This is a genomic window from Clostridium sp. CM036 (genome assembly GCF_055081135.1).
Genome location: NZ_CM143652.1, coordinates 3,576,713 through 3,692,055, shown reverse-complemented (window position 1 = coordinate 3,692,055; position 115,343 = coordinate 3,576,713). Strand labels below are relative to the sequence as shown.

At 31.2% G+C, this 115,343-nt stretch carries 109 protein-coding genes, 1 pseudogene and 2 riboswitches (2 of these 112 running past the window's edge); of the genes and pseudogenes, 24 read left to right on the top strand and 86 right to left on the bottom strand.

The genetic code is table 11. From position 1 onward, the window contains the following. Window positions 1-679: the 5' portion of a M16 family metallopeptidase gene (locus ACWJKE_RS17525; RefSeq protein WP_216302012.1), read on the bottom strand. 572 nt of this gene lie to the left of the window's left edge; 679 of the gene's 1,251 nt are visible here — the first part of the coding sequence; its start codon is at window positions 677-679; its stop codon lies off the left edge, out of view. A 287-nt stretch (window positions 680-966) separates the two neighbouring features. Here ACWJKE_RS17525 and ACWJKE_RS17520 point away from each other — a divergent pair, with 287 nt between their 5' ends. Next, a complete protein-coding gene (locus ACWJKE_RS17520) occupies window positions 967-1,491 on the top strand; it encodes a QueT transporter family protein (RefSeq protein WP_187351392.1) in 525 nt (174 codons plus the stop codon). A gap of 121 nt (window positions 1,492-1,612) precedes the next feature. Further along, a complete protein-coding gene (locus ACWJKE_RS17515) occupies window positions 1,613-3,184 on the top strand; it encodes a DEAD/DEAH box helicase (RefSeq protein ID WP_216302048.1) in 1,572 nt (523 codons plus the stop codon). A 310-nt stretch (window positions 3,185-3,494) separates the two neighbouring features. On the opposite strand, the gene ACWJKE_RS17510 is transcribed toward ACWJKE_RS17515, so the two are convergent. The 16 genes from ACWJKE_RS17510 to hcp form a co-directional block, all read right to left on the bottom strand. Beyond that, window positions 3,495-4,196 (bottom strand): MgtC/SapB family protein, encoded by a 702-nt coding sequence (locus ACWJKE_RS17510; protein ID WP_165411724.1) that lies wholly within the window; start codon window positions 4,194-4,196, stop codon window positions 3,495-3,497. Window positions 4,197-4,223: 27 nt separating this feature from the next. After that, window positions 4,224-4,715 carry a UPF0158 family protein gene (locus ACWJKE_RS17505; RefSeq protein WP_220286034.1) on the bottom strand — a complete coding sequence of 164 codons (492 nt, stop codon included), beginning with the start codon at window positions 4,713-4,715 and terminating at the stop codon, window positions 4,224-4,226. Between the two features lie 110 nt (window positions 4,716-4,825). Continuing rightward, window positions 4,826-5,068 carry a DUF1292 domain-containing protein gene (locus tag ACWJKE_RS17500; RefSeq protein ID WP_216302010.1) on the bottom strand — a complete coding sequence of 81 codons (243 nt, stop codon included), beginning with the start codon at window positions 5,066-5,068 and terminating at the stop codon, window positions 4,826-4,828. Window positions 5,069-5,203: 135 nt separating this feature from the next. Beyond that, window positions 5,204-6,193 (bottom strand): biotin--[acetyl-CoA-carboxylase] ligase, encoded by a 990-nt coding sequence (locus tag ACWJKE_RS17495; RefSeq protein ID WP_216302009.1) that lies wholly within the window; start codon window positions 6,191-6,193, stop codon window positions 5,204-5,206. 47 nt (window positions 6,194-6,240) lie between these two features. Further along, entirely contained in the window at window positions 6,241-7,110 is an 870-nt protein-coding gene (locus ACWJKE_RS17490; protein WP_220286035.1) for a radical SAM protein, read from the bottom strand. Window positions 7,111-7,257: 147 nt separating this feature from the next. Continuing rightward, window positions 7,258-7,887 (bottom strand): HD domain-containing protein, encoded by a 630-nt coding sequence (locus ACWJKE_RS17485; RefSeq protein ID WP_216302007.1) that lies wholly within the window; start codon window positions 7,885-7,887, stop codon window positions 7,258-7,260. Between the two features lie 173 nt (window positions 7,888-8,060). After that, complete coding sequence (locus tag ACWJKE_RS17480; protein WP_165411718.1) at window positions 8,061-8,219, bottom strand: hypothetical protein; 159 nt, start codon at window positions 8,217-8,219, stop codon at window positions 8,061-8,063. A 67-nt stretch (window positions 8,220-8,286) separates the two neighbouring features. Further along, entirely contained in the window at window positions 8,287-8,517 is a 231-nt protein-coding gene (locus ACWJKE_RS17475) for a DUF1292 domain-containing protein (protein ID WP_165411717.1), read from the bottom strand. A gap of 369 nt (window positions 8,518-8,886) precedes the next feature. Beyond that, entirely contained in the window at window positions 8,887-10,254 is a 1,368-nt protein-coding gene (locus ACWJKE_RS17470; protein WP_462959053.1) for a CCA tRNA nucleotidyltransferase, read from the bottom strand. 35 nt (window positions 10,255-10,289) lie between these two features. Then, on the bottom strand, window positions 10,290-11,153 hold the full coding sequence (locus tag ACWJKE_RS17465) for a DUF6414 family protein (protein ID WP_165411716.1): 864 nt from the start codon (window positions 11,151-11,153) through the stop codon (window positions 10,290-10,292). 120 nt (window positions 11,154-11,273) lie between these two features. Next, complete coding sequence (locus ACWJKE_RS17460; protein ID WP_216302006.1) at window positions 11,274-12,479, bottom strand: DNA polymerase Y family protein; 1,206 nt, start codon at window positions 12,477-12,479, stop codon at window positions 11,274-11,276. Between the two features lie 186 nt (window positions 12,480-12,665). Further along, on the bottom strand, window positions 12,666-14,375 hold the full coding sequence (ptsP, locus tag ACWJKE_RS17455) for a phosphoenolpyruvate--protein phosphotransferase (RefSeq protein ID WP_216302005.1): 1,710 nt from the start codon (window positions 14,373-14,375) through the stop codon (window positions 12,666-12,668). A 12-nt stretch (window positions 14,376-14,387) separates the two neighbouring features. Continuing rightward, entirely contained in the window at window positions 14,388-14,651 is a 264-nt protein-coding gene (locus tag ACWJKE_RS17450) for an HPr family phosphocarrier protein (RefSeq protein ID WP_216302004.1), read from the bottom strand. A gap of 12 nt (window positions 14,652-14,663) precedes the next feature. Continuing rightward, the gene (locus tag ACWJKE_RS17445; protein WP_165411712.1) at window positions 14,664-15,155 is read right to left on the bottom strand and encodes a PTS sugar transporter subunit IIA; all 492 of its coding nucleotides are present in this window, start codon (window positions 15,153-15,155) and stop codon (window positions 14,664-14,666) included. Between the two features lie 304 nt (window positions 15,156-15,459). Further along, entirely contained in the window at window positions 15,460-16,296 is an 837-nt protein-coding gene (locus tag ACWJKE_RS17440) for a PRD domain-containing protein (RefSeq protein ID WP_216302003.1), read from the bottom strand. Between the two features lie 299 nt (window positions 16,297-16,595). After that, window positions 16,596-18,239, bottom strand: coding sequence for a hydroxylamine reductase (gene hcp / locus ACWJKE_RS17435; RefSeq protein WP_216302002.1), 1,644 nt, complete (start codon window positions 18,237-18,239; stop codon window positions 16,596-16,598). A 382-nt stretch (window positions 18,240-18,621) separates the two neighbouring features. Here hcp and ACWJKE_RS17430 point away from each other — a divergent pair, with 382 nt between their 5' ends. The 4 genes from ACWJKE_RS17430 to ACWJKE_RS17415 all read left to right on the top strand — a co-directional run bounded on the left by ACWJKE_RS17430 (window position 18,622) and on the right by ACWJKE_RS17415 (window position 21,934). Beyond that, window positions 18,622-19,155 carry an ECF transporter S component gene (locus ACWJKE_RS17430; protein ID WP_216302001.1) on the top strand — a complete coding sequence of 178 codons (534 nt, stop codon included), beginning with the start codon at window positions 18,622-18,624 and terminating at the stop codon, window positions 19,153-19,155. 148 nt (window positions 19,156-19,303) lie between these two features. Then, a complete protein-coding gene (locus tag ACWJKE_RS17425) occupies window positions 19,304-20,911 on the top strand; it encodes a Na/Pi cotransporter family protein (protein WP_216302000.1) in 1,608 nt (535 codons plus the stop codon). 174 nt (window positions 20,912-21,085) lie between these two features. Next, window positions 21,086-21,562, top strand: coding sequence for a YtxH domain-containing protein (locus tag ACWJKE_RS17420; protein WP_462959052.1), 477 nt, complete (start codon window positions 21,086-21,088; stop codon window positions 21,560-21,562). 30 nt (window positions 21,563-21,592) lie between these two features. Beyond that, window positions 21,593-21,934, top strand: a complete 342-nt coding sequence (locus ACWJKE_RS17415) for a hypothetical protein (protein ID WP_216301998.1) — start codon at window positions 21,593-21,595, stop codon at window positions 21,932-21,934. A gap of 244 nt (window positions 21,935-22,178) precedes the next feature. Here ACWJKE_RS17415 and ACWJKE_RS17410 read toward each other — a convergent pair whose 3' ends face one another. The 3 genes from ACWJKE_RS17410 to ACWJKE_RS17400 all read right to left on the bottom strand — a co-directional run bounded on the left by ACWJKE_RS17410 (window position 22,179) and on the right by ACWJKE_RS17400 (window position 26,388). Continuing rightward, window positions 22,179-23,498, bottom strand: coding sequence for a replication-associated recombination protein A (locus tag ACWJKE_RS17410; RefSeq protein ID WP_216301997.1), 1,320 nt, complete (start codon window positions 23,496-23,498; stop codon window positions 22,179-22,181). 51 nt (window positions 23,499-23,549) lie between these two features. After that, entirely contained in the window at window positions 23,550-24,650 is a 1,101-nt protein-coding gene (locus ACWJKE_RS17405; RefSeq protein ID WP_220319640.1) for a toxic anion resistance protein, read from the bottom strand. 106 nt (window positions 24,651-24,756) lie between these two features. Further along, window positions 24,757-26,388, bottom strand: a complete 1,632-nt coding sequence (locus ACWJKE_RS17400; RefSeq protein WP_462959051.1) for a YceG family protein — start codon at window positions 26,386-26,388, stop codon at window positions 24,757-24,759. A gap of 401 nt (window positions 26,389-26,789) precedes the next feature. Between ACWJKE_RS17400 and rsxC the strand changes: the two genes are divergently transcribed. From rsxC to ACWJKE_RS17370, 6 genes are read left to right on the top strand one after another with little or no spacing between them, the layout of a single operon-like run. Next, window positions 26,790-28,112, top strand: coding sequence for an electron transport complex subunit RsxC (gene rsxC / locus ACWJKE_RS17395; RefSeq protein ID WP_462959050.1), 1,323 nt, complete (start codon window positions 26,790-26,792; stop codon window positions 28,110-28,112). A gap of 15 nt (window positions 28,113-28,127) precedes the next feature. Next, complete coding sequence (locus ACWJKE_RS17390; protein WP_216301993.1) at window positions 28,128-29,048, top strand: RnfABCDGE type electron transport complex subunit D; 921 nt, start codon at window positions 28,128-28,130, stop codon at window positions 29,046-29,048. Beyond that, complete coding sequence (locus ACWJKE_RS17385) at window positions 29,049-29,615, top strand: RnfABCDGE type electron transport complex subunit G (protein WP_165411699.1); 567 nt, start codon at window positions 29,049-29,051, stop codon at window positions 29,613-29,615. It abuts the gene before it with no gap. Further along, a complete protein-coding gene (locus ACWJKE_RS17380; protein WP_216301992.1) occupies window positions 29,615-30,307 on the top strand; it encodes an RnfABCDGE type electron transport complex subunit E in 693 nt (230 codons plus the stop codon). The genes ACWJKE_RS17385 and ACWJKE_RS17380 overlap by 1 nt, the downstream gene beginning before the upstream one ends. Window positions 30,308-30,332: 25 nt before the next feature. Beyond that, window positions 30,333-30,920 (top strand): electron transport complex subunit RsxA, encoded by a 588-nt coding sequence (gene rsxA, locus ACWJKE_RS17375; protein ID WP_216301991.1) that lies wholly within the window; start codon window positions 30,333-30,335, stop codon window positions 30,918-30,920. Window positions 30,921-30,926: 6 nt separating this feature from the next. Continuing rightward, window positions 30,927-31,778 carry an RnfABCDGE type electron transport complex subunit B gene (locus tag ACWJKE_RS17370; RefSeq protein ID WP_216302046.1) on the top strand — a complete coding sequence of 284 codons (852 nt, stop codon included), beginning with the start codon at window positions 30,927-30,929 and terminating at the stop codon, window positions 31,776-31,778. Between the two features lie 69 nt (window positions 31,779-31,847). On the opposite strand, the gene ACWJKE_RS17365 is transcribed toward ACWJKE_RS17370, so the two are convergent. The 6 genes from ACWJKE_RS17365 to ACWJKE_RS17340 form a co-directional block, all read right to left on the bottom strand. Further along, window positions 31,848-32,051, bottom strand: a complete 204-nt coding sequence (locus ACWJKE_RS17365; RefSeq protein WP_216277559.1) for a helix-turn-helix transcriptional regulator — start codon at window positions 32,049-32,051, stop codon at window positions 31,848-31,850. Next, on the bottom strand, window positions 32,052-32,483 hold the full coding sequence (locus ACWJKE_RS17360; RefSeq protein WP_216301990.1) for a hypothetical protein: 432 nt from the start codon (window positions 32,481-32,483) through the stop codon (window positions 32,052-32,054). A 475-nt stretch (window positions 32,484-32,958) separates the two neighbouring features. Beyond that, window positions 32,959-33,462 (bottom strand): Gx transporter family protein, encoded by a 504-nt coding sequence (locus ACWJKE_RS17355; RefSeq protein WP_216302045.1) that lies wholly within the window; start codon window positions 33,460-33,462, stop codon window positions 32,959-32,961. Between the two features lie 22 nt (window positions 33,463-33,484). Further along, complete coding sequence (locus ACWJKE_RS17350) at window positions 33,485-33,871, bottom strand: NusG domain II-containing protein (protein WP_165411695.1); 387 nt, start codon at window positions 33,869-33,871, stop codon at window positions 33,485-33,487. After that, entirely contained in the window at window positions 33,855-34,853 is a 999-nt protein-coding gene (locus ACWJKE_RS17345) for an FAD:protein FMN transferase (RefSeq protein WP_309137233.1), read from the bottom strand. The genes ACWJKE_RS17350 and ACWJKE_RS17345 overlap by 17 nt, the downstream gene beginning before the upstream one ends. Window positions 34,854-35,175: 322 nt before the next feature. After that, the gene (locus tag ACWJKE_RS17340) at window positions 35,176-35,391 is read right to left on the bottom strand and encodes a hypothetical protein (protein ID WP_462959049.1); all 216 of its coding nucleotides are present in this window, start codon (window positions 35,389-35,391) and stop codon (window positions 35,176-35,178) included. 269 nt (window positions 35,392-35,660) lie between these two features. Between ACWJKE_RS17340 and ACWJKE_RS17335 the strand changes: the two genes are divergently transcribed. After that, entirely contained in the window at window positions 35,661-36,242 is a 582-nt protein-coding gene (locus ACWJKE_RS17335) for a 5-formyltetrahydrofolate cyclo-ligase (protein ID WP_220286042.1), read from the top strand. A 55-nt stretch (window positions 36,243-36,297) separates the two neighbouring features. Then, window positions 36,298-37,044, top strand: coding sequence for an HAD-IB family hydrolase (locus tag ACWJKE_RS17330; protein WP_216301987.1), 747 nt, complete (start codon window positions 36,298-36,300; stop codon window positions 37,042-37,044). Between the two features lie 58 nt (window positions 37,045-37,102). On the opposite strand, the gene ACWJKE_RS17325 is transcribed toward ACWJKE_RS17330, so the two are convergent. The 6 genes from ACWJKE_RS17325 to ACWJKE_RS17300 all read right to left on the bottom strand — a co-directional run bounded on the left by ACWJKE_RS17325 (window position 37,103) and on the right by ACWJKE_RS17300 (window position 41,868). Beyond that, on the bottom strand, window positions 37,103-37,408 hold the full coding sequence (locus ACWJKE_RS17325) for a hypothetical protein (protein WP_216301986.1): 306 nt from the start codon (window positions 37,406-37,408) through the stop codon (window positions 37,103-37,105). A 285-nt stretch (window positions 37,409-37,693) separates the two neighbouring features. Further along, a complete protein-coding gene (gene ribH / locus ACWJKE_RS17320; RefSeq protein ID WP_216301985.1) occupies window positions 37,694-38,155 on the bottom strand; it encodes a 6,7-dimethyl-8-ribityllumazine synthase in 462 nt (153 codons plus the stop codon). Window positions 38,156-38,210: 55 nt separating this feature from the next. Then, a complete protein-coding gene (locus tag ACWJKE_RS17315; protein WP_216301984.1) occupies window positions 38,211-39,419 on the bottom strand; it encodes a bifunctional 3,4-dihydroxy-2-butanone-4-phosphate synthase/GTP cyclohydrolase II in 1,209 nt (402 codons plus the stop codon). An 84-nt stretch (window positions 39,420-39,503) separates the two neighbouring features. Beyond that, on the bottom strand, window positions 39,504-40,154 hold the full coding sequence (locus ACWJKE_RS17310) for a riboflavin synthase (protein ID WP_216301983.1): 651 nt from the start codon (window positions 40,152-40,154) through the stop codon (window positions 39,504-39,506). Next, a complete protein-coding gene (ribD, locus tag ACWJKE_RS17305; protein WP_216301982.1) occupies window positions 40,139-41,245 on the bottom strand; it encodes a bifunctional diaminohydroxyphosphoribosylaminopyrimidine deaminase/5-amino-6-(5-phosphoribosylamino)uracil reductase RibD in 1,107 nt (368 codons plus the stop codon). Before ribD ends, ACWJKE_RS17310 begins: the two co-directional genes overlap by 16 nt. Before the next feature lie 269 nt (window positions 41,246-41,514). Continuing rightward, window positions 41,515-41,628, bottom strand: a riboswitch (FMN riboswitch). A 105-nt stretch (window positions 41,629-41,733) separates the two neighbouring features. After that, complete coding sequence (locus ACWJKE_RS17300; RefSeq protein ID WP_258280636.1) at window positions 41,734-41,868, bottom strand: hypothetical protein; 135 nt, start codon at window positions 41,866-41,868, stop codon at window positions 41,734-41,736. A gap of 213 nt (window positions 41,869-42,081) precedes the next feature. Between ACWJKE_RS17300 and ACWJKE_RS17295 the strand changes: the two genes are divergently transcribed. Genes ACWJKE_RS17295 through ACWJKE_RS17285 form a run of 3 tightly spaced genes read left to right on the top strand, consistent with a single transcriptional unit; the run spans window position 42,082 to window position 44,328 of the window. Beyond that, window positions 42,082-42,879, top strand: a complete 798-nt coding sequence (locus ACWJKE_RS17295) for an amino acid ABC transporter substrate-binding protein (RefSeq protein WP_216301981.1) — start codon at window positions 42,082-42,084, stop codon at window positions 42,877-42,879. A 33-nt stretch (window positions 42,880-42,912) separates the two neighbouring features. Next, complete coding sequence (locus ACWJKE_RS17290) at window positions 42,913-43,554, top strand: amino acid ABC transporter permease (protein ID WP_220286045.1); 642 nt, start codon at window positions 42,913-42,915, stop codon at window positions 43,552-43,554. Window positions 43,555-43,587: 33 nt separating this feature from the next. Further along, a complete protein-coding gene (locus tag ACWJKE_RS17285; protein WP_220286046.1) occupies window positions 43,588-44,328 on the top strand; it encodes an amino acid ABC transporter ATP-binding protein in 741 nt (246 codons plus the stop codon). Window positions 44,329-44,816: 488 nt separating this feature from the next. On the opposite strand, the gene megL is transcribed toward ACWJKE_RS17285, so the two are convergent. The 3 genes from megL to ACWJKE_RS17270 form a co-directional block, all read right to left on the bottom strand. Next, complete coding sequence (gene megL, locus ACWJKE_RS17280; protein WP_216301978.1) at window positions 44,817-46,019, bottom strand: methionine gamma-lyase; 1,203 nt, start codon at window positions 46,017-46,019, stop codon at window positions 44,817-44,819. An 88-nt stretch (window positions 46,020-46,107) separates the two neighbouring features. Then, window positions 46,108-46,518, bottom strand: a complete 411-nt coding sequence (locus ACWJKE_RS17275) for a hypothetical protein (protein ID WP_462959048.1) — start codon at window positions 46,516-46,518, stop codon at window positions 46,108-46,110. A gap of 16 nt (window positions 46,519-46,534) precedes the next feature. After that, window positions 46,535-48,508, bottom strand: a complete 1,974-nt coding sequence (locus tag ACWJKE_RS17270) for a DUF4153 domain-containing protein (protein WP_462959047.1) — start codon at window positions 48,506-48,508, stop codon at window positions 46,535-46,537. 356 nt (window positions 48,509-48,864) lie between these two features. Here ACWJKE_RS17270 and ACWJKE_RS17265 point away from each other — a divergent pair, with 356 nt between their 5' ends. Then, entirely contained in the window at window positions 48,865-49,449 is a 585-nt protein-coding gene (locus ACWJKE_RS17265; RefSeq protein WP_216301974.1) for a phosphatase PAP2 family protein, read from the top strand. Between the two features lie 383 nt (window positions 49,450-49,832). On the opposite strand, the gene ptsG is transcribed toward ACWJKE_RS17265, so the two are convergent. The 3 genes from ptsG to ACWJKE_RS17250 form a co-directional block, all read right to left on the bottom strand. Then, entirely contained in the window at window positions 49,833-51,368 is a 1,536-nt protein-coding gene (gene ptsG / locus ACWJKE_RS17260) for a glucose-specific PTS transporter subunit IIBC (protein ID WP_462959046.1), read from the bottom strand. Window positions 51,369-51,946: 578 nt separating this feature from the next. Beyond that, window positions 51,947-53,089 carry a tRNA uracil 4-sulfurtransferase ThiI gene (gene thiI / locus ACWJKE_RS17255; RefSeq protein WP_462959045.1) on the bottom strand — a complete coding sequence of 381 codons (1,143 nt, stop codon included), beginning with the start codon at window positions 53,087-53,089 and terminating at the stop codon, window positions 51,947-51,949. A 25-nt stretch (window positions 53,090-53,114) separates the two neighbouring features. Next, complete coding sequence (locus tag ACWJKE_RS17250) at window positions 53,115-54,257, bottom strand: cysteine desulfurase family protein (protein ID WP_462959044.1); 1,143 nt, start codon at window positions 54,255-54,257, stop codon at window positions 53,115-53,117. A 349-nt stretch (window positions 54,258-54,606) separates the two neighbouring features. Between ACWJKE_RS17250 and ACWJKE_RS17245 the strand changes: the two genes are divergently transcribed. Continuing rightward, window positions 54,607-55,506, top strand: a complete 900-nt coding sequence (locus ACWJKE_RS17245) for a DMT family transporter (RefSeq protein WP_216301970.1) — start codon at window positions 54,607-54,609, stop codon at window positions 55,504-55,506. A 44-nt stretch (window positions 55,507-55,550) separates the two neighbouring features. On the opposite strand, the gene ACWJKE_RS17240 is transcribed toward ACWJKE_RS17245, so the two are convergent. Next, a complete protein-coding gene (locus tag ACWJKE_RS17240; RefSeq protein ID WP_462959043.1) occupies window positions 55,551-56,147 on the bottom strand; it encodes a metallophosphoesterase family protein in 597 nt (198 codons plus the stop codon). A gap of 20 nt (window positions 56,148-56,167) precedes the next feature. Next, window positions 56,168-58,081: a BMP family ABC transporter substrate-binding protein gene (locus ACWJKE_RS17235; protein ID WP_462959042.1), complete on the bottom strand. Its 1,914-nt coding sequence runs from the start codon at window positions 58,079-58,081 to the stop codon at window positions 56,168-56,170. 225 nt (window positions 58,082-58,306) lie between these two features. Here ACWJKE_RS17235 and ACWJKE_RS17230 point away from each other — a divergent pair, with 225 nt between their 5' ends. After that, on the top strand, window positions 58,307-58,735 hold the full coding sequence (locus ACWJKE_RS17230; RefSeq protein WP_165411673.1) for a CBS domain-containing protein: 429 nt from the start codon (window positions 58,307-58,309) through the stop codon (window positions 58,733-58,735). 84 nt (window positions 58,736-58,819) lie between these two features. On the opposite strand, the gene nagB is transcribed toward ACWJKE_RS17230, so the two are convergent. From nagB to ACWJKE_RS17210, 4 genes are read right to left on the bottom strand one after another with little or no spacing between them, the layout of a single operon-like run. Then, window positions 58,820-59,545 (bottom strand): glucosamine-6-phosphate deaminase, encoded by a 726-nt coding sequence (gene nagB / locus ACWJKE_RS17225; RefSeq protein ID WP_220286052.1) that lies wholly within the window; start codon window positions 59,543-59,545, stop codon window positions 58,820-58,822. A 32-nt stretch (window positions 59,546-59,577) separates the two neighbouring features. Then, complete coding sequence (gene nagA / locus ACWJKE_RS17220; protein WP_462959366.1) at window positions 59,578-60,741, bottom strand: N-acetylglucosamine-6-phosphate deacetylase; 1,164 nt, start codon at window positions 60,739-60,741, stop codon at window positions 59,578-59,580. A gap of 34 nt (window positions 60,742-60,775) precedes the next feature. Then, window positions 60,776-61,651: an N-acetylmuramic acid 6-phosphate etherase gene (gene murQ, locus ACWJKE_RS17215; RefSeq protein WP_216301967.1), complete on the bottom strand. Its 876-nt coding sequence runs from the start codon at window positions 61,649-61,651 to the stop codon at window positions 60,776-60,778. Window positions 61,652-61,706: 55 nt separating this feature from the next. Continuing rightward, window positions 61,707-62,486, bottom strand: coding sequence for a GntR family transcriptional regulator (locus ACWJKE_RS17210; RefSeq protein WP_220286053.1), 780 nt, complete (start codon window positions 62,484-62,486; stop codon window positions 61,707-61,709). 369 nt (window positions 62,487-62,855) lie between these two features. Between ACWJKE_RS17210 and ACWJKE_RS17205 the strand changes: the two are divergent. Then, window positions 62,856-64,115: pseudogene (locus ACWJKE_RS17205) on the top strand (PTS transporter subunit EIIC); the annotation flags it as partial. A 61-nt stretch (window positions 64,116-64,176) separates the two neighbouring features. On the opposite strand, the gene ACWJKE_RS17200 reads toward ACWJKE_RS17205, so the two are convergent. The 9 genes from ACWJKE_RS17200 to gcvT form a co-directional block, all read right to left on the bottom strand. Next, a complete protein-coding gene (locus ACWJKE_RS17200; protein WP_462959041.1) occupies window positions 64,177-66,333 on the bottom strand; it encodes a heavy metal translocating P-type ATPase in 2,157 nt (718 codons plus the stop codon). 67 nt (window positions 66,334-66,400) lie between these two features. Next, entirely contained in the window at window positions 66,401-66,763 is a 363-nt protein-coding gene (locus ACWJKE_RS17195) for an ArsR/SmtB family transcription factor (RefSeq protein WP_165411667.1), read from the bottom strand. Between the two features lie 175 nt (window positions 66,764-66,938). Continuing rightward, window positions 66,939-68,699 carry a bifunctional homocysteine S-methyltransferase/methylenetetrahydrofolate reductase gene (locus ACWJKE_RS17190; protein WP_216301964.1) on the bottom strand — a complete coding sequence of 587 codons (1,761 nt, stop codon included), beginning with the start codon at window positions 68,697-68,699 and terminating at the stop codon, window positions 66,939-66,941. 83 nt (window positions 68,700-68,782) lie between these two features. After that, entirely contained in the window at window positions 68,783-69,547 is a 765-nt protein-coding gene (gene surE, locus ACWJKE_RS17185; RefSeq protein ID WP_216301963.1) for a 5'/3'-nucleotidase SurE, read from the bottom strand. A 209-nt stretch (window positions 69,548-69,756) separates the two neighbouring features. After that, window positions 69,757-71,157, bottom strand: a complete 1,401-nt coding sequence (gene lpdA, locus ACWJKE_RS17180; protein ID WP_216301962.1) for a dihydrolipoyl dehydrogenase — start codon at window positions 71,155-71,157, stop codon at window positions 69,757-69,759. A gap of 210 nt (window positions 71,158-71,367) precedes the next feature. Further along, on the bottom strand, window positions 71,368-72,822 hold the full coding sequence (gene gcvPB / locus ACWJKE_RS17175) for an aminomethyl-transferring glycine dehydrogenase subunit GcvPB (RefSeq protein ID WP_216301961.1): 1,455 nt from the start codon (window positions 72,820-72,822) through the stop codon (window positions 71,368-71,370). After that, window positions 72,819-74,162, bottom strand: coding sequence for an aminomethyl-transferring glycine dehydrogenase subunit GcvPA (gene gcvPA, locus ACWJKE_RS17170; RefSeq protein ID WP_216301960.1), 1,344 nt, complete (start codon window positions 74,160-74,162; stop codon window positions 72,819-72,821). Before gcvPA ends, gcvPB begins: the two co-directional genes overlap by 4 nt. Window position 74,163: 1 nt before the next feature. Further along, the gene (gene gcvH / locus ACWJKE_RS17165) at window positions 74,164-74,547 is read right to left on the bottom strand and encodes a glycine cleavage system protein GcvH (protein ID WP_216301959.1); all 384 of its coding nucleotides are present in this window, start codon (window positions 74,545-74,547) and stop codon (window positions 74,164-74,166) included. 18 nt (window positions 74,548-74,565) lie between these two features. Then, a complete protein-coding gene (gene gcvT / locus ACWJKE_RS17160) occupies window positions 74,566-75,672 on the bottom strand; it encodes a glycine cleavage system aminomethyltransferase GcvT (protein ID WP_216301958.1) in 1,107 nt (368 codons plus the stop codon). A 169-nt stretch (window positions 75,673-75,841) separates the two neighbouring features. Here gcvT and ACWJKE_RS17155 point away from each other — a divergent pair, with 169 nt between their 5' ends. Both ACWJKE_RS17155 and ACWJKE_RS17150 read left to right on the top strand, forming a co-directional pair. Next, window positions 75,842-76,822, top strand: a complete 981-nt coding sequence (locus ACWJKE_RS17155) for a lipoate--protein ligase (RefSeq protein WP_220286055.1) — start codon at window positions 75,842-75,844, stop codon at window positions 76,820-76,822. Between the two features lie 384 nt (window positions 76,823-77,206). Then, on the top strand, window positions 77,207-78,454 hold the full coding sequence (locus tag ACWJKE_RS17150; RefSeq protein WP_253198080.1) for an APC family permease: 1,248 nt from the start codon (window positions 77,207-77,209) through the stop codon (window positions 78,452-78,454). 365 nt (window positions 78,455-78,819) lie between these two features. Here the strand turns inward: ACWJKE_RS17150 and ACWJKE_RS17145 are convergent, their stop codons facing one another. The 18 genes from ACWJKE_RS17145 to speD form a co-directional block, all read right to left on the bottom strand. Next, window positions 78,820-79,056 carry a hypothetical protein gene (locus ACWJKE_RS17145; protein ID WP_216301956.1) on the bottom strand — a complete coding sequence of 79 codons (237 nt, stop codon included), beginning with the start codon at window positions 79,054-79,056 and terminating at the stop codon, window positions 78,820-78,822. 325 nt (window positions 79,057-79,381) lie between these two features. Next, the gene (locus ACWJKE_RS17140) at window positions 79,382-79,435 is read right to left on the bottom strand and encodes a hypothetical protein (RefSeq protein WP_220286199.1); all 54 of its coding nucleotides are present in this window, start codon (window positions 79,433-79,435) and stop codon (window positions 79,382-79,384) included. A 52-nt stretch (window positions 79,436-79,487) separates the two neighbouring features. Continuing rightward, window positions 79,488-79,943, bottom strand: coding sequence for a DUF2975 domain-containing protein (locus tag ACWJKE_RS17135; RefSeq protein WP_220286057.1), 456 nt, complete (start codon window positions 79,941-79,943; stop codon window positions 79,488-79,490). A gap of 122 nt (window positions 79,944-80,065) precedes the next feature. Further along, on the bottom strand, window positions 80,066-80,239 hold the full coding sequence (locus ACWJKE_RS17130; RefSeq protein ID WP_165411659.1) for a DUF1737 domain-containing protein: 174 nt from the start codon (window positions 80,237-80,239) through the stop codon (window positions 80,066-80,068). 207 nt (window positions 80,240-80,446) lie between these two features. Further along, window positions 80,447-81,772, bottom strand: a complete 1,326-nt coding sequence (locus ACWJKE_RS17125) for an IS3 family transposase (RefSeq protein ID WP_462959040.1) — start codon at window positions 81,770-81,772, stop codon at window positions 80,447-80,449. A gap of 327 nt (window positions 81,773-82,099) precedes the next feature. Next, complete coding sequence (gene pepF, locus ACWJKE_RS17120; RefSeq protein ID WP_220286059.1) at window positions 82,100-83,899, bottom strand: oligoendopeptidase F; 1,800 nt, start codon at window positions 83,897-83,899, stop codon at window positions 82,100-82,102. 236 nt (window positions 83,900-84,135) lie between these two features. After that, a complete protein-coding gene (gene rpsA / locus ACWJKE_RS17115; RefSeq protein WP_220286060.1) occupies window positions 84,136-85,179 on the bottom strand; it encodes a 30S ribosomal protein S1 in 1,044 nt (347 codons plus the stop codon). Between the two features lie 55 nt (window positions 85,180-85,234). After that, window positions 85,235-86,266 (bottom strand): cobalt-precorrin 5A hydrolase, encoded by a 1,032-nt coding sequence (gene cbiG, locus ACWJKE_RS17110; protein ID WP_309550651.1) that lies wholly within the window; start codon window positions 86,264-86,266, stop codon window positions 85,235-85,237. Between the two features lie 99 nt (window positions 86,267-86,365). Beyond that, a complete protein-coding gene (locus ACWJKE_RS17105; protein ID WP_220286061.1) occupies window positions 86,366-87,304 on the bottom strand; it encodes an ABC transporter permease in 939 nt (312 codons plus the stop codon). Beyond that, a complete protein-coding gene (locus ACWJKE_RS17100) occupies window positions 87,297-88,376 on the bottom strand; it encodes an ABC transporter permease (protein ID WP_220286062.1) in 1,080 nt (359 codons plus the stop codon). Before ACWJKE_RS17100 ends, ACWJKE_RS17105 begins: the two co-directional genes overlap by 8 nt. Next, the gene (locus ACWJKE_RS17095) at window positions 88,377-89,897 is read right to left on the bottom strand and encodes an ABC transporter ATP-binding protein (protein WP_220286063.1); all 1,521 of its coding nucleotides are present in this window, start codon (window positions 89,895-89,897) and stop codon (window positions 88,377-88,379) included. A 35-nt stretch (window positions 89,898-89,932) separates the two neighbouring features. Next, on the bottom strand, window positions 89,933-91,039 hold the full coding sequence (locus tag ACWJKE_RS17090) for a BMP family ABC transporter substrate-binding protein (RefSeq protein ID WP_462952807.1): 1,107 nt from the start codon (window positions 91,037-91,039) through the stop codon (window positions 89,933-89,935). A 33-nt stretch (window positions 91,040-91,072) separates the two neighbouring features. Next, window positions 91,073-91,645 carry a xanthine phosphoribosyltransferase gene (locus tag ACWJKE_RS17085; protein ID WP_165411646.1) on the bottom strand — a complete coding sequence of 191 codons (573 nt, stop codon included), beginning with the start codon at window positions 91,643-91,645 and terminating at the stop codon, window positions 91,073-91,075. A gap of 128 nt (window positions 91,646-91,773) precedes the next feature. Continuing rightward, window positions 91,774-91,875, bottom strand: a riboswitch (purine riboswitch). Between the two features lie 124 nt (window positions 91,876-91,999). Then, window positions 92,000-94,432, bottom strand: a complete 2,433-nt coding sequence (locus tag ACWJKE_RS17080; protein ID WP_216302037.1) for a glycogen/starch/alpha-glucan phosphorylase — start codon at window positions 94,430-94,432, stop codon at window positions 92,000-92,002. Window positions 94,433-94,453: 21 nt separating this feature from the next. Next, window positions 94,454-95,893 (bottom strand): glycogen synthase GlgA, encoded by a 1,440-nt coding sequence (gene glgA / locus ACWJKE_RS17075; protein WP_220286065.1) that lies wholly within the window; start codon window positions 95,891-95,893, stop codon window positions 94,454-94,456. Window positions 95,894-96,016: 123 nt separating this feature from the next. Continuing rightward, entirely contained in the window at window positions 96,017-97,126 is a 1,110-nt protein-coding gene (glgD, locus tag ACWJKE_RS17070) for a glucose-1-phosphate adenylyltransferase subunit GlgD (RefSeq protein WP_216301948.1), read from the bottom strand. Window positions 97,127-97,144: 18 nt separating this feature from the next. Then, window positions 97,145-98,299: a glucose-1-phosphate adenylyltransferase gene (locus ACWJKE_RS17065; protein WP_216301947.1), complete on the bottom strand. Its 1,155-nt coding sequence runs from the start codon at window positions 98,297-98,299 to the stop codon at window positions 97,145-97,147. Window positions 98,300-99,154: 855 nt separating this feature from the next. Continuing rightward, on the bottom strand, window positions 99,155-99,973 hold the full coding sequence (gene speD, locus ACWJKE_RS17060; protein ID WP_216301946.1) for an adenosylmethionine decarboxylase: 819 nt from the start codon (window positions 99,971-99,973) through the stop codon (window positions 99,155-99,157). A 287-nt stretch (window positions 99,974-100,260) separates the two neighbouring features. Here speD and asd point away from each other — a divergent pair, with 287 nt between their 5' ends. Beyond that, window positions 100,261-101,346: an aspartate-semialdehyde dehydrogenase gene (asd, locus tag ACWJKE_RS17055; protein ID WP_216301945.1), complete on the top strand. Its 1,086-nt coding sequence runs from the start codon at window positions 100,261-100,263 to the stop codon at window positions 101,344-101,346. A 467-nt stretch (window positions 101,347-101,813) separates the two neighbouring features. Here the strand turns inward: asd and ACWJKE_RS17050 are convergent, their stop codons facing one another. The 15 genes from ACWJKE_RS17050 to hemB all read right to left on the bottom strand — a co-directional run. After that, a complete protein-coding gene (locus tag ACWJKE_RS17050) occupies window positions 101,814-102,284 on the bottom strand; it encodes a hypothetical protein (protein ID WP_220286066.1) in 471 nt (156 codons plus the stop codon). A 252-nt stretch (window positions 102,285-102,536) separates the two neighbouring features. Then, the gene (locus ACWJKE_RS17045) at window positions 102,537-103,280 is read right to left on the bottom strand and encodes a permease prefix domain 1-containing protein (RefSeq protein WP_462952806.1); all 744 of its coding nucleotides are present in this window, start codon (window positions 103,278-103,280) and stop codon (window positions 102,537-102,539) included. A gap of 4 nt (window positions 103,281-103,284) precedes the next feature. Next, window positions 103,285-103,617, bottom strand: coding sequence for a PadR family transcriptional regulator (locus tag ACWJKE_RS17040; protein WP_216301942.1), 333 nt, complete (start codon window positions 103,615-103,617; stop codon window positions 103,285-103,287). 565 nt (window positions 103,618-104,182) lie between these two features. Beyond that, window positions 104,183-104,806 carry an HAD family hydrolase gene (locus tag ACWJKE_RS17035; protein WP_220286068.1) on the bottom strand — a complete coding sequence of 208 codons (624 nt, stop codon included), beginning with the start codon at window positions 104,804-104,806 and terminating at the stop codon, window positions 104,183-104,185. 233 nt (window positions 104,807-105,039) lie between these two features. Next, window positions 105,040-105,774: an alpha/beta hydrolase gene (locus ACWJKE_RS17030; RefSeq protein ID WP_220286069.1), complete on the bottom strand. Its 735-nt coding sequence runs from the start codon at window positions 105,772-105,774 to the stop codon at window positions 105,040-105,042. Between the two features lie 277 nt (window positions 105,775-106,051). Continuing rightward, window positions 106,052-106,633, bottom strand: a complete 582-nt coding sequence (locus ACWJKE_RS17025; RefSeq protein ID WP_216301940.1) for a DJ-1/PfpI family protein — start codon at window positions 106,631-106,633, stop codon at window positions 106,052-106,054. 209 nt (window positions 106,634-106,842) lie between these two features. Then, window positions 106,843-107,550 (bottom strand): ABC-2 transporter permease, encoded by a 708-nt coding sequence (locus tag ACWJKE_RS17020; RefSeq protein WP_220286070.1) that lies wholly within the window; start codon window positions 107,548-107,550, stop codon window positions 106,843-106,845. 189 nt (window positions 107,551-107,739) lie between these two features. Further along, the gene (locus ACWJKE_RS17015; RefSeq protein WP_220286071.1) at window positions 107,740-108,414 is read right to left on the bottom strand and encodes an ABC-2 transporter permease; all 675 of its coding nucleotides are present in this window, start codon (window positions 108,412-108,414) and stop codon (window positions 107,740-107,742) included. Next, window positions 108,407-109,285, bottom strand: a complete 879-nt coding sequence (locus ACWJKE_RS17010) for an ABC transporter ATP-binding protein (RefSeq protein WP_258280632.1) — start codon at window positions 109,283-109,285, stop codon at window positions 108,407-108,409. Before ACWJKE_RS17010 ends, ACWJKE_RS17015 begins: the two co-directional genes overlap by 8 nt. Window positions 109,286-109,287: 2 nt before the next feature. Next, window positions 109,288-109,665 carry a GntR family transcriptional regulator gene (locus tag ACWJKE_RS17005; protein WP_220286072.1) on the bottom strand — a complete coding sequence of 126 codons (378 nt, stop codon included), beginning with the start codon at window positions 109,663-109,665 and terminating at the stop codon, window positions 109,288-109,290. Between the two features lie 490 nt (window positions 109,666-110,155). Continuing rightward, window positions 110,156-110,584, bottom strand: a complete 429-nt coding sequence (locus ACWJKE_RS17000) for an HTH domain-containing protein (RefSeq protein WP_220286073.1) — start codon at window positions 110,582-110,584, stop codon at window positions 110,156-110,158. A 1,026-nt stretch (window positions 110,585-111,610) separates the two neighbouring features. Next, window positions 111,611-111,847 (bottom strand): hypothetical protein, encoded by a 237-nt coding sequence (locus tag ACWJKE_RS16995; RefSeq protein ID WP_258280631.1) that lies wholly within the window; start codon window positions 111,845-111,847, stop codon window positions 111,611-111,613. Window positions 111,848-112,260: 413 nt separating this feature from the next. After that, on the bottom strand, window positions 112,261-112,824 hold the full coding sequence (gene cbiT, locus ACWJKE_RS16990; RefSeq protein ID WP_220286074.1) for a precorrin-6Y C5,15-methyltransferase (decarboxylating) subunit CbiT: 564 nt from the start codon (window positions 112,822-112,824) through the stop codon (window positions 112,261-112,263). Between the two features lie 306 nt (window positions 112,825-113,130). Further along, window positions 113,131-114,405, bottom strand: coding sequence for a glutamate-1-semialdehyde 2,1-aminomutase (gene hemL, locus ACWJKE_RS16985; RefSeq protein ID WP_220286075.1), 1,275 nt, complete (start codon window positions 114,403-114,405; stop codon window positions 113,131-113,133). A 35-nt stretch (window positions 114,406-114,440) separates the two neighbouring features. Further along, window positions 114,441-115,343, bottom strand: the 3' portion of a protein-coding gene (gene hemB / locus ACWJKE_RS16980) for a porphobilinogen synthase (protein WP_216301932.1). Its footprint extends 63 nt past the window's final position; 903 of the gene's 966 nt are visible here — the last part of the coding sequence; the start codon falls outside the window, past its right edge — the gene reads right to left on this strand; the stop codon is at window positions 114,441-114,443.

The following is a 115,343-nucleotide window of genomic DNA, read 5'->3' as shown; positions in this document are numbered from 1 at the left end:
GTTCAAAAGTTATTTTTTTCTTTTCAAATTTCCTCTTTGTCCAATCACCAAAATATTTGTTAACCATGTTTATTATATCCTCATGTTCAAACGACGATACAATAGATATGAATGAATTATTAGGCAAGTAATATTTGTTATAAAAATCAACAAGTTGCTTTCTTGTAACTTTTTTTATAATATTTTCGCTACCAATAGTATCTTCTCTAAGTGGACTATATTTAAAAGCAATTTCATTAATTCTCTTAAAGCTTAAATCTTCAATGTCATCATTAATCGTTCTAATTTCAGCGAGTATTACACCCCTTTCCTTTTCAATTTCATCAATTGGAAAGGTTGAATTTAATAGCATATCTCCGAGAAGTGTTAACGAGTTCTCTAATTCTTCATTTAAAATTGTAGCAGTATATACTGTACAATTAAAATCCGTGTATGCATTATATTCCCCACCTAAATTTTCTAGATTGCTGTTTAGTTCTTCGTTAGTTCTACCCTCAGTTCCTTTAAAAAGCATGTGTTCTATAAAATGTGCTATTCCCTTTTCATTTTTTTCTTCAAAAAGAGAACCTATGTTTACTCCAACATGAACTGCTGAAATTTGACTATCCTTTTTAATAGTAATAAGTTTAATACCATTACTTAATTGTGTTTGTTTTGTATTAAAAATTTCTTTACTCATCATATTCTCCTTTAACCAAAAACTATGTTATTAAATCATCACCTGCGAAGCTGTAATACTAACTTCAAAAAACAAATTCATATATATTTTAACTATATCATACTTTTAACTATTTTAGACCATAATTTCAACGTATTTAAAACTAGAATTAATCCCCTACAACCTCAGAAAATCTGAAAGCCCTATTGACTAATTGCGAAATATGGAGTAAAATAAAGATTCGAGTCAAATACTCATAGACAGTTCGTAACCATCCTGTCTTAAAATAAAACTACGGAGGCACAAAAATGAATATTAAATTAAATGAAGGAACTATGTCTGTAAAAATAAGAAAGATCGTTTTTGCAGCAATGGTGGCTGCTATTTATGTAGCCTTAACTCTAAGCTTATCGTTTTTCAGCTTTGGAGTTATTCAATATCGTATCGCTGAAGGACTTACTATTTTACCTTATTTTGCATCCTTTTCTATTCCTGGGCTGCTAATTGGTTGTATAGTTTCTAATATTATAAGTCCACTAGGTATTATGGATATGGTTTTCGGTTCCCTTGCAACGCTTATAGCTGCGATTTCAACTTACTATATTGGTAAAAGCAAACTTAAATTCAAAAGAATACTTGCTCCATTACCGGCTGTAGTAGTTAATGCCATTATTATAGGCATACTGTTAAAGCTTTTATATGTTAATGACATGCCCCTTATAGTTTGTATGCTGCAAGTTGCATGGGGAGAATTAGTCTGCTGTTATGGAATTGGATTGCCTCTTATTTATGTTATTGAGAAGAACTCAATTTTGAGGAATTTTTTTAAATAATTATAAAAAAGCAATTTGAATTTGCTTTTTTGATTTAATATTTATTATTTTGTATATATTTTTGTAATAATAAGATGTATTTGATACTTTATGAGAAGAAAGAGGAATTTTAATGAACAAAATTGACAAACTTAAATTTGATGAACTAGGACTAAGCGAATCCGTACTCCACGCTATACAAGATCTAAAATTTGAATATCCATCTGATATTCAAGCAAAAGCTATTCCAGTTGTACTAGATGGCTTTGATATTATAGGTCAAGCTCAAACAGGAACTGGTAAAACATTAGCCTTTGGTGCACCTATTTTAAGCCTAATGGAAAGACCAAATGGAAAAGTTCAAGCAATAATAATGTCTCCAACAAGAGAACTTGCTGTCCAAGTTGCTGAAGAACTTTCACGTATTGCAAGACATGAAAGAATTAAAATATTACCAATCTATGGTGGCCAATCTATTGATAGACAAATATCCGCTTTAAAAAGAGGAGTAGATATTGTAGTTGGAACTCCAGGAAGATTATTAGATCATATTAGAAAAGGCACTTTAAAACTCGCTAATGCTAAGTTTCTTGTTTTAGATGAAGCTGACGAAATGTTAAACATGGGCTTTATTGAAGATATTGAAAGCATTATAAGTAATTTAAGTGAAGATAGACAGACTTTACTTTTCTCAGCTACTATGCCAAGAGCTATTAAAATATTGTCAAAAAAATATATGCATCCTGAAACAAAGCTTATTGCAATAGAAAAGAAATCTTTGACTGTTTCTAAGATTGAACAATATTATTATGAAGTAAACCCAAAAAATAAATTTGAATCATTATGTAGAATTCTTGACGTTGATGCTCCTAAGACTTGTATACTATTCTGTAAAACTAAGAAGGGTGTAGATGAATTAGTTGATGCATTACAACCTAGAGGTTATACAGTAGAAGGTATGCACGGAGACATGAAACAAAGTCAAAGAATGAATACTCTTAAAAAATTCAAAGATGGTAATCTGAATTTCTTAATTGCAACAGATGTAGCTGCAAGAGGAATCGACGTTGAAAATGTTACTCATGTAATAAACTATGATTTACCACAAGATAGCGAATCATATATACATAGAATTGGTAGAACAGGTAGAGCTGGTAAAGAAGGCACAGCTTATAGTCTTATTACAAGACGAGAAGCATCTGCTATAAGACAAATTGAACGTGATACTAAAAGTATCATCGCTAAAAAAACTGTACCTACTATAACAGATATATTCGCTGCAAAATCAGAAACTATTTTAGATTCTATAAAATTAGTTCTAAAAGAAAATTTATATGAAAACTTTCTTCCACTAGGACAAAATCTTATAAAAGAATTTGGTGATGAAGATGTAGCTGCTTCCCTAATCAAAATTATTTTTGATAAAGAAGTTAACTATAACTATGCAGATGATGCTACAACTACAACTACAGATAATGTTAGACTATTCTTATCTATAGGAAGAATGGATGAAGTTATGACTAAAGATATTATATCTTTCCTATGCGAGACTGCTAACATTAATAAAAATGAACTTGGCCGCATTGATATTTTAGATAAATTTTCTTTCTTAGATGTTCCTGCGAACTTAGTAGATTCTATTCTAAACAATAGTTCAGGTAAGAAATTAAATAGTAGAAAAGTAAATATTGAAGTAGCTAAATCTAGAAGATAGATTTGTTAAATCAAAAGAGCACTTATTAATAAGTGCTCTTTTTTCGCGTATATTTACTTTTAACGGCATTTCAGAAGGAAAGTCTCCCACTTCTATAAATTGGAGTATAAATCACCTTCTGAAGTCATTAATATTCCAGCTCCGCAGGCGATGATTTGATTATTTTATCGTCTCTTTTAACATACAATATAAATGGGGTGATAATAATGAATAAATTTAAAAAACTTATTTACACATTGATTTTTATCTTGTTAATTGAGATTTCGCTAATATATGTAATTTATAAATAAGTACACTTATTATTTTTCTCTTATAATATAGTTGCTTTGTATATTTCTTCAAAAGCACATAGTTTTTGCACAATCCCACTGCTCTTTATATGTCTGGGTGCTAAAATTGTATACATTGTTGTGCTGTAATCTGGATTTTCATCTTCCTCATCAATTGAAAAATCTATATTTTTAACTTTTATGCCCATACCATCAAAGTACTGTTCTAATTTTTCCACCATGTTTTTCTTGTTAACGTATTGAATTTCTATTTTAAGAATATTAATGTTTTTAAATAACTTAGCTTCAAAAGTCTTAAGAAATACTAATACTATAAAAACAAATATAGTTGATAATATACTTAAAGTATAATAACCTTGACCAACTGCAAGTCCAATACATGCCACAGTCCATAAACTTGCTGCAGTAGTAAGTCCTTTTACTGATCCCTTCTCATGTATAATAGTCCCTGCCCCTAAGAATCCTACTCCCGATATAACTTGCGCCCCAAGTCTTCCAATATCTGCTTTCATGACATTTTGGAGTTCTGGGTGCCGCAGTATCATATTAGTTGTTTCTTGAATTGAATATAATTGTATCATTGAGGTAACTGCCGCGCCTAGACATACTAATATATGAGTTCTAAAACCAGCTGGTCTATTCTTATATTCTCTCTCATATCCAATTAAGCCACCAACTAAAACTGCAAGCGCGAGCCTTATTGCTACTTCATATACTAACATATATATACCTCCAACAAATAGGTTGCTTTAATTTAAATACTTTAATTCAATACCAATTGACATTAACCATGTTCTAACAAATTCTTCTATGCATTTATCTTCATATTCATACCATCCATCTGTTGCATTTGGTTTATCCATTAGAATATGTTTAAAACTTTTTATAGGTTCTTCACTTATTAGTGCCCTTTTTAATTCTAGCTTTAAATCTGAATTACTAATTATACTATTAACATATTTTTTCATTGCACTTATATAAAAGTCTTCATCTATTAGAGGAGTGCTTAAATATCTATTAACCTCATCTTCGCTAATAAGTATAGCGGTGATGACAAATTCTTTTAACCACTTATCAAATGTATCTTCTTTTAAAGTCCCATTTTCTAATGCTACACTTACTTCTGTAGGAATATATATAACCTCACCAGTAGCTGTGTCTAGAAAGCTTTTCCCTAAATTGTCATCAACATGCGAAATTGTTTCTATAAGTGCTTCCATATTAATTTCTACTAAATTCAAAATTTCACCTCCTCCAGTTACTACAATAATTTTTAATATCTAAAAAAATTATAAATTTATAGTAAAAACCCAATAAACCTTACCGATTTATTGGGTTATTGGTCTACTATTTATTCCTCAAAAGATGAATCATATTCTTCTAAAACTCTTTCAAATTCTTCTTCATCTTCTACTGCAATATATTGCTCTTTACCATCAACCACTTCTATTTTATAGACAAAAGCATCATCTTCTTCTCCTATAGGAGCTAATAAAGCATATTTATTTTCATCTAACTCAATAATTTCGATTAATTCAAAATCAACCTTTGCTCCATCTTCATCTAACATTGTTATAATTTTATTTTCTTCCATGTCTATTCTCCTTTCAACCTTAATAACCACATTATACCGTTAATCTAGCTATACTGTCTATATAAAAATATAGATTAAATAACATTTCAAAAGGAAATTATCCTACATTATCCCTTAAACATATGAAACATCAGTTTATTTACTATATCCGGAAATTCCTCTTATAGAAACTTCTCCTGAAACAATATATTCTACTATCCCTTTGTAATTTTCAATTACTAATTCTCCTTGATCACTTATATCTATTGCCTTAGCTGTTGTTACTTTTCCTCTATTAATCAATTGGATTTCTTTACCTATAAGCATGGAATTTTTTCTGCAAATCTGTATAGTTTCTTCTATATTTCCATTTTGGACAAAATCACTATATAGCTCCTCAAAAATGTTTAATATGTTGGCAAGCAAAAGCTTCCTCTCCATGTATTTACCACTCGCAAGCTTTATAGACGTAGCCACATCTTTTAGATCAATTGGTATATCTTCTTTTTCCAAATTTACATTTATACCAATTCCCATAACTAGATAATTAATATGATCTACTTCACCACTCATTTCTGTTAATATACCACATACTTTTTTACCATCAAATACTATATCGTTAGGCCACTTAATACTAGTTTTAATTCCCATTTTCATAATAGCTTTTTGAACTGCTGCTGCCCCAAGTAGGGTTATTTGTGATATATTTTCTGTGTTAATATTTGGTCTAAGTATTATGGACATCCATATGCCCTTGTGCTTTGGAGATACCCAATTTCGTCCGAGCCTTCCACGTCCTAATGTTTGTTCTTCACTTATTATAACTGTGCCGTGATCTTGCTTTGTCTCCGCAAGCTCTTTAGCTTTAGAGTTAGTTGACCCTATAGAATCATAGTGAATAATATTTCTACCTATGTATTTCGTACTTAAAAAATTTTTAATTTCCTCAAATGTAAGTATATCCGGTGAGGAAATTATTCTATAACCCTTTCTTGAAATTGCTTCAACTTCGTAGCCATCCTCTTTAATTATATTTATATGTTTCCAAATAGCTGCACGGCTAACGCCTAAATCTTCACTAATTTTTTGACCAGACACAAAATTATTTCCACTGTCCTTAAGTAGCCTAATGATTTTTTCCTTCATAACATCCACACCCTTTTTTGTTTTACCAAATTCTGAGGAAAGTCGTTTTATAGTCTTCTGTATTCCTCTTGCCTATACCTATATTTTCCTTTCAGTACAAGGTCAATGTCTCCCACTAACTGATTCTTATCTTGTGGCAATGTTCCAGAAAGTGCCATATAATTTGAAGCATGATTGCTTCTGAAAACACAGTTAGCAACTTCTACATTTTTAAGGAACTCTCTCATCTCATACATTATTTGTTCTGGCGTTAATATATGAAAAGTCCCGTTCTGTACATCCTCATATATAGGGGTTCCCCTCTCTAACATTAAAGTTAAAAATCCTACATAATCTGGGTTTATAGCGCTTATAAGTTTAGCCGATTCTATTGCATGTTCACTTATTTTTTCTGTGCCACCTATTCCTGAAATCAAGGTAGTGGATAACTTTATCCCACTTTCTTTAACCTTGCAGCCTGCAATAATCATTTCCTCAGCAGTTACGCCCTTATTTATACTTTTTAATATTTCATTACTTCCAGATTCAACACCTAGATACACAATCCCAACGCCAAGATCCTTAAGCTGCCTAAGATCCGCTAAAGATTTTCTCAAAATATCACTAGGAGCAGCATAAATCCCTACTCTTTCACACTGAGGGAACAATTCTCTTATTTTTAATAAAATCAATTTCAATTTATTAGTTTCAATAACTAAAGCATCTCCATCTGCTAGAAATATCTTTTTAACTACCCTATATGTTGATTTAGCATGCTGTAAATCAACCATAATATCTTTTAAATCACGTATTCTAAACTTCTTATCTTTGTACATATTGCAAAAGCTGCACGCATTATGTGAACATCCGATTGTAACTTGCAGTATAAGACTGTAGGCCTCACTTGGTGGTCTGTATACTGTTCCTTCATACCTCACTGTAATCATCTCCAAACTTCGTAAATTCAATGAATTTTATTTGTTGCATACTTTATTAGTATATCATAGGTTTTTCCATAAAAATAAATCCTTTTTATACTATACTCGTTAAACTCACAAAGTAATTTAGTGCTTAATCTATGTAAATTATTTTGAGCGCGATAAATACTCTTCACAAGTGCGAATAAAAGATTTAATATTTTCTTTCTCCTCTTTAACTTTATCCTCACTGATTTCCCCTCTACCAAGTCTATCACACTGTGATAATAAGGCAATTTCTTTAAAAGATATTTCTTGCGACATGTTTTTCATATCCCCAAAAGGTAATTTTTTGTTTACAAAAAGAGTTTGCATATGCCATCTAACTAAAGCTGAAACTTGATTAATTAATTCGACCTCATCTGTAAGCGCTTCAAGAAATTTTATGCTAAGATCTTCACCAACCTTGTCATGGTCATAAGACGTTATTTTTCCTTTCCTGATTTTTGTAGTAGGTGCTTTCCCTAAATCATGTAATAATGCCCCCCACATAAACGCTCTAGGACATTCACTTTTCTCCTTTACTTTTGCTGCATTATCCACAACTAACATTGTGTGAATCCATACATTTCCTTCTGGGTGATACTGTGGAGATTGGGGAATATCTACTAAACGACTTAACAATGTATATGGATATTCATTAAAGATGATCTTATTATTTATTATTTTATCGAAATATATAGACGGCTTATCATCTTCCATTAAATGCCTCTCAAATTCTTCAAACATTTTTATCATATATTAAGTCCTTTCTATCTATTATTGATATTTTTTTATTTACATCACATTTTGTTATTATAACAAAAAGAGCAAGCTAACCTTTATTTAAACTATATACTATCATAGCTTAGATAACAAACACCTGCTCTTTTTATTAATGTATCTTTTATTATTTATTTTTTTTCATGTACCTAATATCCATTTTTTTTGGTTTCAAAAACACTTTCGTTATATGCGCTTTCTTCAACGGTTTGAATAATTTGATTTTTAGAATGTCCATTTTGTGTTTTTGTATCTTTCTTAATATAATCACGTAAATTTTCCTTCTTAGCTTCTTCACGACTCTTCATATATACTCCTCCTAATTACTTATTATTACTACATACTTCTAAATATGTTGCCTCTGCCACCGCAGTATTACTGCTCGCTAAACTTCTGTAATACTTTTTTAAACTCTTGGCCCTGTCCTATGGACAAGTATTCTGTTTCTCCATTAACTACAACTGACTTGTAAGCATATGCCTCATCCGAATCTTTAGGACCAACTATCACATATTCATTTCCATCCATTTTAATAGCATCGATCAGTTCTAAGTCGACTTTCTCACCATTTTCATTTAGTACAGTAATTATTTCACTAGCTTTCAAACACTACACCTTCTCTCATGTATTATTTTGTGCCTAAGTAAATGTTTTATACCAAATTTTCATAATAACTCAAAAGGAAATCTCCTAGGATAAAAAAAAATGCATCCGTATAACTTTCCCCTGTGCGACCTGAAATCATTTCCAGAGAAAGTTCATACTATTATGCATATCTATATTCGAAGGAGATACTATTCAAGAGCTTCTAACACTCTTTGAAGCAAATGGAGCATTACATTTTGATATTTCACCTATTGAAGGAACTCCTATAAAGGATTTAATACCTATGATTCTAAAAACTATGAAAAATAAGGGAAGTAAAGAACCTTTACTTGAAGAAATAGGAGAAGAGTAGTCTTCGATTTTAGTTTTTCACTTTACATATTCATCATAAATTATAGCTAAAAGTTTCTCTTTACTATTCAATTGCGGATTTTCTAATACTTTATCTAAAAGAAATCTAAGCATATCACCTATTTTTTCTCCTGGTTTAATAGAAAATTCACTCATTAAATCTCCACCGTTTATTGCAAGTTCTTTTATAGATAGTGGAACTTTAGATTCTAAGATAGCTAATGTTTTTTCTTCTACCTTATTAATTTCTTTTAATCTCACTTCTGGAAAACGTGAACCTAGTGCATCCGCTCTTTGCAAGGCGAAGAGATCACATACTAAATCTACACCCACTCTATTAATAAGACGTTTTACAGATGCATCTGTTGGTTTTGTAAGCACATTCATATGTTCCTTTACTAAAACACTAATTTCACTTATACTTTGATTATCAAATCTAAGACGCCCTAGTATTTGCTCAGATAATATAACACCTTTTTTATCATGTCCATAAAAATGACCTATCCCATCTTTGTCAATAGTGAAACAGTAAGGTTTAGCTATGTCATGTAATAATGCTGCTATTCTCACATTAAGTGAATGTGGGCATTTTTCCACAACCGACAAAGTATGTTCAAATATATCTTTATCATGATGAGGATTTTGCTGATTAAACCCTACAGCTAATTGAATCTCTGGTAGTATGACCTCTAATAGTTTAGTCTCTTCAAGTAATCTTAAAGCTTTAGTAGTATTATTAGATACCATCATTTTGCATAATTCATCTCTAATTCTTTCATTACTTACATTTAATATAAGTAACGAATTTGCTTTTATAGCCTCTAAAGTTTTTTCTTCTATTTCAAAATCTAACCTGGCTGAAAAACGAATAGCTCTAAGCATTCTTAGCGCATCTTCTTGAAACCTTTTATTAGGCTCGCCTACGGCTCTAATTATTTTATTCTCTAAATCTTCGGTGCCACCAAAATAATCTATAAGCCCATCTTCCTCATTAAAAGCTAAAGCATTTATAGTGAAATCACGTCTTGATAAGTCTTCTTTTAAATTTAAAACAAAAGTAACACCATCCGGTCTTCTATTGTCCAAGTATTCACCATCTATTCTGTAAGTTGTAACTTCGTATCCATCTCCATTTATCATAACAGTAACAGTTCCGTGTTTTATACCTGTAGGCACAGTTTTGTCAAAGAGTTTGATAACCTCTTGTGGTAGGGCATTGGTAGTTACATCATAGTCCTTGGGCATGGATGTCCCGATTTTGGAATCACGTATACTTCCTCCCACTATATAAGATTCATATCCATTATTTTTTAAAGTGTCTAAAATTACTTTTACATCATTTGGTATAAACATAAAGCCTACAAATATAGTATTATCTTTAATCATTCCACTCACCCTTTATTTTCACTGTAATCTTAATTCTAAATATACATTGCTATAGGTATAATTTCAATCACAGATCCGGTAATTTCTATTTGTTTTTTATCATAATCACTAATTAAACTTGTATCTTTTAGAAATCTATTTTTAAATTCTTTAAAATACTCTTCATTCAAATAATCAAAGTATGTGCCACTTAGTAAACTATAGTTATTAATTTCATTTTCCTTTGGAATTCTTACCACCTTACCAAGGACAGTGATTTTAGCACCTTCAATATAATCTAAATTGTCTGCCATATTTTTTATCTCTAAGGGCACTACAACTTTTGTATTGCTCGTCCCTATATTACTACTAATGAATTTTAAACATTTTTCTCTTTTACAATTTTCCATATCATCTTTCAAGACCTTTAAAACTTGCTTCTTAACTCTTTGCTCTTGGCTTTCAGCACCGTTCTCCACAGTTTCCGGTGAAAAAGCCAATTGCATTTCCATAACCCTAATCATATCTTCTATATATTCTATAACTGGATTTTTATACAACTCACTAGTAAACTGAACAAAATCAAATTCCTTCATATTCTTTACATCACTCTCATTATTTATAACCTTTAACAAACTTTGGTCATTTAGTATATTTTTTATTCTTGACAGTATTGTTATTACAATTGAGACTCTTTCTTCAATTTTCTGCGACGAGAATTCATTAAGAAGTTGAACATTTAAATCTCCTTGCCTTATTTTACCACAAGTAAGTTCATATAATGGTGTATTGGTACTAATAGTTAACTGTTTTCTCGTACTTTCACTTTTGATTTCGGCAAATTCCTGTATTACAATTGTATATAAATTATTTATCATATTTTCATTAAGGTATAATGGTATAAGTGCTCGATTATCCATATTTACATATACCTCCGTTACATTTTCTCAAATAATACTTCTTACCTAGTCTATATCATTTTTTTATTATTTAGAACAACAGTGTATAATATATGTTTGTTCTCTTTGCGACTTAATAAACTATTTATTTTTTAGAAATACTGATTTCATAACTGAAGTTTCACCATATTTGCGTCTAATACTGTCTATAGTTTTGTCTATTGCCCTTTTCTTTTCATCAGAATCATTACCAATATCAAAAATTGATATTTGTTTGAAATTATCCTCACTTAGATTATTAAGAGAAACTCCTAGTAGTCTTATTGGATCTCCCTTCCATAATTCATCAAAAAGTTTTTTTACTGTTTTTAGTATTTCCTGCGTTGAATCTGTAGCACTTTTTAAAGTCGTGCTACGCGAATAATCAACAAATTCATGATTCCTTATAGTTATGCAAATACAGTAACAGCATTTTTTTATATTTCTTAATCTAGAAGCTGTGTGCTCTACTAATGCTAATAATATTTTATAGGCTTCATCTTTACTTTTAACATCTTCTGATAATGTAGTCGAATTGCTTATTCCTTTTAGCTCATGTTTATTTGACTTTACCTCTCTATTATCTATACCATTGGCATATTTCCACATCATAAGTCCACTACTTTTAAAGTGGTATTTCAAAAATCCAACATCATACTGAGCTAAATCTCCTATAGTAAATATGTTTAAATTATTAAGCCTAGGAACGGTTCTCTTTCCAACCATGAAAAGCTCACCAACTGGAAGATTCCACAGTTTCTTTTCTATTTCATTTTCATAAAGCGTATGCACTTTATCAGGTTTCTCAAAATCAGATGCCATCTTAGCTAGAAGCTTAACATTTGATATGCCCACATTTACTGTAAATCCAAGTTCATTTTTTATTCTGTCCTTAATATCCCAAGCTATCTTGAGTGCTGCTTCTTTTGAGGTATTATAACTTGTCATATCTAGAAAACATTCATCTATAGAAAATTTCTCCACATAAGGTGTATAGTCTCCAAAAATTTCTCTCATACTTCTACTACATCTTTCATATAACCTAAAGTCAGGTGATATAACTATCATGTTTTTACACTTCTTTCTTGCAGTAAATAAACTCTCTCCTGTTATTATTCCACTTTTTTTAGCTATCATAGATTTTGCGAGTACTACTCCTCTTCTAGACTCCGCGTCTCCGCCTATTACCGAGGCTATATCTCTTAAATCAATATCCGAGCCTTTTCTAAGTTTATCCGTAGCACTCCAAGAAAGAAACGCTGAATTAACATCTATATGAAATATAAGTTTCTCTTTTAATTTAATCATCTAATCTCATCCTTTACATAATGGACATTTATGAAGGCATCCTTAAAATATTTTTCACATAAATATATTATATAGAACTTTAGTGCAAAAAAGCAACCTATCCTTTATTAAGAATAGATTGCTTTAGTGAAACGATTGATTTTATTACTTATACGTTAGTATAAGCCTTATTTACTAATATAGGCCTTATGCCTTAATATTAGCTTTTATATATTCCTTTATTTCATCTGAATCTCCAAATGATAATACTGGTTCTGATAGCTTTATGCATTCTTCATAGCTAGAATTTGTAACAGTTTTACGTGCTCTTAATATTGAAGAGGCACTCATACTGAATTCATCTAATCCAAATCCAAGTAGTACAGGAATAAGATTTGTATCCCCTGCCATTTCACCACACATGTTTACCTTTATTCCTGCCTTGTGACCATTATCTATTACGATTTTAATAAGTCTTAAAACAGCTGGATGATAAAAATCATATAAATATGATATTTTCTCATTCATTCTATCAACTGCCAATGTATATTGAATTAAATCATTAGTACCTATACTAAAGAAGTCTACTTCTTTAGCTAATACATCTGACATTATTGCAGCTGATGGTATTTCTATCATAATACCCACTTCAATATTCTCATCAAATACTACGCCCTCTGACTTAAGTTCATTTTTACACTGCGCGAGTATTTTTTTAGCCATTCTAAGTTCTTGAAGATTGCATATCATAGGAAACATGATTTTAAGCTTGCCATATGCAGATGCCCTTACTAAAGCTCTTAATTGAGTTGTAAATACGTCTGTTCTATCAAGGCAAAGTCTTATAGCTCTATATCCTAAAAATGGATTCATTTCCTCGTCCATAGGTAAGTAATTCAATTTCTTGTCTCCACCAATATCTAAGGTTCTTATAATAACAGGTTTTCCATCCATTTTTTCAATAACTGACTTGTATTCCTTAAATTGTTCTTCCTCAGTTGGAAGTGCATCTTTTGACATATATAAAAACTCTGTTCTAAATAATCCTATAGCTTCTGCACCATTTTTCAAAACAGATTCTAAATCTTCCGATGATCCTATATTTGCAGCTAATTCAACTGTTTTGCCATCTATTGTAGTAGATTTCATAGTGGCATATTTAAGTAGCTGATGTTTAGATTCAATGAATTCTTTTCGGCGTTCTTTATAATCGTTTAAAGTCGCTTCATCAGGATTAATTATAACTATACCTTCTTCTCCATCTACAATAATTAAATCGCCATCTTTAATTTCACTTATGCCATTACCTGCACCTACGACTGCTGGTAACTCTAAAGAACGTGCAATAATTGAGGTATGTGCAGTTTTCCCACCTATTTCAGTTACAAATGCCAAAACTTTAGCTTTATCAATTTGTGCTGTATCTGACGGAGTAAGATCCTTTGCTATTATTATACACTCTTCTTTAATTTCTGAAATAGAAGCTACTTTTATACCCATTAGCACATTTAACACTCTTTTGCTTACATCTCTAATGTCTGCTGCTCTCTCAGTCATATATTCATTATCCATATTTTCAAAAATAGCTGCTGTTTGTGCTGCTACAGTTTGTAGTGAGTATTCAGCATTGAATTTATCGCTTGCTATTTTCTTTTGAATAGATCCTATGAATTCTGGATCCTCAAGCATACATAAATGTGCTTCGAATATTTCTGACTTCTCACTGCCTAGCTTTTCTTTTACATTTTTAACTATTTTTTCAAGTTCAGTAATTGCTTCTTGCAAGGCATCATTAAACCTAGCTAGCTCAACCTCTGAATCTATTACCTTGCTTTCCTTTATCTCTAAGACTTCTTCTCTAATAACTAATGCTTTGCCTATAGCTATTCCAAGAGATGCACCTATTGCCTTTAACATAGCTTATTCCCCCTATTTTCCAAGTCCTTCTTCTATAAGTTTTACCATAGCTACCGCAGCGGCTTCTTCATCATCACCAGTAGTTTTTATTGTTATTTCATCATCTTTAACAGCTGCCATACACATTATAGCTACTATACTTTTTGCATTATACTCATTGCCCTCTTTTACTATAAGAACTTCTGATTTAAACTTAGAAGCCTCTTTAACTACTGATAATGCCGGCCTTGCATGTATTCCACTTTCACTTTTAACTATTGCTTTTTTTTCCATCATAATATACGCTCCCTATTTTTTTATTTTTATTGTTATAACTTCATCATTTTTATCTACAGTCCCTAACTTAAATTCTACAGATTCCATTATTTCATTATCTGTAAGAACTAGAACACTTAAATTAGTTTTAGCTTTAGCTTTTATTAATTCATTATTAAAAGTTAATAATTTATCTCCAGCCTTAACTTGTTGTCCCTTTTGCGCAAAAGCTTCGAAGCCCTCACCCTTCATCTCTACAGTATCAATACCTATGTGAAGTAGTATCTCTATACCTTCTTTGCTCTTTAAAATTAAGGCATGTTTTGTAGGGAATACTTGAAGAATTTCACCATCAACTGGTGAATATAATACTCCTTCTGTAGATTCAAATCCTATCCCATTACCTAACATTTTAGATGAAAAAACTTCATCAGGTATTTCTGATATGTCAAAACATCTTCCCACAACTGGAGATTTTAAAATCATACTCTTTCCTTCTTTGCTCTTTTTTAAAAAACTAAACATTTTTATCATCCTCGCCTTTCTCTAAGGTAGATTCAATTATTAATTATTATCCACCTAAAATTTCTTTATTATGAGATTTCACTTTAAATCTTAAATAATTATATAAACATTAGTTTATGCAATCTTTCGAATTTCAAATACATTTTAAAATCCACTAAAGTAGCTTTATCTACTTTAGTATCTTTATACATTCTTTTTAAAACGTTCTAAAAAAAGACATAAACTAATAAGATGCTCATTAGCATTTTATATGGCTCATGCCTGATCTAATCAGTAACACACCTAACATTATAAACTTTGTTTTTTAATTTGATTGCTTTAATCTATGTACATGCATACAAATATATGAAGCTTCATCTTCACAAACTTCTTTTGAAAGTTTTTCTGATATAAATTCACATACTTTCTTAGAAATTTCAAAGTCTTCGCTCATCTGAGCTTTAACAGATCCCAGCATTACATTTTTTAGAACCTTATCATTATCTATTCTATCTAAAGCATACCTTAAATGAGAAACTAATCTCCCATATTCCATTGATTTTTCACTAGTTTTTATTCCAAGTAACTCTTGGATATATTCCATTACTTCTTTAACGATTCTAGTATACTTAAGGCTTTGAGACACTTCCTCGTTAACTCTTGCAGAATATATATGAAGAGTAATAAAACCGATTTCACTTTCTGGCAAAGCCACATTTAATTTTTCTTTGATAAATTTTGTTCCTTTTTCTGCTATGCTATATTCATTAGGGTATAATGTTTGTATTTCATTTAGAAATGGATTAACTATATTAATTCCAAGTTCCATTCTTTTAATTGCAAAACTAATATGGTCGCTTAGACCAACATGTATATGTGAATTTAATTTTTCTTGTAACCTATCTTCCGCAAAAGAAATTATTTCTTCTGCTACTGCCAATATTTTACCTTCTACATTTTGAATGATTTCCACATAGTTAGCTTTTTCACTATCATCTATTTTAATAAATTTCTGGTCTATGGCACTCCCTTTAGCTATAAGTTCACCAGGTTTTTTACCAAATCCTATTCCTTTACCAAAAAGAACATAGACATTATCGTCTTTCTCTGAAACAACAACATTACTACTAAGAGATTTTAATACCTTATAATCAATATTCATGTTAAAATTACCTCTTCTATAGTTTAAAATACATTTTGGAATTATTCAAGGGTTTTTTAAAATATATTCTCGAGAATTTAAATATAGCCACTTAAATTGTCGAATTTCACTTAATTTAAAGATTAATCATTATTATTTTGCTTTTAACTATTAAATTAATGTAAACTTATTATGCAATGTAATTAAATCATCTCCTGGATCGCTGCACATATACTCCCACTTATAGAAATTGGAGACTTTCCTTCTGAAATGTCATTAAATAAGTACAAGCACCCTTTTTAGGATGCTTGTTCAACTTCTTAAGCCATAAACATTTTTATATCTTCTTCTACGCTAGAAATTCCAGCTATTCCAAAGTTCTCTACTAATACATTGACAACATTTGGGGATAAAAATGCTGGTAATGTTGGTCCTAAGTGAATATTTTTAACGCCTAGGTGAAGTAATGCTAATAACACTATTACAGCTTTTTGCTCATACCATGCAATATTATATGTTATTGGTAATTCATTGATATCATCGAGTCCAAATACTTCTTGTAGCTTCATTGCAATAACAACTAATGAATATGAATCATTACATTGTCCTGCATCTAGGACTCTAGGAATTCCACCAATATCTCCAAGTTCTAATTTATTGTATCTGTATTTTGCACAACCCGCAGTTAAAATAACTGTATCTGTTGGTAATTCTTTTGCAAAATCAGTATAGTATTCGCGGCCTTTCATTCTTCCATCACAACCAGCCATTACAAAGAATCTTTTAATTGCTCCTGTTTTAACAGCTTCTACAACTTTATCAGCTAATGCTATTACTTGATTGTGAGCAAATCCTCCAACTATTTCTCCTCTTTCAATTTCAATTGGTGCACTACATTTTTTTGCATGCTCAATTATAGCTGAAAAATCTTTTGCAGTTCCATCTTTCCTATCAGCTATATGGTTCATGGAAGGAAATCCAGATGCTCCAGTAGTATAAACTCGCTCTTTATAAGAATCCTTTGGAGGAGTAATACAGTTTGTTGTCATTAGTATTGGTCCATTAAAGCTTTCAAACTCTGAATTTTGTTTCCACCACGCATTTCCGTAGTTACCTACAAGTTGATCATATTTTTTAAAAGCTGGATAGTAGTTTGCTGGTAACATTTCACTATGAGTATATACATCTACTCCTGTACCTTCTGTTTGTTTTAACAATTCTTCCATATCCTTTAAATCATGTCCACTAATTAATATTCCTGGGTTATTACGGGTTCCTATATTAACCTTTGTAATTTCTGGATTTCCGTAGGTAGTCGTATTAGCTCCATCAAGTAGTGCCATAGCATCTACTCCATATTTACCACACTCAAGTACCAATGCAACTAATTCATCAACAGATAAGTTATCATTAGTAGTTTGTGCAAGTCCTTTTTGCATAAATGCATGCAGGTCATTGTTTTCATACCCTAAGTTATATGCATGATCAGCATAAGCTGCCATTCCTTTGATACCATAAGTTACAAGTTCTCTTAAAGATCTTACATCTTCATTTTCTGTTTTAAGAACTCCTACATTCATAGATTTGCTCTCAAATTCTTCAGAAGTACCTGTCCATATTGCACATTCTGGTATTTTACCATCTATTACTCCACCAGCATTTACGAGTTCTGCCTTAATTATTTCACGTAATTCTAATGCTTTTGTTATTGTTTCTATAAATCTAACTTTATCAAAATTTGCATTTGTTATAGTCATGAATAATCCATTTACTACAAATTTATTTACTTCTTGATTTTCTACCCCTAGTTCCCTTGCTCTTGTGCTATAAATTGATATTCCTTTTAAAACATATATTAATAAATCCTGCATATTAGCTAAATCCTCTGTTTTACCACAAACTCCTCGTGATGTGCATCCTGTGCCCTTTGAAGTTTCTTGACATTGATAACAAAACATACTCATTGTAAATTCCTCCTGTTTTTTGGATAGATAATAATTTTATAATGCCGCTTTCAAATAAATAGCCTCATATTAACTTGGTATTTATTTGAATGCACTAATTATCTTCCATATAAAAATTTAGTATTTTGAATAATTAACATCAACATAAGTAATCTGTCCTTTATTGTTGAACTACCTTTATTATAGTTGCGCACAGATTGAAAGTCGGTAACAAATGTTACAGCATTAATATTTTCTCACTGTTCTTTGTTATTATTTACCAAATATGATATTCTCCGCTGCTTCTATTAGTATGCACTTATTGCTGATACCATATAATATCAGCATTTGTCTATTATTATGGTATAATTAGTATTTAAAAAACTATTTAGGAGTGAATAAAATGAAAAATAGAAATGTTACTAACCTGGTAAAAGCAAGTCTTTTTCTTGCTCTAGCTATAGTTTTTCAAGTAGTAGGAAAGACTTTACCTGGAATAAGCCAATTTTTTGTTGGACCAGCTGTTAATGCTATCCTTATACTTACAGCTGCAATTTGTGGAGGTGGTTACGGAGTATTAGTAGCTTCTTTAACTCCGCTACTCGCCTGGTTAACTGGACAACTTGCCAGCGTTTTAGGACCCTTCCTCCCCTTTATAATCATTGGTAACATAATATTTGTTCTTAGTTTTGTAATTTTAAATAAACGTGGAAAATATGGTGAACATTTAGGAGTTATAACTGGGGCTTTTATAAAATACATATTTCTATCAATTTCCGCATCAAAACTTATTCCCTTATTCAATCTAAATATGCCTCCAAAAATAGTTAATAAACTAGTTATTACTATGGGGTCACCTCAGCTTATAACTGCGCTCATTGGAGGAGCTTTTGCATTAATACTAATTGAAATTTTAACAAAAAGAAGAATCTTATAGACCTTTCTTTAATATTTCGCAATATTTGTTGAAATAATGTACATTTTTTTTTAAAAATTAACATAAATTATCGAAACTTAACACTAACTTAACATTGTTGTGATAAAATTTCATCGGAATATTCTATTTAGAGGAGTGTTATTAAAATATGGATTATAAAATGATTTTTCAACTTTTGGGTGGTTTAGGACTATTTGTATACGGAATGAAGCTAATGGGCGATGGTCTCCAGAAGGCTGCTGGCGAAAAGCTAAAAAAAATGCTAGAGGTTCTAACTAGCAATAGGTTTTTCGCTGTACTCGTTGGTGCAGGTGTCACTGCAATTATTCAAAGCAGTAGTGCTACTACAGTAATGACTATAGGTTTTGTAAATGCAGGGCTTATGAATTTATTCCAAGCTGCTGGGGTTATTATGGGAGCAAATGTTGGTACTACAATGACTGCTCAACTTATAGCCTTTAAACTTACAGATGTCGCACCCTTTGTTCTTGCAATAGGTGCTGCTTTAGTTTTATTTTGCAAGAATAAGAAAACTAAAGACATTGGCGAGATTGTTTTGGGTTTCGGTATATTATTTGTTGGTATGTCAATGATGGAAACTGCTATGAGTCCTTTAAGTGAACTAGATAGCTTCAAGAATCTTATTTTAGTTTTAGGAAAGCACCCGTTCATGGGAGTTATTGTTGGTCTTTGTATGACAGCAACAATTCAAAGTAGTAGTGCTACTATTGGAATATTAATGGCACTTGCTTCAAATAGTAGTATAACGCTTGCTGTTGCACTTCCGATACTTTTCGGGGATAATATTGGAACCTGTGCTACTGCACTACTTGCAAGTATAGGCACAACTAAAAATGCTAAAAGAGCTGCACTGTTACATTTGATTTTTAACTTTACAGGCACATTAATATTTATGGTAGCTTTCAAGTTAGTATTAAAAATTGTTCCGATGTTTGGTGGAGATGTTCAAAGACAAATTGCAAATGCTCACACATTATTTAATGTATCAAATGTGTTTATACAAGTTTGGTTTATAAATGCTTTAGTTAAAATTGTTAATAAATTAGTACCTGGTGAGGATGAAAAATCATCTGCTCTAGTACTCGAATACTTAGATCGAAGACTACTGGAAACTCCTTCTATCGCAGTTGGACAACTTATTAAGGAAGTTACTAGAATGGGTCAATTAGCCTCGGTAAATCTTTCTAATGCGATGCAATCTTTCCTTAATTGTGATGAAAAAATGATGAACTCAGTTATTGATCATGAGGTTACAATTAACTATCTTGAGAGAGAAATAACTAGTTATATGGTGTCGCTTTCAAATACATCTCTATCTGAACATCAATCTGAAATTATTACTTCTCTTTACAATGTTGTAAATGATATAGAGAGAATTGGAGATCATGCTGACAACTTAGGTGAGCTTGCTAAAAGCAGAATGGTTAATAAACTCATTTTTTCAGAAAAATCACTATCTGATGTTACATATATGTTTGAAACTGTAAAATACTGTGTTGATAACGCAATAGCCGCTTTAGAAAATTCCGACTTAGAATCTGCTCGCAAAGCAATGAACGTAGAAAAAAAGATAGATACCATGGAAAGACAGCTTAAAAAGGAGCATATATCTAGGTTAAGTCGCCTTGAATGCACTCCTGCTGGTAGCTCTGTGTATCTAGAACTATTAACCAATCTTGAAAGAGTTGGAGACCATTCAAATAATATTGCACAAATGGTTGTAAGCTCTAATTAATCATATGAAAACAAAAAAGATTAGGACCTAGTGTAAAACTAAGTCCTAATCTTTTTGTTTTAATTTGTACTTGTCAGTATATTTTTTTACATTTCCTATATGTATTGACAAAAGTCTACATATTGTATAATATACAACCATATAATGTTTTTATATTTAGAGGGGGAAACATTTATGATATTTTCAAATTGGTATAAAAAACAAAAAAAAGAAAAAGAAAGAAAATTAAGAATTAAAGCTGCAAAAAAAATACTTATTGGTACCGCAGCTGGAAGTCTTAGTGGTTTATTAGGTGGTTTACTTTTTTCGCCAAAATCCGGAAAAGAAACTAGAGAAGATATTGCTCGTTCATCAAAAGAGCTTACGAGAACTATTAATAATAAAGTCTCTGATGCTAAAGGTAGTGTAACAGATGCTAAAATTAAAATTAAACAAAAAAGTGCTGACCTTAAAGAATCTCTTAACAGTAAAGTCTCAGATGCCAAAGATAGTGTAACAGATGCTAAATTTAAAGTTTCTCAATATTTAAATGAAAAAAAGACTTCAAAAGTAATTTCTGAAACAAAAGATGATATGACTATAACTGACAATGAAGATTTAGATACCGTTGTAGGACAACCTGTTATAGTTGAAAATGAAACTAAAAAATAATCAAAATTTTATAGAATAGTGGTGTTATTAATGTATATAAACTTTTTTAAATTAGGACAAGGCTTATTGCTTTTTCTTGGTGTAGTCATTTTAATTATACTTATAATAGGGTTATTAAAACTTATTAAAACTATATCAAGTGTAAACTCAATTATCGAAAAAAATGAAGATAATATAGATGAAATATTGTCTGTTTTACCAAAAACATTTAAAAACTTATATGAGGTAACAGACAACATAAAAGATGTTACTGAAGTAGTAGTTAAAACAACTGCCTCTGCCATTGGTACAACAGAATATTTTGAAAAATATTTAGTATATATAGTAGATATTTTAACTATTATAAAAAAAATATTTTCAAATAAAAAATAAACAAGTATATATTACTATTAATGCGTTCACTTCGCTAAGAACTACTAATTTTATTTTTAGTTAATCTGCTTAAAAACATAAACTCGCTGTCGCTCAAACATATGTTTTTCTTAACGCATCTTAATTAAAAATAAAACAAGAAGTTCTAAAGCTCGCTTAAATGCATTATACGTAATATATACTTTTTTTTGCGCATTCAAACAAATGAGGCAGATAACATAAACCTAAGTTTATGTTATCTGCTTCATTTGTTTGAATGTGACTTAAGGCGTTCTTTAATTTTTTTCTCATATCCATTGTCAAGGGCTTCATAATATACTTTGCCAATTAGCTCATCAGGCAAATATTGCTGCGCTACATAATTCCCCTCATAATCATGCGGGTACAAATATCCTACTCCATGTCCTAGTTTCTTTGCACCACTATAACTTTGATCCCTTAGATGTACAGGTATTTCCCCTATATTTTTTTCTTCTACATCTTTAATTGCATTATTTATAGCCATATAAGATGCATTACTTTTGGGAGCTGAAGCTATATAAATTGCAGCCTGTGCTAAAATAATTCTTGCTTCTGGCATGCCTATAAACTGAACCGCTTGTGCTGCATTATTTGCTACGAGTAGCGCAATAGGATCAGCATTTCCCACATCCTCGGATGCAGCTATTACAATTCTCCTGGCAATAAACTTTGGATCCTCCCCAGCGTATATCATTCTAGCAAGGTAATGTACTGTAGCATCAGGGTCCGATCCTCGCATACTTTTAATAAACGCAGAAATTACATCATAATGCTCGTCTCTATTCTTATCATATTTTATATGCTTTCTTTGGAGACATTCCTGAACAACTGCAAGGGTTATTTTTATTTTACCATCTTCATCTCTTTCCGTAGTGAGTACTGATAATTCCAAAGCATTAAGTGCACGTCTTGCATCGCCATTTGCCATATCTGCAAGATAACTTATAGCTTCACTCTCCATACAAATATCGGTGTTCCCAAATCCTACTTCTTTATCAACAAGCGCACGTGCAATAATCTTTTCAATATGTTTTTTCCTTAATGGTTCTAATTTAAATAGCATAGATCTAGATATTAATGCATTATTGACTTCAAAATACGGGTTTTCCGTAGTTGCTCCAATTAAAACTATTGTGCCTTTTTCTACAAAAGGTAACAATGCATCCTGTTGAGCTTTATTAAATCTATGAATTTCATCTATAAATAATATGGTTTTAGTATTGTACATGCCTAAATTATTCTTAGCGTCAGCTACCACTTCTCTTAATTCTTTTAGCCCATCTGTTACAGCATTAAGTCTAACAAAATTAGATTTCGTTGTATTTGCAATAACTTTAGCCAAGCTAGTTTTACCTGTACCTGACGGGCCATAAAGTAGTAACGAAGTTATCTTATCCGCTTTTATAGCTCGGTGTAAAAGCTTTCCCTTGCTTAAAATATGCTCTTGCCCTACATAGTCTTCTAATTTTTCAGGTTTTAATCTCTCAGCGAGCGGTGCTTCTTTTTGTAAGTTCTTTTGTGCTTGTAATTCAAACAGATCCATATAATCACCTTTAAATCTTTCGTTTAGTTTAAAACGCTCTATTATAATTAATTAGCTTAAAGATTTTTGTTTTAGTTTTTCTGTCATATCATGTAATTTAACTATTCCGGCTTCTCTTAATTTTTTATTCTCATCTTCAATGTTCTTTGTTTCCTCTATCCCTTGCATAATAGTATTCCAAGTTTTCTCTAGCGTTTCTATTTTTACACTTGTTCCTCCAGCGAGTTTCGCTATGTCAACACTTTGACTTCTTATATTTTCGGCATTTTTCATTAATAATTCATTAGTAGTTCTGTCAAGCTCTGCTAAAGAATCTGATACTAGCTTTTGCTTTTTTAAAGCAATAGCTTGAATTATTCCATTTTTGAATACAGGTATAGTTATTATAAAAGCAGAATGAACTTTAGATATCAACTTATAATTTCCTCTTTGAATCATTTTAATTTGAGGGGCAGTTTGTAATGATACCATCTTAGCCATTTCCAAATCATAAATTCTCTGTTTTAACATTTCAACAGTGGCTTTAGCATTCTCGTAATTTATCATATTTATTTGTTCACCACTCGCTGCTAACGCCTCAAGTCTAGGAATATCTCCATTTTCATTTTTTTCAACAACCATATTTCCTGCTGCAATGTATTTTTCTAATTCTCCATAATACTCAAAATTCTGATTATATAAGTTTTCAAGTGATAAGTTAGAACTATTTATTTCCGCCTTATAACCACTAAGCGCCGTGTAAATTTTGTCTATTTCTCCTCCGATGGTTTTATACTTACCCATCATTTTGTCAATTGCCTTACCTGGTTTACTAAATAGCTTTGCAAGAAAACCCGTTTTGTTTTCCTCAAAATCTTGCTTATCAAATTTCTTCATTATACTTGTAAGTTCTTTTATCATAACACCTGAGTCTTCAACACTACTGCTTTTAATAGAATTTAATATTTGATCCGCAAATTTTGATATTTGCTGAGCCGGTTCATTTCCAAATTCTAATATTGCATTTGCATCTTTAATATTTATATTGGCTGCAATTTGCATCACTTGTGGTGAGACTTTAAGCTGCCGACTTATGCTTATTGCTTTTTGCTCTATAGCCTTATCTTCAATGTTTTCATCCTCGATTTTAAGTATTTGATTATTTTTTTCCATGTTTTTCTCCCCCTAATATCTCGTGCGCCTATGTTTTTCTAACTTATTTTTAAGATTTTTGTGCTATAGCATAAAAATCAGCTTTCACTTTTCAACTATCAAAATATTAACTACGAAACAAATTTTCAAAAAAACCTTTCTTCTTCTCAACATGTTTTTTAAAATGCAACTTAAAACTTACATTTTCTAATCTATGAATGTCATATTTCTCAGGAAATATAAAATTTTCTATGTCGTTATACCCTGAAGGGTTATATATAATTATATCTATTCCCATAGAATTCATAAAGGCAAGCATTATACAATCTTCGAAAGATAAGTTCCCATTTTCTTCATTATTATAAACTACAATTTTAGGAACTTCTTCTGGGTAATCATATGCTTGCAGTAATTCAAGTAATGTTGTATCTAAATTTATTAACACTGAGAAAATATCCACTTGCAAATCCCTTAAATCTTCCTGTTCAACGTTTATTATTACAGGATTAAGGCATAAGTCTTTAATTTTTTCTGCCATAGTTTTTTGAAGTCCAGACCTGAGCTCCTTGTATTTCCACCAAGATGAATTAAGCATTTCCGAAACATTGAACCCTGAAAAAATATTACTCGGGTATATTTTATTAAATTTTCCATATTCCAAATGTACTACATCCATTATAGGTAGTTCATTATAAAACTTAGTAAATTTCCCAGTTGATACCTCGTTAATTTCCTTCCAGTAAATATCAATATTTTCATGAGTGCCACAAATTTTTGAGAACATGTTGGGCACGACTACAGTTGAGTCTTTAACCTTAAACCCTTCCCTTATGTATGCCTTTTCCTTAATCCAAATATATATTTCCTCATATGTAGTATTAAGGGTTACTGCCTCTACATTATAATCTGAAAACTGCCACGGTCTATAAAACCCAGAATCATCCGTATACAATGTCTTATTAAGCTCTTCTTTAGCATTGTATGCAGTGGTCTTAATTCTATCCTCAATATTAGAAGGGAACGGTTTTATTTCATAGTTACAATTATAAACAATTTCATTTGAAAAAGCATTATATTTATCAATTTCATGAAAAGCTCCAGCGTTTTTCGGATTAAAGTATAAAATATCGCAACCCAAGGTTGATAATAATATTAAATAAAAAACTTCTTCTCTTGAAATTTCTCCATAAAAGACTACCTTAGGATTAATTTTCATATAATCAAACTCTTCGAATAACTCTTTAGAATAAATATTTATCCAATGAATCACATAATTGATAATAACTTCAATTTTATGATTATCAATTATTTCATTGCTCTTAATATAATACTCTATTAGTCCCTTTAAATTATTTTTAATTTGTCTGAGCAAAACTTTATTAGATAAATTCGGAAAAAGTCCATTATCACTTATTAAATTTATAATTAAGGATACATCTAGAACTTCTCTTTTGAATACTTTTATCCAAATGTCATTTAATACATTTTGAAGTCTTATGCTAATGTCTTTATCTAATCCCTCACCAAACCGTATGTAACATGACCCTATTTTCTTTAATTCACTGTCTAAACTATGTAAATTTTCATAGTAATCTTTCTCATTGTTTTTTATACCTATAAACCTATAAAAATAATTGGGAATAGTAATAACATTAGAATTATATTCAAATTTGCTTCTTTTATAAATCTCTGTTTTTAAACTATTTATGATATCCTCATTAATGTCTAAATTCACACTTTGGATCTCCAAATTATTCAAACTATTATTCTCCATATTCACCTTACCTTTTCAATTATATTTTCTCGTAAATATAGTTTATTATCCATATTAAGTATACCATATTAATCTTATATTTTTCATTGTAATATTCCTTAAGAACACATTTTATACCAGTGGAGTTATTGGAATAATCTCACTTTTTCATAAAAGTTTTTTTTCATAAAAGGTATTCTTTTATACATACAAAAGGTATAATATATATGGTATAGTGGATTTTAGTTGTAACTGCATTAAGCTTTTACACTTTTTTATTTTTTACAATCTTAGCTATAATTTTATAGTAGTATAACAGTTAATTATTGTTATACTACTATAAACCACTAAAGAGGGTAACAATTGATAATTGTTATGCCTCTCAGAGAACTACAAGGAGGTTTATTATGGGACTTTTGACTTTTAAAAAAGGTATTCACCCGAGTGGTAGTAAAGACTTAAGTATGCACAAAGCAATTCAAGATTTGCTTCCAAAGGGCAACTTAGTATTTCCTATGCAACAACATATAGGTGCACCTTGCGAACCTTTAGTAAAAAAAGGTGATAAAGTATTGGTGGGACAAAAAATAGGTGAATCCAAAGCTTTTGTATCTGCGCCAATATATTCAAGCGTATCTGGAACTGTAAAAGACATAGCGCCGTGGCTACATAGTAATGGAACAATGGTATTGTCTGCCATTATCGAAAACGATAACACTTATGAAGAAGTGCTAACTATGACACCTCACAATGATTATGAAAAGCTATCAAAAAATGAAATCGTAACTATCATTAAAGAAGCTGGTATAGTAGGTATGGGTGGGGCATGTTTTCCTACACATATTAAGCTTACTCCTCCAGAGGGAAAAATTATCGACAGCATTATAATAAATGCTGCAGAGTGTGAACCATATTTAACTTGCGATTACAGAATGATGATGGAAAAATCCACTGAAATAGCTCTCGGCTTAAAAATTATTCTTCAAATGTTCCCTGGTGTAAAGGGATATGTTGGAATAGAAGATAATAAGCCTGATGCAATTGAAGCTATGAAAAAAGCTTGCAAAAGCATGGATAATGTACAAGTTACTCCACTTATTACAAAATATCCTCAAGGTGCAGAAAAACAATTAATTTATGCAATTACTGGTAGAGAATTACCTTCTGGTAAGCTCCCTGCAGACGTTGGATGCATAGTTCAAAATGTTGATTCTGTGTTTGAGATATATAACGCTGTAGTAAACGGTAGACCACTTATGGAGCGAGTACTAACCGTAACCGGAGAAGCAGTTAAAGAACCACTTAATTTAAGAGTAAAATTTGGAACTTCTATAGAAGAAGTTATCGAGGCTGCTGGTGGATTTAAAGAAGACCCCGTTAAAGTAATATCCGGTGGACCTATGATGGGAATGGCTTTAAGTTCATTAAAAACTCCCGTTATTAAAGGAACCTCGGGGATACTTTGTTTAACAAAACAGCAAGCTAAATTAGAACAAGAATCTAGCTGCATAAGATGTGGAAAATGCATGAACGCTTGTCCTATGTTTTTAAACCCTACAAAACTTAACTCTTTAGTTTTAAGAGGTAAGTACGATGAATTTGAAGAATACCATGGTATGGATTGCATTGAGTGTGCTTGTTGCTCTTATGTATGCCCAGCAAAACGTCATTTAACTCAAACTTGCCGTGAAGGTAAACAAACAGTAAATATCAATAGACGAAAAAAATAGATAGAGGTGACTTATATGTATACAGTATCTTCATCCCCACACATAAAATCAAATGATTCTGTGCAGGGCATAATGAGAGACGTAATAATAGCATTACTACCTGCTACCTTTGCCGGCATATATTTTTTTGGAATGCAAGCATTTTTAGTTACATTGGTATCTGTGCTATCATGTATTGCGGCAGAGGCTTTATGGCAGAAACTAACTCATAGAAAAATTACAATAGGAGATCTTAGTGCTGTGGTAACTGGTTTATTACTTGCATTTAATTTGCCCGCTGCTGTTCCGCTTTGGCTTCCTGCAATTGGAGGATTTTTCGCAATAATTATTGTAAAACAATTTTTTGGTGGAATTGGACAAAATGTAATGAACCCCGCTTTAGCCGCTAGAGCATTTTTACTTGCTTCTTGGCCAGTTCACATGACTAATTTTACCGTTGATGGTACTTCCGCTGCTACGGCACTTGGAATACTTAAAACTGGTGGTGACAATTTACCTAGTCTAATGAACGTTTTTATTGGTAATGTCGGTGGTTGCATTGGTGAAACTTCTGTACTTGCATTACTAATCGGTGGAGCCTATCTACTATATAGGAAAATAATAAGCTGGCATACTCCAGTAGTATTTATTGGTACTGTATTTGTTTTAACTGCTATATTAGGTAGAGATGGTTTAATGACTGGAAATGCATTATATGAAATTTGTGCTGGAGGCTTAATGATTGGTGCTTTCTTTATGGCAACTGATTATTCAACTTCGCCAATGACTAAAAAAGGACAACTTATCTTTGGACTTGGATGTGGAGTTTTAACCACAATTATACGTTTATATGGTGGTTATGCTGAAGGAGTATCCTACTCTATATTAATAATGAGCTTATTTGTTCCATTTATTGATAAGTTTACTGCTCCACGTATTTTTGGGGAGGTGAAATAATTGAAAGAAAATATTAAATTAGGTTTGATTTTACTTTTAATTACTGGAGTTGCGGGCTTCTTACTAGGCGGTGCCTATGAAATAACAAAAGCACCTATTGCTAATTCGATTGCTGCTGATAAGCAAGCTGCTATGAAAGCAATATTACCCACAGCTGATAAATTTGAAAAGACAGACGTGAAAATCAATGAAAAGATTTCTGAGGTTAACTCTGGCCTAAAGGGTAATGAAATAGCTGGTTATGCTATAAAAGTTGCTCCAAAAGGATACGCTGGCCCAGTAGAAATCATGGTTGGAATATCAAACGAGGGAAAAGTTACTGGGATTAAAATTTTAGCCCACACTGAAACTCCCGGTCTTGGTGCTAATGCTCCAGAACCTAAGTTTTCAGATCAATTTAAGAATAAACCTATAAACGAAAAATTAGAAGTTGTAAAAGTAGCTCCTTCAAAGGACAACCAAATACAAGCTATTACAGGTGCAACTATTACATCAAAAGCTGTAACTCTTGGTGTTAGCGATGCTATTGATTTTTACAACTCTTCATTGAAAGGAGCTGAAAAATAATGAGCGTATTTTCTGAAAGATTAAAAAATGGTATTGTAACCGAAAATCCAATATTTGTGCAAGTTCTCGCTATGTGCCCTACCCTAGCTGTTACCACAAGTGTAAAAAACGGCATAGGTATGGGACTAGCATCTACAGCAGTGTTGATTTTTTCTAATCTTTTTATATCATTATTAAGAAATGCAATACCTGATAAGGTTCGTATACCAGCTTACATTACAATAATAGCTGCTTTTGTAACATTAATTCAGTTTTTATTGCAAGGTTTTGTTCCATCTCTATATAAGTCACTCGGAATTTTTATTCCACTTATAGTTGTTAACTGTGTAATTCTTGGAAGAGCTGAATCATATGCTTCAAAACACAAAGCACTTCCTTCAATTTTTGATGCTATCGGAATGGGACTTGGGTTTACAGTAGCTTTAGCAATTCTGGGTGCAATAAGGGAATTACTAGGCGCTGGTTCAATATACGGATTTAAATTATTGGGAGCCTCTTTTCAACCTGCTATAATTATGGTTCTAGCACCTGGAGCTTTTATTACTCTAGGAATTTTAATGGCTCTATTAAACCAAAAAGCAATTAATCAAACAAATAAAGTTAATGATAAAATTGCACATTTTCATGAAATTGATCCAGTGACTGGCGCGTGTACTGGATGTGGGTCTTGTGCTCATAGTTGCAAAAAATAATTTTTTTTAAGAAAGGTGGATGGAAATGAGACTTTTTTCAATTTTTATAAGTGCATTTTTGGTAAATAACTTCTTATTAGTTAAATTCCTTGGAGTATGTTCTTTTCTTGGAGTTTCTAAAAAAACCGAAACTGCAAAAGGTATGGGACTAGCAGTAGTATTTGTTATGTTCTTAGCCTCATTCATGACTTATGGAGTCTATAACTGGATTTTAGTTCCTTTGAACATAACTTATTTATCAACACTATCATTCGTGCTAGTTATTGCAGCACTCGTGCAATTTGTTGAGATGGTTATCAAAAAAACTCAGCCAAGTCTCTATAAAGCGCTCGGAATATTTCTTCCATTAATAACAACTAATTGTGCTGTGCTTGGTATGGCTGTTATCAACATAGGTGAAAAATACAACCTAGTAGAATCCATGGTTAATGCCCTTGGAGCATCAGCTGGCTATATGCTTGCCATTGTACTTCTTTCAGGGTTAAGAGAAAGAATGGAAGAGAATGATAATATGCCACTAGCCTTTAGAGGTCTACCTATTTCACTAATTACAGCCGGACTCATGGCCATCGCATTTTTAGGCTTTAGTGGTTTAAAATTGGGGGGTATTTAAATGGATATAAATAATTTAATTTACCCAGTAATAAGCATTGGTGGTATAGGCCTTGTATTTGGTATAGTACTTGGTTATGCTAATAAGAAATTCTACGTAGCTGTTGATCCTAAAATACCACTAGTTAGAGAAGCATTGCCTAGTGCAAATTGTGGTGCATGTGGATTCGCTGGTTGTGATGCTTATGCTGCAGCTGTAGTTGAGGGCGGTGCACTCCTAAATGCATGCAGCGTAGGTGGAGCTTCTGTCGCTGAAAAAATCGGGGAAATAATGGGCGTATCCGTTGAAACCGCTAATCCACAAGTTGCCTTTGTTAAATGTAAAGGAACTTGCACGGTTGCTAAAGAAAAATATGAGTATGATGGAATCAAAGATTGCCGCCAAGCAGTTATTGCTCCTGGTGGTGGTCCTAAAGCTTGCGCTGATGGTTGTTTGGGTTTTGCAAGTTGTGTAAGAGCTTGTGAGTTCAATGCCCTTCACGTCATTGATGGTGTAGCTGTAGTATATAAGGATAATTGTGTAGCTTGTGGCGCATGCATTGCAGTATGCCCTAAGAATTTAATAGAATTAGTTCCAGCTACTCAAGAAGTACTTATTGAATGTAACTCAAAATCAAAGGGTAAAACAGTAAAAGATAATTGCGGTGTTGGATGCATTGCTTGCGGAATGTGTGCGAGAGTTTGCCCATCTAAGGCGATTGTTATGGTTAATAACTTACCTGTAATAGACTTTGAAAAATGTACACAGTGTGGACTATGTTCTACTAAGTGTCCTACAAAGGTTATTTCAAAACCATTAAAAGCTCGTGAAAACTTAAGTAAAGTCACTATTAAAGACGAGAGTGTAGTAAGTAAATAAAAAAGATAAGCAGAAGGTTTTAAACCTTCTGCTTATCTTTTTCATTTTATTTATCTAAAGTTATATTTATTAATCAACAAATTTAAATAATTCTTCAACTGTCGTATTGAATACCTTGGCTATATCCATAGCTAATTTTAAGGATGGGTTATATCTCCCATTTTCTAAATGCACTATAGTTTCTCGTCTAACCTCCACTAATTTTGCAAGTTCAGCTTGCTTCATTAATGCTTTCTCTCTATACTCTTTAATGTTTGTATTTAGAATTGACACTTATTTGCAAATCCCCTTTCTATCATAATACATAAAGGATAATAATCTTATTATAGTGAATATAAATATGATTATCATTAACCAGACTCCTATTGCAAACTTTGAAATAACAAGCTCCTTATAAATTGTAAAAGCTGGAGATGTAAGTCGGTAGCTGAATATAACAATTGAAATTACTAAAAAATTCATACCAATCTTATTTACTTTAGATAATATACTGATTCCTAATTCATCAGTTATACCACTTAATCTTTTTTCATTATAGAAAAATATGGCCACCATCATAATTTCAAAAAGACCTTGAATAAACATGGAAGCACCCTTGTCAGGATTGATTACATTTAGTTTATACAGTAAGAAAACAATTAATTGATATAATGCTACTCCTAATTGCAGAACAAGCTTTGATTTAATACTCATTTTTGGATCCATAAAAGAAACCTCCCTAAAGTTATATATTTATAACATGTATGTTATAAATATATAACTTTAGGGAGATTTTGTCAACATAAAAGTTTAGATTCTATAATAGATTGTTTTCCCTATAGGCAGTGAGTAAGATTGTCCAAATCTTCCTTTTAGTATAAGCAGTGAAAGAGCTTGTGCCACATCAAATTTTCGTATGAATAATGAAGGAGAAAATCTGATGTGGACCAGCCTTTAACTGCGACGTCTTATTATGCCCAAAAGATGAAATTTCTCAGGAGTGACTTGCAATACGAAACGTAAAAACTATTGAAATTTGATTTAGAAATTCTTCTGTTGCGAATGTAAAATCCTCGTAAGACTGCCAGGACGGCGAATGTGAGTGCTAGAGAATTTCACATGAGCAAAAGACTAGAATTCCTTAATCAAATTTCAAGTTTCGAGTTCGTATTGCAATGCTCACAAGAGAAATTTCATACTTTTATTTTAGTGGTAATATTTCTTCTAATCTACTTTTTAAAATACTAGATAGAATTCCAATAAAATACCCTGTAACAATCGCTGAAATTAATAATACCGGTAAATACACATATATTCTTAAATCATTAATTATAAAAGCGGCCACAAGTAGCTGACCTACATTGTGAAAAACAGATCCACAAACACTTATTGAAGGTATACTTAAGTGATTCTTAAGATACTTGTAAAGCAATACCATTACTATATTACTTAGCACTCCGCCTGCAATGCTAAACATAAAGGCTGACATGCTTCCACCAAAAATAGAACCTAATAAGGTTCTTAAAATCATTATTAAAAATGCTTCTTTCCACCCTAGTAATATTAATGCAACTAACGATATAGAATTAGCAAGCCCTAATTTTATTCCTGGAAATAGCACTGGAATCTGGGCCTCAATTAAATAAATAACTAATGCTATTGCAACTAACATACTGAGTAAAACCATTCTTTTAGTCTTTCCCATATTTTCACCTACATTTTTTAATTTAAAAAGTCCCACCATCAATACCTTTATTTGCTTCGCCTTCAATACTAATCATAAGTTTATTAGGTAAACATACAATCATCCCACCTGGCTCTGATATACTTCCACTTTTAACACACTCTTTATGTGCACAATCAGAATCTTTTACCTTAACACCATCATGAGTAACTAGTATGGTATTATAATGGCCATCTTTTGTTTTTATAGTAAACTCTTGTGGCTCTTTTACCTTATTTAAATCAATAGTTCTAATCACTGTACCGGCGCTTTTAATAACTGCAATATTTTCTGACCCCTTGATTGCGATTTTGTATATTAAAGCTACACTAAAAGATATTACTACAATAATTAAAAGTATTATGAAAACTATTTTATCGCCCTTTTTCATAAATAAACTCCTTGTTCGTTAGGTTAAAACTATCTTTAAGGCCTGATGTAACATATATTTTTTTATCCGAGGTAACAAAAATAGCATCTACACCTTTAATAGACTCTATCAATTTAATCCCTTTTTCAAGTCCCATGATATAAGTACTTGTAGATAGTGCATCTCCATCAATTGATTTATCCGATACTATAGTTGTACTTATGATACCTTTATCTGCTGGATACCCAGTTTTAGGATCAAATATATGATGATACCGCACACCATCCTTTATAAAATATCTCTCATAATTGCCTGATGTAACCACGGATTTATCAGTAAAACTAACAGTTCCTAAGTATTCTCCACGCGTATCTAATGGATTTTGTATTCCTATATTCCAGCTAGTTCCGTCTGGTTTGCTTCCTACAGCATAAACATTACCACCTAAATTTATAAGCGCACTGCTAATCTTATTATCTATTAAAACCTTCTTTATTTCATCAGCCGTATATCCCTTTGCTATAGCGCCCAAATCTATAGCTTGGCTCGCTCGCCTTAACTTGATAGTTGAATTTTTTTCATCCAGAATAATATCATTATAATCAACTAGCTTTAATTTTTCATCAATTTCATTTTTTGTTGGAACTCTCTCCTTGTCAGTACCTATACCCCATAGCTTTACAATTGGTTCTATAGTTACATCAAGAGCACCTCCAGTTAATCTACCATATTTAACAGCTTCTTTTATTACGTAATATGTATCGGCGCTAAGTTTCTCACCTGAAATTCCAGATTTAGCATTTAATTTTGTAATTTCAGAAGTTTCAATATTAACAGACATTTTATCTTCTATATCATTTACCCTCTTTAATGCTTTCTCGGTTGCTTTTTCTGCGTTTCCACCATATACCTTTAATTGAACAATTGTGCCCATTAGGTAGGTCTCTTTTTCAACAGGTTTTGTATTACCTTTGCAAGATGTTAAAAGTATTGAAATAGACAATAATAACAGTATACGACATGTTTTACGTGAACCTTTTATGGTACATCACCACCCCTAGATTGTTTTTAAATACAATATATATTATAGCATATATGTATTTAAAATAACCTCCCTATATTACTTGAAATATCCATAAAAACACGTAAAAAGTTCTTTATGTCTTTGTAATTTTACAAACACTATTACAGATATAATAATATCAGACTTTTCAGAAAGCTACAATCATTTTTCAACTTTATCAATTTAAACTGCATTATAAAGAATAAAGGTATAGAATTAAAACTCTATACCCATTTTTGAATAATATTAAATTTATTTAATTCTAATAATCCCTTTGATCCCTTTGATCCCCATTTAAAATATTCTCTATTTCTACTGCTATTTCACGACCTTTTTTGTAAGAATTAAGCCTATCCTGTGGGATAGAGTCTTTATATCTGTCCTCACCTGAAAGAAAATCTACGATTCCTTTCTTTGCACTTGGCACATCTCCAACGTGGTCTATTCCATTAACTTCTCTTATTTTTGAATTGTCCATGAATATTCCTCCTTATATTTCTTAAAGATACCTAGTATTTTTTAATACTCCTGCATCTTTAATATTATAATTATAGACTTCCCAATTTATAATTTTTAATGTATTAATGCATTACTTGAGACTTATGGAAGTGTTATTTTGCTTAAGATTGGTTATCTAAAATAATATAAACTTATATAATTCTATAAATTGCATATATGATAAACATATGTTATACTAATTTAAATTTTATAGTATAATATTTAAATAATTTCTAGGGGAGGGTACTTATGGAAGATAATCTTAAAGATACTTTAAGAAAAAATATGCTACATCAAAGAAAAAGTATGAAGATTCAAGATGTAAGTAATTTTAGCAATAAAATTATAGGCACAATTATGGAGTTACCTGAATTTATAAATTGCAAAAATATCATGTTATACCTAAGTTTCAATAAAGAAGTTGATACCTATCCTCTTGCTAAGTGGTGTTTGGATAACGGTAAAACAGTAATTGCACCCTATTGCATACAATCTAAGCGAGAAATAATACCTTTTAAAATAAATAATCTTACTACTGATCTTTCTAAATCTAGTATTGGTGTTATGGAGCCAAAACATGACTCATTAGATAAAGTTAATATTGAGGATATAGATTTAATAATAGTTCCCGGCGTAGTATTTGATAAACATTGCAATAGGATAGGTTTTGGTGCTGGTTATTATGATAGATTTTTACCTAAAAAGACGAAACTTACTCCTACTATAGGCATAGCCTATGACTATCAAATAGTTGATAAAGTGCCCACTGGTGAATATGATGTGCCATTGGATTTCATAATCACTGAAAAAAGAATAATATTTCCCGAATAGCTAATTATAAATTTCTTAAATTTCTTAAATTTCTTAAAATAATTATATTATACCGATGTTGGAGGTGATCACTTTGAAAAAAAGAATAGCTGCTTTCTTTGATATTGATGGTACTCTCTATAGAGATAGTTTAATTAGTGAGGTATTCAAAAAATTGATTAAAAGCGAAATAATAGAAAATGATAAATGGTACAAAGAAGTAAAACCCTATTATGTTAAATGGGATAAGCGAATAGGAAATTATGATAATTACCTGCTTAAAATGGCTGATATTTATACCGAGGCCATAATTGGACTTCATAAGTGTCAAATTGAGTTTATTGCTAAGCAAATTGTAAAGCAAAAAGGGGATAGGGTTTATACCTACACCCGTGATAGAATTAAATGGCATAAGAGCCAGGGTCATATCATTATCACTGTATCAGGCAGTCCAATAGAACTTGTACGCGAAATGTCTATAAAATACGGGTTTGATGATTATATAGGAACAAAGTATCAATTGAATAAAGATAATATTTACACTGGTGCTATTATTCCTATGTGGGATAGTGTTAGTAAGCATGCCGCCATAGAACATTTTGTTTGTAAATATAATATTGATTTGGATCAAAGTTATGCTTATGGAGATACTTCCGGAGATTACTCTATGTTAAAGTTAATTAGTAACCCTACAGTAATAAACCCTACTAAAGAACTACTCCTAAAAATTCTAGACGATGATGCATTAAAAGAAAAAATTAATATAATGCTAGAAAGAAAAGATGTGGTTTACAAGCTAAAACCAGAGCACATTGAAATATAATATTTTAATCTAAAAAATTAAAAACAGAATGGAAGTCCGCAACCTTCCATTCTGTTTATTATTTTTTGGTTGAAAATTTCTTTTTGGATACTACCGAATAAACAATCCATATGAGAAATAAACTTCCAATTGTTATATTTGTTATTACATTTTTTAATAAAGGTAACCCTTGTCCGAGGAAAGTACCAATTAGAATCATTCCTCCCATTGAAATTAAAACAAGCTTATTTAGTTTTATATATTCATCTAAATTTTCGCCCTTATATTTTTTCCCCTGCTTCTTCTCAAAATTCAAACCAGAAACAACAGCCGATGCACCCATCATAATAAATATAATAGTAAATACACTATCGCCTATACCCATTTGGACTACCCCCATTCTACTTATCTTTAAGAATAGTATATCATAAGTATAGATGAAAGCGAAAAAAGTCTAGGGGTGCATAACAGTTAATAATTGTTATGAACCCCTAATGAATACCCAAAGTAGTACCTAAAAATCAGCTGAATAGCAACTTTGGAATTTCTCCGAAGTGACTTGCAATAAGAAACGTATAAACTATTAAATTTGATTTAGAATTTCTTAATCGAATTTCCAGTTTTAAGTTCGTTTGCAATGCACGCAGGAGAATTTTTTTGTTCTATTATTTTAAATTTCTTTTAATAAATTTGCCATTTCTATTGCAGTTACTGCAGCATCATACCCTTTATTACCTGCTTTTGTACCCGCTCTTTCAATAGCTTGCTCGATATTCTCAGTAGTAAGAATTCCAAAAATAATTGGAACTCCTGTTTCGAGTGATACAGATGCAATTCCCTTAGTTACCTCACCAGATACATATTCATAATGAGATGTAGCGCCTCTTATTACTGCTCCTAAACATATCACACCATCATACTTACCAGACTTAGCCATTTTTTTTGCAACTAGAGGTATTTCAAATGCACCAGGCACCCATGCAATTTCAACATTTTCTTCTGTAACTCCGTGACGTTTTAAACCATCTAGTGCTCCCGTTAATAATTTTCCACCTATAAATTCATTAAATCTTGCTACTATAATCCCAAATTTTAAACCTTCTGCTATTAATTTACCTTCATACGTTATCATTTCTATTCCTCCTATTAATTTAATATCATATTGTTTACTTGAATGTGCTTAACACTTATACTCGTTCAGGGTCAAGTAAATGTCCCATTTTTTCTCTTTTAGTTTGCAAATAAAACTTATCTTTTTCATTGTGATTCATAACTATTGGCACTCTATCAACTATGTCAATACCATAGCCTGAAATTCCTGTTATTTTTTTAGGATTGTTAGTCATGAGTCTTATTTTTGTAGCACCTAATAGTTCCAATATCTGAGCTCCAATGCCATAATCTCTCATGTCTACAGGGAAACCTAAAGCTACATTTGCTTCTGCGGTATCCATTCCTTTATCTTGAAGATTGTATGCCTTTAGCTTATTAATTAACCCTATTCCACGTCCTTCCTGCCTCATATAAAGCAATATTCCATTTTTCTCTTTTGCTATTGCTTTCATGGCCGCATCATATTGTTCTCCACAATCACATCTCATAGAGCCTAGTGCATCTCCAGTAAGACACTCAGAGTGCACCCTAACAAGTACAGATTCACTACTTCTTACATCACCTTTGACTAATGCTACATGATGCTCTCCATTTATCTTATTAACAAATCCATAGATAGTAAATTCACCATATCTAGTTGGCATTTGTGCCTCCGTAACCATTTCTACAAGGCATTCAGTTTTTCTCCTGTAAGCAATTAAATCTACTATGGTAATCATTTTTAAATCATGTTTTTTCACATAATCCATAAGCTCTGGTACCCTAGCCATTGATCCATCTTCATTCATAATTTCACAAATCACACCTGCAGGATATAACCCTGCAAGTCTTGCTAAATCAACAGCAGCCTCTGTATGACCGCCCCTATTTAATACGCCACCCTCTCTTGCTGCTAGAGGAAATACATGGCCTGGTCTATTGAAATCTTTTGATGAAGCCTCCGAATCTATCACCTTTAATATAGTAGTTGCCCTCTCTGCAGCTGATATTCCTGTAGTGGTAGTTACAGCATCAATAGAAACAGAAAATGCTGTTCCATGCACATCAGTATTATTTACCACCATCTGATTTATATTTAACTTATCTAATCTATCTTTAACTATAGGCATGCATATAAGTCCACGTGCATACCTAGCCATAAAATTTATGTTTTCCTGAGTAGCTTTCTCGGCTGCTATAATTAAATCTCCTTCATTTTCCCTATCTTCATCATCTACCACAACAACCATTTTTCCATTTTTAATATCTTCTAAAGCTTCTTCAATAGTATTAAATTTATACATTTTTCCACCCCTTAATTATCACTTTGTGCTGTAATCATCACTTTTGGCGATGTAATGTTATTTGCTGTGTCTACAACTGATTGCTTATACAAATCCATTTTTTTCGAGAAAATCCATACCAATAGATTTCTTTTTTTCTGGAGCTTCACCATATTTAAGCAGTTTTTCAATATACTTCGCCATCATATCACTTTCAAGGTTAACCTCGTCACCTACTTTTTTACTAATTAAAGTAGTTTCACCTCTTGTATGAGGTATAATTGATACTTTGAAAATGTTTTCATCAACATATGCTACAGTTAAACTAATACCGTCAATTGCAATCGATCCTTTATGTACAATATACTTTAATATATCCACTGTAGTTTCTACAGACACCCAAGTGGCATTTTCTTCGATGCAAAAATCTACAATAGTTCCTATTCCGTCAATATGTCCACTTACTATATGGCCTCCTAACCTATCACTAGCCATTAATGCCCTTTCCAAATTGACATGAGAACCAGATTTCAATTTCCCTAAATTACTACTTCTTATAGTCTCCGCCATTACATCTACACTGAAGCTATTTTTATTAAATTCTGTTACGGTAAGGCACACTCCATTTGTGCTAATACTGTCACCAATCTTTATTCCACATATAACCTTTGTAGCTTTTATGGTAATTCTCGCAGACCTCGCACCTTTTTCTATAGACTTTATTTCTCCAATTTCCTCAATTAACCCTGTAAACATCTATTCACGTACCCTTCTATCATAATGTCCTCGTTAAATCTAGTTACTTCAGTATCCGTAAGCAATATAGCATCACTTACATGTTCTATTCCCTGTCCTCCTACTGGAGTCTTACCTGTTGTTCCGCCGAATATTTTCGGGGAAATAAAAGTAATAACCTTATCAACGATGCCTTCTTCTAATGCAGCATAATTTAGAGTACTGCCACCCTCAATCAAAATACTATCTATCCCCATATCACCTAGTACTCTCATTAAATAGTTTAAATTCACTCGGTTATTTTTACTTGGCGTTATAATAACTTGTGCGCCTTTTTGTTTAATAGCTTCAATTTTTGTCTCTTTCGCAAATTTTGTTGTAACGACAATAGTTTTTGTTTTTTCATCACATTTTAACACCTTTGCATCTATTGGTATTTTTGCTGTGCTATCTATAATTATCCTTATTGGGTTTTTGCTAATTATGCATTCTCTTCTTGTAGTAAGTTCTGGATCATCACTTAGGACAGTTCCAATTCCCACCATAATTCCAGTTACCATATGCCTTAATTCATGCACATACGCTCTAGATTTTTCATTACTTATCCACTTTGACTCACCAATAGAAGTTGCTATTTTTCCGTCTATTGTCATAGCAGTTTTCATGATGCAAAATGGCTTTTTATGAGTTATGTATTTTACAAATATTTCATTTGTTTTCTTTATTTCAGTTTCCATTATGCCCGTAGTTACTTCTATGCCACTACTTCTTAGAATTTCTATTCCCTTCCCTGCAACTAATGGGTTAGGGTCTATCATTCCAATTACCACTTTAGATATTTTATTTTGCACTATAGCATCAGCGCAAGGTGGCGTTTTACCATAGTGTGCGCAAGGCTCTAAAGTTACATACATTGTTGCACCTTCTACATTTTCTTTGGCATTTTTAAAAGCATTTACTTCTGCATGTGGTCCACCAAAATATTCATGATACCCCTCACCGATTATCCTATTATCTTTTACAATAACAGCGCCAACCAATGGATTAGGATTTACAAACCCCACCGCTTTTTTAGATAATTCAAGTGCTCTTCTCATATAATAATTATCCAATTTATCACCCCTAATTCTATAATTCTGGTGCCAATCTTCATAAATATTTCTCTCTTAGTATGCATAACTTTGATCAAATAAAATCATATATGTGGCTAAAATAATAAAAGCCCTGAAAACAAAGTTTTCAGGGCTCAATAAGCTAATTATATATCTAGTTAAATCATCACCTACCGGTGCTGTTCACTAAATATATTCACAATAAAATATAAAAGCAGTATTAACTATTTTTCATAGTTAATAAATGAAAATCTCCTATATTTATCATTATTCTCCTTCTCTCATCCAGACTTTACTGTCGGCTCTGGAATTAAACCAGATCTACCTTTCGGCTCGCGGGCTATACCGCCGGTTGGGAATTTAACCCTACCCTGAAGGATCTATTAAATTTTCAACTTAAGAATACCACTTTGTTATTTTAATGTCAAGCGAATCTTATAAATATAAACAATTAATCAAAATATTAGCTATAAACACTTTTAAATGATTTATTTGTTTTTTTTATTTCTTGTTTCATTATTTTTAATATTTACATCATTCGTATGCATATCTTTGTCATTATCAGTTCTCTTAATTCCTACTGAAGATAATTGCTCATTAGTAAGTTTCTGCTTTATACTCATTTAAAACACTCCCCTTTCTTCATTTATATTTTCCACTGGAAGAGAGATTTATACTACTATGATTTTCCCATCTATTCTAAAAAATTTATAAATTTTTATCTTGTAATAATTTTATATTTATATATAAGTTAATTAATCTTTAATTTACCGCTTTACATAACTAACGTAATAAAGTAATATTGTATTTATAGAATTCATAAAGGAGTGTTAATAATGAAAATTAAATTTAACTTACTAATTGTGGCAATACTTTCAACCGCTATTTTATCTGGCTGCGGAAACACCCCCACAGCTGATAATTCTTTAAAAGATATACAAGACAAAAAAGAACTAATAATTGGTCTTGATGATAACTTTCCACCAATGGGATTTAGAGATAAAAGTGGTGAAATTGTAGGCTTTGACATTGATATGGCAAAAGAAGTAGGCAAGCGAATGGGCGTAAAAGTAACCTTTAAACCAGTAGAATGGGACGGAATTATATTAAGTCTAAACAATAAAGATATTGATGCCATATGGAATGGATTAACAATAACAGATAAGAGAAAAGAACAAATTGCTTTTTCTAAAGTATACCTTCAAAATAAGCAAACAATTATTGTAAAAAACAAGTCAACTATTTCTAAAAAAAGTGATTTAACTGATAAAATTGTAGGTTTGCAAATGGGTAGCAGCAGTGAAGCTGCACTTGCTAAAGATTCACTACTTACTAACTCACTAAAGGAGGCCAAGAAATATTCAAACAATACAGAAGCGCTACTCGATTTAAACGCTGGTCGTATTGATGCTGTTATAGTGGATGAGGTAGTTGGAAGATACTATGCTAGTAAAAAACCTGGTGATTATAAAGTTATTAATGAAAATCTAGGAGTAGAAGATTATGGCGTAGGTATAAGAAAAACTGATACAAGCCTTACTGCAGAAATAAATAAACAACTAGATGAAATACAAAATGATGGAACTGCCAATACTATATCAAAGAAATGGTTCGGCAAAGATATAATCAAATAATAATTATGAATTTTTTCTGAAGGAGTGTTAGATTTGGCTAATTTTATAGACATTACAACTTATATTTTAAAAGGGAGCCTCTTTACAATTGAATTGTATTTTGCAACAATAATCTTTTGTTTGCCTCTTGGAATAATAGGCGCACTAATCAAAGTTTCAAATTTAAAAATACTTAGTAAGATTGTGGACCTCTATACTTGGTTATTTCGCGGAACACCCTTACTTCTCCAACTGTTTTTTACATATTTCGGGTTACCTATTATAGGCATTAAATTTTCTCCTTTTACTGCAGCCGCTCTTACCTTTTCTTTGAATTACGGAGCTTATTTTACAGAAATATTCAGATCCGGTATTCAATCTATAGATAAAGGCCAATACGAGGCCGCTAAAGTCTTAGGCATGAATTATAGACAAACTATGTCAAAAATAATACTACCCCAAGCCTTAAAACGGATAATTCCACCAACTTGTAATGAGGCGATTACTCTAATAAAAGATACCGCTTTAGTAGCTGCAATTGGATTACAAGATTTACTAAGAGCTGCTAGGGAAATTGTAACTAGAGATTTTACAATCGCTCCTTTTTTTATTGCCGCAATAATATATTTAATCTTTACTTCTCTTATTGTGTTGGCTTTTAAAAAGCTTGAAAAAAAATATTCAATATACGAATAAAGAACAATGTGATAAATAAAGGATGGTGCTACTATGGATTTACTCAAGATATGTAAAATAAATAAAAGTTATGATAAAACCCAGGTTTTAAAGAATGTATCTTTAAGTTTGAAAAAAGGCGAGGTAATATCAATTATCGGTCCTTCTGGCTCTGGGAAAAGCACTCTGCTTAGGTGCATAAGTGGTCTTGAGCATATGGATAATGGACTCATTGAATTTAATGGCGTAACTATTGCAGAATCTAAAAAGAAAATTAATAATATTGAATCAATTAATGCTGCTAAAAAAATAGGTATGGTTTTTCAAAACTTCAATCTATTCCCTCATAAAACCGTTCTTGAGAATATAATTGAAGCTCCTATTATAGTAAATAATATAGATAAGAAAGATGCTATAGACATTGCAGAAAAATTACTTTTAAAAGTGGATTTATTAGATAAAATAAATTCTTATCCTTGTACTCTCTCTGGTGGACAAAAGCAAAGAATTGCAATTGCTAGATGTCTTGCAATGAATCCAGAATTAATTCTTTTTGATGAACCAACTTCTGCATTAGACCCTGAACTAGTCAGCGAAGTGTTGAAGGTCATTAAATCTCTTGCCATTGATAAAATATCACTCATAGTAGTTACCCATGAAATGCAATTTGCAAGAGAAATATCAGATAGAATTATTTTCATGGAAAATGGAGAAATACTAGCGAACTCCACTCCTGAATTACTATTTTCTAATTCTAACCATGCCAGGGTAAAACAATTTTTAAACCTTGCATAGCTATGAAATCAAACCTTTATAAAAATTATAAAAAATTCAACTATAGGAATGACACTTTTTCCATGGCTTCTATGTCTTAATTCACAAATCAATTAATTATTAAATCACATTTTTCTAACATGTATTATATAATATTTAGAATTAATATATAAAAAGGAGCATTACTGATCACAATTTCAATTAAATCTAAATACAATAAATTTTTGGCATCTTGGGGAATAATAAATTTTTATGGCCCCCTAACTTCAAGAAAATCAACATTTAAGGAAATTAATAACCACAATAACAAACAAAAACACCCAATCAAAATATCCGATATAAGCATGATTAGAGGGTTTAATTAATATAAGATAGAAATGAAGATACTGATGTTATATGGAATGGATTAACAATAACAGATAATAGAAAATAAAAAAACAGGAATTATTATCTACGTGGTAACATGTGAGATAATAATTCCTATTTTCACTTATTTACTATACTAATTACTATTTAATAATTAAATTAAGAGCTTGGTCTAGATCGGCAATAATATCCTCAACATTTTCAAGGCCTACTGCCAATCTTATTAAACCATCACTTATACCAGCTTCTAATCTTTCCTCTGGTGAATATGGCGAATGAGTCATTGAAGCAGGATGTTCAATTAAAGTTTCAGCATCTCCTAAACTAACAGCTATACTACAAAGCTTAGTGGAATTTATAACCTTTTTACCTTCTTCAATTCCACCCTTTATTACAAAAGCAATAATCCCGCCTGGAAGATCCATTTGTTTTTTTGCTAATTCATATTGAGGAAAACTTTTAAGTCCTGGGTAATATACGTTTTCTACTGCTGGATGGGCTTCTAAAAATTCAGCTACAGCCATTGCATTTTTGCAATGTCTTTCCATTCTTATTTCTAGTGTTTTCATTCCTCTTATAATCAAAAATGCATCAAAAGGACTTAAACTAGCTCCAGTCATATCCTTAACACCAAATAATCTAACTCCGTCAATAAATTCTTTAGATCCAACAGCAAAACCAGAAATTACGTCTCCATGCCCATTTATAAATTTAGTTCCAGAGTGTACTACAACGTCTGCACCTAGTTCTAATGGTCTTTGTATGTATGGAGTGCTAAATGTATTATCCACTATAACCATACAATTTTCTTGTGCGTGGGCAATCTTTGATATTTCCTCAATATCTGTTATAAGCAATGTTGGATTTGCAGGTGTTTCTAAGAAAATAACTTTTGTATTTTCTTTCATAGCATTTCTAACATTTTCTGGATTTGAAACATCAACAAAAGTAACTTCAACACCATATCTAGAAATACCATGAGCCAAAAATGCATGAGTACAGCCATAAAGCGTTTGTGCTGCAACTATATGATCTCCAGCCTTTAACGCTGTCCACATAGTTGAAGATATAGCTCCTATGCCTGATGCCATAGACATACAAGCTTCTCCACCTTCAAGCATGGCCAATTTTTCTTCTAAAACTGTATTAGTAGGGTTCCCAAGTCTTGTATAAATATAGCCATCTTCCGTTCCTGCAAATCTATTTCCACCTTGCTGTGCTGAATCAAAAACAAAAGTAGCTGTTTGATGTATTGGAGTAGCCAATGCACCATATTGATCCTTCTTATTTCCTCCATGTATAGCTTTAGTTGCAAATCCACTATTACGTAAATGTTCTCTATCCATTACAATTCCCCCCAAAGTAATTTTTTCTTGGTTTATAAATATATAAGCAACTATCCTGCTATTTATTACTAAAATATTCTTTTAATTATTATATTAAATTTTTACTATAGCTATCAAAAACATACCAACATAAACATAACTGAATTATACTAAAAAGCATAAATCCAACAGTTGCCAGGTACGTCTCTCCTAAAATTAATACTTGAGCAATAAGGCTCATAATTAATATCCCACCCATTACAGCAGACACAACCCATGACCTACTATTTCCTTTTCTAAAACTAAAGATTGCTGCTATAATATTTCCGAGTCCAAATACTAGGATTGCAATAATACCAGGAGTAACCCAGCTATCAAATGGAACTTTTGATAGCCATTCTTTTGGATACTCAATAAATATTCCATCACTTGAACTTACCATCATTACTCCAATGCAAATAGCGCCCACTGCTAACATCAAGTCGTAAACCCCTAATAAATTTTCTCTTATTTTTTTCAATTTACATTACCACCTTTTACTCTATAACCTTTCTAGCTCTATATTTAGAATAATTAAATTCATACCAGGAATCGCCTTCTAATAACTCTTTCTTCATATTGTTTATATAAGTATTTATCTCACTAGAAATGAAAGCGTTAGAATCATCTTTTAGTCTTAATATCTCTGGAATAGCATCATATGATAAAGTTTTTAGATATTGTACATCAATTTTCTGAGTTTTATAATATATGTCTATATTTTTTTCAGCAATTATTCTATCTACATTAATATAGTTCACTAATATAAACATACTCAAAACAATTACTATTAAAATCTTATTAAGTGGTATTCTTCTATTCCAAATGCCAATTACCGCTACTATAAATAACATAAATAACATCAGCATAAATATATGAACGAAAATCCTTAAATAGGTAAATCCATAAGTTTGCTCATATAAAGACATCTTATAATGAGCTGAAAATAGCATGTTTAATGTAAATGCTACAAGCACGGTTAAAAATACATTGGATATTATATTTATTGTCTTATTGTCCTTTTTAATAAATTTCATACTGCTTAGTAATATTGTAAAATTAATTATTGTAACAGCCACAAGCTCAAAGAACCCTTTTCTTGCATATTCTGAATAAGTAAATTCGTGAGGAAGAAAATTATCCCCTCCACCATAAAGATAAGAAAACTGTACTATTGAAAATAAAAGATATACTATATTTATCATAAAAATGATTGTTAAAACAGTAACTGGCTCCCATTGTATATCCTTATTTTTAGTTCTGCCCCCATCACAGCTATATTTAAAGCTCCATATATATGAAAATATAATTATGAAAGTTATGATAATAACTAATAAACTGCCTATGATTTTACCTACGTCTATATCCTTAATTCCAATTGAAAAATTGGTTACATAGTCCTTGAATACCATATCTGCTGATGTTAATAAAACTAAAATAACAATTAATAATGGGATAGAAATAATTACTCCTCTTAATATATTTTTCTTCGTAGAACTTATTTCTTTTTTATTTCTCGTAGTTATACTACATTTACTAAATGTAAAAGGCTTACAAGCATTCTCTACAATAGCTTTAATGCCTATGCTAATCACTTTCTTTATTACATCTGCACTATCCCATTTTATATTCTCATACCTAATTAATACTGTACTTACTCCAGCAAGTACCAATATCATAATCCCGTTAAACAAGTTCAAAACATTATTAGAGTGAATAGAATAATTTAATGCTATTAGCAATGTAGGAATAATGGTAATATATCCAATACTATTTTTAATCCTAATCTTTTCTCTTACACTCCATAAAAAAAATCCCATGAACATAATATAAAAAATAGGAATAGAAACACCAATTTGTTTACCATTAAAAAATCTTTCACAAATTATTGATAAAATAAGTGCAATGCCCATAGTATATATTTTTTCATGTATACCAATTTGGGAATCTATGTTTTTTATTTCCTTCATACGTTTTTTCTTTAATAGTTGCATATTATTATACTTATAATCTGGATAAGAAAACAACAAGTCTTCCACTGATTTTAACCAACTTTCACTATAATCTTGCTCTATACATTCTTCCAATAAAATTCTCAAATAATTTATATCACTTCTACGAAATTCTTCTTTTTCAGATAAAGAAATCCATTTTAGACCATCCATATCTAAATTACCTACAGATTTTTCAATTTTTTTTGTTGAAAAATCAAAATTATCACTTACACTTTCTATATTAACTAAATAAGTTTCTGTATATAAACAAGACTGTGTATTAAGTTTAAAAACAACTTTATAAGGCATATTTATTTCCTCTGTAATCACGCGTCCAATTGCATTATCAGCACTTTCCCATCCATTAATTTCTCCTTTTACAAAAAAATTAATATCTTCTTTATTTTCTTTATGACCATATGCCATAAGAACCCTATTATCTTTTATAATAATAGCTTGCACAAACCTCTTCTCCATTATAAGTACCCCCCGCAATTTTAATGTTCTATCCTGCATTCAAACATATTCCCTGATATGCATTTCAACTCTCTACAAATTCTATATTACTACTATACGAGTTATTTATCAATATATTTTTATTGTTTTTCAATAAAAATATATTGATTTGCGTTTATATTCAATTTTACAATTCTATAATTGTAAAATATGAATAATATCTTACTCCTGTGTTAACAAATAATATAAATGTAGCTTTTAATTGTAAATTTTGATATAATATTAGCTGATGCTTATGACTTAATTGGAATTTTATACATTAACTATCGAATGAATATTAATGTTCAATGTAATATAGAAAGGATGATTAAATTAACATGCTTTATTATTTAGCAACTTCTATGAATTTGGGATGGAATCAATTTTATATTGCTGTTTCAAAATCTTCTGACCCTGAATTACAGATTTTAATAACCCTATTGGTTTTTATTATATTATATCTTTGGAACAACAAATTGGAAGCCATTTGCTGTGTATTTAATATTGGAATTACTGGCTTTACCAATTTGATGCTTAAAAACACTGTACAACGATCTAGACCCCTGGGAGTAAGATTAGTTGAAGCTGATGGCTATAGTTTCCCTAGCGGCCATTCTTCGATTTCTACAGCTATTGGTATTGTTCTTATTTACTTTATACTTAAGCGAATGAAGAATAAAAAAATTGCCTATCTACTTAGCTGTTTTATATTCGCATATTTAATTCTTGTAGGAGTTAGTAGGGTTTATGTGGGTGTTCACTATCCAACAGATGTGCTTGGTGGATGGGTTATCGCTATACTATGGTCTTTCATTAGTCTTGCAGCTTATAGGTTTTGTATGAACAAAGGACTAAACGAGTATTTAGATAAACATTTCACTATTAAACTTAATATTTTTAAACATAAACCAAAATCTAAATAGTTTTACTATACTATAAAGCCCTAATTATTCATAATTGAATAATTAGGGCTTTACCTTTAAATATTTTTTTTATTATTCTTTACAACTTTACCATATTTTTTTATAAATATAAATCTTCAAATTAGTATTCTCGCAGGCTCTAGTGCATGGATCTCATATGTGGTTTTATATTCAAGATTTATTGGTGAATGCTTAATCTATAATAAAACTATATTTTCCATTAATTTGAGCTTAATGATACTAGCCTTAATATTAATATATTATCTATTAATAAACACTAGAAAGCAATACAGTTCAGTATAAGCATAAAAAAACATTAGATAAGTATATTACTTATCTAATGTTTTTTGTGTTAAAATTTATTTTTAATTGAAGTTATAATATTATTTATCTAAACCCTTAGCTATAACCTCTTTAACCTCTGTTTTTATATGCTCTGCTCTTGTTCCAAATATTGCTTGAATGCTGTCACCAACTTCAAGAACTCCCGCAGCTCCTAATTTCTTAAGTTCTGCCTTATCAACATTTTTAGCATCTACAACACTTACACGTAAGCGAGTAATGCAAGCATCTAAATTTGTTATATTTTCTTTTCCACCTAATGCTTTTAATACTAATATTGCATGTTCTTGACCTTTAAGATTAGTTTTTGTAGTACTTGTGCCTTCTTCTTCATCTACTTCACGACCTGGAGTTTTAAGATTCCATTTTCTTATAACAAAACGGAAGCCGAAGTAGTAAATCACTGCTAATGCTAATCCTACAGGAATTACTAACCACCAAGTTGTTCTATTTGGAATTACACCAAATAACAAGTAATCTATAAGTCCACCTGAAAATGTCATTCCTATTTTAACATTTAAAAGCTGCATTGTCATAAATGATAATCCTGCAAATACGCAGTGAATTCCGAACAATACTGGTGCTACGAATAAGAATGAAAATTCAATTGGTTCTGTAATACCTGTTAAGAAAGAAGTTAGAGCTGCTGACCCCATAATACCAGCTATTAACACCCTTTTTTCAGGTTTTGCTTCATGAATCATTGCAAGTGCTGCTGCTGGAAGCCCAAACATCATAAATGGGAATTTACCGGCCATAAATGTTCCTGCTGTAAATGGTACTCCGTCTTTTAACTGAGCCATAAAAATAGCTTGATCTCCGTTAACTACTTGACCAGCTTTGTTTATATACTCACCAAATTGATACCAAAATGGATTATAGAAAATGTGATGTAATCCAAATGGAATTAATGATCTTTCTATTACTCCAAATACGAAGGCTGATACTGTTGGATTAGCCTCAATCATACTTTTTGAGAAGACATTTAAACCATGTTGAATTGGAGGCCATACAAAACTCATTGCAATACCTATTCCAATTGCAGCTACTGCTGTAGCTATAGGTACAAATCTCTTACCTGCAAAGAATCCGAGGTAAGAAGGTAACTCAATGTTGTAATATTTTTTATATAATTGTGCCGCTACAATACCTATTATAATACCGCCAAATACTCCTGTTGAAAGTGTTGGAATTCCTAATACGTTTGCAAACTCTGGATGTGCATGACCCACTGTTAAATCTAGAGTGACTCCTGAAACAATACCTAAAGTTTTATTCATTATTAAGAACCCAACTATTGCTGCAAGTCCTGCAACTCCTTCGCCCTCGGCTAGACCTACCGCAACCCCTACTGCAAATAATAATGCAAGATTACCAAAAATAACATCGCCAGACTGTTCCATAATTTTAGCTACTAATTGGAACCAACCAGCATTAAATATCGGTGCATTTGCTAAAAATTGTTCACTTTGAAACATATTACCGAATCCAAGCAGTAACCCTGCAGCTGGTAATAGCGCTACTGGTAGCATTAAAGCTTTTCCTACCTTTTGTAAAACACCAAAAGCTTTTTTCATTTATATTCCCCTCTCTTTTGTGGCATGTATCAAAAACAAAAAACATGAGCAAAGTCATTATAATATTATAGCTTCACCTAAATGTAGCTATAATATTATAACAACTTTTGCTCATGCCTGATTGTATCAGTAACACGCAATTTTAATTATTAAATTAGTTTTCAGTGTAAACTTTTACACGATGATTCACACTCATTATTGTCTTATATATACATGATATCATGCATTATTAATTTTTTCAACATTTTTTTAACATTTTTAATAAAATCAGCTTTTAATGTCCTCTGATCAAGTTATATTAATTTTCTATAAACTAAAAATAAGCTAACAAAGTGATAAATCATTTTGTTAGCTTATTTTTTGCAATTACATCTTTAGTTTTTTATATTACTTCTTATTTTACTGTGTTACCATTTTGATTCTTTTTCTGAGTTTTATCTTTAGTATCCTTAGAACCTGATTTTTTCTCTGTACCTTTTTTAGCTATGTTAATCACCCCTTCAATATGTGTTTATTATATTATTATTAACACTTTATTTAATTTAATACACATGATTGATTAACTAACATAAATATATTTATTTATAAATTTCCATCTCCAAAATAGCCTTCTCAACTAGACTATCAATATCTAAAACTGATTCAGATTTAATTATCTCAATTAACCTTGGTTTTGTTTTTGGATGTTTAGGAACAAAAATTGTACAACAATCCTCATAAGGTAAAATAGAGGTTTCGTAAGTTTCTATTTTTCTTGACACATCTATAATATCTATTTTATCCATAGCGATCAGTGGTCTAAACACTGGTCTATCAGAAACATCATCACTTACTACAAGTCCCTCCATAGTTTGACTAGCTACCTGCCCTATGCTTTCTCCTGTAGTTACTGAATTTATGCCATATTTTTCGGCTAGAGCACACGCAAGCCTCATCATAAATCTTCTCATAATTATTGTTAATTCGTCTTCTCTACACTTTTCTATAATTTGCATCTGGATTTCAGTAAAAGGTACAACATACAAAGTCAATTTACCGGTGTATTCTTTTAAAATACTAGTTAATTGCTTTACCTTATCCTTTGCTCTTTCACTAGTATACGGATGGCTATGATAATAAACTGCATGAAGTTCTACCCCACGTCTTGCCATCATGTAGCCTGCAACAGGTGAGTCTATACCTCCTGATAACATAAGCATAGTACTACCATTCATTCCATAAGGTAATCCACCCACTGCCTTTATTCTTTTAGCATAAATGTATGCCATATTTCTTATTTCAACATTTATTGTACACTCTGGATTATGTACATCTACACTTACGTCTTCGTTATTTTGTAATATATAACCCCCTACTTTTCGACTTACGTCCATAGACCCTGGGCTAAATTTTTTGTTTGCTCTATTAGTTTCTACTTTAAAAGTTTTAGCGGCGCTTTCTATCATGTCTAAAAGTGCTTGCTTTTCAATACTCTCCATAGAAGCTTCAACCTGTGTAACTACGCAAACCTCCATTACTCCAAAAACATTTTTAACCTTCTCTATAATTCCTTCCATCATTTCTGAGTATATAAACCATCTTCCTTGATCTTCAACAAATTCGTAATTTAAGTCTCTTATAGCATTTTTTATATTGTCTTTAAGTTTTTTTTCGAATTTACCTCTGTTGAGCCCTTTTAAAAAGATTTCTGGTGCAAATTTTACTAAAATTAATCTTCTCATCTTTTGACACTCCTTCTGTAATGCATTATCTTTTGTTCATCTTTCTTAAAAACTTTAGTGATTTATTTAATTCGATTATAACATAGTCTATTTCATCCTTATTATTGCACTCTGAAAAACTAAACCGTATAGTTCCACCTTGCTCCTCTAAACTTCTTCCAAGTGCCTTTAATATTTCACTACTTTTATGATTTTTAGAAGAACATGCTGAACCTGTAGACACATATATCCCTTTTGCTTCTAATGCATGAAGTAATACTTCTCCTTTAATCCCTTTAAATGAAACACTTAATATATACGGTATAAAATGATCTTCTAGTTTGCTATTAATTATAACATCATCTAACTTAGACAGTTTTTCTATAAAATATTTCTTTACCTCTAAAACACTGTTAAAATTCTCATGTTGATTTTTGCAGCTAGTCTCTACTGCAGTTCCAAATCCCACAATTCCTGCAAGATTTTCTGTACCAGATCTTAAATTTCTTTCTTGTCCTCCCCCATTTATTAAGCTACCCGGTATAAGTCCTTTCCGTATATATGCAAATCCAATTCCGCGTGGTCCATGTATTTTATGTGCACTAGTCGATAGTAAATCAATATTACACTTTTGTACATCAATAGGAATCTTCCCGTAACTTTGTACTGCATCCACATGAAATTTAGCCCTACTACTTTTCTCTTTAATTCGTTTTCCTATAAGCTCAATATCCTGCACTACACCTACTTCGTTATTAACGTGCATTACGCTAACAATTTGAGTATTCTTATCTATACTGTCTATAAGATTTTCTATATCAATTCTACCACTTTCATCTACATCAATATAAGTAACCTTTATTCCTAAATCTTCTAACGCCTTAAATGTGTCTAATACACTTGGATGCTCTATTTTAGTAGTTATTATATTTGAAGATGTTTTAGCAAACCCCTTTATAAGAAAATTATTACTTTCACTTCCTCCTGATGTAAATATTATTTCCTCACTGCTAGCATTTATGCTACTCGCAATATTTACCCTTATCTCTCTAAGTTTTTGCTCTGCCTTAAACCCCAAACTATGTGCTGAAGATGGATTACCATAATAATTTCTCATAGTACTACATACCTCCTCAATAACTGCTTCATAAGGCTTAGTAGTTGCACTGTTATCTAAATATATTTCCATGCTTTTATCTCTCTCCTCTAAATATCGTTAAAGAATCCACTAACTGTATATATTAATTCTTACTATTTCGCTCTGTTTTATTTAATTATAAATATGTTAATTATTAATGTCAATAAATAAAAAAATATCCTAGAAAGGGTGAACCTGATATGGAGCTGATGATTATAGAATGGTTTAAGAAAAAAATTGAATTATCACTTATTACGATATAATTTATAGGTTAATGCTTACTTTTATGGTAAAATAAATTTATTGGAACATATAATTTATCAACTGACATTTGAGTAATTTCACTAAATTTAAATCGCTTAACCTTAGTATTACACTACAAATTGAAGGAGTGATAACCATGAGAACTACTGACAAAAAAAAGAGTATCCTGGCCGATATGTCTTTGCTTTTAGTTGCAATTTTTTGGGGCGGGGGGTTTATAGCTGTAAAAGGTGCTTTAGATAGTCTTACACCTTTTTATATTATGGCAATGCGTTTTAGTATTTCTGCAATTATTATGCTTTTAATTTTCAGAAAGAAGGTTAAACTTATTACTAAAAATGAACTTAAGGTTGGTACTTTGGTTGGACTTCTCTTGTTTTTAGGCTTTGCTGCTCAAACTATTGGTATGAAATATACAACTGCTGGTAAAAATGCTTTTTTAACTGGAACTAATGTAGTTATTGTGCCCTTCCTTTATTGGATAATTAGCAAAAAAAAGCCAGATACATATTCATTAATATCTGCATTTTTGTGTTTTGTTGGAATAGGAATGCTAACCTTAGATGGAGGTATACGTATTGGACTGGGTGATGGTTTAACCCTACTATGTGCAGTATTTTTTGCAGCTCATATAGTTTCTGTTGGATTTTTCACTGAAAAAGTTGATGCTATATCACTTGTAATAATACAGTTAGGTGCCGCTGCAGTATTTTCAATTATAGCCGCTTTAATTTATGAACCAATGCCACAATCATTAAATTCAGATACAATATTTGCAATTAGTTATTTAGCAATTTTTAGCACAATGATTGCATTTATTATACAAAATGTAGCTCAGAAATATACCACTTCTACTCATGCTGCTATTATCTTATGTTTAGAATCTGTTTTCGGTTCTATTTTATCTGTTGTAATGCTTAATGAGATATTTACATCAAAAATGATTTTAGGATGTTTAATTATATTTGTTGCAATTATAACAACGGAAACTAAATTAAATTTCTTAAAAATCAAGAAAATATCCGCTACTCCATAAAACAAATATAAAGAGCATGGGCAAAACCATTGCCCATGAGCCCTTTATATTTCAATAATATGATATTTAAATGCATTTATAAGAGTGGTGGTGTTATAAATCATTTTTCTATCACCTTTCCCATAGACCAAATGCTGATGAGCGTAAAAGAAATATTTCGGAGAGTATTTATTTAAAATATCGATAAATACTTCAAATCCCTGATGACAAAGATCCTTTCCATCCCCCATACCTTTTGCAGGTGAATGGGTGACTAATATATCAAACCCTTTATTCTTCCATAAACACAATTTTAATTTCGAAACTCTTTTTTGCATATCCTTTTGAGAATATTGAAAAGGGCCTTTATTATAGTCAATAGATCCTCCAAGGCCTAGTATTCTAATATTTTTATATACTATTATCTTATCATCAATAGGGATACATCCAGCTGGTGGTTTTTCTAAATATGATATATCATGATTACCGTTAACATAAAATACAGGTGCTTTAATCATATTCGCTAGATATTCTAAATAATCTGCTTTTAAATCTCCACATGAAATTACCATCTGAATTTCTTTAAACCTTTCACAATCAAAATGATCCCAAATGTAACTATCTTCTATATCTGAAACTAATAGAACTTTAACTTTAATCACCTACTTATCTTCTGATTATTCTACTCCTCCACCGGAAGTTTTCCTACAACATTGTCTACAAACCAGTCCATATATAACATATCCTCGTAGTTTCCTATATCACCATCATTTATCCTAAGTTGACCTTTTGTATCGTGCACCGGACCAGTAAAAGTGTGGAATCTGTTTTCAATAATTAATTCGCGCATTATAACTACTAATTTTTGAGTTTGAATTGGTACATTATGTTTTGAATATATAATATCCACAAGTCCCGAGTCCATCCCCCACCAAAAACTTACTCGTTTAGATTCAGTACTAAAAATACCTTTAAAACTACCATTTACTATATTTCTAAGTATTTTCTCATAAAACTGTCCCCAATCCCATGTAATTAAAGCATAGTTCACTTCCGGTATCCATTTACTCTCTTTTTCACTATACTTTAGTGAATATAGTCCAAAATCTCTTGACCCCTTACCTAAAGCTGTTAGGTCATTTTGCATTATGAGATCTGCACCGAGCCTTTGAAGCCCTTGAATTAATTCCTTTGAATGATTGATATCCCCTGTTTCATTAAGCCAAGAAATCATAACTTTCGCATTCGGATTTACAGTTTTAACACCTAATGAAAAAGCATTAATCCCCGTTATAACTTCTGTTTCATTATAAATATCTATATATCCTATAATATTTGATTTTGTAATAGCCCCGGCAATAAGCCCTAGTAAAAACCTTGGTTCATGAGAACGCCCAAAATAAGTACTTACATTTCTAAAAGCCTTTACGGGAGAGCAGTTAAAAAATTTAATATTGTCATACTTTAAAGCCGCCCTCAAAGTTATATTAAGATAAGATGGACATGTAGTAAATATAATGTCATAATCTTTTTCACATAACTCCCTTAATCTTTCATAACTATCACCCTCAGTTTGAAAATTATCTATAACAAAAGTTTCTATTTCACCTTCTAATTCATTTTGTGCATACAGTCTTCCTAGATTATGAACATAACTCCAACCTGATGTATCAATAGTCTTTTCAAAAATAAAAGCTACTCTTAATTTTTTATGTGGGCCTACTAAATTTGTAAATGAAGTAATAACATTTTTCCTGCGCACATCAAAAGGTTCCGTTTGGATTTCTACTGCATTGTTTCTTGAAAGTATTTTAAGTTCTCCTAAGAACTTACGAACCCTTGATTTTCTCTTTGTTTCTATGAATTCGTCTGAGATTCCATAAATTTTTATATATTTTAAAAACGCATCTCCAGTGGTAATATTTAATTTATCTCCACCTAATTCGTAAAAGGTATTTCTAAAAGGTGAATAAACATTTTTTAAAAAATGCTCGTATTTATTTGAAAATAAGCTAAGCTTCGGATTATATCCATCCAAATACTTCAAAAGCTCGGTAAAGCTACCCTCCCTGGAAAACCAAATAGCATTTATCCCAGTCTCATTATTAAAGTTCAAAAATTCATAATATATTATGTTATTTAAATCATTCTCATCCTTTTTAGGAACTAGCCTAGTAACATCGCCCTCTATCGCATAGGCATCCACGTATTTTAATACACTTACACGCTTATTTCCCTCCATAACATAAAATTCATTCATATACTCATAAATTTTTACAGGGTCAATTATTCCATCTTTAATGTGATGAGCATAGACCGCTTGCCATTTCATAGAGAATTCGCTATCAATACTAGCTAGAGGAAGAAAGTTCGTTGCAAAATCCCTACTCCTTGTATAAAAATAGGATCCTATTATTTTTTTTAATGGAATGCTTTTTATTCCTAAAGGGACTTCCGCTACTATATCTATTTTTTTTAAAATACTATCTAAGGATAATATATGGCCAGAAGCCCCTCTTGATATGTCCATGTGATATTTAACTTTAGCCAATTTGCTAGCCTTTTTATATTCTTCAACAGATGAAAAACTGATCATACACTCACTCCTTAATTTTTCCAGCTATCCATACCATTACCACAACAGCCTATTATGGTAAATATTCTTTTATATATTATAATATACCAAAATGTATTTAACAACATTTTGATAGATACTGATATGTTTAATAGATTATTAATAAATAACTCTATTAAACATGTTATAATAATATTGTAAGATATCTAACAACCCAAAATATAAATCTTTAAAGGATGGTAAAGTATGAACATAGCATTTTTTCTTACACCTAAAAGTGAACTTGTTTATGAAAAACCAAGCTCTACAATGAGGCAAGCATTAGAACGGATGGAGTACCACAGATACACATCTGTGCCCTTAATAAATGAAACAGGTAATTATGTAGGTACTTTAACAGAAGGTGATTTATTATGGAAACTAAAGAATACTCCAAATTTAAGTTTTAATGATACAAATAAAATTTTAATTGAAGATATCCCAAGGCATATCTCTAACAAAGCAGTATTAATTAGTGCAGATATAGAGAGCTTAATATCACTAGCGAAGGATCAAAACTTTGTCCCCGTTGTAGATGATAATGGTGTTTTTATAGGAATAATTAAAAGAAGTGATATAATAACTTATTGTTATAATTTATTATACGAACATAATGAATTGAAAGCTTTAATTTAATTAAAGCATAAGCATACTAGAATAAATATATAATTTAAATAAAACACCTATACTAGCTTAATATCTAGTATAGGTGTTTTACTTTTATAAATTACTAGCAGCCTTTTTATCTAAAATTATTGTTACATCATTATGAAGCTGCAGAATTGAAGCAGGCATATTAGGATTTATTTTACCTTTAACAGCTCTTTCTATAGCTTCAGCCTTATTTAAGCCGTTAGCAAGTAAAATAATTTTCTTAGAGTTCATTATTGTCTTTATTCCCATACTTATCGCTTTTACTGGTACATCCTTTCTTGACTTAAAAAACCTAGAATTAGCTTCTATTGTTTGTTCATTAAGATTAACTAAATGCGTTTCTGCCTCAAAGGTTACATCTGGTTCATTGAATCCAATATGCCCATTTCCACCTATACCAAGGATCTGCATATCTATGCCGCCAACTTCTTTTATTTTATTTTCATAGCCTCTGCATGAAGCCTCAATATCCATTGCCATACCATCAGGCACGTTAATATTTTTTACGTTTACATTTATACTATTAAACAAATTATTAATCATATAATTATAGTAGCTTTGAGGATCTTCTCTATTAATTCCATAATATTCGTCCAGGTTAAAAGTTCTGACCTCATTAAAATCTACTTCTTTTTTGTTATACAACGCAATTAATTCCTTATACATGCCAAGTGGAGTATCTCCAGTAGCTAGGCCCAATACACTATCAGGCTTTAACATAACTTGGCTTGCAATCATCAAAGCAGCTTTTTTACTCATTTCTTCATAATTATCTAAAACTAATATTCTCATATTCGCACCACCTTATAATAATACTCAAAATTTTACTTTTGAGTTTCGTAAACTATTTTGCCTTCTACTATTGTTAAAAATACATCTATATCATTATCAAAAACAACTATATCTGCATCGAATCCAGCCTCTAACCTGCCCTTTTTATTATCCATATTAATAACCTTTGCCGGAACATGCGATGCCATTGCCACTACCTCATAGATTTCTAAATCACTATGATTTAACATGTTTTTAACAGCCTTATTTAAGGTTAAAACACTACCTGCGAGTGTTCCATCCTGAAGTCTTGCAGCTCCATTTTCAACTGTTACCTTCTGTCCACCAAGCTCATAATTGCCACTCTTCATACATCCAGCTCTCATAGAATCTGTTATAAGTACCATTTTATCTTTATGTTTGATATTTATGAGCATCTTAAAAATTGCTGGATGAACATGTATTAGATCCGCTATTAGCTCGCATGTTATATCATTTGTGAAAATTGCACCTACAATTCCTGGTTTTCTATGATTTAAGGGAGTCATAGCATTGAATGTATGAGTCGCATGTGTTATGCCATCCTCAATAGCACGTACAGCCTCTTCATAACTTGCATCTGAATGACCTACTGATAATGTAATTTTAGAATTACTTTTTACTTTTTTTATAAAACTATGATTTTCATCCTTTTCTGGCGCAAGGGTTATAATTTTAATAATATCTAAATAATCCTTTATAATATCATAATTGGGCTTTATAATATTATCCGCCTTCTGAGCCCCTTTGTACTTCTCATTTATGAAAGGTCCCTCCATATGTGCCCCTAGAATCTTTGCCCCTTCATTTTCTAATGACATTGCCTGTCTAATAGCATCTAACGCACTATATATACTAATTGAGTCCATAGTCATTGTAGTAGGTAGATAAGATGTTACTCCATTTTCAGCTATTGTAGTACTTATAACCCTCAATGCCGTAGCCGTTGCATCCATGGTATCATAGCCTCCGGAGCCGTGAATATGAATATCAATAAAGCCAGGTGATACATATTTACCCTTAGCATCTATCACTAGTATTTCTTTCTTATACTCTTTTTTATACTGAAGGAAGTTATCATTATTTATAATGTCTATAATTTTTGTATCGAAAATTATTACACTATCATAAATTATTCTATCTCTCATAATAAGTTTTCCATTAACTATAGCTTTAATATTAATCACCTCATCAAATATTTGAATATAATTATTATAATGTTGCTAATGCCTTAGCTACATTTCCCTTGGTCTTTTCCAAGGCTTCTTTTGCTTTTTTAAGGGTTACATCTTTTTTAATTTTAACAATACACACTTTAGGGTCATATTCGCAGATTTCTAGATTTTTATTCACTAGGGCATCATCCACACCTGTGGCAAGCTTTACTATTTCGCGTACACGTTGTTGTAACTTTTTATTAATAGGTCGTACATTAACCATCAAGTTAGTATAAGTTTTGCCAAGTTTTATCATGGCCACAGTGCTTAACATATTTAAAACCATTTTTTGTGCAGTACCTGCTTTCATTCTAGTTGATCCTAGTATTAATTCTGATCCAACCTCTATATCTATAGTAACTTCGCAAATATCTTTGATTTTGCCCTTTGAATTACATATAAGTGCTATAGTTTTGCAACCCATTTCTTTAGCGTATTCCATAGCGCGTACAACATAAGGGGTATTACCACTAGCTGTTACGCCGACTATTACATCTTTTTTATTTATATTTACCTTTTCTAAATCTAGAATCGCCAGTTCTGGATCATCCTCCGTATGTTCAAGCCATCCACTTATTGCCTCTTTTCCACCAGAAATAATTCCTTGAACCATAGAATCCGCGGTACCAAATGTAGGAGGACATTCTGATGCATCCATTACTCCTAATTTTCCACTTGTGCCACTACCAATATAAAAAAGCCTCCCACCATCTTCAAAGCTTTCAACTATTAGTTCCACGGCTTTCTCTATATTACTTAGCTCATTTTCAATAGCTATAGCTACTTTTTTATCCTCATCATTCACTTTCTTAAGAATTTCAAAGGTGTTCATTGTATCTAAATTAAATTTATTTTCATTATTTCCCTTCATAAAAAACCTCCTTATTTATCTATGGGGTATATGACAATTCTGGATTATTTTCCTATTATTTTAAGTTTATTTGATATTTATACTTATCACTTCTATATATGGCTTTGGTATATTCAATTGGAGTTTCATTTTCTAAATAGGTGGTTCGCCTAAATATTAGTGCCAAAGCATCATTTTCTTGGTTAAGAAGGGTACTTTCATATTGATTTAACATTGTAGGTTCAATTGTTTGTTTCGCTTTATCCGGATGATGACCATACTTTTGACGAAAAATTTCATATAGTGATTTATCTTCAATAATTTCTTTAGTCATTCCATTAAATAAATAATATGGAAGCCATGCTGTTTCAATTGCTACTGGTTGCTGATCACTAAATCTCAGTCTTTTAATCTCAATAATCTTATTTTCATCTTCAGGCATTTTCAGCTCAAGCTTGCATTTCTTTGTTGCGTCTATTACCTTAAAAGATAATATTTTAGTTTTTGATACCACTCCATTTTCTTGCATTTGCTCAGTAAATCCTTTGAGCCGTGATATTTCACTATTAACCTTTGCAGTAGACACAAACGTCCCTTTTCCCTGTTCTCTATAAATTAACCCCTCATTTACTAAGGACATAATAGCCTTATTTACGGTCATTCTGCTGACCCCTTGAATTTCACACAGTTCTCTTTCTGTTGGAATTGATTCCCCTGGCTTTAAAACTTCATTTTCTATCATTTCCTGTAATATTTCTTTTATTTGATAATGAAGTGGTATAGGGTTATCCTTCGAAATTTTTCTCAAATTTTTCCCTCCTTGATTAATAATATTTTTTGGTAAATTAGTGCACATATGCAATTTATATGTTATTATATTGTTATGTTGTTATGTTGTATATACCAATTATATTTCAAATTTGTTTTTTTTACAACCTATTTGAAACAACAAATTACAATTTAGTATTAATAGCTATCTGATTCGATTATAGAGTCCATAGAAAATAGTTTAGATTTATAATGCATATTCTCTTTTATTCCTCTATTGTAAACCTTTAACGATTTTTTTATCATGTATATCATGGTGTTAGATTTCTTAAATATTCTTAGTACTGAGTAATACTTAATAATATCTTTTCACCTATATTAATAAATATCACTGCATTTATCCCTATAATTTAATCATGTAACATGCCATGAAACCCACAGGGAGGATAAGAATTAATCCGGAAATGCTATTTTTGGCCATCTTCCTATAATTTTTGCAATTGGTATAGCTATAGGTCTTGCAGATGATAACAATGGAGTTGCAGGTCTTGCAGCTGCAGTTGGCTACTTTGTATTAACTGAAGTTGCTGTCACTTTTAATTCTAAGATAGATATGGGTGTACTAGCAGGTATTATCGTTGGTATATTATCTGGTTACCTATACAACAAGTATAAGAGTATAAGGGTTCCAGATTTCTTAGGTTTCTTCGGTGGTAAACGTTTCGTTCCAATTATAACATCCTTTTACACTTTAATTATAGGTGTGGGCGCTGGCTATATTTGGCCTCATATTCAAGATATTATTAATAATGCAGGGAATGTTATTGCTCACTCTGGTTCTATAGGCGCCTTCTTTTATGGAGTCCTAAATAGATTGCTTATTCCTTTTGGATTACACCATGTTATGAACACACTTGTTTGGGTACAGTTTGGTACCTTTACGGATGCTGCTGGTAAGGTCATTACAGGAGATATGACTAGATTTTTCGCACTGGACCCAACTGCTGGAACATTTATGACAGGCTTTTTCCCAATTATGATGTTTGGTCTTCCTGCTGCATGTCTTGCAATGATAGCTACAGCTAAAAAAGAAAATAGAAAAGCTGTAACTGGAATGCTTCTTGGTATTGCTTTTACTGCTTTCCTAACTGGTATTACAGAACCAATTGAATTCTTATTCATGTTCATTGCACCAGCACTATATTTAATGCATGCTATATTAACGGGAGCAGCTTTTGCCATAACCTCTGCTTTAGGCGTTAAATCTGGTTTCACTTTCTCTGCAGGTATACTTGACTATGTTCTAAGCTTTGGAATCGCGAGCAAGCCAATACTTTTAATAATAATAGGTTTAATATTCGGTGTTATTTATTTCTTTGTTTTCTTCTTCTCTATTAAGAAGTTCGACTTAAAGACTCCAGGTAGAGGAGATGATGAAACCTCTCCTGCACTCGCTAAACTAAATACTTCTGAGTTAGGTCTTAGAGCTATTAGTATCTTAGAAGCTATTGGAGGCAAAGCAAATATAGAGACTATAGATGCTTGTATTACAAGAGTAAGATTAACTATTAAAAACAATGCTCTTATCAATGAAACTAGATTAAAAGATCTTGGTGCTACTGCTGTTATGAAGATCGGAAACAATAACTACCAGATTATTGTTGGTACCATTGCTGATCCACTAGTAACTCAAATGAAAATTGCTATGACACGATAGTCCTTAATCACATAAAAAAGGTTAACAAGAACTTTTCGTTCTTGTTAACCTTTTACTATTTTTAGCTATTAACCTTCATTGCTCTCATTGAATTTAACACTGCAATTAAAGCGACTCCTGCATCACCAAAAACAGCTTCCCACATAGTTGAAATTCCGAAAACTGCCAATGTTAAAATAACTGCTTTTACACTTAGTGCAAAGATAATATTTTGCATAACAATTGTTTTTGTTCTTTTAGCAATTTTTATAGCTTCAGCAATTTTTGATGGTTCATCTGTCATTATTACTATATCTGCCGCCTCTATTGCAGCATCAGAACCTACACCACCCATTGCAATCCCAATATCTGCTCTTGCGAGCACCGGTGCATCATTAATTCCATCTCCTACAAATACTATCTTCCCTTTAGGTGATTTTTCTTTTTGAAGCAATTCTAACTTTTCTACCTTCTCGTGTGGAAGAAGTTCTGAGTAAACTTCATCTACACCAAGTATTTTTCCAATACTCGTCGCTATATCTTTATTGTCACCAGTAAGCATTACTATTTTTTTAACACCCATAGATTTCAAATCGACTATTGCTTGAATAGAGTCTTCTTTTATCTCATCTGAAATTATAATACTACCTGCATATTTCTTGTCTATAGCTACATATATTATTGTGCCTACATTTCCAGCTTTATTATAGGAAATTTTCTCACTATCCATTAACTTTGAATTACCAGCTAACACATGTTTCCCTTTAACTTTAGCCCTAATACCTTTTCCAGCTATTTCTTCGACGCCTTCAATATCTTCACTACGTATATCTTTGCCATAAGCTTTTATTATAGATGTAGCAATAGGATGATTAGAATTGCTTTCTGCATGAGCTGCATACTCTAATAATTCATCCCTACTTATCTCACCTTCTGTATGCATCTGCGTAACCACAAATACTCCTTTAGTTAGTGTTCCTGTCTTGTCAAAAATCACTACTTCAACGCTATTTAATGCCTCCAAGTAATTTCCACCTTTAACCAAAATACCATTTTTAGATGCACCACCTATTCCTCCAAAAAATCCAAGTGGAATAGATATTACGAGTGCACAAGGGCAAGATACTACTAAAAATACCAATGCTTTATATATCCATTGTGAGAAAGTAGCACCAGGTATTAAAAGGGGTGGAAGTATTGCTAGTGCTGTTGCACTTATAACTACAATCGGTGTGTAATATCTTGCAAATTTAGTTATAAAATTTTCAGTTGGTGCTTTTTTGCTGCTAGCATTTTGCACTAAATCCAAAATTTTTGCAAGGGTTGATTCTCCAAATTCTTTCGCAACCTCTATAGTTAATAATCCATTTTTATTTATGCACCCTGCCAAAATTTCATCGCCGCTTTTAACTTCTCTTGGAACTGATTCACCAGTTAATGCAGCTGTATCTACTAATGATTTTCCTTCTATAACAATACCATCTAATGGCACTTTTTCTCCGGGCTTTACTATTATAATATCCCCAATGTGTACTTCCTCTGGATCTACCTTTACAATTTCATCTTTAATTTTTTTATTTGCATAATCTGGCCTTATATCCATAAGCGCAGATATAGATTTTCTTGATTTATTTACAGCGATATCTTGGAAAAATTCTCCTACTTGATAAAAAAGCATAACCCCAACGCCTTCTGAAAATTGTCCAATAGAAAATGCTCCTACTGTAGCGAGTGCCATTAAGAAATTCTCATCAAATAATTGTCCTCTTAATATATTTTTCACTGCAACTATTAGGACGTCTCCACCAATTAATAAATAACTTATGAGGAATAACGCAAATTCAATTAAATAATCTAATTTAAACAAAACTGCTACGATGAAAATTACTACACCTACAGAGAAACGTATAATTTTATTTTTATTAGTTCCTTCTTCCCCGTGATCATGGTTATGATCATGGTTATAGCTATGACCCTTTTCCTCATGCTTAAATGTTTTTACTTGTTTTACTATAAATTTAACACCAGGTTCTATTCTTTTAACTATTTTTTTTGCATCATCTATAACACTTATTATTTTTTCTTCACTTTGAAATTGAATTACTAAGCTTTTAGTGACAAAATTTATATTTGCATCTAATACTCCATCTATCTTTTTACATTGAGCTTCAATTTTGTTTGCACAATTAGCACAACCTAGACCTTCTAAAATGAATTCTCTTTTTATTATAGTACTCATTTTCTCCCCCACTTTCAAAGTTTTTATTTGCTTTTATATTATAAATTTTTCTTTATGTAATAGAGTATTATCTAAGTTCCTTTATGTGTATAAGTCCTTGATCAAAAATTTGTTTAACATGCTGATCATCTAAAGAATAGTAGACAACCTTTCCCTCACGTCTATACTTAACAAGTCTAGCATTTTTAAGCACACGAAGTTGATGAGAAATAGCTGATTGAGTCATATTAAGAAGAGCAGCTATATCACAAACACACATTTCAGTTTCAAATAACACACAAAGAATTTTAATTCTCGTACCATCTCCAAAAACTTTGAAAAGCTCTGCTAAGTCATATAACGTTTCCTCACGTGGTATTGATTTTCTTACTTTTTCTACTACATCTTCATGTATATTAGAACATGTACAAACCTCTATGTTTTTTCCCATTTATTCCACCCCTTTCATATGAACACATGAATCATTGTTCATATGTTTATTATATGTTACCAATTAATACTTGTCAACATTCCTGGGAAATAATAGTTCATTAGTTTTATAAAATTTGTAATCAAAAAATTAAAACCCTAATCATGTATTTATTCATGATTGGAGTTTTAATTTATTAATTATTAATAGTGCTTATATTCTTAATAATATCAGTAATAATATCAATTCTTTTAAACGGTGTAATAAGATAATATCCATCTACATAAGGGTAGATTTCTTCCGCTATTTCAGTAGATATTTTAATTGCAAGAACCCTAGCTTCTTCTTTTGAAATGTCCTTATATAGTTCTATAATTTCCTCAGAAACGCTTATTCCAGAAATTTCATTGTTCATAAAGCAAGCATTCTTATAGCTTACAATCGGAATAATTCCACCTAATATCTTAGCAGGTAATTCACTACGTGCCCGTTTTAAATTTTCTACAGCCTGCTTTGTTAAAATTGGCTGTGTTAAAAACATAGTTACTCCACTTTCAATTTTCTTTTTTGCGTGTAATAGTTGGCTACTAAAATTAATAGCATTTACGTTTAAAGCACCACAAATATTAAAAGGTGATGAAAATGTTATATCATTTAGATTGGTTATATAGTTAGCAAGTATTGCAGAATTAAAACTAAACATCCCCTTAACCTCGTCACGCTGGGCTGAGGGTATAGGGTCACCTGTTACCACTAAAACGTTATTTACCCCCTCAATATTTAAGCCTAGAAGTAATGCCTTTGTAGCATTAATATTTCTATCGCGACATGTCATATGTGGAATTGTTGTGATGTCGAGTTCTCTTTTCAACTTACAAGCTAGTAGACTACTATCTACCCTTACTCTTGCAATAGGACAATCTGCAATGGTTATTGCATCAACTCCATTCTCTTTAAGACTCTTAGCACTATTCATAAAAAATTCAATTCCTGTATCAAGTGGTGGGTCTAATTCTACCGCAATAATTTTTTTCCCAATTCTGATTTTTTCCAGGAGAAGGTTTTTAACAATTAATTTCTCAATTTTAACTTTTCCAGTTTTACTCGGAACAATTTCGCGTGTTGATAAACCTTTTATTTTTGCAACAGTTTCCCTTATAAATTCTGGAGTTGTACCGCAACAACCACCAATAATAGCCACACCTTGCTTTGCTATTTCTAGCATTTGCACAGCAAAATATTCTTTAGTATTATTAAAAAACGTACGATTATTTATTATTGTTGGATACCCTGAGTTTGGCATAACAGAAATAGTTTTATTTTCTATATTAAGAGTTTTAATATATTGAAGTAAGTGATATGGCCCAGAAAAGCAGTTGAATCCACAGGCATCAATAGTTGGTATTTGCGAAACTTTCTCTATAAATTTTTCACCATTTATTCCAAGTCTTGTAAACCCTTCTGGTGAAACCGCAAGTTCCATCAAAATATATGTATTTGGATTTTTCTCCTTAATATACCTTGAAATCTCAGCAAGATATTCATCACTGCTAAAAGTTTCAAATATAAAATATGTTGCACCGAGATCTAAAAACAAATCTACTATTTCTTTGTATGCCTCCCATAAATCCATCATTTCTAAAAATGGTATTGGCCCAATATCGGCAAAAACTAAAACCTCAGTACCCTTTGTGGCTTCCCTTGCTATCTCATAACCTTTTACAATAACCTCTTTAACCGTATCAAAATTACTTTCAAGGCTAATTTTATTTGCTCCAAATGTATTGGTTTTAATTGCCTTGCAACCAGCATTTATATATTCCTTATGTATATTTAGTATGGTATTTTTATCATAAATATTTGCAAGTTCACATTTGGATAATGGATTTTCACAAACACTTGCGTAATATGTCCCCATTGCGCCATCAAAAATTAATGGTTTTTCTTTAATATTCATAAATTCCCCCACTGAAGTTTTCTCTTTGTTACAGTATAGAACTCTCACTTATATAAGTTGGAGACTTTCCTTCTGAAATGTCGTTAAAACCATTTGCGTGTTTCATCTAACATTTTAAAATTAGTTAAATCATAATGAAGTGGAGTTACAGTAACATACCCCTCTTTAAAATATATTGTGTCAGAATCATCCTCATGAATATCTATTACCTCACCCTTAATTTCATATTGAGTTTCATTATTTTCTCCAATAGTTTCTATATAACGGTTGTTATACAATCTACTTCCAATTTTACATACTTTAATTCCTTTTATTTCATTATCCCTTAGCATAGGAATATTCACATTTAATACAATATCATTCTTAATGTTATTCTCAATAGCCTTAAGCAATATCTTTCCAGCATATTTAGCTGCCATTTCATAATTTTCAATATTTCGCTTAATTTCCATAGAAACCGCCATAGCTGGTATTTTATAAATAGTTGCTTCTATAGCTGCAGAAACTGTACCGGAATATAAGACATCAGTACCTAAATTTAATCCTTTATTGATTCCGGATACTACCATATCTATTTTACAATCACTTTTACTATCAATGAGCTTATTAATTGCTATTTTTACACAATCTGCTGGTGTTCCATCTACGCTATAAGCTTTTGATTTTAACCCTTCAATTTTTGTTTCTCTAACAATAAGTGGCCTTGTAAGGGTTATGGAATGTCCGCAAGCGCTTTTTTCATTATATGGTGCTACAATAATTACTTCATGATTTTTTTCGAGTTCTTTAGCTAAAGCATATAACCCCTTTGCATTTATACCATCATCGTTTGTAAGCAATAATCTCATTTTCATCCCTCCCATTATTCACTATTTTAAAATTTCAAATAGTATATGTATATATATTATAGCAAAATATGGTTCAACAGGATACAAAACGTCCAAATATAATTCTAATTGCATAGCATTTAAATATTATTTGTAAGAAAGCTTTAAAATACAAAGATAGTCCAAGGGAGTAATTAAAATTACTCTCTTGAACTATCTTTATGTTTCTTCTATCTTTTTTTAGCAGGTACCATATGAATAGCTTCACCTTTTAACCCTAACACTGCTTCTTCAAAAGCTTCAGATAGTGTTGGATGAGCATGTATCATGCTAGCGATGTTTGAAACATTCATATTATTATTTATAGCCATAGCCCCTTCATGAATTAAATCCGATGCATGAGGTCCCATTATATGCACTCCAATGATTATATCCTCAAGCGTTGCTATAACCTTTACTAATCCTTCTCCTTCACCTAGTGCTAATGCCTTGCCATTAGCTCCAAATAAAAATTTACTTGTTTTATACTCCATTCCCTTTTTTTTGGCTTCGTTTTCTGTTATGCCTACACAAGCTATCTCTGGAAATGCAAAAATACAACTTGGTATTATTTCACTAGAATAAGGAGCAATATAACCCATAATTCTCTCAACCACTTTTTTACCTTGATGCGTTGCTGCATGAGCAAGCATACTTATTCCATTCACATCACCAATAGCATAAATACCTGGAATGTTAGTTTCATAATTTTCATCTACCACAATAGCTCTTCTATTAAGCGATATACCCAAATTCTCAATATTAAGCCCTTCAGTCATAGGCGTTCTACCAACGGATACCAATACATTATCTGCCGTAAACACAATTTCTCCTTTTTTCCCATCGGCAGTTACAATTAGCTGTTCATTAGATTTTTCAATACTAATTACCTTTGTGTTGATACTCATATCTATACCTTTTCTTTTAAGTGAAACACTCAATCTCTTTGTTAAATCAGTATCCACTTGAGCAAGAATACTTGGCAAGAACTCTATAACAGTTACCTTTGATCCTAATGCATTAAATATACCTGCAAACTCCACACCTATAACACCGCCGCCTATAATTGCTAATTTATTAGGCACTTCTTTAAATTCTAATATATTTTCACTAGTAAATACTCCTGGTAGATCTATACCCGGTATATTAGGTATTAATGGAATAGACCCAGTTGCTATAATTATATTTTTCGTTATTATTTCTCTTAATTCTCCATTCTTAAGAGAGATAGAAACTGTATTTTTATCTTTCAAACAAGCTGTCCCTAAAATTACATCTATATTATTTGACTTTAATAATTGTTCTACCCCGTTCACTAGTTGATTAACTATTTTGTCTTTTCTATTTTGAATTTCTTCTACGCTAAAACTGTAACTATCTACCACGATTCCAAATTCATTAATATTCTTTAAAGTATTTAAAATTTCAGCATTTCTATATAGCGCCTTTGTAGGAATACATCCTCTATTTAAACATGTTCCACCAAGCTCACCTTTTTCTACAATACAAACCTTAGCACCCAGCTGAGCTGCACGAATAGCAGCAACATATCCCCCAGGGCCTCCCCCAATTATAACTATATCCTTCTCCATCACTGCTCCTCCTCCTATAAATCAGTATAACTTCGGAATATCTTAACGACATTTCAGAAGGAAAGTCTCCCACTTCTATAAGTGGGGTTACTTGCCCCAACAAATAGAAAACTTCAGCGGGAGTATAAATCTCCTTCTGAAGTCGTTAATACATCTTCTACGAAGATGTTACAGCTCCGCAGGAGATGATTTAACTATCCCGAAGTTATATTAATTAGTATATTTTAAAACTGGATATCTAGCAGCTCGAACTTCATCAAGCCTTCTAACAAGAGTATCATATGGAGCATCCTTTAGTAGCTGTGGATCTTCTATTGCTTCTTCTGAAATATTTATCATAGCTTCAATAAAATCATCCATAGTTTCAAGACTTTCCGTTTCCGTAGGTTCTATCATAATTGCATTTTCTACAATTGTTGGAAAATATATTGTAGGCGGATGATATCCATAATCTAGAAGTCTCTTGGCAATATCTAATGTAGTTACCTCACTTGGTCCCTGCTTTAAACCTCCTAAAACAAATTCATGCTTGCAAACTCTATCAATTGGTAAATAATAATAGTTCTTTAGTTTGCTTTTCATATAATTTGCATTAAGCACTGCCATTTCACTTGCCTTCTTTAGTCCCTCAGCGCCCATTGAAAGTATATAAGAATATGCTTTAACAAGTACTCCGAAGTTCCCATAGAAACTCTTTACCTTTCCAATAGATAGTGGTTTATCATAATTAAGAACAAATTTTTCTTCTATTTTTTCTATTATTGGGACAGGCAAATATTGTATAAGTTCTTTTTTAACTCCTACTGGTCCGCTTCCCGGTCCACCACCACCATGTGGGGTAGAAAATGTTTTATGAAGATTCATATGGACAACGTCAAATCCCATATCTCCTGGTCTTGCTATACCCATAATGGCATTTAAATTTGCTCCATCATAATATACGAGCCCACCAGCTTCATGTACTAGATTTGTTATTTCTTTAATATTCTCATCAAATAAACCTAAAGTGTTTGGATTTGTTAGCATTAATCCCGCTATTTCATCGTTTAATACAGATTTCAAACTATCTAAGTCTACACTACCTTTTTCATTAGATTTAACTTCTACAATTTCAAAGCCTGCCACACTTGCACTGGCTGGGTTAGTTCCGTGAGCTGAATCTGGAACTATAATCTTTTTTCTTTTAAAATCCCCTTTATTTTCATGGAAGGCTTTTATAATCATAAGTCCAGTAAGCTCTCCATGGGCCCCTGCTGCAGGTTGAAGTGAAACCTGATCCATTCCGGATATCTCAGCTAATTTTTCACTAAGTTCATACATTAATTGTAAGGAACCTTGTACCGTTTTTACACTTTGATATGGATGGATCTGAGTAAATGAGGTCATAGACGCCATATCTTCGTTAATTTTCGGATTATATTTCATAGTACACGAACCTAAAGGATAAAAGCCAGTATCTACCCCGTAATTCTTATTAGACAATAGAGTGAAATGTCTTATAACATCTACTTCACTTACTTCCGGAAGGGATATGTCTTTTTTGCTTAGCAAATGCTCAGGTATCATTTCGCTAATATCGATACTCTCTACATCACAACAAGGTAACGTATATCCTCGTCTTCCTTCTTTTGAGATTTCAAATATTAATTTATTATACTGTTTCATTTTATCCCCTCCATTGCAGTTATTAGCTCACAAATTTCTGGTTTTGTTCTTTTTTCTGTTACACAGAATAGTAGAGCATTTTTATGGTCAGGGTAATTTTTCTCTATATCATATCCACCAATTATATTATTTTCTAATAATTTATCGTTAATAATACTAGCCCTTTCCTGTCCCTGAATTACGAACTCCTTAAAGAAAGGTTTATTAAATACTGGCTCGTATTTTTCTAATTTAATTATTTCATTAAAAGCATAGTGCGCCTTTTGAGTGCTTTGATATGCCACTTCTTTTAATCCCTGTTTTCCCATAGTTGTAAGATAAATTGCAGCAGTTAATGCATTTAAAGCTTGATTTGAACATATATTAGAAGTCGCTTTTTCGCGTCTTATATGTTGTTCCCTAGCTTGAAGCGTTAATACAAAGGCTCTTTTTCCATCTACGTCGATGGTCTGACCTACAATCCTTCCTGGCATTTTTCTCATAAGTTTTTTCGTCGTTGCCATGAATCCCAAATAAGGTCCTCCAAAGTTCATTGCATTTCCAAGTGATTGGCCTTCCCCTACCACAATATCTGCTCCTATTTCTCCTGGAGTTTTTAATATGGCAAGAGATATAGGATCTACGCTCATTATTAGAATAGCTTTATTATCATGAGTAATTTTTTCAACCGACCTCATATCTTCAATTATTCCAAAGAAATTAGGGTTTTGAACTATAACTCCTGCCACACTGCTATCTACAAGTTCTTTTAATTTTAGAGTATCAGTAACTCCTTCCTTCTCATCTACTTCTATTAGTTCTAATCCCTTAAATTTTGCATAGGTATGAACGACTTTTCTAATTTCTGGATGTACTGTTTTAGATACAATTATAGATTTTCTTTTTGTATGCTCAGCAGCCATAAAAGCAGCTTCAGCGCAACTCGTAGCACCATCATACATAGATGCATTCGCAACATCTAGTCCGGTCAAACTGCATATTAATGTTTGATATTCAAAAATAGCCTGAAGAGTACCTTGGCTTATCTCTGGTTGATAAGGTGTATATGATGTATAAAATTCTGATCTTGAAACTATATGCTTTATTATAGAAGGTATATAATGATCGTAAACTCCAGCTCCTAAAAAACAAACTAACTCTTCAGCGCTTTTATTTTTATTACAAAGTGATTTTACGTGTTTTTGTACTTCCAGTTCTGACATGGGTGAATTTATATTTAGATCTCTATTTAATTTAAGGTCCTCTGGTATGTCTTTAAACAGTTCCTGTACAGACTCCGCACCCACACTTTTTAACATTACCTTTTCGTCTTCTAAAGTATTAGGTATATAAGGAAACATCTTATTTCTCCTTACTGCAATATTCATTATATTGCTCTTCGTTCATAAGTTCTTTTAATTCTTCCTTATTTGTAATTTCTATAAGAAACATCCAATTTTCATAGCAGTCTTCGTTTACTAATACTGGGTTATCTACTACATCATCATTTACCTCTAAAATCTTTCCACTAAATGGAATATACATGTCAGAAGCTGCTTTAACAGACTCAATGACCCCAAAAACATCCCCACTAGTAATTTCTGCATCTACCTCTGGTAGCTCAACAAAAACAATATCTCCTAAAGCATGTTGTGCATAATCAGAAATTCCAACGTATGCCTTATTACCTTTAATTTTTATCCATTCATGATCTTTACTATAAAATAATTCCTTTAATGTTTTCATTTAAAATCCCCCTAAATTTTATTTGTTATAATTTTTCTTATAAAATTTTTTACTTATTACCTCAGCTTTTAATGCTTTACCTCTAATCCCAATTTCAATTTCTGTACCTAATTCTGAGTATTTAGAATCTATTAAAGCAAGACCTATATTTTTCTTTAATGTAGGCGAGAAATATCCCGTTGTTACCACTCCGATTTTTTCTCCGAATGCAGTAACTTCATAACCATGTCTTGGAATTCCCCTATCCTTCATTTCAAACCCTACTGATTTCCTCTTAAGACCTTGTTCTTTTTGCTTTAAAAGAGCTTCTTTTCCTATAAATTCATTTTTTTTAAGCTTTACAAAAAATCCAAGTCCTGCTTCAAGCGGTGTAATATCTTGAGATAATTCGTTTCCATATAAAGGGAGGCAAGCTTCGAATCTTAAAGTGTCTCTGCAGCCGAGCCCTGTGGGCTTAAGTCCTTCTTCCTCACCTATATTAAATAGTTTATGCCATAATTTTTCTATTTCCTCTGGGGAAGTGTATATTTCAAACCCATCCTCACCTGTATACCCTGTTCTTGAAATAAGACATTTTACACCATCTACAAGAACATCTCGTTTACAATAGAAAAATTTAATTTCATCTAAATCTATATCAGCTATTTTTTGAAGTATCTTTTGTGCCTTTGGTCCTTGAATCGCAACCTCTGCTACCTCATTTGAAATATTAGTGAGTTCCATATCATAGGCGCCCTTATTGTCAATCATCCATTGAAAATCTTTCTCTATGTTCCCTGCATTTATAACAAGATAGAAATGTTCCTTACCAAATTTATATATTAAAAGATCATCAACTACTCCTCCGTTTTCATAGCACATAAAAGTATATAGTATTTGATTATCTTCAAGTACTGCTAAATCATTTGTAACTAAATTTTGTACAAATTCGAAAGCCTCGGCTCCTTTTACTTCCACTTCTCCCATGTGTGATACATCGAAAAGTCCAGCAGCGGACCTTACAGCTTCATGTTCAGAAATTATCCCTTCAAACTGTATTGGCATTTGCCACCCAGCAAAATCAACTATTTTCCCACCATATTCTTTATAAACACTATATAGCGGCGTTTTTTTTAAATTTTTCAACATAATTCCCCCCATTTTTGTAAAATATATGCATTGAAATATAAAAAAAAATGATTGTTTTTTTATTCTCCTTCATGTTTCATTATACTGCCTTTTGGTATATAATTCAATTAAATATATATATTGGTTTATAATTTCAAATCTAAAGTTAATGCAAGGAGGAAATATAATGATTTATATAAATAACACAAATACAAGTCCCTATTTTAACTTAGCAGCGGAAGAATATTTGCTAAAAAAATTTAAAGAAGACTGTTTTATGCTCTGGAGTGATGAGCCTTGTATCATCGTCGGAAAAAACCAAAATACCTTATCAGAAATTAACCTAGACTATATAAAAACAAATAATATTCCTGTGGTAAGGAGATTGTCTGGTGGAGGCACTGTTTTTCACGATTTAGGCAATTTGAATTTCACTTTTATCAAAAATAGTAGTGAAGAAAATTTTAATAATTTCAGAAAATTCACCTTGCCAATTTTAAATGTTTTAAACTTACTTAACATAAATGCAGAATTTAGTGGAAGAAATGATCTAACCATTGAAGGTAAAAAATTCTCAGGCAATGCACAATATAATTACAAAAACAGAGTTCTTCATCATGGCACCTTGCTTTTTTCATCAAATATTTCGGATTTATCAAAAGCATTACAAGCTAAACCTTTAAAATTTCAAGACAAAAGTATTAAATCCGTATTAAGCAGGGTAACTAATATAAGTTCGCACTTAACACGGTCTCTATCTATCATGGAATTTAAAGAGTTAATTATGAACTATATTATTACAAAAAATAATTCAGATTATTTGTATGAATTCACTCCATATGATTTAAATAGTATAAATAAGCTTGCCACTGAAAAATATTCTACTTGGGAATGGAATTTTGGCCATTCACCAAAATATAATTTCACAAATGAAAAGAAGTTTTCATTTGGAACTGTTGAATGTAATATGGAAGTACAACATGGAATAATAAAAGATATTACGATATATGGTGATTTTTTTAGCAAACTTGATATCTCGGACATAGATGCTGCCCTTATAGGCATAAATCATGTGGAATCTGATGTAAAAAAAGCGCTTTCAGCCTTTAATATATCTGATTATTTTTCAAATGCAAATATAGAAGATATTTTAAGTTGTATGTTTTAAAAAATTCTTCTTGACTATATTTGAATTTGCTAATAAAATATAAAGAAATAATAAAATTTACATTTGGGATTATAGTTATTTAAAATATTTTTATTGGAGCAACTTAGATTATTATCTAATGAAACTTTCAGATAAGAGGACATGTAGTAAAAATGCAGTGCTTTTGCCGCTTTTTTACTTCATGTCTTTATATATTTTAGCGACATTTCAGCTCCGCAGGAGATGATTTGACCCACTTAAATGAGTTTTCTATTATTTTAAGACTAACAAAAGAGAGGATGATTTATTCTGGAAGCATCAAAAGAATTAGATTCTATCAATAATTCACCAAAAACACTAAAGAAAGAAATCGGCTTACTAGAATCCATTACCCTAGTTATAGGTATGGTTATAGGTTCAGGGATTTTCTTTAAACCTTCTATTGTATTTAAAAACGCAGGATCTCCAACCATGGGAATACTTGCTTGGGTCGCCGGTGGCATTATAACTATGGCTTCTGGTCTTACTATAGCTGAAATAGCAGCAGCTATTCCAAAAACTGGTGGTATATTTATATATCTTAAAGAACTCTATGGAGAAAAATGGGCATTTCTATTTGGTTGGGTACAGACGGTTATTTATGTACCTGGTGCCGCCGCAGCACTCGCAATAGTTTTAGCAACTCAAGCTACTAATTTTGTACCTATGAGTCCAATCCAGCAAAAACTATTTGCAATATTAATGATATTTGTTATCACCACTGCAAACGTGTTATCAACAAAACTTGCTAGTAAAATTCAGTTCATTGCAACTGTTGCAAAACTAATTCCAATTTTTATTATTATTGCTTTAGGCCTTATAAAAGGAACAGCTCACAGTTTTTCCTTGCCACTAGGGACTACTGCAGCCGGAGCTGGTTTTGGAGCTGCTATGCTTGGAACACTTTGGGCTTATGATGGCTGGGTAGGCGTAGGTAATATAGCAGGAGAACTTAAAAATCCTAAAAAAGACATACCAAAGTCCATAATTTTAGGACTAATCGTTATTATAACAGTGTATGTTTTATTTAATTTAGCAATTATAAACATAATTCCTATAACAGCTGTTATTAGTTCTAATAAAGTGGCTTCTGATGTTGCAACAGTTTTATTTGGAAAATTTGGTTCATTGTTTATAACTGCTGGCATATTAATTTCAATCTTTGGAACATTAAATGGTTACCTAATGACAGGAGTTAGAATACCCTTTGCCATGGCTCGAGATAAACTTTTACCTTTTGATAAGATCCTCGGAAAAGTTAATCAAAAATATCAAACTCCATTAAACGCTTTTATTTTCGAGGCAGTACTCGCCTCTTTATATGTATTTAGCGGTTCTTTTGATACCTTAACTGATCTTGTTATATTTGTTTTATGGATTTTCTTCACAATGGCAGTAGCTGGTATCTTTATATTAAGAACAAAACATAAAGATTTAGAGAGACCTTATAAAGTACCCTTCTACCCAATAGTTCCACTCATCGGAATTACTGGAGGTATATATATCCTAGTAAGTACACTTTTAACTGATACTTCAAAAGCACTTATAGGACTTGCAATAACCTTAATTGGATTACCTGTATATTGGTATATTACTAAAAAGAAACAAGACTAAAATAAAAAAGTATATATTACTATTAATGCATTCACTTCGCTAAGAACTACTAATTTTACTTTTAATTAATCTGCTAAAAAACATAAACTCGCTGTGTCGCTCAAACATATGTTTTTCCTAACGCATCTTAATTAAAAATAAAATAAGAAGTTCTAAAGCTCGCTTCAATGCATTATATGTAACATATACTTTTTTTGCGCATAAATCGGTAGAATTTCTAAATCAACTTTCAATGTTTCTGCACTTCTTATTTCATGTCATTTCCGGAAAAACTTCATACTATATCATATTTACACTAAGATGTATCTACTATGGATAGCAGATAAAAAACCACCAAATCGCAATAATTTCCACATTCATTTCATCTATATTTTACTCTTTTTTAATTTTTCACGGCAAGTAAAATATACATCACTTAAAACACCTGTTAAAATATTCCACACTAAAAACGTCATAATCGTTTCCATTACAATTGTACTAATTGATTCTCCCCCATCGAAATTTATACCTAAAACTGCCCTAATGGAAAAAATAACATTAATTATTGGCAATATTAAACCAAGCCACTTATTTTGTCGTTTTGATAAAAATATCTGTAGCATAATAATCCCTGTCAAAAATATTATACCTATTAAAATAGTGGTGAAAATTATTATTTAAATCACTCTCCTTACTATATCTCGTGCGGCATTTTAACATCATATCTTAATTTTATTCGTATAGTGTATAATGTATGTCACAATAATATTTAACATTAAATATTCAAATTTTTAATATTTATTTTTCCGCATTATTGTCATTATGAATTACATCTTGTCTGTTAAAAATCATATAACTAACCTTCGAAGTCTTCAAAAATAGAGCATCAATCGTAGATATACAATTGATGCTCTATTTTAGAATGTTGCGACGCAACTTATATATATATTATTCTTTATATTCTAATAAATCACCAAGTTGGCATTGCAATTCACGAGAAATAGCTTCAAGTGTATAAAATCCAAATTTACGATAATTGTAATATTATATTCCTTTAGACAGTCGAGTCGTTTTCTTCTTTTATTTCAATTGCTTTTTTGAATATTTCTGCTAAAGCTAAAGCCATACAAGCTAACACAATATACATAAAAAAACTGCCTTTAAGTGACCCATATCTTGTAGCAAATATTTCTATACCAGCTTGTCTTTTGTAGTTCATGATTACATCAAAAATAGCTATAGAGAACATATAATATCCAATTATTTTAAATCTCCTGACATTATCAAAACAAAACGGTGTTAATTTAGCACTACAAACAATTTTGCGTAGATTGTAAAGTATTAAAACGTAAATTAAATAAACTATAAAACTAATACCAATATTTATAGTAAATACAGCCTTTCCACCAAATAGTACATGTAATACACCCATTACTAATAAAAACCCTGATACAGTTAGTAAAACATCTAAAAGTACTTCGATAAAATTTATTGATAGAGACTTTTTCATAATCAAACATCTCCTTATAAAATACATTATTTACATTATAATTTCTTACAACTGTGTATTAAATATTAATATATTTAGTCCTGCAATACCTACAATTTCTAGGTAATTAAAATTTTTAATATTTATTTTTTATCATTCTTAATTACAGCTTGTGCCACAATTACATCTTGTCCGTTAAATGTACACGAAGGAGATTCATATAATGTATAACCTTCATCAAGTAATTCAGAAATTCTTTTACAAAAGTTCGCATCATCTTTTCCGGTAATCAATCTATATCTAAGCTTTTTCTCCATTTTAAATACCACCTTGTATTATTCTTTCTATTGTATTCTCTATACTTTCTACAATACCAAATCTGCCATTAAATATATTAAAATTATAATGCTCATACAAATCCTTTATTCAAAAGCAATCATAAACATGAATTTCCCCGTGTATTTACACAAGGAAACAACATTAAACTGTTACCTATGTCAAGGACACTCTAAAAAAAGGTGCTATCAAGCTAAGAGATGGTTTCTGTATTGTACAGGAGCCATCTTTTTCAAGTCCCACTGGTATCTATAATTATTATAATATGTGATATACCTATCTATCATTTTCTTAACATTTTCAAGCGTAGTACAGGACTTTAAATCTATCTCATCTTTCATATGTCCAAAAAATGATTCCTGAGGGGCATTGTCCCAACAGTTACCTCTACGCGACATTGACTGCGATAATTTGTGCTTTTTTAGTAGCTTTTGAAATGTTGGACTTGTATAATGACTACCTTGATCTGAATGAATAAAGGCATCTTTTGTTAACGTTACTCGTCTGTTTTTAACTAGCTTCTTTATTGTATCTAAGGCTATATCAAGTGTTATTCTATCTGAAGTTTGATACGCTAATATTTCATTTGTTGAGGAGTCCTTAATTGTGGATAAGTAAGCCATTTTACTATTACCGTATGGTAAATATGTTATATCAGTAAGAAGAACCTTTCCTGGCGTAGCCTGCTTGAATTCACGATTCAAAATATTTTTTACTACGCTATGCTCTTTCGTTGCTTTAGCAATTCTTCTATATGGATTTGCCTTTCTGTGAGGACATATTATTTCATATTTGTTCATAATCCTACGGATACGTTTTATACTATATATAATATTAAATTCATTTTTCAAAGTCATTTTAATAGATCTAGAGCCTTTCTTATAACCCCTTCGATTAAACGCCTTCAATATTAAGTCCCTATCCTCTAAATCACGCTGCTCGCGTTCAATCTGTATATCCTTTGAAGCAATATAATTGTAGTACCCAGATCTAGACACTCCTGATAATTCGCATAAGTATCTGGTTACATTTTTAAAGCTATATTTTTCAATAACTTCTTTTATAGTTTTAAAAACATCGCTTGATTTGATTTTGTTATTTTTTTGTACCACCTGCCTTTCTTTCGCGTCTAATTTTTTTAACAATTCTACCTGTGCCTCAAGCAGTTTTATTTTAGCATCTTGCCTCTCTATTATTTCTTCTTTTGTAAGCTCGGTAGAGCGTAGTCTACCACTTGCCCCTTTCCTTGTGTCTTCTAACCCAATTATTCCATCTTTTTTGTAAGCTGCACTCCACCTATATGCTGATTGTTCGATTCTGCCTAATCCAATTACATTTATATCAAACCCATTTTCGGCAAAAATCTGTCTTGGTAGTTTTCCAGCTATATATTCATCTATAAATAATATTTTAAATTCATAATTATATGTGATCGCATATTCACTAACTTTTTTAACATTTTTATTATTTTCAAGGTTTATAATATCTTTTTGGGTAAATAAAATCTTACTCATTTGCCACCATCCTATCTATATATAAATTATACGAAAAAAATACCTATAATCCAAACACTTTTTTTTCAAGTGTCCTTCCTATAGGTACCATTATACATCATACTCTTCTTTTTCTTTTTTTGACATTGTATTAAATCCTGTAATCTTTGTCTCTACTATGTCATAAAGATGTTCAAAATAAGATCTAAATAATAAGTATTGGATTTCTCTGAAAGCGACTTGCAATAAGAAATGCAGAAACATTGAAATTTCATTTAGAATTTCTTAACAAAATTTTTCGTTTCAAGTTCTTATTGCAAGTCATCCAGGAGAAACTTCATACTTTTTTTATATCTCTTTTTCGAGCATTTCTAATAATTCATCAAATCTTCTTATAGTATCCTCTAAAGGTTTTGGTGATGACATATCTACCCCTGCTTTTTTAAGTATATTTATTGGATAGTCACTTCCACCGCTCTTTAAGAATCCTTTATATCTTTCTACAGCGCTTTCGCCCTCTTCAACTATCATTTTACTGAAAGAATTAGCTGCTGCAAAACCCGTAGTATATTGATATACATAGAAGTCGCTGTAAAAGTGAGGAATTCTTGCCCATTCCATATCAATACCCTCATCTACCACCATTTCAGCTCCAAAATATTTTCGGTTTAAATCATGATAAATTTTACATAAGTCCTCTGGAGATAATGGGTTACCCTGCTCAATATTTTCATGGGTTGTTTTTTCAAACTCTGCAAACATACATTGTCTAAATACTGTAGTTCTTATTCCTTCCAATTGCTGATTTATTAAGAATAGTCTTTTCTTCTTATCTGTCTCATTTTTAATTAAATAATCTATTAGTAAACATTCATTAGTTGTAGATGCTACTTCCGCACAGAATAACTCATACTCTGAATATATATACGGTTGATTCTTCCTTGAATAATAAGAATGAATAGAGTGCCCCATTTCATGAGCAAGCGTAGATACATCATTTAATTGGTGATTATAATTCAAGAGTACGTATGGCATACTGTCATAGCATCCCGAAGAATATGCCCCAGAACGTTTACCCTTATTTTCAAATACATCTACCCAGCCTTCACTAATTCCTTCTTTAAATATATTTAAATATTCTTGCCCCAAAGGTTTTATACCATCTAATGCTAACTTAACAGCATCTTCATACTCAATACTATCTTGCACCGCATCAACTATTGGCACATATAAATCATACATATGAATTTCATCAAGTCCTAAAAGTTTCTTTTTAAGTCTTACATATTTATGGAGGGAGTCTAGATTGTTGTTTATAGTATCCACCACATTATGATAAACCTCTACTGGAATATTATTAGGCTTTAATGAGCTTTCTAATGCTGATGCATAATTTCTTGTTTTTGCATTAAATACAAAGTTTTTTATTGATGATGTTAAAGATGTTGTTAACGTATTTCTAAACCCCTTATATGTTCCAAATAATGTTTCAAAGGCATCTTTTCTTACCCTTCTATCCTTCGATTTTATAAAAATACTGTAGTTTCCTTCTGTTAATTCAATTTCATTACCTTTTTCATCTTTTATACTTGGAAACGTCATATCTGCATTTGTAAGCATTTCAAATATATTTCCCGGGGCATTTAAGCAGTCGCTTACAGATGCTAATAGCTTTTCTCCCTCTACACTTAATGTATGAGGCTTTTGACTTAAAATATCTAGTAAGTAGAATTCATATATTTTAAGTTTTGGAATCTTACAAATTGCCTCATCTATAAAGCCCTCTTTTAATGATAATAGTTCAGGGACAAAAAATGCAGTGGCACTCGAAACTTCTGCGGCATATGAATCAATCTTATTTTTAAGTACTTGAAACTCTGCCTTAGCTGTATCCTCATCCCCTCTTAAATGTGCATATACAAGCAATTTTTCTAGAAGTCTTTGAATCTCTACATTGCTTTCTAAAAATGATAATAACTCCTCAGCAGTGCCCAGTTTCCCTGAAAATCTTTGCATTTCTGGTGCTTTAGATCTTAGTATTTCAAAATCTTCTTCCCACGCCGCAGAACTCTTATACATCTTTTGGACGTTCCACTTGTACATGCTGTCAATTTCATCTCTTGTTTTAAGTTTTTTAACTTCACTCACTAAAATCCCCTTCTTTCATATCATTAAATTACATTTTATAAATATATTACCATACGCTTCTAAAAAAATCTATTAAAAGTAGATATTAAATTTAGATATCAATGGAACCTAAAAAAGATGACTCCTGTTTACAATACAGAAATCATCTTCTTAATTCAGCATAGACTTTTTTAAAAATCTATGCTTCTTGTAGCTCTATTAAGTAAAACTATTATTAATTATTTTTACTTACAAATTTATTCAAATTTAAAGTTTTTGAATTTATCTCCTAATATATCAGCTAAAGTTAATCCAGCTTCTTCTTCTTGCTTATATTGTGAAAAATCTTCATTTCCTCTTGCTGCTTCTCTAATACTTAGGCTTATTCTTCTATCTTTTTCGTTTATTTCACCGATTTTAACTTTTACAACTTCTCCAACTTTTAATACGTCAGAAACTTTTGCTATACGTTCTTCTGATATTTCTGATAAATGAACTAGTCCTTCTACTCCTGATTCAAGTTGTACAAAAGCACCGAAATCCATTAATTTTACAACAGTTCCTTCTACTATAGCACCAGGCTTGTAGTTGCTTACTATATTCTTCCATGGGTTTCCTGCTTCTGATTTAAGTCCTAAAGATATTCTTCCTTTTTCTTTATCAAAATCTAAAATAGTAACTTCAACTTCATCTCCAACTGACACTACCTCTGCTGGATCTTGAACTCTTTTCCATGATAATTGTGAAACGTGAATAAGACCATCAATGCCGCCTAAATCTACAAAAGCACCAAATTTAGCAAGTCTAGTTATAACACCTTTTCTCTTATCGCCCTTTTTGAGTTCATTCCAAATTATATCTTTTTTACCTTCATTCTCTTCTTTTTCTATTACTCTTCTTGATAGAACTATGTTTTTATTTTCTTTATCAAGTTCTATTATTTTAACTTCTAAAGTTTTGCCTTTAAAGTCTTCTAGGTTTTCTATATATGAATCTGAGATTTGTGACGCAGGTATAAATGCTCTAACTCCATCAATATAAGCCGTAGCTCCGCCTTTTACTATGTCACTAACTGTTACTTCTAACGTTTTATTCTCATCTACGATTTCCTGTAATTTTTCCCAAACTTTAACGCTATCTTCACTTTTTTTAGCTAAAAGCACGTCATCAGTATTATCCATCGCATCTTTCATTGTAATTTCTTCACTACTATCTACTGTCATATCTTTCATGATAACTTCCTCATTACCATCTGTTGTCATATCTTTCATTATAACTTCTTCTTTATTATCTGTTGTCATATAAATACACTCCTCTTATTGCATAATTGTTACTAAAAATATCTTCTTTATTATATCATACTTCACCTATACATAACGTCATACCATCTAATTTCATCTTATTTTTTATAATCCTTGCACCACTAAGTTCTACACAAGGCTCACAAACAGCTCTAACTCCAATAGTTTTTTCAACGAAATCACTACCGTAAAATTTATGTTGTACTTGCTTTATATCTTCTGCCGTAAATATTTTAAGTTGGCATTTAAAATAATCTACTAGCGCATTTATTGCAACCTCATCTTTTTTTATCAAAATCGTCGTTATAGACTTTATAGACCTAATATCTATATTATATTCTTTAAGAACCCTTAATACAGTTTGTTTCATTTTCTGGGTTGAAAAATCTTTTCTACATCCTATCCCTAGTACGATATTTCTTCTTATTAATTTAAGCGTAGGCACTATATGTCCCTTTAAATGATTATCAGTACTCTCTGAGCTGCAAATGTATAGTAACCCACTAATGTCCTCTAAATTACTACTATATCCAACGGGCGTTTGTACTATCCCTCTTTCATCAAAAAATCCAATTTTTCTTCCCTCTACTAAAAGAGCCGCTATTTCTTTTGCTTTTTTCAAATCTTCAATTATAAGTCCATTATCTTTTGCTATCATATCTGGAGCATAAATACCTAAATTATCTGTAGCAGTAGTTATTATCGCTTGTGATTCGAGAAGCTTACTAACCTTTAATGTAAGCTCATTTGCGCCTCCTAAATGACCGCTTAAAAGACTTATAACATAATTACAAGAATTATCTATAACTAATACTGCAGGGTCCACATCCTTACTTTTTATGTATGGCGCTATAGCTCTAACTGCAATACCTGTAGAACTTATAAATATTACACCTCTATAGTTTTCCATTACATTTCTACTAACTTCCTTAAAATTAAAATCACTTTGCTTTTTCTTTGAATACAAATCAATGTTAAGGCTTGAAGCTAAAATATTAGCTATTTGATCTCCCTTTTCTGTAAATGTAATAACTGCATATTTCATTTTGTCACCATTCCTATTATATATCATACTATTATTATACACAAAACATAAAATAATTGGGGACAGTTAACAACTATTTGCATTTGAATAATTATTAAATGTCCCCTATTATGTATCATGTAAAAAAATTCGAGAAATTAACTATCTTTCTTCTCTAAAATAGGGGTTTCCGAGTCCAGCCGGTGGTGAGTTTTCACTAGATTTTTTCATTGATACTATTACTAAAATAATTATTGTAACTAAATATGGTAGCAAATCAATAAGATATTGAGATACTGAAAAATTAGGTAATCCTTGAAGTCTAAAACCTACTATGTCAAGCCCTCCAAAAAGGTATGCTCCTATAATCGCTCTATGAGGTCTCCAAGTTGCAAAAATTACTAAGGCCACTGCTATCCATCCTCTGCCAGATGTTACATTCTCCTGCCATGCTGGAACATAAACAAGAGATAGATATGCTCCTCCAAGACCACAAAGAGCTCCGCCTACTAATGTATTCACATATTTATACAAATTAACGTTTATACTAGCTGCATCGGCAGCTGCAGGATTTTCGCCAACTGCCATGGTGTTTAAGCCCTTAGTAGTTTTATATAAATATATAAACAAAAGCAAAGTTATAATATATCCCAAATATACAAACACATCTTGATTAAAAAATATATCTCCTATAAAAGGTATATCTCCAATTAATGGAATTCTTTTAGGTACGAAAAATGATTTAACCTTATCTGGGGTAACTTGCCCAATCAATTTTTTACCTATCATACTTGAGAACCCTGTTCCAAATATAGTTAGCGTAAGACCACATACAACTTGATTTGCCCGAAGTGTTATAGTTAAAAACGCATAAATTAACGCTCCAAAGGCTCCTGAAATCGCTGCAGCTATCATTGCTATAACAGGATTTCCCGTACTTAAGCCTGCCATAAATCCAATGACAGATCCCATAAGCATCATGCCTTCTACACCTAAATTAAGGTTACCTACCTTTTCAGTTAATAATTCACCTAATGTGGCAAAAAGTAGAGGTGTACCTGCTACAACCGCAGCGGCTAAAAATGTTGTTATACTATTCATTTCTATTTTCCTCCTTTAATATGCCTTGATAGTTAAAATTTATTTTATATTTAATGAAGAATTCACTGCCTAATACAAAAAACAGTATAATTGCTTGTATTAATTGTGCAGCCGCTTCAGGTATTCCAAATGCTGTTTGAATAAATGACGCTCCTTGTAATAGAGCCGCAAATAGTATAGATACTATTACTATAATGGGTGCACTTAATCCTGAAAGCCAAGCTATAATTATAGCTGTAAATCCTGCCCCACCTGCAACTTGTGCAGACAGTGTCCTACTTACAGCTGATACTTGAATTACACCTGCAATTCCACAGAGTGCTCCACTTAAAAATATAGCTATGTACATGGTTTTTCTAATTTTAATGCCTGCATACAATGCTGTTTTTTCACTTTCTCCAAGCACCGAAATTTCATAACCCTTCTTAGTATATTTCATGAAAATATACACTATAATCACAAGTATAATTGCGATTATCCATCCCATATGTATACCAAAAACATCTGGAAGCGTTGCATTTGGCGATAAGTTAGGTATTTTAGGGAAACCCATTGCTCTCTTATCCTTCCAAGGTCCATATTGTAGGTATGTAATAAACTTTAAGGCTATGTAATTTAGCATTAATGTTACAATCGTTTCATTAGTATTCCATTTCCCCTTAAGTAAGGCTGCAATTAATGCCCATAACCCTCCGCCTAAAATACCTGCACAAAACATTATTAATAACAATGGTAATTTATCCATATAGGGAAATTTCAATGCAAAAAAAGTAGCAGCAAAGGCTCCCATTACTATTTGTCCTTCTCCACCAATATTCCAAAATTGCATCTTGAAGGCTATCGATATTCCAAGAGAAGCTACAATCAGTAGTATTGCCTTAATAAGTGTTTGCTTAATACTATAACTCGAGCCAAAGCTTCCCTTTATAAGAGACGCATATACGTCTATTGGATTAAGTTTAATTACTAACAAAAACATACCTAGTACCAATAATGATAGGAGGATTGCAATGCTTCTAATTTTAAAATTATCAGTTTTGCGAGTTTCAGCTCTTTTAACAATCTTCATCATCTAATTCTCCTCCATCTGGGCAGTATTTCCCACCATCATCATACCAATTTCTTCTCTTGAAGCTTTTTTCGCATCAACAATGCCAGTAACCTCACCATCACAAAGCACCATAATCCTATCGCACAACTTAATTAACACATCCAAATCTTCTCCAATGAATAATACTGCCGTTCCTTTTTCCTTCTCTTGACTTATTAGGTCGTAAATCGTATAACACGTATTAATATCCAAGCCCCTTACCGCATATGCCATAACAAGAATCTTCGGATACATACTTAATTCTCTTCCAACTAATATTTTTTGAATATTCCCACCTGATAAATATTTTATGGGATGATGTATGTCCGGTGTCTTAATTTCAAATTTCTCAACCATTTTTTTTGCTTTAATTACGACTGGTTTTCTATCTATAAATATCCCCTTTTGCGTGTGGTAATCCTTTAGCAAAAGGTTATCCACCATTCCCATAGAAGCAACAAGTCCCATTCCTAATCTATCTTCTGGTATAAAGCTCATACTTATGCCTTTATTAATAATATCTCTAGGAGATTTCCCTACTAGATTCTCCCCCTCAAGAACTATTTCACCACTTGCTACCTTCTCAATTCCTGCAATGGCCTCACATAATTCCCTTTGGCCACTTCCAGCAATTCCAGCCACGCCAAGAATTTCAGAACTTCTTAGGCTGAAACTAATATTTTTAATTATCTCTGCCTTTTCAGCATTTAACACTTTCAAGTCCTTTACCTTAAGCATTATATCTCCTGGCTCTTTATTTACCTTATTTATAGATAAATCCGCTTTGCGACCCATCATAAGTTCTGTTAATTGCTTTGGAGTGGTATTTTCTTTTTCAACTGTTTTTATAGCTTCACCTTTTCTTAATACAGTAATTTTGTCACAGATCTCCATTACTTCATCCATTTTATGACTTATAAATATAATTGCACAGCCTTGTTCTTTCATCTTTCTCATTATTTTAAATAATTTTTCAGTTTCACGTTGAGTAAATACCGTAGTAGGTTCATCTAATACCAAGACATCAGCACCTCTATAAAGTACTTTAAGTATTTCAAGATTTTGCCTCTCTCCTACTGCCATATCACAAACATATTTGTTTACATCCATCTCTAAATGAAATTTTTCACATATATCATTAATCTTTTTAATTTCTAACTTGTCATTAAAAAATAAGCCTCTATTTTGACCCAGTAATATATTTTGCTTCGCAGTCATTTCCTCAACTAATTTAAAATGCTGATAAATCATTCCTATACCAGCTTTAATAGCATCCTTTGGAGAAGTAAAATTCATATTTTTCCCATGAATAAAAATAGAGCCACTATCAGGAGTATATACCCCTGATAGCATATTCATGAGAGTGCTTTTACCTGCCCCATTTTCACCTAGTAGCGCATGAATTTCCCCACCATGCACCGTTAAATTCATATTCTTATTAGCTATTACCTTTCCGAAGGTCTTACTAATATTCTCTATAGATACATAAGGGATTTCATTCATATTAAATCATCTCCTCCATATTTTAAAATCATATATTATTTCTCTATTTTTCCTTCTACGCCTTTAACAAACCAATTAAATTGTAGTAATTCCTCATCTGTCATGACTTTACCTTTTTCAATTTTAGTAGTTCCCGTTTGGTCCTTTAAAGGTCCTACAAATATTTTGTTTTCACCTGAAAGAATCTCTGTTTTAGCCTTTTCTACAGCCTCTTTTGCTCCAGTTGGTGCATTTTCTGTGAGCGGCGCAAGACTCACTACTCCAGATTCTAAACCTTTCCAATAACTTCCTGATTTCCACGTACCGGCTTTAATAGCTTTTATTTGCTCAACATAATATGGTGTCCAATTCCAAACTGGCGATGTCATATATGCTTTAGGTGCTTTAGCTTTCATATCTGTATTATATCCAATAGCGGATATTCCTGCTTCTTCTGCAGCTTGTAATGGCCCTGCAGTATCTTGATGCTGGGTAATTACGTCTACACCTTCTGCAATAAGTGCCTTTCCTGCTTCTTTTTCTCTAGCTGGGTCATACCAAGTATTAGTCCATTTTACTTTTACTACAGCTTTCGGATTCACTGATTGTACCCCTAGAGCAAAAGCATTTATTCCTCTTATTACTTCTGGAATTGGGTGTGCTGCTGCATATCCTATTTTATTAGTTTTAGTCTTCATCCCAGCAACTATCCCTGAAAGATACCTTGCTTGATAGATACGTCCAAAATAGTTTGACATATTTTCTGAAGTTTTGTACCCAGATGCATGTAGATATTTAACTTCAGGATGTTTCGCAGCTGATGCTTCCATTCCATCCATAAATCCAAAACTTGTTCCTACAATAACGTTAGCTCCTTGATTAATCATTTCTTCACATACTTTTTCAACTTCTGCTAAATCCTCTTTTACTGATTCTTTATACAAAGTTTTTACAGCTAGCTGTTTTTCAATCTCTTTTCTTGCAACATCATGAGAGTAAGTCCAGCCTTCGTCACCTACAGGTCCTACATATATAAACCCTACGTTTATTTCCTTTTTTTGCGTACCTTTTGTCTCAGTTTTCTTATCAGTGCCACATCCTGCAATCATTAAAGGCATAACTAATGTAAGTACTATTAATAAACTTCCTAATTTTTTCTTCATTGTTAATTCCTCCCCTATAATAAATAATAAGTCTTAGCTAAAAACTATCTTGTTATCTTGTAAAGATTTTATTATGGCTAATGATTCTACTTTAACACCCTCCTTTTCTATGCATATTCTTCCATTTTGAAATGCTTTTTCGATTACAATTCCCACTCCAACCACTTCGGCTTCAGCCTGACGTACAATTTTTATAAGTCCTAATGCAGCATTCCCATTAGCTAAAAAGTCATCAATTATTAAAATCTTATCTTCTTTTTTTATATATTTTTTACTAGTTCTAATTTTATAATTCTTATTTTTTGTAAAAGAAAACACATCAGCTTCATATGTATTGCTATCCAAATTAGTGGCTTCATGTTTTTTTGCAAAAACTACAGGAATGTTACCAAAGTATTGTGCCACAATACATGCTATTCCTATACCTGATGCTTCAACTGTTAATATTTTTGTGATTTCATGTTGTGCAAACCTTTTTTTAAATTCTTTTCCAATTTCATTTAATAGCACTATATCAATTTGATGATTCAAAAAACTATCAACCTTTAAAATTCCACTACCTATTACTGACCCTTGCGTTAATATTTTATCCTTTAATATTTCCATAATCTTCTCCTTTATTAACTATATTTTCGACATACGATTCATTGCAAAACAAAAAACTCCTCTATTAACGGCTTAACGCGTTAGCTAGGGAGTTTATAATAAAAAAATTCATTTTAGAATAATTTAACTATTTTTATTAAAACACCCATAGTCAAGTATTTTACGGCTACTTGGTAGAAACGCTTAGTCCATATTTCTAAGCTTATATGAGTTTGCGAATATTAAGTTTTGTTTTTTATTAATTGTTCGTATTTATAGTTGTATATCAATACTACAACATTTTTTTCGTTAAATCAATATGTATTTAAAAAAATGCTGTACTAGATAATAATCTAGTACAGCATTTTTATACAATTATAATTTAATATTAACCGCAGGAATTCCCCAAATTTCTTTTGCATATTTCTCTACAGTGTTATCACTTGAAAAGATACCCGACTTAGCAATATTTGTAATGGCCATTTGTTGCCAAATGGACTTTTGTCTATATAACCTGTCAATTTCTCTATGTGCCTTTACATAAGCATCAAAATCTTTAAGCACAAAATACTCATCATTGTGTAATAGTAAACTATCATATATGCTCATAAATTCCATTTTAGGAGTTTCTAAAAATCCATTTACCAATTGATTCACTATAGTATTTACTCTTTGATCGCTATTATATATATCATAAGAGTTATAACTTTTATTCTTGTAATATTCTATTACTTCTTCTGATGTTAGTCCAAATAATATAATATTTTCTTTTCCGACTGCTTCAAATATTTCTACGTTTGCCCCGTCTAAGGTTGCTAGTGTTATAGCCCCATTCATCATAAATTTCATGTTACCAGTTCCAGAAGCCTCCTTAGATGCAGTAGAAATCTGTTCACTAACATCAGCACAAGGAATAATTTTCTCAGCTAATGACACACCATAATTTTCAAGGAATACTATCTTTATTTTACCGCGCGCTATAGGATCATTATTTATCTTAGAGGCTATTGTATTAATAAGTTTAATAGTTTGTTTTGCTATATAATAACTTGGAGAAGCTTTCGCACCAAATATAAAAGTTCTTGGAACCATATCTAAATTAGGGTTTTCAAGAAGCTGGTTATATAAATGCATTATATGGAATACATTTAAAGTTTGTCTTTTATAGGAATGCAGTCTTTTTACCTGAACGTCAAATATGGAATTCGGATCAATTTCAGTTCCATAGTTGGTTAATATATAGTTTGAAAATTTTATTTTATTATTCGTTTTTATGCTATGTGTTTTTTCTTGAAAAGCGGTATCCTTTGAATAATCCATTAATTTATGGAGCTCATTTGGAGACTTTACCCACCCATAACCTATAGTTTCCGTTATAAGTTCTGCGAGCTTTTGATTAGAATTTAATAGCCATCTTCTATGAGTTATGCCATTAGTTTGGTTGTTAAATTTTTCTGGGAAGAACTCATAAAAATCAGCCAATTCTTGATGCTTTAATAATTCTGTATGCAATTTTGCAACTCCATTAACAGAATGGCTTCCTACAATAGCGAGATACGCCATCCTTATATATCCATCATAAATAATAGACATTTTATTGACTTTATTCCAATCTCCATTGTACCTATGATACACTTCATTACAAAAACGCCTGTTTATTTCTTCTACAATCATATAAATACGTGGAAGTAATTTTTTAAACATATCTACAGGCCATTTTTCTAGTGCCTCTGCCATAATTGTATGGTTAGTATATGCCATAGTTCGCGTTGTAATATCCATTGCAGCGTCCCAAGATAAACCCTCCTCATCAATTAATAGCCTCATTAGTTCAGCCACAGCTACAGCCGGATGGGTATCATTTATCTGCACCGCCACGTGTTTATGAAACTCACTAAATGAAAGTTTCTTCTTTTTATAATTTCTTAAAATACTTTGTAATCCAGCACTCACAAAAAAATACTCTTGCTTAAGCCTTAGTAATTTACCCTTTTCATAGCTATCATCTGGATATAAAATTTGTGAAATAGCCTCCGCTGAATATTTGTTTTCACCAGCTTTTGCATAATTTCCTTGACTAAAGGATGAAAAATCAAAATCTTCCTCCATAGTTTCTGCGCTCCAAAGCCTTAATGTATTTACAGTATTATTCTCATATCCTTTTATTGGAGTGTCGTATGGTACCGCCCTTACACACTCATAATTTTCATGGCTAACTCTTGTTAATCCATTCTCTTTATTTAAATGTACATCTCCACCAAATCTTACTTCTACAGACTTGCTTTCTTTTCTTATTTCCCACGAATTACCATTTCTTAACCAATTATCAGGAACTTCTACTTGATAACCATTTTCTATTTTCTGTTTGAATAATCCATATTTATACCTTATGCCGCAACCATGACCCGGTATCTGCGTAGATGCCATAGAATCTAAGAAACATGCTGCCAATCTTCCAAGCCCACCATTACCGAGCCCCGCATCCGATTCTATATCCTCTATCTTTTTTAAACTAATTCCTAAATCATTAAGAGCATCCTCACAAATATCCTTTATACCTAGATTAACTAGATTACTATCTAGTAATCTACCAATTAAAAATTCCATAGAAAAATAATACACTTGTTTTCCTCTATTTTTTCCATACGCTTTATTACTTTCTATCCATGGTTTAGAGCAATAGTCTTTTACTAGTGCACCTAAAGCATAATATTGATGCAGAGGCGATGCATCAATTTCATCTTCTGCAAACATTGTTTGTAGTTTCTCTACATAGTCCAATTTAAATATTTCTTTATCTATTACTATAATATTCACCACCTAGCAATTTTAAAATTTACTTTTCAGATTAGTATATAATTCCATATAGTTTTCAGCCGAATTTTCCCAACTATTGTTTGAAATCATGGCATTTTGAACTAATTTATTCCAAGACTCTTTGTCTTTGTATAAATCCAGAGCCCTCTTTATAGCATCTAACAATTCTTGACTACTATAATTTTCAAAAGAAAAACCATTACCAATACTAGTATATTTATTATAAGGGATAACGGTGTCTTTGAGCCCTCCAGTTTCCCTGACAATTGGAATACTTCCATATTTCAAGGCTATAAGCTGGCCTATGCCACAAGGTTCAAATAAAGATGGCATCAAAAACATATCTGAAGCAGCGTATATTTGCTGTGCTAGCTCCTCATCGAAAATAATATTTGTCGATATCCTACTTGGGTAAATAGACGCAAAGTATTGAAATATATCTTCATAATATCCTTCACCATTACCAAGCAGTACTATCTGTATTGGAAGAATAAGCAATTCCTGGAGTTTATCCACAATTAAATCTAAGCCTTTTTGTTTCACTAGTCTAGTGGTAATTCCTATCATTGGCATTTCTTCATCTACGGTAAACCCTAGTTTTTCTTGTAGCTTTAATTTGTTTTTCACTTTCTGTTTTATACTTTTTTCATCATAATTGCAAAATATTTTTTTATCCACCCTAGGATCATAGAGATCATAATCTATACCATTTACTATGCCATATATATTTTCAGCCTTTGAGGCTAATAATCCATCTAGCGATTCCCCATAAAAAGGAGTTTGTATTTCTCTTGCATAAGTGTTGCTTACAGTAGTTACTGCATCTGAGAAAACAATCCCGCCCTTCATAAATGATACATTGTCATAAAATTTTAATGCTTCATCATTAAAATATTTCCAATCTAAATCTATTAAATCACCTAGTATCTCTTTGTTGAATACTCCTTGATATTTCAAATTGTGTATAGTGAATACACTTTTTATTTCATTATATCGCTCATCTTCACTATAATTTTCTTTAAGTAAAGCTGGTACTATTCCAGAGTGCCAATCATTACAATGAATTATATCTGGCACGAAATCCCCCATGTATTTTATAGATTCTAAGATTGCTTTTGAAAAGTAAGAGAATCTCTCTCCATCATCATAATATCCATATATCTCAGGCCTTTTAAAATAATCTTCATTATCTACAAAATAATAAGGCACCTCATCATAAGTCAAATGTTGTAGTCCACAATACTTATCTCTCCAACCAACTTTAACCTTAAAACTAGCTATAGTTTCCATGCAATTTTTAAATGACAAAGGAATTTTACTATATTTAGGTATAATTACTCTTGCGTCAATGCCGAGCTTTCTTAAAGCTTTAGGCAGTGCATATGCAACATCCCCAAGGCCTCCAGTTTTTATAAAAGGATATGCTTCAGAAGCCACAAATAATACTTTCATACTAAACCCCCCATTAAATATATGAAAATAAATAACAAGTAAGTATACTTGTTATTTTGTAAACAAGCTGAACAAGTAAGTATACTTGTTATTTATTTTCATATACCTTATTTTTTAAAATTGTTATGGCCGAAATTTTTTTTCAATAACCACCGGAAAATCTTCATCCCCATTTAGTACTGTATTTTCACTTATAATTGTATTTTTATCAATTATAACATTAGTCAGTTTACAACCTTTTTTAATTTCGCAATTCTGAAATATTATACAATTTTTGATTTCTGCCCCTTCGTGTACCGTCACCCTTCTTGAAATTATACTTTTCTCTATACTTCCTTTTAAAATACATCCATTGGAAATCAAAGCATTACTAACCTTTGATCCATTAAAGTATTTAGTAGGAGCTTCATCTTTACTCTTTGTATAGATTAACCCTTTGTTAAAGAATAATTCCTTGGTTACTTTACCATTTAGCATATCCATACTAGTTTTATAATAATTTTTTACAGAATTTACACATTGGAGGTATCCTTTAAACTCATATGCATTTACATTAAGTTCAGTAATTTCACTACAAATAACTTCTTTCATCGAATTATGATATCCAGTCTGAATGCACTTGTTTACAATAGCTATAAGAGTGCTTTTTTTCATTATATACATTTCCATTGATATATTTAGTTCGTCCTCTGCTCCTATGTTTTTTCCAATGTTCAAAACTTTATTTTCTTCATCAATATATAAAGTGCTACAACTTACATAATGCGTCTTCCCATTATTTGTTTTTTTGTATACTACCGTTATATCGCTACCGGATTCTTCGTGATACTTAGCAGCCTCATTGTAATCCATGTTACATAACATATAAGAAGAAGATATTATTACATACTCTTGCTTAGTTCTATAAATATATTCCATGTTTTCACTTATTGCATCTATATCTTTTAATTGTGATGTTTCTGAGGTAAGATTAAACAAAAATAGTCCATTTATTTTTCTATCTAAATCCCATGGTTTCCCTGAACCTAAATGATCCACTAAGGACCTCGATTTTGTGTTAGTAAACATACCTATATTATGAATACCCGAATTAATCATATTCGAAAGCACAAAATCAATAATTCTATATCTCCCACCTATAGGAATCGACGCTATAGGTCTCGATTTTGTAAGACTTTTAATATTATCTTCTTGCTCATTTAACATTAATATTCCTATATAATTTTTAAGCATGCTCTCACCTCGCAAGTTTTATAATTTAGTTACTTTCTTTGAATCAACCTTAATTTCTCTTCCTTGTTCTATAACAATAATGTCTTCTCCATTGCCAATATGCACATTACGTCTTACGGTAACATTACTTCCTATAATAGCTTTATCTATTACCACATTATTGCCTATTTTAGTATTAGGTAGAATTACGGAATTAGTTATTTTAGTGTTTTTTCCTACATGTACTCCATGAAAAAGCACACAATTGCTTATTTCTCCAAAAACAGTACATCCCTCATTGAGCATTGCATTGTCAATGCTTGCGCTAGGTCCGATATATTGTGGTGGCATCATAGGGTTCACTGTATATATTTTCCATTGATTATCATGTATATCGAGTTCGTTATCGTCAGATAGCAAATCCATATTAGCTTCCCATAAACTTTCAATAGTACCAACATCTCTCCAATACCCTTTGAATGGATATGCATATAATTTTTGATTATTTATCAACATTTTTGGTATTATATTCTTACCAAAATCGTTACTGGAATTTTTATCAAGGTTATCATCTTTTAAAAGCTGTTTAAGAACAGACCATTTAAAAATATAAACTCCCATAGATGCTAAATTGCTTTTAGGCTCTTCTGGTTTTTCATCAAATTCAAAGATGCTGTGATCCTCTCGTGTGTTCATTATTCCAAATCTACTTGCCTCGGCCTTCGTTACTTCTAATACTGCAATGGTAACATCTGCGCCTTTTTCTTTGTGATAATCTAACATTTTGGAATAATCCATTTTATAAATATGGTCTCCTGATAAAATAAGAACATACTCTGGTTCGAAGCTATCGATGTAATTTGTGTTTTGATATATAGCATCTGCTGTGCCATTATACCAATTTCCACCATCTTGACTTTGGTAAGGTGGAAGTAGACTCACCCCTCCGTTTTTCCTATCTAAATCCCAAGGTGCGCCTATACCTATATGAGAGTTTAAAGCCAAAGGTTGGTATTGAGTAAGAACTCCTACAGTGTCTATATCCGAATTAGAACAATTACTTAAAGAAAAATCTATAATTCTATACTTTCCTCCAAATGGAACCGCAGGCTTTGCTGTGATTTTAGTTAATTGTTTTAGTCTTGACCCTTGGCCTCCTGCCAATATCATAGCTATCATTTCTTTTTTTATCATGCTAGTTCTCTCCTTTCTAAACCTTTACTAATTAAATCATCTCCTGCGGAGCTACAATACTAACTTTTACTAAAGCTAACATCTTACTTAATAAAGATTTTTACACATTTTTACACCTAATTACCTCATCATGTAAAAACACAAAAAAAAATCTTTAGAAAATGCATACATTAATGAGAACAAATACGTTTCATAAAATTTATCTACAAGGTACATAGAATCTTTAGGGATTTTCAAAACAACTAATCAAAGAAAAATATTTGATGGCTTGCCATCCCCAAGAGGCTCATCCACAATTTCGCTTTAAAAATTAGGAATATACCCTCCACTTTAAACATATAAAAATTATAATTTAGTAATTGTATATAATAAATTTTGAATTCTAAAATTTATTAAAACGAAAGCAAAGCCTTATTTAACTGCATTTATTTGAATATTTATAATAATATTTTTATAATGTTTTTATAATTGTATCATAATAATAGGGAAAATATTGGTGGATTTTGCTCCTTATAATAATTATTTATCTACAAGTTTACTAAAGTTTCTTTTAGGATTAGAATATTATTACACTGTTTTAAGTTTCATAATAAAAATATATAAATATTTAAAGATAATTACATTTTTTTTATATCAATAAAATTTTTTTGGGAATAAGTGTTACATTTATAACTATATTACCCGCCAATATTCTGTTAAATATTTACAATTATTTTCTGTATCAGTTTTTATTACAGATAGCTAAAAATCTATAACTCTATAATCATGCTTTATGATAAAGCTCATAATTATTAAGGCACATTAAAATGAATAATTATTCATTTTAATGTGCCTTAGATAAAATTTCATAGAAATTTACTCATTAGAAATATCCATACCATAAAATATTTCGCCCATTTCCTTTTTTAATTTTTGTATAATATCACATTTTTCATCTTCATTTAAATCTTCTTGTTTAATCTCAAATAAATAATTATCAAGCTCAAAATCGTTTAATATCATTTTAGTATGAAATATATTAGATTGATATATATTCATATCAATTAAGTTGTATTTATTTATAGTTTCTTTTGAAATATAATCTTGTATAGAATTAATTTCATGATCTATAAAATGTTTTTGACCATCCATATCTCTAGTGAAGCCGCGAACTCTATAATCAATAGTAATAATATCCGAATCAAAACTATCTATTAAGTAATTTAGAGCTTTTAATGGCGAAATAGTACCACAAGTGGCTACATCTATATCTACTCTAAAAGTGCTTATATCATTTTGAGGATGGCTTTCAGGATAAGTATGTACTGTTACATGACTTTTATCTAAATGTCCCACGATATTCTCACGAATCGGAGTTAAAATTCCTCTATTACAGGTAGGATCCACCACATATAATGGAATTTCTTCCTCTGAAATAAGTAATGTTACGCTTGCTCCTTGGGGATCATAGTTCTGCTTTGCAATATTTAGCACACTTGCGCCTATCGTCTCAGTAACGTCGGTAAGAATTTTTGTTAACCTCTCAGCGTTGTATTGTTCATCAATATACTCTATATATCTTTTGCGATCCTCTTCTGTTTTTGTATAGCAAATATCATAAATGTTAAAACTTAATGATTTTGTTAAGTTGTTAAACCCATAGAGCTTTATTTTATTTTTCTCATTTTTAGCCAACTTTATTCCCCATTTCTATTAGACTTCTTCTAAAGAAAATTATATAACTTATGACTTCATTGTCAAGATATAAATTTATCGTTTCTTTCCATTCTATATAATAAATTGCTTGAAGTATATACTTTTTAACATTATAATTATTTATAATAGCAATATATATAATAGTAGTATATATGATTTTATGTTTATCATACTATTCCCTGTATAACATGGATATTAATATATTTAAGTGTAATATTTATATTTTTCTACAAATGTATATCATTAGAATCGGAGGTATTAATACAATGTATAAAAAATTAAAAGTTGGATTATTAGGTGGAACTGGATTTGTTGGTCAACGTCTTGTTACACTACTTGAAAATCACCCTTATTTTGAAATAGCTGTTATTGCTGCTAGTGAGAACTCTGTGGGTAAAACTTATTATGACGCAGTAAATAACAGATGGAAACTAGACGTACCTATGCCTGAAAGCGTTAAAAATATTGTAATTAAAAATATAAATGAAGTAGATGTAATAAGCAGCGAGGTAGATTTTGTCTTCTGTGCTGTTAATATGAACGCTAATGAAATAAGAGAAATTGAAGAGAAATATGCAAAGGCTGAAACTCCTGTAGTTTCAAATAACTCTGCACACCGAGGTACACCTGATGTTCCAATGGTTATTCCAGAAATAAATGCTGACCATTTTGAACTAATTAACGCACAACGTAAGCGTTTAGGCACTAAAAGAGGCTTTATTGTTGCGAAACCCAACTGCTCAATTCAAAGTTATGTTCCTGCTATAAGCGCCCTTATGGAATATAAACCCACAAAAATATTAGTTTGCACCTATCAGGCTATATCAGGTTCTGGAAAAATATTTTCAGACTGGCCGGAAATCATTGACAACGTTATACCCTATATAGGTGGAGAAGAAGAAAAGAGCGAGCAGGAACCCCTAAAAATTTGGGGCCATATGGAGAATAATAAGATAGTTAATGCTGCGGAACCTATAATTTCAACTCAATGCATTCGTGTTCCTGTGGCAGATGGTCACTTAGCTGCAGTTTTTGTTTCTTTTGAAAATAAACCATCAAAAGAAACTATTTTAAAGCATTGGGCAAGTTACGAAGGCAAACCACAGCTTTTAGAACTACCAAATGCCCCAGAGCAATTCCTAACTTATTTTGAGGAAAATGATAGACCTCAAGCTAGACTAGATAGAGATATTGAAAAAGGAATGGGCATATCACTTGGAAGACTTAGGGAAGATAAATTGTTTGACTATAAATTTGTTTGCCTATCTCATAACACTTTACGTGGTGCAGCCGGTGGCGCAGTGCTTTCTGCTGAACTTTTAATGAAAGAAGGTTATTTAACTTCAAAATAAAGAGAAAAAAAGTATATATTACGCGTATTGCAATACGATTAATGCATTCACTTGACTAAGAACTACTAATTTTATTTTTAATTAATCTGCTAGAAAACATAAACTCGCTGTCGCTCAAACATATGTTTTTCGAAACGCATCTTAATTAAAAATAAAATAAGAAGTTCTAAAGCTTGCTTCAATGCATTATACGTAATATATACTTTTTTTGCGCCTAAAAATCAGTGTTTTGCGAATATAAAATTCTCTGCCTCTGGGTAGTTCTCTTAGATACATAACAATTATTAATTATTATGTGACCACACTCGACATCCTGCCTCAGGTTCGCTAGCACATCCTTCTGCTTATCTTTTATGTTTTACAACCTTTAAGAGAATCCCCAAATTTTGAGTTTACCTTAATTCAGATTATAAGAATGATATGTCTTAACTTTATAGGTAATTTACCTAAGATAATACTCATTAGCTTTATATCTTATTAATGATCTTAATGAATCCATTATCTAAATGTTCTCTTAGAATATATAAAATTGAATTAAGACTTTTCTTTTCAAAAGCTAAGTCGTTGGGGCCAGCATTATTGTAATACATAATTTTCACTTCATGTGTTTTATTGTAAATTTCCACTCTTTTTACTTGACTCCATGCCGTACTAGAATTGGTACATGCCAAAAAACCGTTCTCATAAATACCTTGTCTTAATTTTGAGATAAGGTAAAATTCAATAAATAAACCTAATCCAAGTAACACCTCAAAAGATTTTTGTCTTTTATAAATCATTAAACTTCCTAAGATTGCACCGATAAGAAGCATTACAATACTAAAAATTTTACTGTGCTTGGATTGTATGATTAATTTTCTTTGTTTAACAAGTGATAATATAGTAATGAATAGCATATAAGCCATTTGAATCAATATTGGGATATCTGTTCTATCCATATTTTCTCCTTTCTTATCTAATATAACTTAGTATTATTTCGACGTATCACCATTCTTCTTTTTCCCAACACTCATCAATTAAATGTTCATTTTCCAGCTTCACATTATAGACATAACCTGTCCAGTTTATCTGACTTTTTTAATAAATCTCCTTCTGCTTATCTTTTATATTTTACAACCTTTAAGAGAATCCCAAAATTTTGAGTTTCCCTTAATTTGAATTATAAGAATGTTCCCAAGCAACATCTTTAATCAGCGCCTAAATTTAATACGTAAATCAACCTTTATTAAAGCCCAAGCAATGATTGATATTAAGCAACAACCAAGCCAGACAAAGGATGATATACCTATTTTTCTTAGATACCTAAGGGGAACGTCTTCATTACTGCTACCTATAATTATATTTTTGCTACCCTTCTCTGTGGTAATCTGCTTGCTCGTAGCTCCAATACCCTCCTCAACAGCTTCACCTTGAAAATCACTTGGATATATGTATTCTATATTTTCCAACTTAAAATTAACATTAAATGGACTAGCCAGTGCTACATATATAAGCTTTTTTTTAGATTTATTAAATACTGTACTAATATCTTTATTTATAGAATCTATGTTATCTTTTCTATATGAATTCATTATAGTAAAAATTTCATTATTTCTTGTCTCAATTTGTTTCCAATAAATGTCGGTGCCTATTATAGAAACAGAACCAGATATTATGGTTATTAAGAGAAAGGCTACTGCTATTATTAATGTTTTTTTTGCCTTCTTGTTCACAAACTTAAATATACCAATTAATTCATTTTTAATTTGATTTTCTTCACCAAATCTATTAATTGCAATGGAAATGCTTTCTTCTTCAGATTTTCCTTCAGACTTTAACTCTTCTATCAGTTGCAATAAATGATTTTTCATTTCATATTTTAATGATTCGATTTCTTCTTTATTGCCACCTACATGTTTGTAAACTGAATTAACATACTTATCAATCTGTTCCATAAAATTATACCCCCCTGTAAAATGTATCAATAATTTTTTTAAAAAATATCCACTCAGTTTTTTTATTGTTTAAATAATTCATTCCTTCGGCTGTAATTTTGTAATACCTACGCCTTCCTCCACCACTTTCAGTATCATCCCAATATGGGGAAATTAGCTCGTTATTTTCAAGTCTTTTTAAGACAACATACATTGTTCCCTCTTTAATCTCAAATGTTTCTTGACTTATATTTCTTATTTTTTTGGCAATGTCATATCCGTATAAATCTTCACCTACTAAAAGGCTCAATATTATACTTTCGATATATCCTTTTATCATCTCTTTATTTATTTCCAATTTTTCTCACCTCATAATTACATAATAGCACAAACTACTATATAGTGTACAGTAGTTTATGCTATATAATTTCACAATAAAAAACACAGAATTAATTAAATCTATGTTTAAGTGACAACTCTTTGCTGCGTCATATTTTACAATGATGTATGTATCGTTCTTTTATGATATAGGAAACAGCTTGCGGAAAACAATGTGGATAACCTTTTTTACAATTAATAGTCAAGATTGATTCTTCATTTGCCAATATTAAATTCAAAGCCTCTGAATAGTTCTCTGGGGACATAACAGTTGTTAATTGTTATGTGCTCACATCCAATAGTATGTATTTTAACAATAAAAGATAAGCAGAAGGTTTAACGACATTTTAGGAGCAAAGTCTAACACTTCTATAAGTGGGGGTTACATACTCTAACAAATAGAAAACTTCAGTGGGAGTATAAATCTCCTTCTAAAGTCGTTAATATTGCAGCGACCCAGGAGATGATTTAACACATCTTTCTTATCTTTTATATTTTACACCCTTTAAGAGAATCCCCAAATTTTGAGTTTCCCTTAATCCGGATTAAACCTCTATAAATTCCAATATTTGTTTAGGTTTTTGAAAAATATAATTTGCATTAATCCCACTTGAGGATTTAGCACCCCATAACGCTAATGCAAAATCTATACCAGCACTGGATGCACAGTCCATATCATATTTAGTGTCACCAATGTAAATTGTCTTTGATTTATCTGCTCCTGATAATTCAATAAATTTTAAAATAGGTTCTGGATTAGGCTTATGTTTTTCTGTATCGTCTGCGCAAACTACTAATTTAAAGTAATTGGTTAACCCAAAAGGTACAAAGTCATTTATGTACTCTTTTTTAGTCTTTGAAGTAACTATACCTACTGAAATTCCCATTTCATTTAATTTTACTAATGTATCCTTAATATCATCGAAAACTTTCACATGAGAAATATATTCTTCTAAATATCTATTCCATTTCTCATTAGACTCATGAAGATTAGTTATTCCAAGTTTATTTAATGTTACCTCTCCTGGAATACCTAAAGCGAATCTTAATTCTTCAAAGCTAAAATTTTTATTAAGTTCTTCAAACATTAATTTTTGGAGTGATGAAAGAACTGCAAATTCGGTATCTAAAATCGTACCATCAATATCAAATATAACATAATTATACATTATTAACCTCCGTTTTTAAAATTAAGTAATTGCACATAGTTTACATACCTACAATTGTAAACTAGCTATTTAAGCCACTTCTATGATACTAAATATAGATAAGTCAGAAAAATCCACGCTAAGGAATCAAAATGATCTATGCATCATTCTTTTATTATATAGATAACCTACAACAAGGTCTAGAGTACCTGTAAGATCTCGTTGTCATAACTGGCAAAAACATAAAAGGCGTATCACCTTGTTAGTGCGCCTTTTATGTTTTTGACGTAAATATGTTTTTTCAGCCACTGTCTGAAAAATTCCAGTTGTTCTTCGGTGTGGAAATAGTGTTCTCCATGCTCCATTACTTGCAAATCACAGTCGAAGTGTTTTGCAAATGCAGATACCACATCAGACTCACATAAGTTATCTTCTGAACCATAAAGAATTGAAGTTGGATTATTCCAAGCAACAATAGGATGTTCTTTCACATAGCAGTAGTAATCCCAATAGAGTGTTTGTCCAATTGGTGTCGAAACTTCTTTTTCTGTCTTTAGTCTATCCTCACTTATGCTAAACCATGTCATCATATTATTTATGATAAGTTCCATATTTACCACAGGAGAGAGAAACAAACATTGTTTCAACGGCTCATGTCTATATCCTAACAGGCTAAAATATGCTCCCATACTACAAGCAAATATACTTATATTATTTGATAATGATTGTGCATAATGCATAATGGTATTAAGATCTTGAACACAGTTTTGGACTTTGCAAGCATAGGTTTCATCTTTACGGTCACCATGTTCAGGCAAATCGAAACTAAGCACTTGATAACCTATTACTGTTGCCTCTTCTGCAAATACAACAATCGCATCGTCTGCCTTATTTGACATATTACCATGCACCACTACGAATAACTTATCTGATTTATCGCCCCACAAAATTGCAGGGATATTTCCTATTTTCAAATTTTGTTTTATCATTGTAATTTCTCCTCCATAAAATATAAATAATCTATAATTCGTATTAATCTACGATTATCTGTCATTCGTACATTTGTGATTAATACATTCTTTATGAATGCTTATGTATTAAATACCCATAATAGTATTTTTGTTTTTTCTTTAATTTAAGACCCTGCCTCTGGGCAGTTCTCTGGGGGGACATAACAATTAGTATTGGAAAAGCCTCAGGCTTAGAGTAACTTTTCTTAATATATGCTATTTAGCACAATTTATTTTTAGCCAAAGAGTTATTTTCTTAATATCCCATCAATTCTTTAACCTTGTCCTTATTTTCTTTATTTGTCAATTTCTCTAACAATATGAAAGCCACTTCCATTGCAGTCGATGGATTCCAAGATGTAATTATATTCTGGTCAATTACTATTGGTTGATTGATAACTTCAACACCAAAATCTTTCAACTGTTTTTGCCTTATTCCATCTCTTTTATTGTAGGTAGTTCCTTTTCTTCCTTTTAAAACTCCACTTTTTCCTAGGGGTAATGCAGCAACACATATTGAGGCTATAGTTTTACCTTTTTTATCAAATCCCCTTAGAATTTCTAAAAACTGTTCGTTATAAGCATCACTATAGAAATCATATTCTATAAATCCTCCTGGAATTGCTAATGCGTCATAATCATCAATATTTACCTCATCAAAAGTGTAGTCTACTACAATCCTTTGATTAAATGTACTGTTTACTTCCTTGGTCCTTCCACATGTAAATAATTGTGTGGATTTATCACCATCAATGTAATTCCATCCAATTACATCAATAAAAACACTTGCTTCAAATGTTTCAAATCCATTTGCTAATAATAATAACACTTTTTTCATATTTATTCTCCTCTTAATTTGTAGATAGTGTAAATACTATCAAAAATAAAATCAACTAACAATACTTAATATTCATAATATCAGCATGCACTTGTAACTTTTTTATAAAAACTTTTAATTAATAAATATATGTACACTAACCAAATGCTCATGTATACAAAATAAAGTGCAATTTTTATACTTTTAGGAAACCATACATAAACAGATTTTCAAAGAATTAAATCTTTGTTCTCATAATACTTAATTGATATATTCACCGATGTGTACAATATTATAAGTAATATGCATACGAGAGCAACATTAGCTATTATACCTGGTATACCACTAAAATATTTAATAATATTATAAAAATTTTCACTCCCCATAATGTACAAAAATAAGATTGGAATAATACAGATAAGAATACTTACAAGAGCAAAAATATTTCGTACCTTTAAATATTCTAATTTAAAATAAATTGGGAAATAAATAGATATTAACAATATAGTACTTAAAATCGAATACATAATTATACTTTTGAAATTCATTAGTTTACTAAAATCATCAAGATGCATTAACTTACTTACATGAATAAATGTACCAACGCCTAAACCAGAAACCCCTATACGCCTAAATAGAAATGTGAAGATTATAGTACAAATCATAGCAAAAATTAAAAATATTACGGATCCTATATATTTTGAAAATACTACCTCTCTTCTATTTACTGGTAAACTGTTAAACATAATATTAGACTTAAACTTATAATCATTTTCACAGGAGTTCTTAAAATACTCATAAGCAATAAGTGGCGGAACTATCACATAAATAAAAGCTGGAGCATTTATGAAAAATAAATTATTTGTAAAACATAGTATTAAAACTACTGGAAAAGTTCCTTTGGTAATGCTAATGTCCTTTAAAGCTAAATTAAACATATTGCTCCCTCCATTAAAACCTTAATTATTTTTTATTCTTATATATACTTTTATTGATAATAAAATTGCGATTCCTAATAAAAAAAATGCAATTTGTTTTCTCACAACATAATCTGTAATCGCCGCTATTAACAATTTACTACCCCCTAACATTTAATTTAAATTAGTTTTCAAACTTATTATTTTAATCTATAAATCCTTATTAATATAAATCTTGAGTGAAGTAAAAATCGATATAGAAATTAATATAATTGAGCTACATAGAAATGATATAACCATATATAATTCAAAATTAGGCAAAATCACAAAATTCATTAAAGAATCTTTTGCAGTAGCATTGTCAATGAGAGTAACTATCACAACTGTAATAGTTAAACAAATGAATATAAAATAATTCAAAACCTTGTTAATCAATTGTGATTTTAAGTATCCAAGCCATAGATAAATGGGTAAATATACGGAACTGTAAACAACAGTAAAAATTGAAACTATTATTATATCAGTTAAATTCATAAATCTATTAATATGACTAAGTCCAGAAAATTTGATTATAGAAGCAAATAGTATGGTAATAGCAATTCCAATAATAAGGAAAACAAAACTAGATAAATATTTGCTAATAACTATTTCTTTTCGGCTTACTGGCAGACTGTTAATCATTCTATCAACATCGTTTCTTTCACCAAATCCGCAACTGCTTGTAATTAATGAATTTGCAAATATAGATGGTGTTAAAATATAAACTGATGCAGCTCCTAGAAATTGTAGAATACAAATGATAGTAAAATTTAATAAGATTGCTATCATTAAATCCTTAGTACTTTTTTTCTGCATAAGAATATCCTTTAGAACTAAGTTAACCATTCCTCCCCCCCTTAACCGTATAAACCATAATATCCTCTAAAGTTGCTCTTTCAATTAAAATGTCTTTACCAATAACCTTTTTTATTCTTTCAGCGTTGTCAGTTAAAGCTTCAAATCCAAAAGAACTTTCATTCATTCCAATAAATTCTCGCTTTGTATTATCAGTTATAAGTGATCGATCGCCTTTCACTATTTTGTATTTTTCTAATATATCATCTTTAGAATCTGAAAAAACTATCTTGCCCTTATTAATAAATGTAATTGAATCAGCCACCTTCTCTAAATCTGTAGTTATATGTGTTGAAAAAAATATACTTTTATTTTCATCTTGAATGATAAAACGAAGAATTTGTAATAATTCACTTCTAAATACAGGATCTAACCCTGAAGTTGGTTCATCCATTAAAATAAGTTCAGCTTTATGTGAAAGTGCAATAGCAAGAGAATATTTTATTTTCATACCTTTTGACAACTCTTTTATCTTTTTATTTTTAGGTAAGTTAAAATCTAAAAGATATTTACTAAATGCATTATCATCCCAATTTTTATAGAACCGAGATATTATATTTTTCATTTCAATTAATTTTAAATTTTCATAACAGTATGTTTCATCGTATACAAAACCTATTCTCTGTTTAATATCCTTTTCACTTTTTATGTTATCAAGACCAAAAATTTTCACATCTCCTGAATCTTTTTTAATCAAATTCATTATAAGATTTATTGTAGTACTTTTGCCTGACCCATTTGGCCCTATAAATCCCATAATATAACCTTTTTTCAATTCAAAATTTACATCCTTTAAAGTAAAATCTTTATAGTTTTTGGTTAAATTTTTAACCTCTAAAATATTATCCGTATTAATCCCCACCCCTATTTAATATTTTCAGATAAAATATCAAGTAATTCTTTCAAATCGTCTAAAGACAAATCAATAAATTTGCTTTCTTCAATAGCCTCTGTTAATTTTCCTTCAATAATTTTCAGCTTTCTTTCCCTCAATAACTCTTTGTTTTGCCCTGCCACATAGGATCCTTTACCCGGTACAGTGTTTATAAAACCTTCCATTTCAAGCTTTTCATAAGCCCTTTTAGTTGTACTGACACTGATTCGAAGCTCAATAGCTAAATTTCTAATAGATGGAAGTGCATCACTTTCATTTAATTGTCCGTTAAAAATATGATTTTTTATCTGTGTTGTAATCTGTTCATATATCGGCTCATCAGATGAGTTTGAGATTATTATTTTCATTTTAAGTCTCCTTTAAAGAAACATGTGTCTCTGTTCTTACTGTATTAACTGTATTAACTGCATGTACACAGTGTATGCCTTTTTTTTACTTATGTCAATATGATAAATATAGAACAAGTTGCTACTGATAAATATTTATTCATATTTATTAGATTATCTCATTTGCATCGGAGAGTGTTCTATTTTGTCGTTAAAGAACTATTTCCTTAATATCCCATCAATTCTTTTATATATAAACAACATTAAAATCAATTGCCTAGGCCATTTCTATGTGAGTTAGTATAGATCATCCGACAAAACCTAATTTAAGACATAAATTAGATATAAACATGACTTTTGCCTACGTTAAGCAAGTAATATCTAAAATAAGTCCCATAAAGTTTATATTAAAACTCTCAAATAAAATAAAACTAGAGTGTTTTTTACTCTAGTTAGTTAACAATATAAGAATAATATTCAGCATGTCCGAAATCGCTTAATATAACATATATTATATTTTAGGCTCAACAGTTTTAAATATAAGTCTTAATGTCATTATTACCGATGCAAGCTTATATTTTATCTCAATTGGCACTGTGCTACTATCAATCATGAAATCTAAAACATACTGTGTTGGGATTTTTGCAAATTTGGCAATAGTATCAGCACTAATCTTATGTACTTCAATTAGAACTCTTAAAAATGCTTTAAACTTAAAATCTGGTTCCTCCTTTGGAATAATGTCTAACATTGCTATTAAATTTCCAAAAGAAGAACGCTCTGCAAACCCTGTTGGTACTTCAATCTTGTGTCCATCACTTTTTACGCCCAACAAATGTGATAGACATTCTGTGCTCATTCCATAATCCTTCGTCAATGTATCTAATATTTCTCCTATCTCTTTATCTATATCTGTAATTATCTGAATTTCATTTTCCATTATTATCACCTCTTAAATTTAATTCGTATTTTACGAAAAAAGTGAAGTTATACCTTATCTAATTATATTCAGTATCCTTTTCTTAAACTCTTATGTAATAATATACATCACTTTTAACATTTAGAGTCTAGCTCATAGTTTACATATCACCAACGTTTTTCAACTGCAATACGAGTATCTGACAAGAAGCCTATTATTGCCACTATACTCATACTTACTTGAAATTAGACTTATTAAAACGATTATAGCTATAAAATTAAATATAAACAATAAAATGGTTGTCATTGTGGTCATACTATCATCTCCTTATTTTAACATCGTTAGTTACAACAACTAACGATTCTTCCCATTTTCCTTATTGAAAAGTATACAACTATGTATATTTATTATTAAGTTAAAAAATAAAATACCAATGACAAAATTGAACTTTCCATCAATGAACAAACTTACTAATATAAGAATAATATTAATGATTGTTATAATCCTTGTTTTTTTAATGCTCCTTTTTTTAAACAACATTTTTTCAATACTCATTTTCAATCTCGTCCAATAAACTCTCAATTTTCAACCCCCTGTAATAAAAATCATTAAATACAATGATCTATGTATTGTTCTTTTATGATATAGATAACCTATAATAAAATTGTAACATATTTTTATTATTATATTGAAATAATTAGCAAATAAAACATATGCTTCCACAACCTTATGCAGATAAAAATAACATGCTAATTATAAAGTTAATTAGCATGTTATTATATTAGGAAACGGCTTGCGGAAAACAATGTGGATAAATTGAAGTTTATTTCTTGTTATTTTTTTTATTAATGGCAACAAAAGCACATAAAAAAGTAGCACCTATTGCAATCGAAAGAGCAATGTTCATTTGAATTTCTCCTCTCAAATTCCTATTTACATATTAATTTAATAAAAAGCTACTGTACATTAAAATACAATTATTCATGTATCGTAGAATCACGATTGATGTACTATTTAAGAAAAATACGTCTTAAATAAACCTAAAGATTATGTTCGGTTTTCAAATATACTTTGTTTATTTAATTGCAGTTGACTTGATGTTAACTGAATAATCAATTCCTCAATTGCTGATATGCTTACCACGGCACAAATTATATACATCAATACTGTTGTATGAACAAATGGAAGTAATATTGGAAATATGAATAAAACTAAGCCAGTGATTTTATTTCCGTAAGTATGAAGACTTGCAAAAGTTTTATATTTTTTAATGCCTATAACCATCGATGCTAATCTTATAATAGCAATTGAAATAATCCAAATGACTATTTTAGTTGCAGGATTTACGATTGGATAAAATACCAGCTAAAAGACTTTTTAGTGGGAATTATTAAGATTTATACTAGGCTACCTGCATAATAGTATGATTTTCTCCGGAAGCGACTTCAAATAAGAGGAGCAGAAACAATTGAAATTTCATTTAGAAATCCTACCGATTTATGCGCAAAAAAAAGTATATATTACGTATAATGCATTGAAGAGAGCTTTAGAACTTCTTATTTTATTTTTAATTAAGATGCGTTAAGAAAAACATATGTTTGAGCGATTATAGCGAGTTTATGTTTTTTAGCAGATTAATTAAAAATAAAATTAGTAGTTCTTAGCGAAGTGAATGCATTAATAGTAATATATACTTTTTATATTTTTTTTCCACTAACAATAAATATAGGATTATTTGCCATTAACATATAGCTCTTTCCTTTTGTCTTACTTACTTGAATTTGTACACATTCTACTTCATAATTTAATGTTTTTAAAGCTTCCATAGCCTTGTACACATTATTTATTGTTATAAAATTTAAAACTATATTTCTGTTTTTCTTAAGCTTACTTCCATACTTATCGATAATATCAGCTATATTTCCACCACTTCCACCTACAAATATAGCATCAAATTCTCCTGTTATATTAGTCTGTATCTCCATGGCTTCTGAACTTAGTATTTCCAGGTTACTCGTTTTAAATTTTTCTTTATTTTGTTTTATAACCTCTAATGCATCAAGATCTTTTTCTATAGCGATTACTTCACCACTACTGCATATCTGAGCAATCTGAATACTTACTGATCCTGTTCCCGCACCGATGTCTATTACCCTATAGTCCTCTTCAAGCTCAAGCTTTACTACACTTAATATTCTTACTTCTTCCTTAGTCATTGGGCAATTGCCCCTTATAAATTCATTATCTTTAATAAATCTCATGTTTTACACTTCCTTCAATTTTAGAAATTAAGTATTTATTCTTAATGAATGCTAACAAAAGTATATATCGCGTAAAATGCGTTTGAGTAAGCCTTAGTTATTCTTAATTTGTTTTAGTTTCAGATGCGTTAAGAAAAACACATGTTTGAGCGCTAGCGAGTTTGTGTTTTAAGCAACTGTAAATAAAATAAATTTTAGAATTACTTGACAAAGCGAACGCATCTGTAGCGATATATACTTTTCGTTATAGCATACAGCAAGAAAAAATTGATACTTCACATATTGCGCCTGTTATTCACTGAACTCTTATATTTTAAAACTCCTAAATGATTCTAAGAATTTTTCAATATCATTATCAGTATGCTTAACGCATAAGAATATTGCCTCAAATTGAGAAGGTGCAATATTTATTCCACTTTTTATCATATGTTCAAAGTATTTTGCAAATAGCGATGGATCACAAGTTTTAGCATCTTCAAAAGTTTTAACTTCACTCTTCTTTGTAAAGAATGCTGTGAGCATTGAACCACATCTATTAACTACCATAGGTATACCTTTTTCTTTTGCAATTTCTAGTAGTCCCTCTTGAAGTTTTTCTGAAAGCTTCTCCATGTGCGCGTATTGACTAGGATTATTATAAAGCTTAGTTAATGTTTCATATCCTGCTGCCATTACCACTGGATTCCCAGACATAGTTCCCGCTTGATAAACTGGTCCCATAGGAGATAATAACTCCATTATTTCTTTTTTCCCACCATATGCACCACAAGGAAGTCCCCCTCCCATGATTTTTGCATAAGTTACTAAATCAGGAACTATTCCATAAATACTTTGTGCTCCTTTATACGCTACTCTAAACCCACTCATTACTTCATCAAAAATAAGTAGACTCTTGTATTCATCACATAAATTTCTAAGCTCTAATAAAAATTCTTTTTCAGCTGGTATAACTCCCATATTTCCTGCTACTGGCTCAATTATTATACAGGCAATATCATCACTATATTTATCAAACAATGCTTTAACGCTGCTAATGTCATTGTAATTTGCAATTAATGTATGTATAATACTTTCCTCAGGAACACCTGCTGAACCTGGTATTCCCGCGGTCATTACTCCTGAACCGGCTTCAACTAGAAAGCCTTCAAAATGTCCATGGTAGCAACCTGCAAATTTTATTATTTTATTCTTTCTTGTATATCCCCTTGCAAGCTTAACTGCACTCATTGTGGCTTCTGTACCTGAGTTAACCATTCTAATCATGTCTACACTATCTACAGTGCTACAAATGTGCCTTGCGAGTTTTAGTTCTAATTCTGTAGGTGCACCAAATGCAATAGCACTGGTGCAAGTATTTTGTATAGCTTTTACTACATCATCATCACTATGCCCAAGTATCATAGGTCCCCAAGCGCATACAAAATCTATATATTTATTTCCATCTTCATCATAAATATATGCCCCCTTACCTTTTTTAATAATTGGGGGAGTTACACTTACATCTTTAAACGCTCTAACTGGACTATTAACTCCACCAGGCATATATTGCTTTGATTCATTAAATATATCTAAATTTCTCATCGTAATTTCCTCTTTTCTAAATATTTAATTTCTAATTATCCCTTAATCCATCTACATAAATCAAGTGCATAATAAGTGATTATCATATCCGCTCCTGCTCTTTTCATAGACATATGCATTTCCATAGCTACAGCTTTTTCATCAATTAATCCCATTTTTGCAGCTGATTTTACCATAGCAAATTCTCCACTAACACTATAAGCTGCTATTGGCACATCATGTCTATCACGAGCCCATCTTATTACATCTAAATATGATAATGCTGGTTTTACCATTACAATATCTGCGCCCTCTTCAATATCGCATTCTATTTCTCTCATAGCTTCTCTGATATTTGCTGGATCCATTTGATAAGTTTTTCTATCCCCAGACTGTGGCGTTGAGTTAGCCGCTTCTCTAAAAGGGCCATAAAACGCTGACGAGTATTTTGCACTATAAGCCATTATTGATACATCTTTAAATCCATTTCCGTCTAAAATTTCTCTTATTGCAGCTACATGACCATCCATCATGTCAGATGGTGCTATCATGTCCGCTCCAGCTGCAGCATGAGATAATGCTATTTCTGCCATATATTTCAAACTCTTATCGTTATCTACTTTCTCGTTTTCTAATATTCCACAGTGTCCATGACTAGTATATTGACACATACATACATCCGTTATTATAACTAATTTTTTTGATATCTCTCGTACCTTTTTAACTGCTCTTTGAACAATACCATTTTTATCAAAGGCCCCACAACCTACTTCATCTTTATGATCTGGTAATCCGAATAAAATTACTCCACGTACGCCCACTTCTTCAACTTCTTCAATAATTTCATGAAGTCTATCTAATGAAAAATGATAATTCCCTGGCATTGAAGATATTTCTTCTTTAATATTTTCACCTTCTACTACAAAAATAGGAAATATAAAATCTGATGGTGTTAATAT

Coding starts and splice junctions, on each gene's coding strand:
- ACWJKE_RS17520 (WP_187351392.1), top strand. CDS start 967: ATGAATATTAAATTAAATGAAGGAACTATGTCTGTAAAAATAAGAAAG.
- ACWJKE_RS17510 (WP_165411724.1), bottom strand. CDS start 4,196: ATGTTAGTATATGAAGTAGCAATAAGGCTCGCGCTTGCAGTTTTAGTT.
- ACWJKE_RS17500 (WP_216302010.1), bottom strand. CDS start 5,068: ATGGAAGAAAATAAAATTATAACAATGTTAGATGAAGATGGAGCAAAG.
- ACWJKE_RS17495 (WP_216302009.1), bottom strand. CDS start 6,193: ATGAAGGAAAAAATCATTAGGCTACTTAAGGACAGTGGAAATAATTTT.
- ACWJKE_RS17485 (WP_216302007.1), bottom strand. CDS start 7,887: ATGATAAAAATGTTTGAAGAATTTGAGAGGCATTTAATGGAAGATGAT.
- ACWJKE_RS17480 (WP_165411718.1), bottom strand. CDS start 8,219: ATGAAGAGTCGTGAAGAAGCTAAGAAGGAAAATTTACGTGATTATATT.
- ACWJKE_RS17470 (WP_462959053.1), bottom strand. CDS start 10,254: ATGATTAAAGATAATACTATATTTGTAGGCTTTATGTTTATACCAAAT.
- ACWJKE_RS17465 (WP_165411716.1), bottom strand. CDS start 11,153: ATGGATAATCGAGCACTTATACCATTATACCTTAATGAAAATATGATA.
- ACWJKE_RS17460 (WP_216302006.1), bottom strand. CDS start 12,479: ATGATTAAATTAAAAGAGAAACTTATATTTCATATAGATGTTAATTCA.
- ptsP (WP_216302005.1), bottom strand. CDS start 14,375: ATGTTAAAGGCAATAGGTGCATCTCTTGGAATAGCTATAGGCAAAGCA.
- ACWJKE_RS17450 (WP_216302004.1), bottom strand. CDS start 14,651: ATGATGGAAAAAAAAGCAATAGTTAAAAGTGAAAGTGGAATACATGCA.
- ACWJKE_RS17445 (WP_165411712.1), bottom strand. CDS start 15,155: ATGTTTAGTTTTTTAAAAAAGAGCAAAGAAGGAAAGAGTATGATTTTA.
- ACWJKE_RS17440 (WP_216302003.1), bottom strand. CDS start 16,296: ATGAATATTGATTATAAGGTATTAAAATCTCTTAGTAGTAATGTTGTT.
- hcp (WP_216302002.1), bottom strand. CDS start 18,239: ATGAGTATGTTTTGTTATCAATGTCAAGAAACTTCAAAGGGCACAGGA.
- ACWJKE_RS17430 (WP_216302001.1), top strand. CDS start 18,622: ATGAAAAATAGAAATGTTACTAACCTGGTAAAAGCAAGTCTTTTTCTT.
- ACWJKE_RS17425 (WP_216302000.1), top strand. CDS start 19,304: ATGGATTATAAAATGATTTTTCAACTTTTGGGTGGTTTAGGACTATTT.
- ACWJKE_RS17420 (WP_462959052.1), top strand. CDS start 21,086: ATGATATTTTCAAATTGGTATAAAAAACAAAAAAAAGAAAAAGAAAGA.
- ACWJKE_RS17415 (WP_216301998.1), top strand. CDS start 21,593: ATGTATATAAACTTTTTTAAATTAGGACAAGGCTTATTGCTTTTTCTT.
- ACWJKE_RS17410 (WP_216301997.1), bottom strand. CDS start 23,498: ATGGATCTGTTTGAATTACAAGCACAAAAGAACTTACAAAAAGAAGCA.
- ACWJKE_RS17405 (WP_220319640.1), bottom strand. CDS start 24,650: ATGGAAAAAAATAATCAAATACTTAAAATCGAGGATGAAAACATTGAA.
- rsxC (WP_462959050.1), top strand. CDS start 26,790: ATGGGACTTTTGACTTTTAAAAAAGGTATTCACCCGAGTGGTAGTAAA.
- ACWJKE_RS17390 (WP_216301993.1), top strand. CDS start 28,128: ATGTATACAGTATCTTCATCCCCACACATAAAATCAAATGATTCTGTG.
- ACWJKE_RS17380 (WP_216301992.1), top strand. CDS start 29,615: ATGAGCGTATTTTCTGAAAGATTAAAAAATGGTATTGTAACCGAAAAT.
- rsxA (WP_216301991.1), top strand. CDS start 30,333: ATGAGACTTTTTTCAATTTTTATAAGTGCATTTTTGGTAAATAACTTC.
- ACWJKE_RS17360 (WP_216301990.1), bottom strand. CDS start 32,483: ATGGATCCAAAAATGAGTATTAAATCAAAGCTTGTTCTGCAATTAGGA.
- ACWJKE_RS17355 (WP_216302045.1), bottom strand. CDS start 33,462: ATGGGAAAGACTAAAAGAATGGTTTTACTCAGTATGTTAGTTGCAATA.
- ACWJKE_RS17350 (WP_165411695.1), bottom strand. CDS start 33,871: ATGAAAAAGGGCGATAAAATAGTTTTCATAATACTTTTAATTATTGTA.
- ACWJKE_RS17340 (WP_462959049.1), bottom strand. CDS start 35,391: ATGGACAATTCAAAAATAAGAGAAGTTAATGGAATAGACCACGTTGGA.
- ACWJKE_RS17335 (WP_220286042.1), top strand. CDS start 35,661: ATGGAAGATAATCTTAAAGATACTTTAAGAAAAAATATGCTACATCAA.
- ACWJKE_RS17330 (WP_216301987.1), top strand. CDS start 36,298: ATGTTGGAGGTGATCACTTTGAAAAAAAGAATAGCTGCTTTCTTTGAT.
- ACWJKE_RS17325 (WP_216301986.1), bottom strand. CDS start 37,408: ATGGGTATAGGCGATAGTGTATTTACTATTATATTTATTATGATGGGT.
- ribH (WP_216301985.1), bottom strand. CDS start 38,155: ATGATAACGTATGAAGGTAAATTAATAGCAGAAGGTTTAAAATTTGGG.
- ACWJKE_RS17315 (WP_216301984.1), bottom strand. CDS start 39,419: ATGTATAAATTTAATACTATTGAAGAAGCTTTAGAAGATATTAAAAAT.
- ACWJKE_RS17310 (WP_216301983.1), bottom strand. CDS start 40,154: ATGTTTACAGGGTTAATTGAGGAAATTGGAGAAATAAAGTCTATAGAA.
- ACWJKE_RS17300 (WP_258280636.1), bottom strand. CDS start 41,868: ATGAGTATAAAGCAGAAACTTACTAATGAGCAATTATCTTCAGTAGGA.
- ACWJKE_RS17295 (WP_216301981.1), top strand. CDS start 42,082: ATGAAAATTAAATTTAACTTACTAATTGTGGCAATACTTTCAACCGCT.
- ACWJKE_RS17285 (WP_220286046.1), top strand. CDS start 43,588: ATGGATTTACTCAAGATATGTAAAATAAATAAAAGTTATGATAAAACC.
- megL (WP_216301978.1), bottom strand. CDS start 46,019: ATGGATAGAGAACATTTACGTAATAGTGGATTTGCAACTAAAGCTATA.
- ACWJKE_RS17270 (WP_462959047.1), bottom strand. CDS start 48,508: ATGGAGAAGAGGTTTGTGCAAGCTATTATTATAAAAGATAATAGGGTT.
- ACWJKE_RS17265 (WP_216301974.1), top strand. CDS start 48,865: ATGCTTTATTATTTAGCAACTTCTATGAATTTGGGATGGAATCAATTT.
- ptsG (WP_462959046.1), bottom strand. CDS start 51,368: ATGAAAAAAGCTTTTGGTGTTTTACAAAAGGTAGGAAAAGCTTTAATG.
- thiI (WP_462959045.1), bottom strand. CDS start 53,089: ATGAGAAGATTAATTTTAGTAAAATTTGCACCAGAAATCTTTTTAAAA.
- ACWJKE_RS17250 (WP_462959044.1), bottom strand. CDS start 54,257: ATGGAAATATATTTAGATAACAGTGCAACTACTAAGCCTTATGAAGCA.
- ACWJKE_RS17245 (WP_216301970.1), top strand. CDS start 54,607: ATGAGAACTACTGACAAAAAAAAGAGTATCCTGGCCGATATGTCTTTG.
- ACWJKE_RS17235 (WP_462959042.1), bottom strand. CDS start 58,081: ATGATCAGTTTTTCATCTGTTGAAGAATATAAAAAGGCTAGCAAATTG.
- ACWJKE_RS17230 (WP_165411673.1), top strand. CDS start 58,307: ATGAACATAGCATTTTTTCTTACACCTAAAAGTGAACTTGTTTATGAA.
- nagB (WP_220286052.1), bottom strand. CDS start 59,545: ATGAGAATATTAGTTTTAGATAATTATGAAGAAATGAGTAAAAAAGCT.
- murQ (WP_216301967.1), bottom strand. CDS start 61,651: ATGAAGGGAAATAATGAAAATAAATTTAATTTAGATACAATGAACACC.
- ACWJKE_RS17210 (WP_220286053.1), bottom strand. CDS start 62,486: ATGTGCACTAATTTACCAAAAAATATTATTAATCAAGGAGGGAAAAAT.
- ACWJKE_RS17200 (WP_462959041.1), bottom strand. CDS start 66,333: ATGAGTACTATAATAAAAAGAGAATTCATTTTAGAAGGTCTAGGTTGT.
- ACWJKE_RS17195 (WP_165411667.1), bottom strand. CDS start 66,763: ATGGGAAAAAACATAGAGGTTTGTACATGTTCTAATATACATGAAGAT.
- ACWJKE_RS17190 (WP_216301964.1), bottom strand. CDS start 68,699: ATGAATATTAAAGAAAAACCATTAATTTTTGATGGCGCAATGGGGACA.
- surE (WP_216301963.1), bottom strand. CDS start 69,547: ATGAGATTATTGCTTACAAACGATGATGGTATAAATGCAAAGGGGTTA.
- lpdA (WP_216301962.1), bottom strand. CDS start 71,157: ATGGAGAAGGATATAGTTATAATTGGGGGAGGCCCTGGGGGATATGTT.
- gcvPB (WP_216301961.1), bottom strand. CDS start 72,822: ATGAAACAGTATAATAAATTAATATTTGAAATCTCAAAAGAAGGAAGA.
- gcvPA (WP_216301960.1), bottom strand. CDS start 74,162: ATGTTTCCTTATATACCTAATACTTTAGAAGACGAAAAGGTAATGTTA.
- gcvH (WP_216301959.1), bottom strand. CDS start 74,547: ATGAAAACATTAAAGGAATTATTTTATAGTAAAGATCATGAATGGATA.
- ACWJKE_RS17155 (WP_220286055.1), top strand. CDS start 75,842: ATGATTTATATAAATAACACAAATACAAGTCCCTATTTTAACTTAGCA.
- ACWJKE_RS17150 (WP_253198080.1), top strand. CDS start 77,207: ATGGTTATAGGTTCAGGGATTTTCTTTAAACCTTCTATTGTATTTAAA.
- ACWJKE_RS17145 (WP_216301956.1), bottom strand. CDS start 79,056: ATGCTACAGATATTTTTATCAAAACGACAAAATAAGTGGCTTGGTTTA.
- ACWJKE_RS17135 (WP_220286057.1), bottom strand. CDS start 79,943: ATGAAAAAGTCTCTATCAATAAATTTTATCGAAGTACTTTTAGATGTT.
- ACWJKE_RS17130 (WP_165411659.1), bottom strand. CDS start 80,239: ATGGAGAAAAAGCTTAGATATAGATTGATTACCGGAAAAGATGATGCG.
- ACWJKE_RS17125 (WP_462959040.1), bottom strand. CDS start 81,772: ATGAGTAAGATTTTATTTACCCAAAAAGATATTATAAACCTTGAAAAT.
- rpsA (WP_220286060.1), bottom strand. CDS start 85,179: ATGACAACAGATAATAAAGAAGAAGTTATAATGAAAGATATGACAACA.
- ACWJKE_RS17105 (WP_220286061.1), bottom strand. CDS start 87,304: ATGAATAGTATAACAACATTTTTAGCCGCTGCGGTTGTAGCAGGTACA.
- ACWJKE_RS17100 (WP_220286062.1), bottom strand. CDS start 88,376: ATGATGAAGATTGTTAAAAGAGCTGAAACTCGCAAAACTGATAATTTT.
- ACWJKE_RS17095 (WP_220286063.1), bottom strand. CDS start 89,897: ATGAATGAAATCCCTTATGTATCTATAGAGAATATTAGTAAGACCTTC.
- ACWJKE_RS17090 (WP_462952807.1), bottom strand. CDS start 91,039: ATGAAGAAAAAATTAGGAAGTTTATTAATAGTACTTACATTAGTTATG.
- ACWJKE_RS17085 (WP_165411646.1), bottom strand. CDS start 91,645: ATGGAAATATTAAAGGATAAAATATTAACGCAAGGGTCAGTAATAGGT.
- glgA (WP_220286065.1), bottom strand. CDS start 95,893: ATGAAAGTATTATTTGTGGCTTCTGAAGCATATCCTTTTATAAAAACT.
- glgD (WP_216301948.1), bottom strand. CDS start 97,126: ATGCTTAAAAATTATATAGGAATATTAATGTTAAATGAGCAAGAAGAT.
- ACWJKE_RS17065 (WP_216301947.1), bottom strand. CDS start 98,299: ATGATAAAAAAAGAAATGATAGCTATGATATTGGCAGGAGGCCAAGGG.
- asd (WP_216301945.1), top strand. CDS start 100,261: ATGTATAAAAAATTAAAAGTTGGATTATTAGGTGGAACTGGATTTGTT.
- ACWJKE_RS17050 (WP_220286066.1), bottom strand. CDS start 102,284: ATGGATAGAACAGATATCCCAATATTGATTCAAATGGCTTATATGCTA.
- ACWJKE_RS17045 (WP_462952806.1), bottom strand. CDS start 103,280: ATGGAACAGATTGATAAGTATGTTAATTCAGTTTACAAACATGTAGGT.
- ACWJKE_RS17035 (WP_220286068.1), bottom strand. CDS start 104,806: ATGTATAATTATGTTATATTTGATATTGATGGTACGATTTTAGATACC.
- ACWJKE_RS17030 (WP_220286069.1), bottom strand. CDS start 105,774: ATGATAAAACAAAATTTGAAAATAGGAAATATCCCTGCAATTTTGTGG.
- ACWJKE_RS17025 (WP_216301940.1), bottom strand. CDS start 106,633: ATGAAAAAAGTGTTATTATTATTAGCAAATGGATTTGAAACATTTGAA.
- ACWJKE_RS17020 (WP_220286070.1), bottom strand. CDS start 107,550: ATGTTTAATTTAGCTTTAAAGGACATTAGCATTACCAAAGGAACTTTT.
- ACWJKE_RS17015 (WP_220286071.1), bottom strand. CDS start 108,414: ATGGTTAACTTAGTTCTAAAGGATATTCTTATGCAGAAAAAAAGTACT.
- ACWJKE_RS17005 (WP_220286072.1), bottom strand. CDS start 109,665: ATGAAAATAATAATCTCAAACTCATCTGATGAGCCGATATATGAACAG.
- ACWJKE_RS17000 (WP_220286073.1), bottom strand. CDS start 110,584: ATGGAAAATGAAATTCAGATAATTACAGATATAGATAAAGAGATAGGA.
- ACWJKE_RS16995 (WP_258280631.1), bottom strand. CDS start 111,847: ATGGTTATAGGCATTAAAAAATATAAAACTTTTGCAAGTCTTCATACT.
- cbiT (WP_220286074.1), bottom strand. CDS start 112,824: ATGAGATTTATTAAAGATAATGAATTTATAAGGGGCAATTGCCCAATG.
- hemL (WP_220286075.1), bottom strand. CDS start 114,405: ATGAGAAATTTAGATATATTTAATGAATCAAAGCAATATATGCCTGGT.